Below are 115,343 nucleotides of genomic sequence, written 5' to 3'. Positions count from 1 at the left end.
GAGAAGTACTGGCAAAACTGAATAAAACAATATTAGAATAAATCGATAAGAACACATATATCACAGAAATCATTTCGTAGTATATGTGTTTTTTGTTATAACATAAAGTATATTTTAGATACTGTATACATGCGCCATTTAGTTGACTATTTACATATCAATTCATATAGTAAATATATACGTGATTATTAGTTTGTTAAGGAGGTATTTATGTCTGTAAAAGATTTTGTGCAACAACGACGTGATGCGTTAATCGCTATGCGTCGAGATTTTCATATGTACCCTGAACCTGCTTGGCTTGAGTATCGCTCTGCTGCGAAGGTAGCGGATAGGCTTATTTCTTTGGGCTATGATGTGGCGTTAGGCGCAGATGTACTCGATTTAGACTCTCGTATGGGCTTGCCTAGTGATGAGGTTATGAAAGCCGCTATGGATCGCGCCATCAAAGAAGGTGCTAATCCTGAGCTTGTAGAAAAGATGGGCTATGGTAAAACGGCCATTGTTGCAACTATGAAGTTCGGCGGCGAAGGTCCCGTAGTAGCATTTCGTGTAGACATGGACTCTAACGATGTTATCGAAGCTAAAGAGGATAGCCATGTGCCTACAAAGGAAGGATTCCGTTCTTGTCACGATAAGGCGATGCACGCTTGTGGTCATGATGCACATATGACGATGGGGCTGGGCCTAGCTGAATATTTGGCTGTGCACAAGGATGAATTCAAAGGCACTATTAAACTTATCTTCCAACCAGCAGAGGAAGGCGTGCGCGGTGCTAAAGCGATGGCGGAAGCGGGCGTTGTGGATGATGTAGATTTGATGTTCGGCATGCATATTGGGTTTAATGAAAATCTATCCAATTGTTTTGCGTGTAGCGATCATGGCTTCTTAGCCACTACAAAACTTGATGCGGTATTCCACGGTTATTCTGCTCATGCTGGTGGCTCCCCTGAAAAGGCACAAAATGCAATGCTCGCCGGCTGTACAGCAGTTCTTAACTTACAAGCCATCGCTCGTCATAGTCAAGGCGCTTCTCGCATGAATGTAGGTGTTTTTGAAAGCGGTACAGGCCGCAATGTGACGCCTGATGTGGCAGTTCTTAAACTAGAAACTCGTGGTGCTACGACAGAAATCAACGATTATATGATTGAACGAGCAAAGACTATTATTAAAAGTGCTGCAGAAATGCACGATTGTACCTTTGAAATCACAAAACAAGGAGAAACTCCTGCAGGCCGTATCAGCGATGATTTAGCTCGTGAGGTGCAAGCTATCGTGGAGCCACTTGGTATTTTTAAAGAGGTTCCATTTGATTACAGCGGTGGCGGTAGTGAAGATTGTGCGTACTTCTTGAACCGTGTCATTGATCGCGGCGGTAGAGCGACCTATATGGTTGTGGGATCTGCCATTAAAGCACCGCATCACAATCCGCTCTTTGATATCGATGAAGAAGATATGCTAAATGGTATCGTTGCATTAGGTACTATTGCTGCTCACTATTTAAAATAAGCTTTATGTACTAGCATCATATGGTTTGTCAGTAATTGATGTAATAGATTATGAGGTGTTACATGATTCAACGAGAGCGATTGGTTAAAGATTTTGAGGCTATGGCCCAATTGACGGCTCCTGGTGAGGGCATTAATCGCCTTGCTTTCACCGATGCAGATTGGGCAGGACGGCAATATATTATAGACCGCATGACCGATGCGGGACTAACCGTTGAGACTGATGATTTTGGTAATGTTATTGGTTATAAGAGCGGGAAGAATCCAGAGTTACCCGTTGTTATGATGGGGTCTCATACGGATAGCGTGCCCAATGGAGGCAATTACGATGGTGTGGTGGGCGTGTTATCTGCCATTGAAGTAATTCGTAGCATCACTGACGATGGTTATGAACATGACCATACCATCGCTGTGGTATCCTTCATGTGTGAAGAGTCCGGTCGTTTTGGGAATGCTACACTAGGTAGTAAGGCCATGCGTGGTGAATTAAGATTACAAGACTTACACCGATTGGTAGATAAACAAGGAATTTCCTTGTACGAAGCATTGAAAGGTCGCAACTTAAATCCCGATGGGATTGAAGAAATGGAATATAAACGACCTGTAAAGTCTTTCACAGAAATTCATATTGAACAAGGAAAGGTACTGGAGCACGAACAGAAAACGATTGGTATTGTGACTGGTATTGCAGCGCCAGAGCGATTCTATGTAACCATTCGGGGCAATGCCGATCATAGTGGCGCTACGCCGATGAACTTGCGTCATGATGCCCTATGTGGAGCCTCAAAAATCATCCTCGGCATCGAGGAGATTGCATCTATGCAAGAGGAACCACCCGTGGTGGGAACTGTCGGTGTTGTGGAGGTTACACCAGGGGCGATGAATGTCATTCCTGGAGCTGTGAAACTAGGCGTAGATATTCGCAGCATATCTAAGGTAGCTCGCAATTCCATAATCACTCTTGTTAAGGAATTTATCGATATTACTACAGAAAAACGGGGATTATCTTATACGATTGAGCCTATTGCACAAGACCATCCGGTGGCGATGCACCCTGCGATGATTCGAGAAATCGAAGAGGCTGTTAAGTCTGTAGGTGTAGAATATATGACTATGCCGAGCGGTGCCGGTCATGACGCGATGCATTGGGCGGAGGCAGTTCCTACGGGAATGATTTTTATTCCATGTCGTGATGGTATCAGTCATAATCCTGCAGAATTTGCCGAAATGGATGATATCGTAACGGGTGCAGAGGTGCTTGATAAGGTGATCAGAAAACTTAGCTTGGAAGAAACGAAGCTTGTTTAATATACTTTTTTCTATATAGATAAGTAGTTATATAGATATATGATTATACTGTATATATTTGAGTGATTATTTTTATTATAGTTAGGCCTCTTAGGTGTAAGACATAGATAGGACTATTGTATTTAGTGTTGTTAGTTGTGTATTGGATGTAAAGTGTTTATAGAGGGGATATAGCTATTTTGCATCATATGTACACGGATAGGAGAGTTATGGTTATTGCAGGTATTGTTATCGTAGTAGCGACCTTTATCGCTATTATTAAACAGTTTGAAACGCGGCTCGTTTTACTATTATCGGGCTTACTGATGTGCTTTATTGGTGGGCAGCTTGGTGCTGGTACGACGGCCTTTGTGAAAGAACTTACGAATCCAGGTCTTGTACCAACAATCTGTACGGTGTTAGGTTTTAGCTATGTTATGGAATATACAAAATGTACAGAGCACATGGTGTATTTCATTTCTGCAGGCCTCAAAAAGATGACGAAAATCATCATTCCTGGCGCTGTTATTATTACATTTTTAATTAATATTGCATTGCCTACAGCGGCAGGTTGTGCTGCGGCCGTAGGTGCATTATTGATTCCTGCCCTCATTCGTTCTGGAGTACATCCAGCGATGGCTGGTTCTGCTATCTTCTTAGGTACATGGGGTAGTTCCTTGAGTCCAGGCCTTATGTTCAACCCTCAAGTGGCACAACTAGCGGGGGTAGACGTAATGACAGTTATTGCCAGCTTCTCCATGCAAGCAATTATCGGTATCGTAGTAGCCGCTATTTTGCTTAACATCGTAGCTATCGTTAAGAAGGAGCATACCGGGTATGTAATGAAAAACGATACTGCAGCGGAAGGTAAAGAATTCAAAGTAAATTATTTCTATGCAATCATTCCCATTATTCCTCTTGTATTACTTGTATTAGGTAGTAAACAAGTGGCGGTTATCCCAGAAATCTCTGTTCCTGTATCTATGCTCATCGGTACTGCTATTGGTATCATTGCCGTGCGTCCTAATGTGGCAGAAGCTGTTAAAAAGTTCTTCCGCGGTACTGGCGATGGTATGTGTGATGTCGTTGGCCTTATGGCTGCAGCAGCTTGCTTCACAGCAGGGATGCAACTTATCGGTCTTACTAATGCTCTTATTGATGGCATGAAGAACTCTCAACAAATCGCTCAAATCGGTGCGGCCTTTGGTCCATTCTTGTTGGCTGTTATCTCTGGTTCCGGTAATGCGGCAGCCCTTGCCTTTAACGGTGCTGTAACACCACACGCAGCAGACTTTGGGTATGGCATTATGGAACTTGGCTCCATGGCGCAAATCGGTGCAGGTATCGGTCGTAGTATGAGTCCCGTAGCAGGCGCAGGTATTATCGTTGCTGGTATTGCAGGAATCAATCCTATGGAAATGGCAAAACGCAATGCTGTACCATGTATCATTGCTACAGTTGTGATTATGCTATTATTACTCTAATCCAAGATACGTGATTGTGTCATAGTAGAGAAATTATTTTTATAAAAGCTATTATATAAAAGAAAACCCGTCATGATTCTTGTCATGACGGGTTTTTTGCATATACTGAGATATAAGGTATAAGTAAAATTTATGGATACTAAAGAAAAGAGCAATTTGTTTTTATTGCATTTTCATAATATATTATATGTATTAAAGGAATATATACTATACCTTTGTGTCAGCCCAGGTTTTCATAAATGAGTAAAAAGCCTGTACTGGCTTGGACTCAAGGGCACTGTTACGGGTGTACATCCATGTATCACGAGTCATGATGTGACCATCAAGATCCTTTAAGGTTTCCTTAAATAGTTTAGGGTAATCGTTGCCACAGCTTTGGGTAAGGATGGTAAAACCAAGTCCTTGGTTGACTAGCTTCATGCAGGTATCGATGTCGTTCACCTCGATGGTGCGCATCGGTGGTTGTGAGTAGTGAGAATACCACCAATCATCTATAGTTTGCTGTAAATTCGGATCTGTTTGATAGTGAATATAGGGCAGACGAGGTAAGTCCTCAACGGCACAAGGTGTTTTGTTAAAGAAGCAGAATGGTTCGGACCAAATATGTTCTTTCGACTCTGTCCAGGTGTGAGCACCGCGGATGATGGCAGCATGTAGGCGACCTTCAAGGAAGTCATGGTATAGCTTATAGCTAAGTCCCGTATACATGATGATGTCAATGTGCGGATACGCCTCTTTAAAGGTCGATAAAATATGAGGAATATGATACTTTGCGAATACATTTGAGCATCCTAGGTTTAATGTACCACGTGGTTCACTACCCATAGCTAATAGCTCTTGGCGCACCGAAGTATAGGAATTGAGCAAATCTTCGGCGTATCGCACAAGGCGTTGACCTTGGTAGGTAAACTCTACGCCGCGAGCTTGTCGGTTGATGATGGGACAGTTAAATTCCTTTTCTAATTTTTTTATTCGTTCACTCAATGCAGGTTGTGTCATAAATAGACGACGCGCCGCATAAGTAATATTATTTTCCTCTGCTAAGGTTTTTAAAATTGTACAATCTTTCGTGTCCATAAACTCTCCTTTACATATGTATTATTGTACTCTATCCCATGGAGTTGGTACAGATGAGGAGCTGCTAGTTCTATACAGATTAGATATAACTAAAGGCTAGGTACAGATGAGGGATGCTAGATTTATACAAATTACTAAAGACTAGGTACTAGCAAGAGAAATGGAACTTTCACCAATACACATGGTGAAAGTATAGTGTTTGTAAAGGTTTACACATGCGTGAAAGTAATAAAGGAGCAAGTCATGGTTGAGTTAATTTCAAATGGTGTATTTTTATATCACGGTACGGATATCGTTCCTGCAGATTCTAGTGCAGCCCTTGATCAGCAAGAAGTTTTTAATAAAGAGCGCGCCTATAAGGAAACGATGGCGTACCGTATTTTAATGGACCACCAACAACATGAAGGCGATCAAGATTTACGCATCAAATTTGATGCTTTAACATCTCACGATATCACCTATGTTGGTATTATTCAAACGGCTATTGCTAGTGGTCTAGATAAATTCCCAATCCCTTACATTTTGACAAACTGCCACAACAGTTTAGCCGCTGTAGGGGGCACAATTAACGAAGACGACCATGTATTTGGCTTATCTGCAGTACAACGCTTCGGCGGCGTCTATGTACCTCCTCATCTTGCAGTTATTCACCAATATATGCGTGAAACAATGGCAGGCTGTGGCAAAATGATTCTCGGTTCCGACAGTCATACTCGTTACGGTGCTCTTGGTACTATGGCGATTGGTGAGGGCGGTCCAGAGCTTGTAAAACAATTGCTTGGCCGTACGTATGATGTACAACGTCCAGAAGTTATCGCTATTTACCTCGATGGAAAACCTAAACACGGCGTAGGTCCACAAGACGTGGCACTCGCTATTGAAAAAGCTGTATTCGCAAACGGCTTTGTGAAAAATAAAGTAATGGAATTCGTAGGCCCTGGTATTGAACATTTATCCATGGACTTCCGTAACGGCATCGATGTAATGACTACAGAGACTACATGCCTTACAACTATTTGGAGAACAGATAGTACAACGAAAGAATTCTTGACACTTCATGGTCGCGGTGATGCGTACAAAGAGCTTAACCCTGGTGATGTAGCTTATTATGATGGCCTAGTAAAAGTTAATCTTAGGGAAGTGGAAAGTATGATTGCTATGCCATTCCATCCAAGCAATGTATATACAATTAAAGAAATCAACGAAGGTGGTCGCGATTTATTAGCAGAAATCGAACGTCAAGCGGTAGAGCAATTAGATAATAAATCCTTGTCTTTACAATTGCCTGAAAAACATTTTGACGGCAAATTGCATTTAGATCAAGGTATCATCGTAGGGTGCTCTGGTGGTTTATATGAAAACATTATGCAAGCGGCTAACATCGTACGCGGTAAGAGCGTAGGTTCCGGTCGTTTCGCATTTAGCGTTTATCCTTCTAGCCAACCAATTTACTTAGAACTTATGAAAAATGGTGCTCTTGTAGATCTTATGAGTGCTGGTGCCATCGTGCGTACAGCTTTCTGCGGGCCATGCTTTGGTGCAGGTGATACACCTAACAATACTGGACTCAGTGGTCGTCATGCGACACGAAACTTCCCGAATCGCGAAGGTTCTAAACCTGGTAACGGACAAATTTCTTCCGTTGCACTTCTCGACTCCCGTTCCGTAGCGGCTACTGCTATTAACGGTGGTGCATTAACTGCGGCTACTGATATCGATTATGATGATGTAGTACCAGCTTACCACTATGATGATAAACCTTATGAAAGCAAAGTATATAGCGGCTTCAATGAGCCTAAAAAAAATACTGAACTCATTTATGGACCATCCATTAAACCTTGGCCAGCTATTAAAGAATTGACCCCAAATGTATTGCTCAAAGTAGTTGCCTATATCGATGACCCTGTAACGACTACGGATGAGTTGATTCCATCTGGTGAAACATCTTCCTTCCGTTCAGATCCATATGCATTGTCTGAATTTGCCTTGAGCCGTAAGGTTCCTGAATATGTAGGTCGTGCTAAAACCGTTCGCGATTGGGAAAAATCTCGTCAAGAAGGTGAAAGTACAGTAGAGTTAGTCGCTGCATACGAAGAGGTTAAGCAAGCTCTTGGCTTGTCAGAATCTGTAGAAGATATGGCTAAGTCTACAGCTGTTTCCAGCATGGTATATGCTAATCGTCCGGGTGATGGCTCTGCTCGTGAGCAAGCAGCATCCTGCCAACGCGTATTGGGTGGCGGTGCTAATATTGCGATTGAATATGCTACAAAACGTTATCGCAGCAATGTTATTAACTGGGGCATGCTACCGTTCCTAACTAGCGAAGAAGACTCCAAAACTATGGCAGTAGGCGATTATGTATATGTGCCAAATGTGCGTGACCAATTATTCTCTGACTCCGATGATTACAAAGCATATGTTATCAGCGGTGGCGTGAAGAAAGCAGAAATCACATTGCACTTAGGTCACCTCAGCGATGAAGAAAAAGATATTATCGCAGCAGGTTGTCTCATCAACTACTATGCAAATGGCAAAGCATAAGTGGTGAGCATAAAGGAGTACGTTATGAACGGGTATAAAGAAATTCCTGTTACCTATATGCGCGGAGGCACAAGTAAGGGGGCGTATCTATTAAAAGATACGCTTCCAGCTGAGCCTGCAGCACGAGACCGTATGATTTTAGACTTATATGGTTCGCCCGATGCGCGTCAAATTAATGGCATCGGCGGTGCCGATCCATTGACGAGCAAGGTGGCTATCGTAAATCCTTCTGTCCGCGATGATGCAGATATCGACTATACCTTTGGGTATGTAGGTATCGCTGATGCGGTGGTGGATTACGAAGGAAACTGTGGCAATATCTCTGCTGGTGCAGGGGTGTTTGCTATTATGGAAGGCTTTGTGAAAGCTGTAGAACCAGAAACAGTGGTTCGTATCTTTAACACAAATACAAATAAGGTTATCGAAGCGCACGTGCCAGTCCGAGATGGCAAACCTGTTATTGACGGTGATTTTGCTATTGATGGCGTGCCTGGTACCGGTGCTCGTATTACATTATATTTCTTGGAGCCTGGCGGTTCTAAGACAGGTAAGCTACTACCAACAGGCAATGTACAAGACACAATTACATTGGCTGATGGACGCACAATCCAAGTCAGTCTCGTAGATGCAGCTAATCCAGCTGTATTTGTAAAGGCTACAGACCTTGGTTATGAAGGCACGGAATTACCGGCTTTCACAGAAACGGATGGCGGTGTATTACTCAATACACTTGAAGATATTCGCACTACTGCAGCTGTAATGATGGGACTTGCTCCATCTAAAGAGGCTGCTAGTCCTGCAGTTCCAAAGGTATGCATGGTGTCCGCACCACAAACCTACGTGGCAAGCGATGATCGAACTATCAAGGGGAATAGTATAGACATCGTGGCGCGTACAAAGGCACTCGCTGTAATGCATAAAGCGTATGCTGTTACAGGTGGTATTTGTACAGCTACAGCAGCGCTGATTACGGGGACTGTGGCGAACGAAGTAGTGAGCGAACGTGCTAAAGAAACGAATCAAGTTACTTTAGCGCATCCATCAGGGAAATTTGATTTCGAAATATGTCTAACCAAAGATAAGGGTTGGCATGTGGAGAAGGCGGGCGTGGCTAGAACGGCGCGACCGATCATGAAAGGCATAGCTTATGTTAAAGGAGAGTAAGAATGAATAAGCTACTTAAAATTGCAATTATGTTTGCCATTCCTCTGGCAATGTGGTTCATTACACCGCCAGAAGGTTTGAGCGTTGGAGCTTGGCGACTGCTAGGCTTCTATTTAATGGCTATCGTTGGTCTTGTTGTTAAACCTTGGCCAGCACCAATTATCTTGTTATTATCTATTGCAGGTTCTGCAATTTTCTTGAATGCTACGAAAAACGTATTGTCTGGTTATGCATCTACCACAGTATGGTTAGTATTCTCTGCGTTCTCCCTCAGTGTGGCGTTCGTAAAAACAGGCCTTGGCCGTCGTATTGCGTACCTATTGATTAAATCCTTAGGTCACACTACATTGCGTCTTGGCTATGTAACTGCTTTATTAGACCTTATTATTTCTCCAGTAACACCTTCCAACACAGCACGTTGTGGCGGTATCGTGTTCCCAATCATGAACTCTGTAGCAAAAGCGTTAGGTTCTGAGCCTGGTGAAAGCGCTAAAAAAGCTGGTTCTTACCTCATGGTTAACACATACATGGTGACTAAGGTAACAAGCTTGATGTTCGCTACAGCAATGGCACCAAACTTATTGGCTGCTGACTACATGAACAAAATCCTCGGCGTAGATATCAACTGGGGCCTTTGGGCATTAGCACTCGTAGTACCAGGTCTTGTGATGCTTCTCATTACACCTGCTTTGGTATACTACTTAGACAAACCATCTATTCAACACATCGACTCTCATGCGATTGCTGATGAAGGTTTGAAAGAACTTGGACCTATGTCTGGTCGCGAGAAATCTCTTATTGCTATCTTTATCCTTGCCTTAGTTGGTTGGGCGTTGCCTTCCATCTTGACGCAAGGCTTTGGCATTAAATTCTCCCTTGATGCAACAGCAGTAGCTATCGTAGCCATGGTAGCAGCTCTTGTAACAGGCGTAATCAAATGGGAAGATATGCTTGAATCCAAAGGTGCTTGGAACACATTGATCTGGTTCGGTGGTATCATCGGTATGTCCAGTGCGTTGTCCAAGGTTAAATTCTTTGAATGGCTAGCTGACTTTATGGGCACACACTTCAACTTCGGCGACAACCCAATGCTGGCTCTTATTATCATCGGCGCTATCAGTATCGCTGTTCGTTACTTGTTCGCCTCTGGTAGTGCGTACGTTGTAGCCATGCTTCCAGTATTCCTTACTGTAGGTAAAGTAGCGGGTGTAAACCCAATGGCGTTGTCCTTGTTACTAGCTGCTACAAACTCCTACGGTGGTGCGTTGACTCACTACGGCGGTGCAGCGGCTCCAATCGTATTCGGTGCAGGTTACAACACAGTTAAGAGCTGGTGGATTATCGGCGGTATCTTCGCTATCATGTGCTTCATCGTAAACCTTACAGTGGGCTACGCATGGTGGGAAATCCTCGGTATCCTATAATACCTAACTAGAGACAATAGTTATTCTATACATATAGAATGATCATCCCCTAGCTAGTGAAATTTTCTAAACTTTTACAAAAAATATAATAAAAGAGCTGTTTCGGAATCAGTACACATCTGAGTTCTGAGAACAGCTCTTTTTATTTGTTTATATAGTTTCTTTAATGCATTTGCACTATTTTCGTTGTATTACGGCGTTACTTTAGTTTTAACGCAACCCATAGGGCAGCGCCGATAAAGGTAAGGCTACATGCCCAGAAAAGGGTTGTGAAGCCAAATTGAGCGGCTACGATGGAACCACCAAAGGAGCCTAGAAAGTAACCCATAGACAAACAAGACTGATTGTACGAGAATACTTGTCCCGTATATTCCTTAGGTGTTTTTGATGCTAAATAGGTATTGAGCGCAGGTAACATACCACCTAGCCCAAAACCTTGCAAGAAACGGATAAACCCAAGTACATACACAGAGTCCACATAGGCTTGCGGTATATTGAGTAGACCTACATAGATCATCGAGTAGATGAGCACCTTTCTAGGGCCTATACGGTCTACTAATTTCCCGAGTGGAGAGCTACTAAAGAATTGGGCGATACCCATGGCAGAGAACACAGCACCAGATATGAAGGCTATATTTTCCGTATTGCTTGGTAGCATTCCTTTAATGTAAACCGTCATAATGGGGGAGATGGCGGTAACCGAAATGGCATACAGGAAGGAGGTTGCAGATAAAGCGACTAAACTAGAAAACTCAGGTAAGTGAGTTTTTAGATTTCTAAAGGTTTGCTTCTCAACAAGTGGCTTTGGAACATAGTTTTCATGTACCAGCATTGCCGTCAAGCCAAAGGAGATAAGCATAAGGGCCCCGATGATAAAGAAGTCATTTCGAATACCTACTACATCACTGAGATACCCTCCTACAAGCGGACCGGCTAGTGAGCCTGCAAGGCTAAAGGATCCTATAATCCCTAGAGCCCAACCTGTATGGTTTTGCGGTGTTTCTGACGCGATAAGTGTTACCGATGCGGGGTAAAAACCGCTTACTAACCCTTGCAATGTACGAACGAGGAACACACCTTCTGGTGTAGTCTGAAAGCCCAATAATATACTACATATAGCCATACCAAGACTAGAGCGTATGAGGGTAATCTTACGTCCCTTACGGTCTGCTAATCGGCCCCAGAAGGGAGCTGCTAAGCAGACAATGAGGAAGGTGATGCCCATGGAGGCACCGGACCATTGTGCTATCGATCCTGTATCGCTTAAGCCCATTTCATGGAAGTATAGAGGGAGAATAGGGCTTACCTGACTAATCCCGAGGGACATGAAGAATATGCAGAATGCGCAAATGTACACCGTTCGTTTCCACGTTTCCAAAGTATCCCTCCTTTAGTCTTTCTTTTTAACTTCTTCCCAATCGCTTAAGTCCGGAAGTTTATTGCTTGCTATAGATTCTTGGATCCAGTAATTAATGGAGGTTAAGTTGCTAGATTCCCGTTTAAAGCCATATACGATGTCATCTTCTACGTCGTCTTCTATAGTGATATAGAGAGAAATATGTAAGTTTTTACCTTTTCCGCGCTCGATGAAGTAGCTAATACCCGGATCGTCGAGGTTAGATGGGCGAACCGCAATGATATCGTACTTGCCATTGGCTACGCCTTCTAAGGCATCCTTAATCATTTGATTGGAAAGTTCATATTGATTGAGGTAGAAGATATCGTTGTCACAAGTTAATACATATTCTCTAGGAGGCGTAGTATTTTTGTACTGTTTCTCCCAGCTTTCATCAATCACAGGCAATGTAGCATTATCATAGAAGTCTTTAATTAAAGCGAGACCTGCAGGAATGGACATTTCTTTAAAGTATCTTATTTCATATACCCTAGGATCCACGTTTTCATCTAGTTCGCTAGGCTCCTCAATGTAGCCGTATAGATAGATAGTACAAGAGTTTTTGTCTTCATTGTGGAACATAACGATACTGTACACATCGTAAATGATGTTTTCTATGGATTGACGATTATCATAGATGATAAAGCTGAGATATTTTTGTGTATCCCATTCCCGTTGAATGAAATTCCAGTCGTATTTATTCGTGCGCCAACCAGTAGTAGAATTCTCGAAGATTTCTAATACATCGACAGAGTTTTGCGGCCATGCAGGTGGCATAGGGTTACATGTTGTAGAAGATTGCGTTATCCCTTCTTTGTACTGATAATGTCCATCAACGAGTTCAAAGGCCTCTAATCGCTCAGAGGCTTCGTCAGGAATTGCCAACGGCTCACCAGTACCTAACCAATTATCGTTTCTTGTGTTGAGACGATTGATGCTTTCACGAGCATGCTCGTAGAACGTAACGGCTTGGTCTAAATCAGGTTCTTTTGTAATGGCACCAATTTCGTAGCAATAGCCGGCGGCCAGTTGCCATAGATGGTCCGCATAGTCATAACTACCGTATCTATCGAAACATTTGCTAGCCTGATTGACGCACTCTATGGCGGTTCTTATAGCAGGGGTATTACCTTTTTTGAAAGTAAATACATAAGCGAGATACGGCCAAATAGCATCGAGCGTGTAAATAGCTGGTTGTTGCAATAAGTGAGCGATGCGAGACCAGTCTTGAGACTGACCATCGATATTCAAGGTGCGAAGAATGATGGCTTGCATGGTAGCATAAGCGTGGTCGTTAAAGTCTAAATAATCTGGGCTTATAGCAGCACGCTCATAGTATTTGAGGGCCTTTTGAATATTCTGAGGAATTCTTTTGTTAGACTCACATGGTTTTGCATAGTACTCGGCAGCTTCACGCAAACACATGCCATTATTCATGGCCGCACCACGCTCAAAATATTCGAGAGCTCGTTCATGCTCCCCGCGAGACTTACAAATATCGCCTGCTAAATACATCATGAGTGGCAAACCTGCTTTGGCACCTTCAAAAATGACTTGTTCTTCCATTGCCCTATTATCTTGCTCTACATAGGTAATGCGCAAGTTTCGGTATGCAATAACAAGGCCTGCATCGGCAGATTTACGCAACCATTGTTGAGCAATAGCATTTATTTTATTGGTCGATCTACGTTGATCTGCTTGTACAAATAAGCTTTTTAAGAAACGGACAAAGGTAGATGGTTCACCTTCGTTAGCCACCTTTCGAGCCGATGGTAAGATGTGGTAATCCCCCCATTGGTATACATTGGCAATGGCGTAGGCACAGTAGGAACAACCCTTTTGGGCGCCCTCATAGACGCGCTGGAATGCTTGGTCCTTCGTCATAGGCAACTCTTTTTCAATAGTTGGTGTAAGGGCACCAGAGGTACGCATAGCTTGTAAAATAGCGATGGCACTGCCTTTGCGAATAGCCGTATGTAAATAACTATACGCCTTTGTGTCATCCTCAGGGAAGCCTGCTTCAATCCACGTGAACTGAGGTCCAGAATAGACGCGCGCCAAAATAGCGTACACATCGCCGATACCTGGAATCTTTTGACCTTCCTCGTCCAATTTCACAAGGGCATCAAGCTCAGCCTTGCCCGCCCAAGCAATATCTTTATTACATTGATGGAATATTTTATTGAAAGACTGCTGTATTTGATCAGTAAAATAAAAACTCATTCTCTCTCCTCCGCATAATAATCAGTAGAAGCTGACAACATATGTAATTTCAGTATACTATTAGTGTTTAGAGGAAAACAATATAAATTATCGATTGCTTGAGGAATAATATATTCAATTTTAATTATTTATATTAGAATAGATAGAAAACTGGGTGTGATATAACAATAAAAGGGATGAATATGAGAAATATAAATTTTGATATGATGATTGCAGCCTTAGTTATGTTGATTCTTAATTGTAGAGGGTATTATAAGTATGTTATGGGGAAACAACTTTCTGAGCAGGAAGCAGCTAGGAGAAAATATATGTTATTCCCTAATTTATATAAATGGGTCTGTATATGTAGTTCTTTATTGATTATTGTTGCATTTACTTATTATTGTATTGAAGGTTTAACGGAAATTTCGCTTAGATTTATGATAATTGCTGGCATTTCTTTTATTGTAAGTCGAATACTACAGATTGCTCAAAAAAAAGTATCTAAAGATTATAAGAATAGTCTTATTGTGATAGTATTTTTGAGCTTCATGTTACTATTATTTATCTATATGTTTTTGTATTGATTATGTTTACATAGCTTTAATTTGTAGATATCCTTCGGTATGAGAGAGAAGAGAGCTTTATTTTAATGTGGTTACATAATGAAATTTCACTATTTAAACAAAATATAGAAATGTTGAGAGTGAATCAAAGGATAGGCAGACTAGCATATTTGTGGGGTGTGCTTGGCTTAATGGTTAGTAAATTTTTATCCTATCTTATATTTGGTTTATTGGTAGTGCTTATTCAAGGTCGTTCACTGCAAGATAGTCAGTATTTGTCTTATATTTATTTTGGATGTCTACAGATTATACATGTAATTGCAACTATTTTTATCCTCAAACGTAGACTAAATGACTGTGGTTCATCCTTGTGGTATATGATCTTAGTACCCATAGCATACCTAAGTTTGTGGGTGTATTGGGGGATGAGTTTCAGTTGGGAATCTATATCTGAAACCTTTATCAATGCAGGCTTTTATTGGGAAGGATTTTTCTGGCAGTATTTTATCTTGGCTTGTTTTGCGTTGCCTCTTAGTGTGCCTGATTTTAATAAGTATGGCTTAGATGAAGGGCGGGATAGCTATAATAACTATATTATTGCCTACGATAGAAGCTCCACCGTTAGTGAAGATAAAGATATTGGTACATTCGACTATGTGTGTGGTTGTATATGGGATGTTTTATTTGCTAAGCCATTCGATATTAAAGGAAGAGCTTCCGTATCAGCTTTTTGGGTTGGTCTTGTAGGATCTCGTCTTTTCATGGATGTCATTATGTATATGGCTATATCCGTAGTATCGTTAATTGTTCAGGTTGGTATACCTCTTTATATACCACAGTGGGGCTTTATGTATATCCTGATATGGCCAGCTTTAGCAATGATTACATTAGGCATACGTAGACTTCATGATTCTCTATTAAGCGGGTTGTGGATTATTGGACTTTTTGTTCCGTATATTAATATTTTTGTTAGTTATTATCTTTTGTTTAAAAAATCTTGGCGTATTGAAAGTTAAGATTTTCCTTGACTTTCATTCTATAGAAACATTATAATCAGATTATAATTTTATACTCGCCTAAAGAAACCGATGAGGTGGAGATAAAAATAGGAAATGCACTCACAGAGAGCGGGATTAGCTGAGAACCCGTAGTACGCAGCTTATTAAATGGACCACCGAGGGCGCATGGAACAGAATGAACTTTCATTCCTAGTATGGTGCGACGTCACACGAGCGTTAGTCGTGAGGGATATGTTAGTATCCTGCGAAAGGGGAATGCACTGCATTCAAACAAGGTGGTACCGCGATTTATAGCACATACAATCATATTGTAATAATAGAACTATAAACTCGTCCTTGACGTTATATTGTCATGGGCGAGTTTTTTTATTGGCAAATGCCAGATGGAGGTTCTCATGATTTTCCCTAGTCTTGACCGTGTGAAAGCTATCGCACCGGGCTACGATATCGTGCCTGTATATATGGAAATTTTATCCGACGTACGCACACCGATTAGCGTGTTGAAAGCGTTAAAACAAGTGAGCAGTCATACGTACTTGCTTGAAAGTGCGGATAATAGTAATCATTGGGGCCGTTATTCCTTCTTGGGCTACGATCCTAAGATTGAGCTATTCTGTAAAAATCATAAAATGACCATCAAAGACGGTACTACACGTACCTTTGAGTGCTCTGATCCAGCCGCAGAGATTCGTAATATTTTGAGCCAATATAAAAGCCCTCGCTTAGAAGAGTTACCAACTTTTACAGGTGGCTTTGTAGGGTACTTCGCATGTGAATATATTCGTTACATCGAGCCAACATTGGATTTCCCAACGCCAGATGATGACTCTGCGATGGTAAACGATGTAGACCTTATGCTCTTTGATAAGGTTATCGCTTTTGATCACTATAAAAATAAAATTTACTTAATCGCTAACATCAGCACAAATGATTTAGAACGCAACTACAACAAGGCTGAGCTTGAATTGAAAACTCTTGCTGATCTCGTTGTAAACGGCAAAGAGGCGGATGTGCCAAAAGGCATCCTTAAAACAGAGTTTACCTCTGAATTTACAAAGGATGAGTTTGAAGCAGTTGTTAAAAAGACGCAGCACTATATCAAGGAAGGGGATATCTTCCAATGTGTTGTATCTAACCGACGCGAAGCTGAATTCGAAGGCAGCTTGTTAAATGCATACCGCGTATTGCGTACTTTGAATCCATCTCCATATATGTTCTACCTATCTGGTGGCGATGTAGAGCTCACAGGGGCATCTCCAGAGACATTGGTGAAACTGACAGACGGCAAAATGTACACCTTCCCAATTGCAGGCACTATGCGCCGTGGCAAAAATGAAGCAGAGGACCTTGCGATTGAAGAAAAACTTATCAATGACGAAAAAGAATTGGCTGAACATAATATGCTTGTTGACCTTGGTCGTAACGATTTAGGTAAAATTTCTAAATTTGGTTCCGTAAAAGTAGAGGCGTTACATATGTTGCAACGTTTCTCCCATGTAATTCACATTACATCTACTGTAAGCGGTGACATGCAAGACGGCAAAGATGCACTCGATGCAATCGGTGCTACACTGCCAGCAGGCACCTTGTCTGGGGCGCCTAAGATTCGTGCTATAGAAATTTTACACGAACTTGAAAAAAGTCCGCGCGGTGTATACGGAGGTGCCGTAGGTTACATCGACTTCTCTGGTAACATGGACGTATGTATCGGCATCCGCATGGCTATGAATAAAGGCGGTAAGGTTTATGTTCGCGCTGGCGCAGGCATCGTTCGAGATAGCGTTCCTGAAAGCGAGTTTAATGAAACCTTGATCAAAGGCCAATCCATGATTTCCGCAATTACAGATGCACAGGAGGTAGAATAATGGTACTCCTTATAGATAATTACGATAGCTTTTCCTTTAATCTATATCAATTAGTAGGCTCTATCGATCCAGATATTAAAGTCATCCGCAGCGATGAATTAACAGTTGAAGAAATCCGTGCTTTGAAACCAGACTATGTGATACTTTCACCAGGACCTGGCAGACCAGCTGATGCGGGTGTATACGAAGAGCTATTGCGTGAATGCAAAGGGGAATTCCCAATCCTCGGCGTATGCCTCGGACACCAAGCCATCGGCGAAGTATTCGGCGGCACCGTTTCTTACGCTAAACAAGTAATGCACGGCAAACAAAGCGTAGCCAAACAAGTACACCCATCCAAAATCCTCAAGGGCTTGCCTGAACAATTTGAAGTCGCTCGATACCACTCCTTGGCGATTATCGACGAAACCATGCCAAGCGAACTCATCGTCACATCCATTACAGACGACGGCGAAGTAATGAGCGTAGAACACAAAGACTACCCGATATATGGAGTGCAATTCCATCCGGAATCCATCATGACACCGAACGGGGAACAAATGATTCGCAATTTCTTAGAAAAATAACCACTGTTTTGTATTCGAGGAGCTATTATTAGTTACTAGTACGGTAAGGCAGAAATAAGGTCTCTCGGAACTCCGATGGCCACCCACCCCACTACGTGGGGCCGCCAAGTCGCTCCTTAAGACCTTATTTCCTGCCAACTCAACTTTGGTAGTACCTACTTAATAGCCCCTCTACAATACATATTGTGAACTGTAGTTATATTTTTTTTAAGAAATCTGCGAATCAGAACTCCTAATATAGGAAAAGGTGGTGCAAAGCACCACCATTCCCACCACCTTATAAAGAAATGACCTGTGCGTTACTTTATATAATGCGCAGGATCATTTGAGAGATATTGAATTGTTGTTCATTTTATTGCGATTGGGACGGTGAGTAGGGCATATAAAAGATTAAATGTCCTAGTGTTTATGTGAGTTCACGGGGTTCTAGGCCCGACTTTGGCCCTGCGAAGGCCACAGGCCGCAGTCAGACCCGGCCAGTGGAGGGCATAGGTCCACGTGAATCACATGTAGCATTAACGCTGGTATATGCCCTATTATCGTTGAACCGAAGTAAAATGAACAACAAGTAAGGAGATATAAATGATTAAAGACGCATTATATGCAGTAACGCATGGTCAGGATTTATCTTACGACCTTGCTAAAGATACAATGAATAAAATTATGAGCGGTGAGGTAGCCGAGGTTCCTATGGCTGGTTTCTTATGCGCATTGGCAGCAAAGGGCCCTACTGTAGATGAGGTTACGGCGTTCGCTGAGGTTATGCGCGAGAAGGCTGGCTCCGTGCCTCATAACGGCACTGTTGTGGAAATTGTAGGTACTGGTGGTGACGAGGCTAATACGTTCAACATTTCCACTACGTCTGGGTTCATTATTTCTGCAGCAGGCATTCCTGTAGCAAAGCATGGTAACCGCAGTGTATCTAGTAAATGTGGTGCTGCAGACTTGATCGAAGCGTTGGGCGCTAAATTAGAGCTTAATGGTGAACAAAACGAGGCAGTGCTTAACAAAGCCAATATGTGCTTCATGTTTGCGCCTGTATATCATCAAGCTATGAAATATGCAGGCCCTGTACGTAAGGCATTGGGCGTGCGTACTGTGTTTAACATCCTTGGACCTTTGGCAAATCCAGCCGGTGCTACGGTTGAGTTGATGGGTGTTTACGACAAATCCTTAGTAGAACCGTTGGCTCGCGTATTGGCTAATCTTGGCGTTAAACGCGGTGCTGTGGTACACGGCTTTGACGGCCTTGATGAGATTACGGCTACCAATAAAACGTACGTATGCGAAATTAATAATGGTACTTTCACAAGCTACGAATTCGATCCTAAGGAATATGGTTTCGAATACGCTGATAAAACTGAGCTTGAAGGTGGCGATGCTACGGTGAACGCTGAGATTACTCGCCGCGTTCTCGGTGGTGAGCAAGGCGGTAAACGCACTGCGGTTGTTCTTAACGCGGGCATGGCGATTTACCTAGCAAAAGACGGCATTACATTGGCAGAGGGCATCGAAGAGGCGAAACATATAATCGATTCTGGTAAGGCGCTTGCGACAATGGAACAGTTTGTGAAAGCAACCCAAGAGGTATGACCATTGATTTTAGATAAGATTATAGAGGCTACCAAAATTCGGGTAGCCCAAGAAAAACAGGTGGAGTCTCCTGAGGCTGTGAAAGCAGCGGCTTTAGCGTTACCATCTGATACAGGATTTCCTTTTGAAGCAGCCCTTCGTCAGCAAGACTTCAACTTTATTTGCGAAGTAAAGAAGGCATCTCCATCTAAGGGAATCATTGCTGAGGACTTCCCATATTTAGACATCGCTAAAGAATATGAGGTTGCTGGTGCAGCGGCTATCTCTGTATTGACGGAGCCAGACTTCTTTAAAGGCGATAAAAAATATTTGCAAGAGATTGCAAGCACCGTAAAAATTCCCGTGCTTCGCAAGGACTTTATCATCGATGAATACCAAATCTACCAAGCGAAGGTTTGGGGCGCTAGTGCCATCTTATTAATCTGTGCATGCCTCGATGTGCCAACATTAACAAAGTTCCGTGAGCTAGCTGATTCGCTTGGATTGTCCTCTTTGGTAGAGGCTCATGATGAGCACGAAGTACAAATGGCCATCGATTGCGGTGCGCGTATTATCGGCGTTAACAACCGCAATTTGAAAGACTTTACTGTAGATGTACAAAACAGTGTACGCTTGCGGAATCTCGTTCAAGACGATGTGATCTTCGTATCTGAAAGCGGCCTTGAAACACCAGAGGATATTCAAGTGTTGCGGGATAACAATATCGGCGTAGCCTTGATGGGTGAAACCTTTATGCGTTCTCCTAACAAGGTGGAGAAATTAGCATATCTCTATGGTCCAACCTACTACACACCAAAGGTTAAGATGTGCGGTATCTCCAAAGTGGAAACAATCCCTGCTGTAGTAGAAGCAAAACCAGACTACATGGGCCTTGTATTTGCATCAAGTAAACGACAAGTCACTGTAGACCAAGCTAAGATTTTAGTAAGTGAGCTACACAAACAATATGCAAATCGATATAACAGAGATGTCATACAATGGAGTAATGATGTAGTACAAGAATTTATTAAAACGGTAGGTGTTTTCGTCAATGAAACGCTAGAAAATCTCGTTACGATTGCCACAGAAGTAAATCTTGATGCGGTGCAATTGCATGGCGATGAAGATGAAGCTTTCATCCAATCCTTAAAAGAACGTACTAATGTAGAGGTCTGGAAGGCTGTTCAAATCCGTAGCGCTGCAGATGCAGAGGCGTGGATTGATAGTAGTGCGGATATGCTATTATTTGATGCGTACCACAAAGATGAGCGCGGCGGTACAGGCGAAGTATTCGACTGGTCTTGCTTAGATGAGTTTGAACGACCATTTATGCTGGCTGGTGGTATCGATAGCACCAATGTGGCGCGTGCCATTCGTACGGTTCGACCGTACGGCATCGATATCAGTAGTGGTATTGAAACAAATGGCGTGAAGGACGATGAGAAGATAAAAGCTTTCACCAACATTGTGAGAACAATAGCAATGCTATAATATGGCGTGCTAGCAGGAATGGTATATAGAAAGGTAAGTTATATGAGTGAACAAAGACATGGTTATTTTGGATCCTTTGGGGGTCAATTTATGCCAGAAACATTGATGAATGCAGTCATCGAATTGGAAGAGGCGTACAACAAGTACAAAGATGATCCTGATTTCGTGCACGAACTTGAGGATTTACATAAAAAATATACAGGTCGCCCATCTCTTTTATACTATGCGGACCGTATGACAAAGGACCTTGGGGGAGCCAAAATTTATTTAAAACGTGAGGACTTAAACCATACTGGTTCTCACAAGTTGAATAATGTAATCGGCCAAATGTTATTGGCAAAACGGATGGGTAAAACACGCGTTATTGCTGAAACTGGGGCAGGTCAACACGGTGTGGCAACGGCCACTATTGCTGCATTGATGGGCATGGAATGCGAAGTATACATGGGTGCAGAGGACTGTGAACGTCAAGCGCTTAACGTATATCGTATGGAATTGCTAGGTGCTAAGGTGCATCCTGTAACAACAGGGACTAGCACATTGAAAGATGCGGTTTCCGAAGCGTTGCGCGAATGGACAAACCGCATGTCCGATACGCACTATGTATTGGGCTCCGTTATGGGTGCCCATCCATTCCCTATGATCGTACGCGATTTCCAATCCATTATCAGCCGTGAAGCGCGTGAACAAATCCTCGAAGCAGAAGGTAAATTGCCAACAGCTGTTATGGCTTGTGTAGGTGGCGGCTCCAATGCGATGGGCATATTTTATCACTTTATTCCTGATGAAGGTGTTCGTCTCATCGGTTGTGAAGCAGCAGGTCGCGGCATCGATACAGAGGAACATGCAGCAACAATCGCAAAAGGTTCTGTTGGTATCTTCCATGGCATGAAATCCTACTTCTGCCAAGATGAAGACGGTCAAATTGCTCCAGTATATTCTATTTCTGCAGGTCTCGATTACCCTGGTATCGGTCCTGAACATGCGTACTTGCACGATAGCGGTCGTGCTGAATATGTGCCTGTAACGGATGACGAAGCAGTAGATGCTTTTGAATACTTGTCTCGCTTAGAGGGCATTATCCCTGCTATCGAAAGTGCTCACGCGGTGGCGCATGCTCGTAAAATTGCTCCTACTATGAGCAAGGACGACATCATTATTATTTGTTTATCTGGTCGCGGTGACAAAGACGTAGCGGCTATGGCGAAATATAGAGGGGTGGATCTTCATGAGTAAAATTAAAGACGCTTTCACAAAGGGCAAGGCATTCATCCCGTTCATTAGTGCTGGTGACCACGGTATTGAAAATACAGAACGTTATATTCGCATTATGGTGAAAGCCGGTGCAGACATGGTGGAAATCGGTATTCCTTTCTCCGATCCCACAGCGGAAGGCCCAGTTATCCAAGAAGCAAGTACACGCGCATTATCTACAGGCGTAAAAATCAATGATATCTTCGATATGGTGCGTAGTCTGCGTACAGGTGATGATGCGGTGACTATACCGCTCGTATTCATGACCTATTTGAATCCTATTTACGTATTTGGTCGTGAAAAATTCTTTACCCTCTGTGAAGAGGTGGGAATCTCTGGTGTTATCGTACCAGACATGCCGTTTGAAGAAAAAAGCGAGCTTGCTAGTGTGGCTCATAAGCATGGTGTTGAAGTTGTATCCTTAATTGCGCCAACATCTGAAAACCGCATCGAAATGATTGCCAAAGACGCAGAAGGCTTTGTATACTGTGTATCCTCACTTGGCGTTACAGGCATGCGCAGTGAAATTAAGACGGATATTAAATCCATTGTTGAAATGATTCGCAAATATACGGATATCCCTGTAGCTGTTGGTTTTGGTATCTCTAAGCCAGAACAAGCGGAAGCTATGGCGCGCGTATCCGACGGTGCTATCGTAGGCTCTGCCATCGTTAAAATCGTGGCAGAACACGGTGAACATGCGGACAAAGCGTTGTTTGATTACGTACAATCCATGAAACAAGCTGTTCTAAAGGCTGGCGCATAACATAATAACTCATATAGCCTTGGGAAAAATTATATAGGGGATAACACAAAAGGACGTTATACAATGTATAACGTCCTTTTCATTGGTTGGTTAATTTAGTTTTGTGTTTTTAGGGCTAGTAATATGTATTATGCGCAAGGCTTAGTCATTAGAAGATTCAGAACGTTGATGTCGTTCACTGCGTTTTGCTGTTGCATTTTTATCATGCTTTTCACGTTCAGATATTCTATGCTTTCTGTGCTTTTTCTTTTTATCATTTACTTTGTACCATGGATGATCGCTGCTATCTACTGTGCCATCATCATTTTTTACCATGCGATGATTTTCACCGATTTTGAAGTGATAATCTTTAGCTTGGGCTACATTGGTACCAATACCAACTGTTAAGAAGGCACCTAAGCTAGCTAAAGCTACTGCTTTCATTAATTTAGCTTTCATAATTATCTCCTGTATAATTAATTGTACGAATTTTAGTTGTAAGAAATATATCTGTAGTATAGGCATATTTCATGAACAAAAAATGAATCAACTAAGTTGATAAATCATAGTATAATAGGAATATCTATATATGTTTATTATTTAATATTATCTAAGATTTATAGTAGGAGCTTTATGAAACAGAGAGTATACGAAATCCTCTATCGTGAGTTAGTGGAAAACTATGCGAACAGTAAGGGACGTACAAATACAGCCGATTTTTGGCTCACCATAAGCGCTATATCCTTTGTATATGGCTTAATTATATGTATTACAGGTCTTGCAACCTATATACCGTACGGATTTCTTTATGTTGTCTCTATCGGTGGCGGCGTATTATTTGTACTGTCCATCCTGTTATGCTTGCCGAAGATTATGTTAATGGCAAGACGGTTACGAGACTCTAATAATGATCCAATGTTGATGATTTTGCTTTTGGTTCCTATTTTAGGCTGGCTTGCATTATTGTATCTATTCTGTAAGCGCACATCGCCTGTATCTAATGGATTAGAGGAAAAACGTTCCGTATCGGGCCTCTTTATTGTGGCTATATTAGTATTAGGCTGCCTAGCTATTAGTGCAGGTAGTACAATGATTAATCATAATTTTATAGTAGAGGAGACTGCTTATGGCAATTTGGAACCTAGTTCGTTAACGAAACAAGCTAATCGTCTTTTACAAAGTGAAACGGCTACAACAGAGGGGCGTACTGTGGTAAGTAATTATTATGAAGCCCTCAACAAAAAGGATTATCATGGTGCATATCGTTATTTGAGTGCTCGCGCTATGGAACGATATGGTACCTTTGAACTATGGGAACAAGCCATGGCTAAGGAAGAGGTTCCTAAGGTAAAAGCGATACAGCTTGACTATGTTTCTCAAGACCAAGATGATGATATTGTTGTAAATTATATGGGCTTTACCGTTACCTTTGAAGATAATCTAGAGCCTCTATTAGTTCGTTTGCATAATGAAGGCAAAGGCTGGGGCATTGTTGCTATTGAAGCTGCGGAGGAGGATTAGGTTATGTCAACCATAAATATATATGATTTGAATTATACCGATGCCTTCAAATTAGGTATTAAGAATTATGCTAATTTTAACGGTCGTGCTAGCCGTAGTGAATATTGGCGATTCGTGGCAGGCGTTACGCTGATTCAAGGGGTACTTGGGATTTTGGCTTTACTATGTAGTAACTTGGGCTTCCCTAATTATGAAACGCTTATCGATAATGTTGCTGTAGGGGTATCCCTTTTCTTTATAGTTCCCAATATAGCTATCACAGCGCGGCGTATGCATGATATTGGCCGGAGTGGTTGGACGCAGCTAATCTCATTTATTCCTGTTATAGGATTCTTTATATTTCTCATTTACGAATTGCGTCGTGGCGATCAAAGAGAGAATTCATATGGTGAAAGAACCGGATATACACCTATTACTCCTGAGGTTAGCAAAGCTACTGGTCTAGAAGAAACTCCATCCCGTCGCCAAGATTGGGCGATGGGGATTGCTATCTTTATTATCCAATCTATTATTATTGCCGATATCATTAGAGAGATATTATGGTATGGTATTAATGGGAATGGATATATGTAATAAAGATCTGCATTTATTAACAATCTCATTATTTTATTTTATAAAAGTTTAACATCTCCTTTATAGACAATATAACACTTTGTAGTAAAATGAATTTCAGATGAATTCAAAAATATAGATATTAATAAATAAAAAATATCTAAGTTGTTATATGTGTTAAGTACAGCAGGACTTCGTAATCTTTGCTGATTCCTGTTTGTAACTAGAAGGAGTTTATTATGAAATCTTGTCCCTACTGTGGACATGAAGTGTTAAAAACAGATTGTTACTGTCCAGAATGTGGGCATGTTAGTAGGCCACAAATCTCGTTAGATAAATACAATCTAGGCTTGATTGAAAACTTTAAACAATGTTTGGTTTATAAATATGCTGACTTTGATGGTCGTGCAAGTCGTAGTGAATATTGGCATTTCTTTTTAGTCTATCAATTGTTGTTTGTGGCCATTCTGTTTACCTGTGCTTTTTTGAGCTATATTAGCCCACTGTCTAGTGTAGTAGGCGTAGGTTTTGGCTTGGTCATTCTTGTTCTTTTGTCCATGATTATGGTTATTCCTGGCGTGGCCGTTTCAGTACGACGCTTACACGATCAAGGCCGATCAGGCGGACTCGTATTTATTGGATTCATTCCGGTGGTAGGGACCATTATCCTGTTGATCCTTATGGCTCTGCCTGGTGAAAGCCAATCAAATCGCTTTGGCTCCCCTACAGGTCAAGTAGTTGTAACAAAACAAATGGCCCGTGAATTAGGTCTTATTGATACTACACCATCTATGGGACTAACTGCAGGACTATTCTGCGCTATCTTTGTGCTCTGGTTCTTGGTAGATAAACTACTTATGACTAGTGTGATGTAGGCTATGATGTAGTCAATAATACTGATAATATTAACTCTCTTTATGGTTCTGCTATAAAGAGAGTTTTTGTTTTTGATATACGATAGATATGAAATGCCGTTCTTTTATGTCAAGTAATTTAAAGAAAACATGAATTTTTAATTTATGCTTGCAATATAAAAATAAAAAAAGTATAATTGATTTGACAAAAGGTAAAGTATATTTTACAAAAAGTAAAGTAGAGGTTACATAAAGTAAAGCTTACTAAAAGTAACTTTAATTTAACTGTAAGTACAATAGACTTTGCTAGACGTAGTTTTTTTATTTTATTGTAGTAAATGTAAGACGTGTTGTATCGAATGTAAGACGTGTTGTACCGATTGTAAGACGTGTTGTATTGAATGCAAGAGTGTTGAAGTCTGTTTTGGAATAATAGATAGAATTATTTTACAATGACAGACGAGTAAAAGGGAGTAGTGGGAGAAATGGCAAACAAAATTAAGCTTTATAGAACGATGTTGGGCTTATCTCAGCATGAATTAGCGGGAAAAGTAGGTGTTACTAGAGCGACAATTAATAGTATCGAAAATGGAAAAACGATTCCTAGTTTAAAATTAGCAAATGATATAGCCGTAGTTCTCGGTAGAAGTATAAACGATGTATTTTATACATTGAATTAAAAAATGATTAATTTAATAACTAGTAGATAATAAACCTGCATTATTCATGACCACTGAGCAAAGGCTATTTCATAATTTTTAAGTTCATATTTCTTTGTGATTTTTATGATTGCAAGGAATATGCATAGGCCTTGAATGGTGGAATATTGGATGAATGGAGGTTTTATTATGTTATTTGCAAAACTTTTTAATTCTGGCAATTGTGTTTCTATAGGCTTCTATATCTGTGGTAGTTATGGACGAGGTGGATGGTAATTAGTAATCCTCGTTATTGATAAACGTTATTTATTTTAATACAGTAATTTAATATAATGATTTTAATTTCTACTAATTGAATAAATCCACCATTTAAGGCTATATTATTTTGTATTTTAAACAAGTCATATAATAAGTTTTATGTTTTTCGAGGGTGTGGGAGATGCTCTGGAGGTAATGTTAAATTACATCTTTTCAGATTATCTTGCACACTCTTTTTTTATTATTGTTATTAGATATTAGGCTCTTTAATAATGTCAATAATTGGTTGTTGCAAAGGTTTTGAAAAATGGATCGAAGCAAATCATATAAAGAAAAAATCTATATCGATATTGTTGTTTTATCTATATTTCCAGTTTTCTTTACGATTATCTCAGGGATAATCGTAGACCTTCTTATTGGTGATTTACGATATGGGCATCTTTCTTCAGCACTTACAGTTTGGATAAGTATGATTATAGGAATGTTCATTTTTCCTATTATTTATTTGCGTAAGAATGATAATGCTGTGTGTAATCCTGTTGATTTAGGGTTGAAAATTGATTTTCCTCTCGATGTAATTCTTATCACACTTGTGATTATATTTCTTATAGTTGTAAAGACTATGATTTTTAAAGGAGATATTGTTTTTGCTCTTGTGCAGAACATACCAATCGCTTTTTGTGAGGAGTTTTGGTGTAAAGGTGTTATCTTTACACAATTGAAACATATATTCAAAAATAATTATATAGTTATACTTATATCGGCAATAATATTTGCTTTTATAACGCATTTAGGACAGAGTTTTTTAGCGAATCTTGTCGTTAGGTTTCCATTTGGACTTGTTTCTGGATTTATTTATTATAAAACTGGAAAATTAATTTATCCTGTTTTATTGCATTTATTATATAATGCAATGATTGTTTGACTCATCTTTTCAATCATTCATTGTTAATAATTGAAGGAGGCCAGCAATTTATGAAGAAATATACTTTTATATTATTACTCGTCTATATAGTTAGTATATTAGTTATAACGATGTGTGTTGAAAAAATTAATGCATTATCTATTTTAGGTATATTTGCATGTCAACTTATTGTTTCAGTTATTCTCTTAATTCTATCTAAAAATAAAGGTAGAAAAAGTTTAAAAGTGTTAGTGGGAATAAATATAGTTTTCTTTTCAGTATATAATATTTTACAAAACTTTTTTATTTTGACTGGCAGCAGACTTGAAAGCGTTTTACAGAATAGTAATTTTGTAAATAGTAATAATATTTCCGAATCGTTGAACAGTCCGATAGAAAATACTATTACTAGTATTATAATTGTCATAGTTATACACTGGTTTGTTTTTTATAAGCTTAATAGAGATCAGAACAATGAAACGATTTAGTTTACTATTTCAAAGACCTTTACTTGCCATAGGTTCTTTGATTTTGGCTGTTCTTTATTCCATAATGATGCCGATGTTAGCAATATTGATGCAATGGATTACTAATTCGTTAGTTGAAAATCAGGGAATTGATTTCTTCCAGATATTTATATGCTTAGGGTTTGCGATAGGTATTTTTATATTATCTACTTTATATGTATTGACAAAAGATAGATTGATTAATTTTATAATAAAAAATGAGAAACAACGCATATTCAATCAATTATTCAGCAAAAATATAAGTGACTTTCGAGAGGATAATACATCTACTTATACTACCATTCTGAATCAAGATATATATATTATAGAGCGAGACTATTTTGAGACACTATACAGTATTATAGGAGCTGTATCTACTGTTATTGTATCACTTGTGATTATGTGGTCCATATATTTCAAAATAGTCTTCATTATGTTAGGTCTTGTGATAATTGGGTTGGCTATTCCTAATTTATTGGGATCTAAGATGGGGAAATATAAGAAAGAATATCTTGGTAGCTTTGGACAGTTTAATGGAGTCATAAAGGATTATTTCAATGCCTTTGAAGTGATAAAGTCGTATCGTGTATTGAAAAATATTATAAGCTCTTTTAATTTTTATAATAATGACCTTGAAAATAAGAGGCTAAGGAGTAAATTATTTGAAGATTTCGTTCTGCTGCTTTCTACTTTTACTGCATTCATTCTAGGACTTACCATGTTTTTGATATGTGCGTATTATGTAAGTATAAATGAAATACGTGTAGGAGATATGATTGCGGTCGTACAGCTTTCAAATAGTATTATGAGTCCCATCATGATGATACTACTGTCGTTAGGTCAAGTTGTTTCAGCAAAAAAAATATGGAATCATATCGATCAGATTAAGTTGAGAAAAGATAACGCAACTGATATTGATACAATTGAGAAGCCTATTAATAATCAAATTAATTTTTCTAAAAGTATAGATTTTAAACATATAAGTTTTGCATATCCCGGAAAAGAACGAAATATACTCAATGATATTAATCTTAGTTTCAAAAAAGGTAAAAAATATGCAATTGTAGGCACATCTGGGAGTGGTAAGACGACATTGTTGAAACTGATTTTACGTTATTATGATAGTTATTTAGGAAGCATAACTTTTGATGAATATGACTATCATCAAATTAATGATGAAGTAGTGTATGACAATATCACTTATATGCAACAACATAGCGTAATGTTTAATGATACTTTGGAATACAACTTGACATTAGGCAATACTGTTTCAGAGGAACTCCTATCTCAATCCATTGATAAAGCAAATTTAAAGGGGATTATAGAACGTTTGGATAAAGGAATTAAAACAATTGTTCAAGAGAATGGAAATAACTTCTCCGGTGGAGAGAAAAAGCGGATTGAAATATGTAGGGCACTTTTAAAACAATCAAATATTATTATAGTTGATGAGTTTTCTTTTGGCCTGGATAATCTTACAGCGAAAACTTTGGAACAGGAACTTGTAAGTCTTGATGCAACTGTTATTAATGTAACGCATTTTTTAGAAAAAGATATTTTGAAACTGTATGATGAAATTATTGTAATAGAAGATGGAACTATTAAAGAGGTCGGCTATTTTGATGATTTGTATAAAAAGGGATTTCTATTCTATAGACTAATTGAAAAAGGAGGGCTAATAAATGAACAGCATGCTTCATGATAGAACATATTTATTTAATATTAAGGGAGTAAATATTATTGGCAATGGAGAAAATGGGGCAATAATAGGATTAGATGATGCCGGTATAGACTTCGTTAATAGAATGAAAGCAGGCTTAATTGAAGAAGATACGCTTAATAATGATGAAAAACAAATTATGGCTGCATTAAATGAGTTTGGTTATTTTAAAAAAGACACTAGTGTCTTGAAAAATGCCTATCTTCATGTGACGGATAGATGTAATTTAAGTTGTGTAGGTTGTTACTCGTATATAGAAGAAAGAAATACACAAAAAGATTTAACTACTGCACAGTTAAAGCATATTGTTGATCAATTAGCAGCTTGTGGGGTTGAGCGGTTAGTTATATCAGGTGGAGAACCTTTTATAAGAAATGATATGGCAGACATTTTGGCACATATTAAAAAACATAATATAAGTGTTGCGGTCATTACTAATGGTACAATGGATTGGAATCGAGTAGAGAAAGCAATCCCCTTCATTGATAGTTTAAGTGTATCTGTAGATGGATATAATAGAGAAACCAGATTTATCAGAAATGAAGGAATAATGGGCAAGGTCTTAGATTTTGTGGAACACTTTAAGAGTCTTGTACATGTTCATTTGATATTTACTTTACATAAAAAGAATATTAAATATATGAGAAATTATATTCGGCTGGCTGAAGGTTTAAAAGTATCCTTTAATTTCAGTATATTTACAGTCGATCCATATGATAAAACTTTCTCAGACTTTATTTTAGATGATAATGATATTTATGAAATTGTAAAAGTAATTAATGAAGGAGACAATGTTTATATAGAAGATAGTGTTATTAATGGAAATAGTGATGGAATAGAGGGTCTATGTTGTAAAGTGGGCTGTGGATTGGGTTGCAAAATGGTTAGTATTGCAGCAAATGGAGAGGTTTATCCATGCCATATGCTTCATAAGGATACTATGAAGATGGGGGATATTAAAACGGATTTTTTGAAGAATATTCTAAAAAATAAGGAATCTATATGGTCTCATATGACAGTAGATAATGTTAAAGGTTGTAGTAGTTGTGACTATAAATATATGTGTGGCGGAGGTTGTCGAGGAAGATCTTACTTATATGATAATGTTATAGACAATAAAGATCCATTCTGTATGTTAACAAAGTTATATTTAGAACAGCGAACTAAAGTTTTTGAAAATTTTACAAAGTAATGAGGTGATAATATGGCTTTTGGTGCAGAAACAATTACAAGATGGCAAAATAAACTTGTTCAATATTTTCATGATAATGGTGCTTGTTCAGAGGATTCAGCATTATCAGAATATGAGGTTTTACAGGCCAGTGCCATTAATAAACGGACCTTACGTATATTGATTCGTGAAGGGGTTATTGTGAAATGTTCCAAAGGGTTATATTTAGATGTAGATAAATGGGATACTTTTAAGCATTCTATAAAGCGATTTTTTCTTATATGTTAGTTGGAATATTTTAAATACTAGAGGTATACGAACAAATAAGTATAATGAGTCTATTAGTATAAATAGAATATATATTTGACAATTATGTTGTTTCCAGCCTATAATTATCTATTATATGAATATTGCGTTGAAAAAGACGGCATGTCTCAGACGGATTTTGTAGAGACCAAACTCATGGGCTGAAAGGTTTGGAAATCTAGAGATGTGCGGATCACTTTGGAGCAAGCGGCAACGCCGCCGGTGAACACCGTTATATGTTTAAGTGGCTTTCACAATATGAGAGATGAGTTGCGTCTTATGTGTTACAATCATGTGCTAACATGGTGTGACAATCGCAGAAATGCGGTGGCGCTAGCTTTCACAAGTAACGAGAGTCAGTAGGGTGGTACCACGGATATGACGTCCGTCCCTTCGGGGGCGGGCGATTTTTTTATGTAAAAGGAGCACATCATGGATTACGGTAAGACGTTACATTTGCCTGAAACAGAATTCCCAATGCGCGGCAATTTGCCTAAGCGTGAACCAGAAATCTTAAAATTCTGGGAGGACAACAAGATTTATCAAAAACGTTTGGAATTGCGTAAAGACGCAAAACCTTTCATTTTGCATGATGGCCCTCCATATGCGAACGGTAAATTGCACATCGGTCATGCCCTCAACAAAACGTTGAAGGATATCATTATGAAATACAAGACTATGACTGGTCACTATACGCGTTATATCCCAGGTTGGGATACGCATGGTTTGCCAATCGAGCATGCGGTTATCAAAAACACAGGTCTTAACCGTCATGAAATGGCTCCATTGGACTTGCGCAATAAATGTAAGGAATATGCATTGGAGTGTGTAGAAACACAAAAACAAGACTTCATTCGTTTTGGTGTATTAGGCGAATGGGATCGTCCGTATTTGACATTGCGCCCTGAGTTCGAAGTAAAACAACTTGGTATCTTCGGCGAAATGGCAAAACGCGGACACATCTATAAAGGTCTTAAAACTGTATACTGGTGCACTCACTGCGAAACTGCATTGGCAGAAGCAGAAATCGAATATGCTGAGAAAAAATCCTTCTCCATCTACGTAAAATTCCCTTACGTATCCGAGAAAAAGGTAACATTGCCAGCTGGTGTAGATCCAAAACAAGCATTTGCTGTTATCTGGACAACTACTCCTTGGACAATGCCTGCCAACGTAGCAATCTCCGTTAACCCTGATCTTGAATATGGCTGGGTAAAAGTAGGCGAAGAATATTACTTGATGGCTACTGAGCTAGTTGATGCGGCGATGAAAGATATCGGTATCGAAGACTACGAAATCGTAAATCGCTTCTCTGGTGCAGATTTAGAATTGGCTGAATTCAAACATCCATTTGTTGAACGTAATGCTACAGTATTGTGTGGTGACCATGTAACACTTGAAGCAGGTACTGGTTGCGTACATACAGCACCTGCACACGGTGAAGATGACTTTAACATCGTTATGCGTTATAACAAGGAAGGCAAAACTGAACTTCCTATCGTATCTCTTGTTAATGAAACTGGTAACTACACAAAACAAGTAGACGACAACCGTTATGGCGATACTGAATTTCCATTGGCTGGTGTAGAAATCCACGATGCAGAGGTGCCTGTAATCAAAATCTTAGCGCACAACAATGCATTGCTTCACAAATCTAGCTTGCGTCACCAATACGCTCACTGCTGGCGTTGTAAAAATCCTGTAATCTACCGTGCCACAGAACAATGGTTCTCCTCTGTAGATGGGTACCGTCAACAAGCTCTTGATGCAATCGACAATCAAGTGCAATGGATTCCTAAATGGGGTCATGACCGTATCTTCAACATGGTTCGCGATCGTGGTGACTGGGTAATTTCCCGTCAACGTATTTGGGGCGTGCCAATTCCTATTTACTATTGTGAAAGCTGCGGCGAGCACATCATCAACGATGATACTATCAAAGCATTACAAGAAAAAGTAGCCGTAGAAGGCTCCGATGCTTGGTGGGCTCATAGTGCAAAAGAATTGTTACCAGAAGGTTTCAAATGTCCTCATTGCGGTCATGATGAGTTCAAAAAAGAAACAGACATCATGGACGTATGGTTCGACTCTGGTTCCTCTTGGGCTGGCGTACTCGAAGTTAATGATCTTGATGTACCATGTGCTATGTACCTTGAAGGTTCCGACCAACATCGCGGCTGGTTCAACTCTTCCTTGTTAACTGCAGTGGCAACAACAGGTAAGGCACCTTACAATTCCGTATTGACTCACGGCTTCGTCGTGGACGGCGAAGGTCGCAAAATGTCTAAATCTGTAGGTAATACAGTAGCACCTAGTGATATCATCGATGTATACGGCGCTGATGTTATGCGTTTGTGGGTATCCTCTGCAGATTACCAAGCAGACGTACGTTTGTCTAAAGACATCGTAAAACAATTATCCGAAGTATATCGTAAGATCCGTAATACATTCCGCTTCTTGCTCGGCAACTTGGATGACTTCAATCCAAATACTGATAAAGTGGCTTACGCAGATATGTCCGAATTCGATAAATGGGCATTGTTGCGCTTAGAAGAAGTGCGTCAAAAGGTTACTGATGCGTACGAAAATTATGAATTTCACATGTTATACCATGCAATTCATAACTTCTGTACCGTGGACTTGAGCTCCATCTATCTTGATGTAATGAAAGATACTATGTATGCTGAAAGCAAAAACAACGTAGCTCGTCGTTCCGCTCAAACGGCTATGTATGAAATCTTGAAAACATTGGTAGCTATGGTATCTCCAGTGCTTTCCTTTACAGCAGAAGAAGTTTGGAAATACATGCCTAAAGAAGAGGGTATGCGCGAATCCGTTATGCTTCAAGATTGGCCACAAGGTCATCCTGAACACTTCAACCAAGAATTGGCTGACAAATGGAACCAATTGTTAGACTTGCGTACATCCGTACAAAAAGCTTTGGAACTTGCGCGTCAAGACAAAACAATTGGTCACCCATTGGATGCATCCGTTACGGTATACGCTGAAGGCGCTGCATTTGATGCATTGAATGCTCTTGGTGAAGAAGGCTTGGCTAAACTCGTTATCGTATCCGAAGCTCACATCGTGAACGGCGCTGCACCGGCAGAGGCTGTAAAAGACGAAGAAACAGGCGTAGCAACAGTTGTTGTTGCATCTAATCTCGAAAAATGTGAACGCTGCTGGATCCACCGTGATACAGTAGGTCAAGATAGCGAACATCCTACACTTTGTGCGCGCTGTGCCAGCGTTGTAAAAACACTATAATAAAAAAAGACCATCCTGTTGAACTTCACTTCCCAAAATTGTGTCCAATTTTGGGGGAGCAGCTCACTGGGGATGGTCTTTTATGTTTGTAAATCCTTTGGCACTGTTAATTGTTTCCAATTATCTAGTTCAGGAATTTCCAAGGTATTTATCGTTTTTTGAATCCAATAGTTTAAGGATACTTCGTTCCCCACATATTGTTCGAATAAGTAGGTCTTACCAGGCGTGTCTTGTGGGTTTCCATCGTCATCGATGGTATGACGGGCAGATTCTTTTAGATAGAGCTGCACTCTAAATGGAGTCGACTGATTGCCTTTAAAAATAAAATAGGATGGGCCCACAAAGTCATGGGTGCGAATATTAATTTGTTCGTATTTTTTCTCTTTCAATCCTTGCAAGGCAGTCTGAATCATAGCATTCGCATCGTCGTATTCCTCTAACAAGAATGGCTGTTGATCAACATCGAGCACGTAGTGCCAAGTCGGCTTTTCTTCATTCTTTTCGATAGACCAGTTCTCTTCGAGGCTAGGCAACTGACGATTATGGTAAAGCTCTTTTAATAGACTTAAGGTATTTTCTTTGTTGTATACGGCCTTATAAACGATTTCATGTCCTTCTGTTGGATCATAACCGTGCAGTCTTACTTGATAATTATTTCGTAGCATCCGCGTTACATCGAGCTTGAAGATATTGCGCAATGCATCTGGAACGGATAGGAAACGATTGTAAAAGCTGAGCTTCATTTCTTCTTGTGACTCTAAGGCTGTTTCAATGGTTTGCCAGTCATACAAAGTTGTATCCCACAGGAAGTCGTCCATAGTCACAGATAAACGGGCCGCATCTTGAGGCCAGGTGGCAGGTGCAGGGCGCACCGTAGTGGTGGATTCGGCAACGCCTTCTTTGTATTGCCAGTGACCATCAACCTCTTCAAAGGCAGTTAATCGTTCTTCTGCTTCGTCATCGATGGGAATATCCTTTAGCTCCGGATCTAAATTGGCTTTGTGAGACAAGATATATTGATGGGATTGCTCGTAATAGGATACGGCTTGATCTAAATCTGGTTTGCCTGTTACATAGCCTTTTTCGTAGGCATAGCCTAAGGCAACACGTGTTAAAGCGCGCGTAATATCGTAGAAAAGAACGCGATCTTCTTCTTCGAAGGCACGTTGCTCTTCATCTAAGACACGCAGTAACGATTGTACACCGAAGCGAATGTTTTTCATCACCCCTAAACCGTGGATTCGCATGTAACCGATATAGGGCAAGGCGAACATAAATCGATCTTTTGTAGCCGCCATATGTGTTAAGTCTGCTATGAGACCCCAGTCGAGAGGCAGGTGGCCTATGTGAAAGATATATCCAAAGGCCGCCTGTAAGGCGGTGTAGCCCGCATCACTAAACTCTTTCGTTGCAGCGCGGCGGTAGAGACCTATGGCTTTTACCGGATCGTAGGGGATAGTACAACGTAAATTTTTGGCATCATAGAAATGATAGTAATAATCCGCTAATTCTGCGATGCTTTCAGATTGACCTAAGGCGGCACCTTTAGTGAACCACGTGAAAGCATCCTCGAATTTACCGTTTTCATGGCAGTCGAGGCCTGTATATAGCATCATGGCCGGGTTGCCAAGCTTGGCCGCAGTCTTGGCGACGCGGCGCGCATTGGAAAAGTCGGCTTCGTCGATATAGATATTGCGCAAGTTTCCTTGGAACATGGCAAGACCGTTGTCGAGAGCCTTATTAAACCATTCTTTCGCCAGGTTAGATGCATTTTTTTGCAATTTTTCGTCTGGCACGGTGCCTTGTAAGGCGGCGATACGATCCTGTACAGAGTTTGCTGTAAGGCTTCTTTGAATGCGTTTAGTCCAGCTCATGGGCGGTGGTGTTAGCATAGCTTCAGCGGAGTCGATGCGATTATCATCGCGCCAGAAAAAGACATTGCCTATAACATATTGGCAATAGGCATCGCCTCGATTCGCATGGTCATAGACAATGCGGAAAGCATCATCGAAGGAGATTTGCATATCCTTCTCGACGGTAGGTGTGATGGATCCTTTGATACGCAAGGCTTGTAATGTACCGATAGGGCTACAACGGCGAATGCTATCGTGTAAGCATTGATAGGTGCGCATATTATCCTCTGGGAAGTTAAACTCTTCCCAGGTAAAGCGAGGGCCTGCATAGACGCGTGCCAAGAGGGCATAGGCGTCACCTAGCTCTCGCGCCTCTGGATCATTGGCTATCTTGAGAGCATCCTCTTTAGTGTCTATATCACTTTCAAGACGGCTTGTCTTGTCGTTTCGTAAGGCTCTATCTTTTAGCTGACTAGGATTTTGCTGATTATTGACGATGAGCTCCAATTGACGTAAGCCTTCTTGAGCCATTTTTTGATTATAGGATGTAAAAATCATGTGGAAGACCTTTTGCAGGCGTTCCGTAAAGTACTGTGCCATTAGGCCTCCTTTTATACATGTATACAGTAAATACATATTTATTATATATCGAACGCGAGGTACCGTAAAAGAGGCAATACTAGTATATCTGTATGTTCTCCATTGATATCATACTGCTATCAGTTACCTGCTTTCATAGTATACTAGCCTATTTTTACTCTATATCTATGCATAATACAGAATCTTAGGTATAAATTGGATTTAAGCACAAAAAAATCCCCTCTGAAGAAAATCTGCTGTCACAAATTTTATGTGATGTCTGCAATCTTTCAGAGGGGTTATTATGTATCCTAGTTCTTAGGAATACATATTATTTTTTGTTGTAATCGCCGAACCATTTGTCGTAGATTTTTTGGTAAGTGCCGTCTTCTTTAAGTTCTTTAAGAGCTTTGTTAACAGCTTCTTGTAAAGCTTTGTTGCCTTTTTTCACGCCAAGAACTGTACCTTCAGCTTTAGTAGGTTCGCCTACGAGTTTAAGGTCTTGATCAGCACCTTGTTTGAGGTAGTACATAGCAACTGCATTATCGATGATAGCACCGTCGATTGTACCAGCTTTCAATTCCATGAAGATATTAGCATTAGAATCGATTTGTTTTACAGTTGTACCAGGAATTTTTTGAGCCATTTCAACCGGGATTGTACCGATTTGAGCGCCTACAGTTTTACCTGCTAATTCATCCATGTTGTGGATTGTTGTGTTGTCTTTACGAACAACTGTGATGAAACCGCCTTGGTCGAAGTATACATCGGAGAAGTCCAATGCTTTTTCACGTTCAGGTGTAGCATTGATGCCTGCTGCGATCATGTCGATATCGCCAGATTGAACTGCTGGAATCAAAGCATCGAAGCCCATGGATTTGAATTCCATTTTTAAACCAAGTTTTTTAGCAATTGCTTCGGACAAATCAACGTCGAAACCAACGTATTTGTCGCCTTCAGTGAATTCGAACGGTGGGAATGTAGTTTCAGAACCTACACGCAATACACCTTCTTGTTGTGTCATTTTAGGTTTGTCGTTGCCACAACCAGCCAATAAACCCATTGCTGCTACCGCTACGAGGGCGATGGCTGTCAATTTTTTGAACTTAAACATAGTATCCTCCTCAAACATCCATATACATGGTTTATACATTTCTGTTTATATTGTACGGAATTTTACACCAATAGGCAATAACATTGTATAATTAAGAGTAAACGAGTTTTCTATTCTTTATTGTAGAGTATCATAATCCTTTACAATAATGTGGTTATATACATGGAGGCAATATGTCCCTTACAACTACTTTTGCTGATCTTTGTAAAAGCTTCGCACCTGATGCGTTTGCCATTAATTACACATTAGCCAAGAATCCTGAGATTTCCAGTCAGGAGTTTGAGTCCGTCAAAACCATAGGCGCTGTTCTCGAAAAATATGGTATGGACGTAACCTATGAATTCTGTAATTTGCCGACTGCCTTCAAGGCGTCGGCCGTGGAAGTAGATAATCCCAAAGGGCGTTTAGCCATACTTTGTGAATACGATGCACTACCTGAGGTAGGCCATGCATGCGGTCACTCCGCCAGCGGTGCGATGAGCGTGTTGGCTGCATTAACACTACATAAAATGCAAGAAGAGAGCGTAGCTTTCAACATGGACATCGATATTATTGGCACACCAGACGAAGAAGCGATGGGGTGCAAGGTGGATATGTGCAATGCAGGGGTGTTTAAAGAATACGATTTTGCCATCATGGTGCATCTCGACGGCGAGGAAACACGGCCTAATTCACAATTTTTGGCACTTGATTGTTTCCGTGCTAAGTATCACGGTAAGCCAGCCCATGCAGCCGGAGAGCCTTGGAATGGCATCAATGCGGTAAATGGTGTGCAACTCGCCATCCATGCTATGGATATGATGCGCCAACAAGTGCGCCCTGAAACGCGCATCGGCACGTGGATCATTGCTGGAGGTACCGCATCTAATGTGATTCCTGCCTTCGGTGAATTAGAGGTTACCGTGCGTCATACGGAGCGTGAGTACTTGAATTGTTTATCTGAGCAAATCAAAAACATCTTTGAAGGGGCTGCCCTTTGTACAGGTACAACTGTGGATGTAGAGTTTTATGGTAATCCGTATGATGATATGAACCAAAACCACCGTGGCACAAAGCTTATCGAAGAGGTAATGGCCGACATGGGCCTCGATTTTGAACCTGGTCCGGCAGCCCTCGGAGGTAGTTCAGATATTGGCAATGTAAGCTATCAATGTGCAGCACTCCATCCTAAATTGCGCCTCGCTGGCGAGCCGAAGGTGTGCCATTCTAAAGAATTTGCCGGTGCCATGTTAGAGCCTACCATTGAACAAACCATCATTGATGGTGCTAATATTATTGGTGGCGCTTTACTACGACTCGTAGAAAACCCAACAACCTTAGAAGAAATCGTAGCTGAATTTAAAGGATCTCTAGGGGAATAGTCATAGGATACTATGAGGATACTCATTTGAAATTCAAGATATTGATAAATCTATTTTAGATACCATGAGGGAGGCTGTATGTCCTCAAAGGAAACATTAACTATAAAAAATTATATTGGTCTTATAGGTGATAAACCAATTCGATTTATCGCGTCCGATGTAGATGGTACCTTGGTAAACGATGCAAAAGCGATTCCTGAGGATGCTATTGGGGCGATTCGTGCCGCACGTGAAAGCGGCATTCGCGTAGCCATTGCTTCTGGCCGTGCTTGGAATGAGATGAATGATGTCATCGAAAAATTACCGTGCTTACGGTATTTCATGTGCACCAATGGTGCCTATGTGATGGATAAGGATGAAAACCGCAGTCTATTCCACGTAAATTTTGATAAGGAACAAGCTCTACACTTGTTACGCAAACTGTTAACCTATGGCGTATATGTAGAGGCCTATGTGAAAGACCAAATCTTTGGCATGTATCCGCCATCTAGATGTATTACTCCTGAACGCTTAGGGGCATGCGCTAGCGAACGCAATGAGGGAGATAAAAAGGTTCATGGAATAATGGATAACCATTTACCTAATACCAAAAATCAGATCTCTGGTACAGGAGACACTCGTTTGCCAGGCGCAACTTACGATCATTATGCATTAGCGGAAGGCAACGAAGTAGCAAAGGTAAAGATGTCTGAATGTGAAATAGAGCAATCTAATTTCTTCTTTAGACCTAATATTCGTCCATTTATCTTAGCTACGCGGACAATGGTATGTGATTTGCTAGTTCATATGGAATCCTTAGACGAAGGGCCTGAGAAGATTCAAATCTTCTACGGTGATGAACCGATGCGTCAACGTATCTTGCAAGACTTGCGCGATGAATACCAAGGTCTATCCCACGACGGTACAGGCCGTGAACGCTTCTATGATGTGCTACTCTCTAGTGAAGGTAATTTAGAATTCGTCTTGCCCCACACTACAAAGGGCACAGCCGTAGAAGCCTTGGCAAAACATTGGGGCTTAAGCCCTGATGAGGTAATGACACTAGGGGATAGTGAAAACGACCTATCTATGCTACGCTTTGCGGGCGCTGGTGTAGCCATGGGCAATAGCAAGCTGAACATTAAAGAAGCGGCACGCTATGAAACGACAGACAATAACCACCAAGGCGTGGCAAAGGCAATCTATTCTGCTATTGCGTATAATAGTGAATTAAATAAGAAGAAGTAAAAGTAGATAATGTTAAGCTTGGCACAGATACACCGTAGATAGGAGGTGATGTATAATGGGAAATCTAAAGTTTAATATCGATGACACTTGCGTTAAATGTGGTGCTTGTGCTGAGGATTGTCCTGTTCAATGCATCACCGAAGGGAAAACTCGATTTATCATTGGAAAAGGTTGTATCAGTTGTGGCGACTGCTATTCTATCTGTCCCGTGGGCGCTGTAAAAATGTATAAGAGAGAGGCTCCTAAAAAGTGATAGCTAGATATCTTTCAGCGTTGTTAGCAAATTGACTTACATACGGAAAGCTCTTAAAGAGTGATAGTTAGAAATCCGAACATTAAAGATTTATTTATAATCTACATACGGAATATATGGAGTCGTTATACTTCCTATGGTATAATAAAATGTAATGAAAAATTAGCGTTTAGTTCGGAAAAACGCGCCCCAGTACAGGTATGTATGGGCATAACAAATAGTGAATATACTTTCACAAATAGATGCATATGGAGGAAGGCATGGAAAACAAGGAATTTGTAATTGTTGTTGACTTTGGTGGTCAATATAACCAATTGATCGCGCGCCGTGTTCGTGAAAATCACGTATACTGCGAAGTATATCCATACAACAAAGCGCTGGATAAAATTAAGGAATTGAAACCGCAAGGTATCATCTTCACAGGCGGTCCTAACAGCGTGTATGAAGAAAACTCTCCAAAAATTGAGAAAGAGATTTTTGAACTTGGTATTCCTATTCTTGGCATGTGCTATGGTATGCAATTTATGGCGCATACATTGGGTGGCGAAGTTAAATCTGCGGACAACCGTGAATTCGGTAAAACACCTACTAAAGTGGACACTACATCTCCATTGTTCAAAGGCTTGGAAGAAGACCAAGTCGTATGGATGTCTCATGTTGACTATGTAGCAAAGGTTCCTGAAGGCTTTGAAATCGTAGCACATACGAAGGATTGCCCTGTTGCATCCATGCAAAATACAGAACGTAAACTATATGCTATGCAATACCATGCAGAAGTATTGCACACTGAACATGGCAAAGAAATGCTTCACAACTTCTTGTACGAAGTTTGTGGCTTCACAGGCACATGGACAATGGCAAACTATGCGAAATCTGCTATTGAAGATATCCGCAAAACCGTTGGTGATGGCAAAGTATTATTGGCTTTGTCCGGCGGTGTAGACAGCTCCGTTGCGGCAGCTCTTATTTCTAAAGCTGTGGGCGACCAATTGACTTGTATCTTCGTTGACCATGGTTTGATGCGTAAAAACGAAGGTGACGAAGTAGAAGCAGCTTTCAAAGATTCTGGCATGCATTTCATCCGCGTCGATGCAGAAAAACGTTTCTTAGATAAATTGGCTGGACTTGAAGATCCAGAAGCTAAACGTAAAGCTATCGGTGAAGAGTTCATTCGCGTATTTGAAGATGAAGGCCGTAAAATCGGTTCCGTTGATTTCTTAGCACAAGGTACAATCTACCCTGACGTTATCGAGTCTGGTACTGGGGAAGCTGAAGTTATCAAATCTCACCATAACGTAGGCGGCTTGCCTGCAGTGGTAGATTTCAAAGGTCTTATCGAACCATTGCGCAACCTCTTCAAAGACGAAGTGCGTGAACTTGGTTCTGAATTAGGTTTGGCTGATTACCTCGTATGGCGACAACCATTCCCAGGTCCTGGTCTTGCAATCCGCGTAATGGGCGAAATCACTAAAGACAAGCTTGACATCTTGCGTGATGCGGACTACATCTTCCGTGACGAAATTGCAAAAGCTGGCCTTGATCGCAGCATCAACCAATACTTTGCCGTATTAACATCTACACGTACTGTAGGCGTTATGGGTGACTTCCGTACATACGACTACACCTTGGCATTGCGTGGCGTAACGACAACAGACTTCATGACTGCTGACTGGGCACGCATCCCTTACGACGTATTGGACACAATCTCCCGTCGTATCGTAAACGAAGTACAACACATTAACCGTATCGTGTACGATATTACATCTAAACCACCTGCTACAATTGAGTGGGAATAACAAAAACTAATATGATACTGTTGCGAAACGCTTAAAAATACAGGGGTTTAGCGATTTTGGAGTAGCAAAATTCTCTAAATGATACTGTTTTGATACTAAAAACAAGAAAAGGCAGGTCTAAAAGGGAGTTGTTGTATTTAGGTAAACAGTTTAGAAAGCCTTCCATCTTTTTTTGGTGGGAGGCTTTTGTAGAAAATAGCGAGTGACAAATTTGAATTTGTTGTTGAATTAATGAGGAAGACAAGAAATAAAAAAAGTTTGAAAATTGCAATAACAAGTTGAACATTATCAGCTAAATAGTCCATCAGGTCGCATAAGAGTAAATCCTGTTCAGTTCGGCCTCGAAGAGTTCATCCGGTGTTCGGTATCCGAGAAGTTTCCTTGGCAACTCGTTACACCAGAGTTCGACCTGAGCTATCTGCTCATCTGAATAGCTATCAATCCGTTTTCCTTTCGGAATAAACCTGCGAATTAATCCGTTATGACGCTCCACAGATCCTTTCTCACAGGATGTGTAGGGATGGGCAAAATAGACCAGTGTTTTACTCAGAGTCTCCAAGTTAGACAGTGTCGAAAACTCGGAACCGTTGTCTGTGGTGATTGCTTAAAGACATCATCCCAGTGTTCCTCAAACTGAGAACGAACTGTTGACAGAGTATTCATGACGCCGTTCAAATCACGACCGGGGACACGAATCATCCAGTACTCCCTGGTCTTTTGCTCAATCATGGTTAGTAGGGCATCATCGTTATTATTTTTTGAGCCGATAACGAGATCCGCTTGTTTTTATGGATCTGCGACTTTTTAGGTGATCTGTGAAGTTTTTCCGGAAAATCAATGTTCTTGATTCCAAGAAGTCCGAGATTAATGTAACCATAACGTGTTTTTGTACAGACAATCTGATCTCTGGTGAATAATTCATCCTCTAAGGCACGGCCAATACAAGTATCAAGTGACCATCTTTCTTCGAAGAACTTCTGCTCTACAAAAGAGATGAAGTTAGATTTCTCGAAAAAGTCATAGTGCCGGCAGCATGACTGGCGATTTCGCTCATAAGCATCTTGTCCGGCAGTGGCTTTGTAACGGAGGATATTTCCTTTGTATAGTGACACAGTTCCGCGTTTGATCTCATTTCTAACGGTGTTCGGTGCGCAGCCGATTTCTTTGGCAATACTGTTAGGGCTCCATCCGTCTTTGAGTCGAGTCTGAATCAAAACACGGCATTCAAATGTAAGATGTTGTCCTTTTCTGTGCTCATTTGCAGTATAATGTAAGTGGTCCATAGGGATTTTCTCCTTGTGAATGAAGTTTAGGCACTTACATTCTACCAAAGGGAGAGAGCCTTATGGACTTTTTGTGTTACTTGTTCAACTTGATTTTACAATCGGCGGAATCTTTCGATTTAAAACGTTTCAACAAAAATATTATCGATCCGATAAAACTTATTTTTGATAAGATGGTGTATCAATCATCATGGGAAGAAATTGTAAGTAATGAAATATTTTGTTAAAGAGATAAATCAAATAATAACGATATAGGGTATTTCCATCGAAGAATTTTTTCAGTATATAACAAAGTGTCATGTTCCGCCCAATGGAGAAGAGGGCGGTTGGGATGTCATATATGAAGATGCTAATGGAATTGAAATCCCTGATGCTGGTAGTGTTCATGCTGTGTATGTTGAGATGAAGAACAAACATAATACGATGAATTCAGCTTCAGCCGGTGAGATGTTTATTAAAATGCAAAATCAGCTTTTGAATGATGATTGTGCTTGTTTTTTGGTTGAAGCGATTGCACAGCGTTCTCAAAATATCAAGTGGGAAACTACTGTAGATAAGAAAAAAGTTGGGCATAAATTGATTCGTAGAGTAAGCCTTGATCAATTTTATGCACTTGTAACGGGGCAGGAAGATGCTTTTTATCAAATGTGTATGGCTCTTCCAACAGTAATAGAAAAAGCGGTAAAAGATTTTGAAGGAACAATTGTTTCTCATGACACAGTTATTGATGAATTAAGAGAAATGGCAGCTAAACAGGATATTGAGTCCGAAGATATGGCAATTGCAATGGCAGCATATATGCTTGGATTTGGCAGTTACAAAGGATTTTAGAGTGGATTGGTGTAGTTATAAATGACAAGAGTGAAGAATTTATCTTATATGAAAATAATACGTATTATATGTTTATCAAGCATATATTTATTTATAGATTTATGTATTTATGAAATATCCGTTTTTTATGGTAAGAGCAATTTCTTTTTCTTTATTCCTATTTTACTATGGATATTGGTTACGTTGGGGAATAAGATATTCAGATATAATATATCGGAACAGTGGAATATTACTGCTACAATAATTACATTTTTTGTTTTGTGTATAGTTGAAAATTTGAATATTGTAAATCAAGTTTATGCGAGAAATCGTTTTACAATACTAACTATACTCACAGGTATTTTCTTTATAAGTGTGTTGATATTGAAAAATGATGCTCATATAAAAGAAAATTCAGTATCTTCAAAGAATTCCACCCATGAAGATCTATTTAATCTTTTTTATATAAATACATCTAAAGTGCACGAAATTGCGATGCTTATTGATAATAAAATAATGAAAACAGTTGAGAGAGAACAGATTTCGGAGGAATTATTAAGAATAACCTCTACTTTTTCTGCTAAAACAAGTACTTTATCAGGAGAGACTTCTGCGGAAAAAGAAGATAATTACAAAAAGCGTGTTTATGAAAATTTTGATGTTAAAACAACAAAATCAATAATGTTAAGAAAATTGTATGAAGTCGCAAAAAATAATAACAAAACCATTCAAAATATATTACCAGGGCAATTAATTCTTTTTAAAGATGTTGAATTAAAAAGAAGAAATATTGATGATACGGTTATGATTTTAAATGTGCTACGGGATAGTAAATTGAAAAATCAAGAGAATGATAGCATAGAAATAAATATGAATAAAATGATGGAGAAGATGTTGGATGACTTTACTATTGACTATCAATTTGAACAAAGTATTTTGGGTGATTGTGACAAGATGAAATGTCTTATTCAACTGCCATATAAATCAAATGAAAATTTTGAGAATGGGTACCAACACAATGATTTGCAACTGGGAAAACTAAGTATAGTTGGAATATATAGGGGGAAAATAGATTTTTCAAAACGAGAAAGTGTTTCGTCGAGATTTTTAGATTTGATATTTGAGTCTTATAAAAGTGAAACAGATCAAAATGATGATGACATAATGAAAGAAAGTTCTGTTACAAAAGAACAGAAAGAATTCCCATTGGATTTCAGACCTAATAAACTAAGTGAAGAAATGCATTTGATTGATGTTATTGCAATTATTCAAGAATTAAATATTAATAAGGAGTGAGTTGATGAATAAAGTTTTATATGTATTTGACTTAAAAAAAATGGATGATTTTAAATTTCAATTTACTTCTCGGAATTTTGTTAGCATTGCGTTAATATTTAACTTAGCTCCGAATATAGACGATATAAATGATTTAGATGATGATTTTATTAATAATTGTATAATTGATATTACGGCACTGGGTTTTGAAAATGGATATTATAAATTGTTTATTGAGCGGTATTTGTATACTTTAATTGAAACTTTTGAAAGTGTTGAGTTTTCAATCAATAATAAAACAAGAGATGCATTTTGGGAAAAATTTCCTTATATGTTTGATGGAACAAATGAAGAATATTTACTAATAGATGAGGATAATAAAGGCAAAGAAGATATTATCCCTATGGATAAAATAAATATTGCACCTATTTCTATATTAATATATAGACAATCTTTGATAGAGGAACTTTTTGAAAAGTATCAAATTGTGTCTATCGGAAGCTTTTTTGCGTATACGGATAGTATCAATTATAAGTTTAATGGTGAAGTAATTGAGGACATTCTTTCGGAGAAAGATGTTCATTATATAGATATCACTCAAATGGTGCATACATTTGCATTGAGGAAAGACTTAATTTTAGCATTTGAAATTATTTTAAGACAAATCCAAAACAAAAAACAGGATATCCAATTTTTGATTAGCGAGGATATGGAGGGAGAACTAAAAAAATATTTACCATTTACATTTAAGAAAAATAATGAGGTTTTCAATTTAAATGGTGAAGAAGAAACTTATGGTTGTGAAACAGAGCTATCTTTGGACAGTATAGTATCAAAAATAATCAAAAATCTTACATTTCAATTAAAGGGACATGAGGATTTTAAAAAAGATTTTAGCTTTAATCTTAAAAAATTTGCGTTATTAAATAAAATGAAGCAACGTAAGATTTTTTCTATTTTTTTAACTGGAGAATCAGGCATTGGAAAAACAGAATTTGCAAAAATCTTGTCAGATATTATGTATCCAAATCAAGCACTTATAAAAATAAATTTTGGAAACTATTCTAATGAAGGTGTTTTAAACAGTTTGATTGGTTCACCGCTCGGTTATATTGGAAGTGAGGAAGGTGGAGAACTTATTAATAAAATGAAGCTGTCAAAGTCAAAAGTAATTTTGATTGATGAATTTGAAAAAGCCACACCAAGTGTATTTCATTTTTTTTATGAATTGCTTGAAGATGGAAAATTTACTGATCGACATGGCACAGAACATAATTTGAATGGATATATAATTGTATTTACATCAAATATTTCTAAGGAGAGATATTTAAAATTACTTCCAGATCCACTTAAATCAAGGTTTGATATGGTGTATCGTTTTGTAGAATTATCGAGCGAAGAGAAAATAAGATTTATCAATGAAAGTGCAAAGGCACTGAGTACAAAGATATATGAAAATACATCAATAAAGGTAAAAATCGATAATATTAGTTGCAAGTTGAATTTGCTAATCAAATATAATAATTTACGTAGTATTAAAAGAAAAGTAGAGGATATTGTAATAGAAGAATATTATAAAGAGATAGATAATAAGTAAGATTAGAAAAATATGAATAATGTGTGCCAATAGAAAAGCACTTTTACTGCAGTATCACTCTTGATACTGTTTTGATACTAAAAAACTTAAAAACTATAAAAAATAGGTATAAAACACTTAAAAATAGAAATAAATAGATACTGTTTTATAAAAATGAGAAATAAATATGTTACGGTAATTATTGAGTGGGAATAAAAATTAACTTTATATAATTAGTAAAATGATTAGATCTATTTCAACTTAAAGTATTGTTTAGTGGATATACTTAAATATATCCAAAAGGGCTTTTGAATAATTAATTTGTATATCTGCTATACATGTAAGATAAACAGAAGGTTATTAGAGACATATATTATATTTCAGAATATGACTTTGATCATTTGTTTGAAATATAATTTAGTAGAAATTGTATTACTGTCAAATAAGTATCGCAGTCTATATATAAAGAGCATTGCGATACTTATTTTTGATTGGGGAGATATAAAGTGGCTTTAGCAAAGTGGTATAAAATTGATTTTCATACACATACACCTGAAAGTAAGTGTTTTCCTGATAAATCTATTACTCCGGCGATGTGGTTGGAAGCAGCAAAAGATAGTGGTCTTAATGCTGTGGTGGTAAGTGATCATAACTCTGTTGGTTTTATTGAAAAAATAGAATCGATAAAACATGATTATGAAGAGAAAAATAAATTTAAAGTTTTTTATGGTATTGAGGCCTGTATTTCTGCAGATTTCACTCATATTCTTATAATTTTTGATGATGTAATGGGTGTAAAAGCTATAGAGGATGCAGTAATTGGCTGCTTAGGCTTGACACGTGATAAATGGGGAAATACAGAGCAATATGTTACTGAAGATGACTTAAAAAAATTATGTAATAACTATGGAAATAGTATTTTTGTAATTCCTGCACATTTTGCATCTAATAAAGGCCTTGGAAAATCTAATATCCATGCGATAAAAAAATATCAAGAGTTTATCAAGTTTTCTGCTATCGAAGTTAGAAATGATGAGGATGTCAGAGAATATAACAATAAGGTTAGTGCGGGCGTTATCAATCAAGCAACTCTTATCACTGGATCAGATAATCCCTCATCTCGTGATATGACAAAACACTCAGTGGAAGGTTTTGGCAAGGCTTTTACATGGGTAAAAGTATCAAATCTATCCTTTGAGGGGCTAAGACAAGTATTTATTGATCATGAATATAGATGTATTAATTGGTTACAATTACAAGATTTTGGTGAAGATTATAACCCTAATGAGATATCTTATAATTATATATCTGGTATGAAGTTTAAGGGGATATCTCATATGACTGATTTAGATATGAGATTTTCGCCTCATTTAAATTGTATAGTTGGTGGACGTGGAACTGGAAAGTCCACTATCGTTGATGCGATTAATTACGGTGTTGGAAATGAAATAGACTTAGGAAAGTATACTCTTTTAGATAAGACATTGGAACGTGATGGTTCTATTACGACATTTTTTAACTTTGGTAAATTAAAATCTTATCAAATTAATCTTTGTAGAAATGGAAAAAGTACAAACTTAAGAGTTGAAGATGATAGTGGACTTGTAAATGATTATCCACAATTTAAAATTGACTTTTATGGACAAAAGGAAATCTTTGGGTTAATTGATAATGATAGTGATATAGACCGTCAAGATATAAGTCCGCTTATAAAAATGATTGATAATAAAATTGGACCTGAATTATTTTCATATAATGATGAGGTTAATAAAGCGTTATCTAATTTAAATCTTTTATCAAATACATATGTAAGTAACATAAGAAGAATACAAGAGATACCTGAGGTTAAGGCTCAGATTGAAAAAGCTGGAGCTATTCTTAAAAATTTTAAAACAAGTGGATTTAATGAAGCTCGTTCTGCGTATGAGGTGACTAATAGATTAGTTTATTCAATTGAACAGAATGTAAATATTGAGAAGAATATGCTTATTACTTTTCTTACTAAAATTAATGATATAAATCATTATTTTGAAAAAGAAAACGCTCTTTCATCAGAGCTGTTTAATAATGGGGCATATAATGATAATACTATTTTACAATTAAAAAATTTAAATGATAAAACTATTGAGTTTTTAGCTGAAAAATTAAAAGAAATAGAAAGTATAGAGCAAAGATTTATCTCTTCAGATTTATATGCTGACTTAATAAATAAAAGAGATAAATATAATACAGCACTAAGTACGATTCAGAATACGGGAGGGGAGGATATTAATAAGATACAAAATCAGTTACAAAACTATCAGGAGCGTTATGTGGAATTAAGTAAACTACAAATAATGCAAGAAGGATTGGAATCTGGAATTGATGATGCTATCGAAACGTTTATAGCTAAAAGAATCGAGTTATCTTTGAAGCGATGTGAGGTCGTAAGAGGGCTGGATCTTGAGGGAATTAAAATAAATCTTGATATTTTTGGACATATTTCACGTTGGAAAGCGAATCTACAAAAAGAGTTTGGGAAAGAAGGGATTTTTGATAGTGATTTTAGTAAGTTAAGTAAGTGGGTTTTGTTGCCTGATAATGATTTTGCAAATTATAAGAAGTTTATTAAGTTTGTACTCATTGATAAAAGTGGAGATTTAAATAATTATTGTAATATAACCTTTGATCACCGTTTTATAAAGTTGTGGATTGATAAACAAAAAAATGATACTTTAAGTTCACTTGTTAGAATTGTTCCAGAAGATAAAGTAAATATTAAAATTGTTGAGCCTTCTGGGGAAATAGATATTAATGAAAGCTCTCCTGGACAAAAAAGTGCTGCTATTCTCGCATTTATTCTTAATAGTGGAGATAATCCATTAATAATTGATCAACCAGAAGATGATTTAGATAATAGTTTGATTTATAGTTTAATTGTTAGATCAATTAGGAGAATGAAAAGCAAGCGGCAGATTATAATCGTTACTCATAATCCTAATATTCCTGTATTGGGTGATGCAGAAGGGATTTTTATTTTAGATAGAAATTCAGATGGTAAAGTAATATTTAGAAAAAATAAAAAGGCTGGATGCATAGAGGAAAAAGTCATTAAGGAAGGGATTTGTGAAATTATGGAAGGTGGGAAATCTGCATTTAAGAAGAGAGAGGAAAAGTATTTAAGTGCTATATAGATAATAACGTTTAGATTCACTATATACTTAGCCCTCTTATCTTATAAGATGCAATAAAAGAAATGTATTATTAATTAATGAAATAAGCTTGTACTTATTGAGTCTTATTTTCTGGTGTTATTAATTGTGTAATAAGGTCATATGAAAACAACAAAATCTTTTGGCGAGTATTCCAAGTATTCTCTCCATGATGCAAGGGTACAGAAAATAGAATACGCTAATGATAATTTGATCCTTACCTTTGAATATATTTTTTCTTATGAGAACGGTGTTGAACAGACTCATAAAGCCAAGGTTGTATTTGAGACGTGCGATATAGATTTTTTTGAAATTCTCGTGTTTAATAACACAATACTAGATACTTTCACAGGTAAAAGAATTGAGTTGCCTCAGTATCAACAGGATTATAGTGAAAGCGAATTTGAGGTCATTACGGAGACCTATAATTGGGGACACGCTGTATTCTAGGGTTGGTTATGGACCGAAGGAAATCCCGTACACTGTATAATGAACATATACTTTAAAGGTGATATGGTATATGTAGTTGAATGAGGCCCGAAATGAGTAATTTAGATCTTACTATTGGCTGTACAGTTACTTTCTTCAGCAAGAAGAGGAGAACTCTACCGAATTTAAATAATGGAATGTACTATCCTCATTTTGTTATAAAAGGTACCGAGGAATATCTTGATATTAAGTTTATTGATGGTGAAGATGTCATCTTTGATAAACAAATATGAGGTAATATGTTGTTAGTTTTTGAAATTGTAAATTATTTTGTTCTAAAAGCAGGTACGGAGTTCTTTATTATGGAAGGTGTTAATTCTGTAAGGACGTAAGAATATGAAAACTTTAAAAGAATTTTTAGATAGCCCTATATATTTAGATATTATAGAGGAATTAGGGCCTGATAACTTTAATAAAGAACTACAAAGTATAGAAATTCAAGAACTAAGAAATCGATTGAATCAAAGGCAATTCTTATTAGAAGGGTTTAATTGCAAGTTATATTCTGAGAAAGAGTTAGTGCAGTTTTTCGAGCAATTAATAGAATACAATCGTAAAGAACTGATTCTTTGGAGTAAGGCCTTTTGGCAATACAGTGATGAAACTTGGGAAGAATATTCTGATGGTGAATTTCCAAAAGGCGAGGAATTAGATATAGAAGATAAATCAACTATACTTGAGATAGGAAAATATTCTATAACGAGTATTGCTATGTATATGATTGAATTTGATATTTTGAAAAATCATACAGAAATATTGGGAGATTACTATAAACGAATGCATCTTCCTAGTGCAGTGAAATACGCACGAGAAATTAAAGGGCTTTATAAAAGTCTTTTGGGTTAAAATATATAATATAGTTTTAGAAGATAAGGAAATTTTTAAAAAGGTTATAGATTGATTAGATAATCTTAACATAGAGCAATTTAGTTTTTCCTCGGATATACTTTAAAGGTGATATGGTATATGTAGTTGAATGAGGCCCGAAATGAGTAATTTAGATTTTACTATTTGCTGTACAGTTACTTTCTTCAGCAAGAAGAGGAGAATTCCACCGAATTTAAATAAAGGAATGTATTATCCTCATTTTGTTATAAAAGGTACTGAGGAATATCTTGGTATCAACTTTATTGATGGTGAAGATGTCATCTTTGATAAACCAATTCAAGCTAACGCTTTACCAGTATATGAAACCGTAGATTATTCTGCTATACAAGCAGGTACTGAGTTCTTTATCATGGAAGGCGGCAATATTGTTGGTGAAGGGATTGTAAAAGAAATCTTTCAACATAAACCGTATGGGAGTAAATAACTATGGGTTATAAAAATGTATGTGTAAACTGTAGGATCTCCTTGTCGGAGGGCACAAACTACGAGTTGTTTAACAGAAATAAAACCTGCCCTACGTGCAAAGGTAAAATGTATCTTGTGAACGAGAAGTTTAAGGCTCCTAAAAAATCTAATGATAAAGAATGGAAGATTATCGAGTATTTGTTGTTGAGTGGCTATGATTTCCGTAATCCTTATTGTGGATATGAAGAATGTATTTATTTTGAGTTCCCTAAGAATCTACAAGAGGCAGAGGCGTTTATCCGTGAGATGCGAAAGTTAAAGTAATCATTTGAAGGAGCTTTTATGGCGATTACGTATACCGAAGAAAAGAATTTTACGCCCCAGCAAGTAGCAGAGTTGTTTCTGTCTGTTCGTTGGGTGGTAGGTAAATATCCAGATCGATTACATAAGGCTTTAATGAATTCATCTCGTGTGATTACAGCTTGGAATGGAGATCGTTTAATAGGTCTTATTCGCCTTATGGACGATAGTGAACTTGTGTGTTTCATCAATTATGTGCTGGTTCATCCTGATTATCGGGGCCAAGGTATTGCTGGTCATTTGCTTGAAATGGTGAAAGAGGCTTACAAGTCTTATTTGTATATCAATGTTATGATTGGTGATAGCAAGAATGCACCATTTTACGAGAAGCATGGGTTTAAGATAAAAGATAACTCCTTACCAATGCAATATCGTAATGTGCCTAAGTATACGAAAAAGTAAATATAGTAAATATAAGGTTCAGCAGAAAAAGGCTACATGTAATATCTCTACGTGTAGCCTTTATGGCGTAAAGCGTTTATACTAAAAATGATTTATTTTAGCCGACTCATTTTAAAATGTGTTCTATACAAATATATAAATACATAAGTATATAAGCAAATAAGTACATAAGTATATAAAGAAGGATATTAATATGTTAATACGAAAAGCGACAACCGCAGATTTAGATGTAGTTACACATATCGAAGCAACATGCTTTCCTCCTGCCGAGGCTGCACCTCGTGAGGCTTTTAAGGAACGGTTAAAGTATTACGCAGGTCATTTTTTGATTGCCTTTGATGGAGACACACCTATTGGTTTTATAGATGGTTTTGTGTCTGATGATGAAATCTTAACGGATGAGATGTTCGCAGATGCTTCCTTACATAATCCCAATGGTGCTTGGCAGATGATATTTGGTCTGAATACAATGCCTGAGTATCGGAACCATGGCGTAGGGGGCAGACTGATTGAGGCTTTCATAGAGCTGGCGAGAGAAGAAAAGCGAAAGGGCGTAATTTTAACTTGTAAAAAAGAAAAGATTCCCTATTATGCCAAGTTTGGCATTGTAAATGAAGGTGAATCGGAATCTGATCATGGCGGTGCTAAATGGTATCAAATGCGAAAGGTACTTTAGTTTTAAGCGGTTAAATTGACGGTTTTATTTTTTATAAAAAGGAGATAATAAGATGAATTGTATCAAATATCAGGTTTTTATAAGTTCGACGTACAAAGATTTAATCGAAGAAAGAAAACAAGTATTACAAGTATTGTTAAAGGCAGATTGTATTCCAGCTGGTATGGAAAACTTTGTTGCTACAGATGATGAACAATTTAATGTTATTAAAAATGTTATAGATCTTTGTGATTACTACATTTTGATTCTAGGACGTCGTTATGGTTCAATAAATGCAAGAACGGGAATTAGTTATACTGAAATGGAGTATAACTATGCAATAGAGAGAGGTATTCCTGTTTTGGTATTTTCTATAGATGATTCGGCAGAAATTGATCCTGAAAAGATAGAGAAAGATCCTATAAAAAATGGTAAATTAGCAGAATTCAAAAAGAGAGCTATGAATAATCGCTTAGCAAGTGTGTGGCAGGATATGTCTGATTTAATTGCAAAGGTTGCAATTTCAATTATGCGTGCAAAAACTGAGATAAAGAGACCAGGGTGGCATAGAGGCTCAAATGATAGCCTAAAAACTTTAAGTGAGAAAAATTGTTGTTTAGAGGCTGAAAATACTGAATTAGAAAGTAATTTTTATAATAAGTTGATAGAATTACATTTTGTAGAAAAGGTATATATTTTTACTGATAGTACTAGAGTTGACACGGATAACATTAAAGTTAATTTATCTGAACTGTTTAAATTTGTTTCATTAAGGTTAACAGGTGTTAAAACAGTATTAGCGTTTGAAAATGCAATAAGTGCTTTTAAACCTGGGTATGAAGTTGAAGAACAAGATGCACTAATTGTTAAAAATAAATTTGAGCACTTGAAACTTATAGAATGTTATGTAGGAGATGATAATATTGAATATATAAGATTAACTAATTTAGGCAAATCGATTATGAACAAATTAAATGCATAAATTAATAATCATAATAGGGAAAATATTTTCTACTAGTAACGATTATTTTAATATAAAAAATAATACCAAAGTATTTATTGAAAATAGAAGATTAAATAGATGTTGAGCTGGAAACGCATTCGAGTTGATAGGCTGTAATTACGATATGATATAAAGTGCTTGTAAATATCTAAATTAAAGCATTTCAATGTATATATTAGTTTTACGATTAGATGAGTTCTTAGTGAGAAAAGTATTCTCAATGGTAATGGAATTTATGTTATTTTTTCTAGTATGTATTAGAGTATATCTCATATCTAGAAAAAGGATTATGATAATTCTGTGTTTAATTAATCCATAAAAAGAAATTATAGAATATGTGATAGTCTTAAATGATTGTTATGATAAGAAGCTAAAAGTTAGCAGTGCAGCACTTTTTTTTATATTATGTAGAGCTTTATGCGTATATAGCAGTACCCCTATGTGTTTATTGACATGGTATGCCCCTCATGCTACGATGAGGAAAATCACATATGATTGGGTTAGGTGTCTATTGACTTAATAGAGAATTTGGTACAAGCCAAAGCGGTCACGCCACTGTAACAGCGAGGTACTTTGCATAGAGGGTGAAATGCTCTCGGTCACTGAAGTTTTTGGGAAGGCGCAAAGTAACGTTGAACTGGAGCCAGGAGAACTGCCTAATTAACAATTGCCAATTGACCTGCGAGAGACAGGGATGGGGATTGATATAGATGAATTTATACTAGCTATGCATAGTTGAAAGCTCATACTATATGCTAGCTTATTAGGCGTGGTAGTTAGTCTAACTGAGATGACAGCCCGTTTCCTCTTCGTGGGGAAACGGGCTTTTTATGTGAACTTATAGTGATAGTTTTAGGTGAGAGAAGAGAGGTACTTATGTTCAAACAAAAGAAGTTTATGGCGTATTTAGCCACGGTTTTCCTCTTAATTGTTAGTATGCTCATCGCTGCATGTGGAGGTCCTAGCGAAACGAAAAAAGATACGGCGCAAAATAACAAGCCTATTGAAATCACAGACGTAACAGGTCGTACGGTAACGCTTAAAAAGCCAGCAGAGAGAGTTGTCTTACAATGGAGTGGTGCTGGTGGTCCATTCTTTACGATTTCTGCCCTTATGGGTAAAGATACTCCAAAGGTTATTGCCGGTATGGATACATCTTTGCAGGATTACAGGGCGGATATGTGGAAGCACTTTACTGCTGAAATGCCCGAGTTAGCTACTATTCCAGTAGTAGGTACCATCGGTGATAAAACATTTAACGTGGAGCAAGTTATTTCCTTGAACCCAGATGTTATTTTCATTCCTGTTGACTTGAAAGAACAATATGAGTCCGATGCTAAACCAAAACTAGATGCAGCAGGTGTACAAACGATTTATATCGACTACCATGCTGAAAAACTTGAAAGTCATCAAAAATCCATCGAAGCCATCGGTAAGGCTCTAGGTAAAGAAGAACGTGCCGCAGAGATTAAGAAGTTCTATACGGATCGTGTTACAAGAGTTCTTGATCGAGTTAGTAAGATTAATAAACCTAAACCAACTGTTTATATCGAAGTAGGTATCAATGGTCCAGAAGAATATGGTCACTCCTTTAGCAATAATTACTCTTGGGGCGCCTTAGCCACTATGGCTGGTGCCGATGTGATTACAAAAGATGCAGTAAAAAAATCAGGACCTATTAATCCGGAATTTGTATTAGAAAAAAAATCCAGATATCATCATGATAATGGGTTCTTACTGGCCTAAAAAACCGACTTCTATGCGTTTAGGTTTTGAAGCAACCGAAGCATCTTCTCAAGAGTTATTGAAAGCTTTCACCACAGAACGTCAAGGTTGGAGCGAATTAAAAGCTGTTGAGAATAAACAAGTTTACTCTGCGCACCACGGTCTTCCACGTGAAGTCTTTGATGCAGCCGTATTCGAATATTTAGCAAAAACCTTCTATCCTGAAGAGTTTGCGGATATAGATCCTGAAGCTACACTTAAAGAGTTCTATGACAAATTCTTGCCATTCTCTTATAGTGGCATCTGGTTTATGCATATGAATTAAGAGTGTGTTGTGTATGAAGGAGCTGATGATGTAAAACCCAAATAAATGCTGTTATATATTGTGTTTATTAGAACTTATTAAGTTTGGAATCGAGGTATTCTATGTTTAAGAAAAAGAAATTTATGGCCTATCTTGCCACCGTGCTCCTGCTAGTTGTGAGCATGATTATGACAGCTTGTGGTGGTCCGGCAGATACGAAAAAGGATGCGGCACAATCTGGCAAACAAATTGAGATTACAGACGTAACTGGTCAAAAGGTTACGTTGAAAAAACCAGCAGAACGCGTAGTAGTTCAATTGAGTGCTTCTGGTGGTGCGTTCTTGACTATGGCTGCGTTGCAAGGCAAAGATGTGGCTAAGACTATTGTTGGTATTGACCCTTATTTAAGCAAATTGCGTACAGATATGTGGGATCGCTACAAATCTGAAGTGCCAGAGTTGGAAAAAATTCCTCTCATTGGTAACGTAAATGATAAAACATTTGATGTGGAAAAAGTAATTTCCTTAAACCCAGATGTTATCTTCATGCCTTTATATTTCAAAGATCAATATGAAGCTGATTACAAACCTAAAATCGATGCAGCTGGCATTCCTACTATCTATATCGATTACCATGCGGAAAAGCTTGAAAATCATCAAAAATCTATTGAAGCTATCGGTAAAGCATTGGGTAAAGAAGAGCGTGCAGCAGAAATCAACAAGTTCTATACTGATCGTTTAACAAGAGTTATGGACCGCATTAGCAAAATCAATAAACCAAAACCAACAGTTTACATTGAAACAGGTAACGAAGGTCCAGAAGGTTTAGGTTTTGCGTATAGTGCAAACGTAGCATGGGGCGCATTAGCAACGCAAGTAGGTGGCGACCTTATTACAAAAGATGTAGTTCAAAAAGCAGGCCCTGTTAATCCGGAATTTATTTTGGAAAGAAACCCAGATATCATAATGATTATTGGTTCTTACTGGCCTAAGAAACCTACATCCATGCGTTTAGGTTTTGATACAAATGAAGCAAAATCTCAAGAATTGTTGAAAGCTTTCACTACAGAACGTCAAGGCTGGCCGGAATTGAAAGCCGTTCAATCTAAAAACGTATTCTCTACTCACCATGGTTTACCCCGTGAAGTATATGACGTTGCGGTATTCGAATACTTAGCTAAAACATTCTATCCTGAGGAATTCAAGGATGTAGATCCGGAAGGCACACTTAAGGAATTCTATGATAAATTCCTTCCATTCTCTTACGGTGGCGTTTGGTTTATGCATTTGAACTAAAAAGGAGTTTTTCGTAGTGACAGAAACTAACAATCAGTACGATTATAAAAAACAGAGCTATAAAAAGCTCATGTTTATTATCATCGGTCTGATCATTTGTACGGTAAGTTTTGTTACCGATATTATTGTAGGCCCTGCATCACTTACGTTAAGTGATGTATGGCTCGCATTAACAGACCCAGCAGAGGTTTCCAAAAACGCATATGTTATCATTTGGTCGATTCGTCTTCCGACGGCCATTATGGCATTGCTCGTAGGTGCTTCTTTGGGCATTGCTGGTGCTGGCATGCAGACTATCCTTGATAACCCGTTATCTAGCCCGTATACACTTGGTATATCCGCAGGGGCTGGCTTCGGTGCATCTCTCATGGTTGTTGTAGGCGCTAGTGCATTAGAGTTTTTAGGTGTCTTTATGGTTCCATTCGGCGCCTTTGTATTTGCTAGTTTGACGAGTTTCTTTATCTATTCCATCAATAAGATTAAGAATTTCTCCTCTGAAACGATGATTCTCGCCGGTATCGGTATGATGTTCTTGTTTCAAGCGCTTCAATCCTTGATGCAATATATGGCATCTCCTGAGGCCCTTCAAAACATCGTATTCTGGACGATGGGGAGTTTAGCTAAGGCAAATTGGGTGAACATCTCTATTGTTCTTATCGTGCTAGCAATCATGCTTCCGCTTATGATGCGTGAATCTTGGCGTTTAACAGCATTAAAATTAGGCGATGAAAAGGCTTCTGGTCTTGGTGTTAATGTTGAAAGCTTACGAGTAAAAGTGTTTGCTTTCATCTCCATCATTACAGCCGTTGCCGTTTCTTTCGTTGGAACCATTGGTTTTATCGGTATTGTAGGACCACATATTGCACGTATGCTTGTGGGTGAGGATCAACGGTATTTCTTACCGTTATCTGCAGTGTGTGGCATGGCGATTTTGTCTCTCGCATCTATTGCGAGTAAGATGCTCGTTCCTGGGGCGATGTTCCCAATCGGTATTGTGACAGCAATCATCGGTGTACCTTTCTTCTTCTCGTTGGTATTAACTAGGAAAAGGAGCTATTTCAAATGATTGAAGTTCATAATCTAACCTTTGGTTATTCCTCTACGGAAGACGGACAAATCTTAAAGGGCGTTGATTTTACTGCTAAAACAGGTAAATTGACTGCGCTCATTGGTACTAACGGTGCTGGTAAATCTACACTTTTAAAAACAATCATGGGTATCTTGAAAGGCAAAGGCGAGATTTCCGTTAACGGTAAACTTGTATCTCAATATTCTACTAAGGATTTTAGTAGTACAGTAAGTTATTTGTCTCAAGATAATGACTGTAAAGTCAATCTATCTGTTTTTGAAGTCGTTATGCTAGGGCGCATGGGCTCCATGTCCTTCCGCGTAAGTGATGAGGATATTGCAGCCACACAAGAGGTATTGGAACGGTTGAATTTACAGTGCTTTGCATCGCGCAGCATCATGGAGCTCAGCGGTGGTCAACGCCAACTTGTGTTCATGGCGCAAGCCCTTGTAAAAGAACCTAAAATCTTAATTCTTGATGAACCGACAAGTGCTTTAGATTTGTACAAGCAATTTGACTTATTAACATTGCTAAAAAATCTGACTCAAGAAAATGATTTTACAACACTCGTAACATTGCATCATCTTGATCTGGCGGCTATGTTCGCAGATGAAATCATCGTGCTTAAAGAGGGTACAGTATATGCTCAAGGCGCGCCGAAAGACATCTTTACAGAAGCCATGATGGAAGATGTATACCGTGTTAAAACGAAAATTTATATGGATGACAATGGGCTACCTCATGTAATTCCATTAGAAGCTATTATTAATTAATAGGATTCTTTGTGATTGCGTTGAGCTTATTATAGTGTTGGAACTATTTATTATAGATAATCATTGACGTGAATCCAGTTATATTAATAGGCTGTAAAATAATTAGTTAATAATAAAAGAAGCTGAAATCTTTGCAGAGCAGCATTGATTTCAGCTTCTTTTTGTTGGGAAAAGTAGTGGTATTGTATTTAAATAATCTCTTTAACTTGTGCTATACCCTTATCAGTAAGCACGTAGTGTCCATTTGTCACATATAATAGACCTTGTTTCTTTAGCTGTGAAGCAGCTTGATGCGTATAGTCAGGTCTCCAGTTCAAATGCTCGTGAATGGTACCGATGCCGTTTTCAACGTGCGCAATAGGTGTATCCATATGCGTATAAATGTGGCACAGCATCATCGTTTCTCGATAGTGACGACGCAAATGACGTTGACGGCGGTATGTGGCGATATAGCCTGTCTTTGGTGTTGCGATAACAGCGATAATCAGTGCGATACCGATGGTGGTTGCAATGGAACCCGCGATGGATACGTCCATGGTGAAAGCTACTTCCGTACCGACGACGGCACAGATAATACCGATGATGATACTGCTAGTAAGCATGGCTTTCACAGAGTCAGTCCATAAATAAGCGATGACCGCAGGCCCAATCATGAGGCCGATGACGAGAATGGCGCCTACCGCTTGGAACGAGGCCACAACGGTGAGGGATACCATGGTCATGAGTACATAGTGGATGAGGACTGGCATAAAGCCGAAGAGCCCCGCTAGTAGCGGATCAAAGGTGGAGAGTTGCAATTCCTTGTAGAACAGCATGACTAAAATTAAATTGATGAGCGCCACGCCTAGGGAAATCCATAGCGATATAGGCCCCAAGTCGGTGCCGTTCACAATCCATCGATCAAAGGGGGCAAAGGCTATTTCGCCGAGTAATGCGGTATCTACATCGAGATGAGCGTTACCACTGTATAGGCTGACTAGAATGATGGCGATAGAGAATAGAAGCGGGAAGATGATGCCGATAGACGCATCTTCGTTGACAAGCCCCGTATTGTGTATCATTTCCGTAAGCCATACGGTGCCTACACCAACCAAGGTAGCCCCGACGAGTAGAAATGGAGAGTTTAAATCTTCCGTCATAAAGAAAGCGAGCACGATGCCGAGGAATACGGTGTGCGTAATGGCATCGGCCATCATGGACATGCGACGCAATACGAGGAAGACACCAGGGATGGCACATGCGATGGACACCGCAATGGCAATGAGCAATATCTCTGTATGAACTGTCATGAGGCACCTCCTATGCGAGGTTGTGCGTCCTCTGCTACGTAAATACTTTGCTGTGCCTTGGATTTGGGATCCCTTGTGGTTTCTAACAATAATGCGTGCTTTGACCGTCTATTTTTGCGGAACTGCCAGAGCATACCTCTGTTAGGAGCAAAGATGAGACTCAATAATACGAGAATCGATAAAATGACAATGATAGCTGGACCTGTCGGTAATTTGGGGACCGCTGTACTCCAGATAGTACCGCCGATGGCAGATATCATGCCGAAACATCCTGCTAATATACACATGGTGCCCAGTTTGTTCGTCCACTGTCTTACCCCAACGGCGGGTGCAATGAGGAGAGAGCTAATCAAGATAGCCCCTACCGATTGAATGCCGATAATGATGGTCATGATCAATAATGAACGATATAAAATAAGGGTGAAAGTGACGGGAATTTGTAGTGTTTTGGCGTATTCCACATCGAAGGAGATAAGCTTTAACTCCTTCCAGAATAATGCGGTTAACACTATGATGATGAGCGCCGCAGCAGATGTGATGTACACGTCGCGCGCTAATATGGTGGCTGCCTGTCCAAATATAAATTTTGAAAGTCCCGCTTGACCAGCATCGTTTAAGCTTTGTACATAGGTGAGCAATACCATACCGAGCCCAAAGAAGGCGGAGAGTATAGTGGCTAAAGCACCATCAAATTTGATTTTGCTGTTTTCTACGGTGATGGTAATGAGCCAAGCCGCAGTGATAGAGGATAGGGCAGCACCTGTGATGAGAACTTCGATGTCCTTGATGCCCGTCAGCAAGAAGGCAATGACCACACCGGGTAGTGCCGCATGAGATAGGCCGTCACCGATGAGGCTTTCCTTGCGAAGTACCGCAAAGGTACCAGCGATACCGCTAGCGAGGCCTAATAAAGCTGTGCCGAGCAGTACCATTTGCGTCGTATAGGATTGGAGTATGGTCATACAATCCTCCCCTTGCCGTAGGTACGCTCAATAGCTTCGTCCGTAAATGTATCTGCTACGGGGCCATAGGCGACAGTTTGTTTGTTTACCATCGTTACCCAATCGAAATATTGGGGCACCGTATTCAAGTCGTGGTGGACGACGATAACCGTTTTGCCTCGAGCTTTCATTTCTTGTAAAAGCGAAATAATAGCATGCTCTGTGGTTTTATCGACGCCCTTGAAGGGTTCGTCCATGAGGTAAATATCTGCCTCTTGGACGAGAGCTCTTGCGAGGAAGACGCGTTGTTGTTGTCCCCCTGAAAGCTGGCGAATTTGTCTGTCCACATAGTCGCTCATGCCCATTTTTTCAATCATGGAGAGGGCGAGTTCCTTATCCTTTTTGCTAGGTCGCTTGAACCAACCTAGATGACCATAACGACCCATGAGTACTACATCTAGTACGGTAGTGGGAAAGTCCCAGTCTACGCTACCACTTTGAGGGACGTAGGCGATTTTCTTGTAATCGTTTTTGTCCATCGCTAAGTGGTGATCGATATAAAATTTTACACTTCCTGAGATAACTGTTAGTAGACCGAGCATGGCCTTTAATAATGTGGACTTACCGGCACCATTAGGGCCGACAATGGCCGCTAAGGAACCGATGGGTACCTTCATATCTACGTCCCATAATACGGGTTTTGTCGTATATGCTACGGTCATATCTTCAACTTCAACGGCCCATTCCATGGAAACCTCCTTGTATTAATGAGTGCTGCTAGCTGTGAATTGCTAGTAGCATATGTACTTACATAGGGAACATAAATTTTATGTCACCCTCGTTTTAAAAATGGTATATATTATTTTAATGCCTTAGCGATGGTATCTATATTTGCTTTCACCATACCGATATATGTACCGCCTTCAGTGCCTTCGGAGCCGAGAGAGTCGGAATATAATTCGCCACCGATGGCAACATTCCAGCCTTTAGCCTTAGCTGCTTCTTGAACGGCTTCAATTGTTTTATGTGGTACAGAAGACTCTACGAAAATCGCTTTAATTTTGTGGTCTACGATATATTGAACCAGTTCATTCACATCTTGTGTGCCTGCTTCTGTAGCAGTGCTTACACCTTGCAAACCTTTTACTTCAAAGCCGTATGCGCGAGCGAAGTATTGGAATGCATCATGAGCTGTTACAAGCACGCGAGATTCTTTCGGAATAGATTCTGCTTGAGCTTTAACGTACGCATCAGTTTCATCTAACTTAGTAAGATATGCGTCATAGCGTTTTTTGTAATCTTCTTTATGAGCCGGATCGGCTTTCGCAAGACCTTCGTATACTGCTTTTGCTGCTAGTTTCCAGTTAGCAACGTCAAACCAAATATGAGGGTCTTTTGTTTTTACACCATCTTCTTCGTCAAAGTCGAGCAATGTAGCTGGATCAATGGCATCAGATACGCGGATGGTCGCTTTATTTTGCTTTGTTAGATTATCGAAAATGGAACCCATTTTACCTTCCAAGTGAATGCCGTTGTATACTACAACATCTGCCTTAGACATAGCGGTTACATCGCCTGCGCTAGCTTGATATAGATGAGGGTCTACACCAGGTCCCATGAGACCTTGTACGGTTACATGATCACCGCCGATTTCTTTTACTAAATCCGTTAACATCGTTGTAGTAGCTACGACATTAAGTTTTTTCTGACTATCTTGGGCTGTGTCTTTTCCGCAGCCTGCAAGGGCAAATACTATAAGTGCTAATGATACGACGACTAATAAAATTCGATTAAATTTCATAATAAGCCTCCTTTTTAATAGATACTAAATTTAAAAACATTAATGACTTTGTTTGAGGGAAATATTTTGTTCTAATAATGAAATAATTTGAAGAAGGAAAATATCTCTCTGAATCTAAACGGAAAAATAGCCGCTACTAACGTAGCGGCTAGTGGCAGTTATACGGTCTTCTGCTAAGGTCAAAATAATCTAGGGAATAAGTGCTTGTAGATGGCTAGGCCCAATGAGGGCAACGATACCAAGTACCATCATGACCTTCATTTGAATACGCTTTCTACGTCTCATGATGAACCTCCTTTGTGTAGTTTTTTGTCATATCAACTAGATATGTGAGTCCGGACAGTTATCTTGAATTCAATATATCATAAATGAAAAATTTTATCAATAAGAATTTATTCTTTTAATATTCATCTTTATTTAGTATGATATTATGCATAGGTAAAAGGTTAATAAGGAGGCTTCTTATGAATAAATTATTCCGATACGCTGCTGCAGCAGTACTCGTTGCATCTTTTGGCATGTTAAGTGATTATACAGCTGATGCAGCGAAGTTTTTAGAATCTCCAAGAGAGGTTACTATTGTAAAACCTGAGTTGCCTGAAATCCCTCAAACCGCTACGGTAGCGCCTGATATGCGCGTACGCTTCTTGATTGATAAAAAAGGTAATGTTAAAAATGTTTTCGTAGAGCGCTCTTCTGGATATGCTCCCGTTGATGAAGCAGTAAAAAAAGCAATTTTGCAGTGGAAGTTTACCCCTGCTATTGGCACAGATCAAAAGGCACACGAATCCATTATTGGGATGACAATTACTCTGCCTAAGCAAGCTGTGAAAGCTAAATAAGGAGAAAATGATGAATAAAGTGTTGCGTTGTATTATCTTAAGCTCATTGTTTGTAATGAGTATGGTAGCTTCTGTGTTGGCAGCTCCATATGATCCACCAGTAGCTATAGCTACACCACCTATTGACCGAGCATTGCTCGCTGCTTATGGTGAAGCTGCTCATGGTGCAGATATACGTTTTACCATCAAGGAAGATGGTTCTGTAGGAGACGTTGAAGTTGTCTCATCTAGTGGCTCTAGTGCTCTTGATGCAGCCATTGTTGATACTATTTCTAAATGGAGATTTAGTCCTGCCACAGATTCTAATGGTAAACCTGTAGCATCTTCTAAAACTGAATATATTGATTTTAAAAACTAATCAAAGGCACTCATACAGAACTGCACTCCAAAAATTGGACACAATTTTTGAAGTGCAGTTTTTGTATGCCAAAATATTCTAAAAAATAAAGTAAGGTTATTCACTTTCATAACATTGGATTCGTAAATTTTAAAAATAAATCAAAATTGTATCTGTAGCAACTGAAAATTACTTTCAAAATGGTATAATAAAAATATAATTATAGATTAGCCCGTGGAGGTATAAGCATATGAATCCATTAAAACAAAAGCTAGATATTAACAATGAACGTTACAGAATTATTGTGTCCATTAAAGAAGATTATTTAGATGGTAAATTGTCCTTAGAAGAGGGCAATCGCATTTTAAAAGAGAAACTAGGTACTTGTACACCTGATGAGTTTGCCTATGCAGAGCAAAGCTTGAAAGGTGTTTACAATGACGAAGAAATCCTAGAGAAAATGGATGATCTCTTAGATCTATTTGATGGCGTTTTGGTGCGTGCTGAAAATGAGTATCCTGAGAACCATCCGTTGTGGGCGTACTTGGAAGAAATCAACGCTGTTGAAAAGGTAGCCCTTGAAGCAGACGAATTGTTGAAACAAGAGAAGTTTATCAAAAATCCGTGGCTCGGTGTTTTTGATTCCTTAGCAGAGTGGAGAACTCATCTATCTCGTAAGCAAAATCAACTGTATCCAATGCTTGAGGACCACGGTTTTGACCGCCCAACGCGCATTATGTGGACCTTTGATGATGCTGTGCGCGATGCTATCTCTGCATCCTATGCATTGCTTCGGGAAGATAAGTATGAAGAATTCCTAGCGTCTGTGCCAGAAACTTTGGCGAAATTACGGGATTTGAATTCTAAAGAACTAGAAGTCTTATTGCCAACATCTTATAAATTGTTGAGTGACGAAGAGTTTGTTCGGATGAGTAAAAATGACCATGAAATTGGTTATGCTATCATCAATGCGCCAGGTTTATATGTAGTGCCAGGTATTAATGATTCTGCGGCGCAATTGAATGGCAATAATTCAGCTCAAGGTGGTGCTGTATCTAACGAATTTTTAAATGATTTAGCTGGCTTGCTATCTAAATATGTAGGCCCTGTTGGTGGGGCGCCCGCTGGTAAGGATGCAGTCCTCGATGTAGCAACGGGTAAATTGACATTAGAGCAAATTAATTTGTTGTTCCGTCATTTACCGGTAGATTTATCCTATGTAGATGAAAATGAACTAGTTAAGTTCTACAGCGATACGGCACATCGTATTTTCCCTCGCAGTGCGAACGTTATCGGCCGTGAGGTGAAGAATTGTCACCCTGCAAAATCTGTTCATATAGTAGAGGAAATTGTAGAGAAGTTCCGTTCTGGCGAACAAAGCCAAGCGGAATTCTGGATTAATAAACCAGGCTTGTTCATCTATGTTATCTACACAGCAGTACGCGATGAAAATGGTAAATTCCGCGGCGTATTGGAAATGATGCAAGACTGTACTCATATCCGTGAACTTGAGGGTTCCCGCACATTGTTGACTTGGGATAAAACTGATTTTGTAGGCGATGGTGGTAAAGAAAAATCCTTGGCTCAAGAGGCAGCAGAAGAGGTAGAAGAAGAACCATTAACAACTGATGCAAATGGTCGATTCCATATCGATGCAAAAACAACATTATCTAATCTAATTAAACAATGCCCGGATATTGTAGATCATTTGATTTCTTTAAATCCTAAATTCGAGAAATTAAAAACACCTATGGTAAAAGTAATGGCTAAGGTAGCAACAATCAAGATGATGGCAGAGCGCGGTGATTTTGAGGTAGATGATCTAATTAGTAAAATCGATGCATTTATCAATAAAGATAAGAAATAATTGCATTTTTTAAACGTGAAAGAGGCAAGTGCTTAGGACCTTGCCTCTTTTTCGTTTAGCTATTTGACTAGTTGATTTGTAAATATAACTAGTTACTTTGTAACTATGTCTAGTTTTTAAGGTGTTCCATTGCATACTAATAGTTTTATGCCGCTAGGTATTAATTTATTACATTACAAATGTGTTGCACTAATTCAAAATAAACATACATTAATTTCCTATAAATCATTTGTTTTATGTATACAAATTTGATTGAAAAGGGTAAAATAGAAAATAATGAAAGTATTTGCCTTAGCAGTGTTTTCATGTACAACATTACTTTTACAAGAGAAATTACTAATATATTTAAAGGTGAGGATCTAGATACTATGTCGACAAGACGCGTTTGGAAGCAAAGTGAAATCAAAACAAACCCATTATTTTCTATGATGCGCAGTACAATTGAAACTGCATTCTATGGGAACAATGTAACTCCTGTAACATCTGTGGCACAAGCGTATCAATTAGCCTCTGAAGAGCCAGGTGTTATCGTCCTCGATATGCCAGTATTTAAACCGTTAGAGCAAGGTTTGCCAGCTGATGCAAAGGTTCTTGTTACAAACGATGGTAAAACTACTGGCCGTTATGCTAAAGCTCGCCGCATTATTGGCGATGAAGGCATAGATGAAGTTGAACTCGCTAACATTGCACGTGACGCAGTATATGATAGCCGCAATAAAGAGTGGATTTCTGCGGAATCTATCGTTGGTCTTGATAAAAAATTCACAGCTCGTGCTCATTTGATGATTCCAAAAGATCACGCGTCTATTTTATATTCTTGGCTTATGAACTTTAAGTTCTTTGATGCGGCTGTAAAAGAATTCTACAACGATAGTGTGGACATTCCGGAAGGCGATATCTATATTTACTCTGATCCTGACTATGTTGTGCCAGGTCATCCAGGTGGTCTTGCTATTTTTGATCCTGCTCATAACTGTGCCATGATTCTTGGTATGCGCTACTTCGGGGAGCATAAAAAAGGTACGCTTACACTTGCGTGGTCCTTGGCAAACCGCTTTGATTATGTTGCATGCCACGGCGGTATGAAACGTTACAACCTTGAAGGTGGTAAAACATATACTATCGGTGTATTCGGTTTGTCCGGTTCCGGTAAATCCACATTGACTCATGAAAAACATGGTGGTCGATATGATATTTCTATCTTGCATGACGATGCGTATGTTATCAATACAAACGATTTGAGTTCTATTGCTCTCGAACCTACATACTTCGATAAAATGCAAGATTATCCTGTGGAACATCCTGCTAATGAATTCTTGTTAACACTACAAAACGTAGGCGTAACAATGGATGAAGATGGTCGCAAGGTTGTATTGGCCGAAGATGTGCGTAATAGCAATGGTCGTGCTATCAAATCTCAATTCTGGACAGATAATCGCGTAAACTACGTTGGTGAACCTGTTAATGCCATAGTATGGCTTATGAAAGATAAAACATTGCCACCTATTCTTAAAATTGATGATCCAGTATTGGCATCTACTATGGGTGCAACGCTGGCAACTCGTCGTTCTACAGCGGAAAAACTGGATGCTCATGTCGATCCAAATGCACTCGTTATCGAACCATATGCAAATCCATTCCGTACATATCCATTGGTTCGTGATTATGAAAGCTACAAAAAATTATTTTCTAAATGTGGCGTAGAGTGCTACATCATGAACACAGGCTTCTTCTTGGAAAATAAAATTCCTAAAGAAGTTACTCTTGATTTGTTAGAGCGTTTGGTGGAAGGTACATTGGAATTCAAACCATTCTGTGAATACGAAAATCTTTCCTATGTAGAGGTACCAGGTTTTGAACCTCCATTCGAAGTACGTGAATACCATCACCAATTACACCAAGCTTTCGAATTCCGTTATGACTATGTGGAAAAACTTAAAGGTCATAAAAACGAATTACCTCAAGAAGTATTGGATGTACTTAAATCTTTAATGTAATCTAAAAATTAAAAAGGACTGTAATAGAATGCGGCTCTATCGCATCCTATATGTAGTTCGTTTAACTTATAAGACATACCAAGAAATTTAGCTTTGTAAGACACTAAATTTCTTGGTATTTTTATTTTTCCCCATGTATATGTAACATATATTTTAGTAATGTATAGCTATAATAGAAATAATGTTTTATTATAAGACTTGTATACGGACATAGTTATAAGGACTTCTATATGGACATAAAAGACATTAAATATATTAGTACCATCGTTGAGATGGCATCATTTTCAAAGGCATCTAAAAAATTATATATTTCTCAGCCGGCGTTGAGTCAGGGGATTCGTCGTATTGAAGCAGAGCTAGGCGTTACGTTGTTTGTTCGTGATCGCACAAAAGTCGTGCCAACTGCTGCGGCGTTACAAGTTGCAAAAGAGGGCATGCCGTTAGTTTTAAAGGCGGAGGCTTTAACGCAATCTATCATTAATCAAGGCACAGATGTAGCCTATCATGTGCGTATCGGCTTGTCTCAATTCTATGGACATCATATGCTTGGGAAAACATTGAAAAGCTTTCAACAGATTGAACCGTCTTGGGAGTTCCATGTTGTAGAGGGTGAATCTCACTTTTTGGAACAGCAAATTTGTGATGGCTTAGTAGATGTAGGGTTATTCCCAACGCCGATTTATTCTCAGGATCTTGAAAGTTATCCCGTTTTAGATGAGCAGATTTTATTGGCCATTAGTGTGGAAAATAAGAAGGCTATAGCCATTGCAGATTCTCTCATGACTGGTGATGGAATTCGAGAAATTGCACCCTTTGGAGCATTTCCGTTTATTTTGCTAAGAGAAGGACTCAAATTACGGACGTTGGTAAACCGTTTATGCCAAGCGGAATGCTTTGTGCCCAAAGCCGTCATTGGCTCTGAAACTCTAGATTCATGCCGGTCCTTGGTAGAAGATGATTATGGTATTACATTCTTGCCGAGCACGCTCAATAGAAAGGGGGATGACGATAAGGTTAAATTCTATCCTCTTGCATCGAAACTTTGTTTCCGCCAATTAGTTCTTGTGGCGAGGTCTGATCGGGCAAAACGTTTCCATTTATCTGAAGTAGCACATATCATGCTGCAATTTTTGTAGTGTATAGGTATAAAGATGGTTAGGTGGCATATCCTGAGGGGTGGATCATATTAATAAATTAATAATTAATATATAAATTAATACGTAAATCAATCAATTAATCAATAAAATAAAGAGACTAATTCCTGTAAAATTTAGGAATTAGTCTCTTTTTATTTATGAAAAGAAACTGAAAGAATCGAATTAAATAAATATAGTAATTATCATATTCTTAGATATAGATGCGTCAAAAATTTCTCAAATTCTAATTGACAAATGTCTTTTCAGAAAATATACTTATAGTAGATTAAAACATATTTAGGAGATAGGATTTAAAACCCATCATTGTAGTGGATTTAAAGTGAATTAAAAGTAGAATATGTTTTTGTTTTTATTGGTTGGCCTATGTAGGCCCCTAGGAGGTTTCAAATGAGTAAAGATGTGGAAAATAAAAATACCCATGAACACAATCATGGTGAACAACATGGTCACGACCATAATCATGAACATCATTGCCACTGTGGCGGTCATGATCATCATGGTCACGACCACGATCATCAACATGACCACGATCATAGTCATGCAAAGGCTCTTCCGACGGATAAATGGGTGCCACACACTCATGAACCAGGGGTACCTCATGAACATGGTGTAAATGACTACATGAAAGCTGTTGCTGAGTATCGTAAAACATGGCCTACAAAACAAGATGTAATTGAACAAACACCAGATCCTGCTGTGCGTGAAATGATTCTTCGTATGGAGCAAATCGGTTGTGATACGGTATTTGACCGCTTTGATAAACAACAACCACAATGTACATTTGGTATTGCTGGTATATGTTGTCGTATCTGTTTCATGGGCCCTTGTAAAATTACACCTAAGAGTCCTCGTGGTGTCTGCGGTGCGGATGCTGACCTCATCGTAGCTCGTAATATGACACGTGCTGCTGCAGGTGGTTTGACTCAACATGGTGCACATGCTCGTGAAATCTTGATTTCTTTGAAAGCTGCTGCTAATGACCAATTGGACATTCCAATTTTAGGGGAAGAAAAAATCCGTACTGTATGTAAGGCTTTCAACATCCCTGAAGAAGGTCGTTCCTTGAAAGAAGTGGCTAATGATTTAGCAGATGTATTGCTCGAAGATTTGAGCCGTGCATTGCCAGGTGAATATAAAACAATTACAGCTATGGCTCCTGCAGAGCGTCGCGAAGTTTGGAAAAACTTGGATATCTTGCCTGTTTCCGCATACAATGAAGCCTTTGATGCATATCATCGTACAACCGTAGGTACAGATGGCGATTGGGAAAGCAACATGAAACAATTCTTACGTTGTGGTCTTGCGTTCACATTCACAGGCGTAGTGGCCGCAGATATCGCTACTGATGCATTATTCGGTCAAGGCGGTCGCCGTACATCCAAAGTTAACATTGGAGCCTTGAAAAAAGGGTATGTTAACATCGCTGTTCATGGTCACTTGCCAACATTGGTTTCTCAAATTTGTAAGATTGGTGCGTCCGAAGAGTATTTAGAAAAAGCAAAAGCTATCGGAGCTAAAGGTATTCAATTCTATGGTATTTGTTGCTCTGGCTTATCCAGTATGTACCGCTATGAAAATGTTATTCCATTGTGTAATGCTATCGGCGCTGAGCTCGTACTTGGTACAGGCGCACTCGATTGCTGGGTAGCTGACGTACAAGACGTATATCCTGCTATCATGGACGTAGCACGTTGCTTCAACACAAAGGTTATCACTACGTCTGATGCAGCTCGTTTACCAGGTGCTGAACACATCGGCTACGATCATCATCACACTAACTTGGCTGAAACAAAAGATTTGGCTCGCAAAATTTTGGATCGTGCTCTTGAAGCTCATGAATTGCGCAAGGGTATGCCTGTATTCATTCCGCCATATGAAATTACTGCAGAAGTTGGTTTCTCTCCAGAATCTACTGTTAAACATTATGGTTCCTTCAAACCATTGGCAGAGGCATTAAAATCTGGTAAAGTTCGCGGTATCGTTAACGTAGTAGGTTGTTCCAACCCTCGCGTTATCTACGAAAAAGCAACTGTAGATATCGTTGATACACTTATTAAAAATGGCTGTATCATCCTTACAAACGGTTGTGCATCCTTCCCATTGATGAAACTTGGCTATTGCAATACAGATGCTAACAAAAAATGTAGCCCTGCATTGCAAGAGTTCTTAGGCGATGATCAACCACCAGTATGGCATGTGGGCGAATGTGTAGATAATGCACGTTCCTCCGGCATCTTCGGTGGTATTGCTGCAGAGCTCGGCCTTAATTTACCACAATTGCCATTTGCTATGTCTAGCCCTGAATGGTCTAACGAAAAGGGTATTGATGCATCCCTTGGCTTCCGCTTGATGGGGATTAACTCTTACCACTGTGTTGAGCCGCCTACACAAGGCTCTGATGCCGTTACAAAATGGCTTAAAGAAGATACTAAGGATATCTTAGGCTCTGTTATGTATGTAAATACGGATCCTGCTAAAGTAGCTGAGAAAATCTTGGCAGATATCGATGAAAAGCGTGCTGCTTTAGGTTGGGCTGAAGTAAAATAGTTTATCTTTTGATAGATTATAATTTGTAGTTAAGTATAAAAACACCCTCTATAGATCTTATAGTTATTATGACTATTAGAATTAAGAGGGTGTTTTTTATTGTTTGTGGATCGATTTTTTACTAGTCTTGTATTGGCCGTAGTATAATGTACTAATTGTTTTAGACCTATTAAAGTGTGATGGTTTCACCATCTTCAGGCACTGCTACATGGCTTTCAATGTTGGTGCCTTTGATAAATTTGCGCACATCCTTACGACTTGTTGCAGTATGATTAACTGTATCCATGTGAACCGCAATAATTTTAGCCTCTGGTTTACGTACCACCATGCGGGCAATATCTTTTGTACCCATAATAATACTATCTTCAAAGCCTAAAATTTGAGCATATCCAGTGTTCATAATAATAACGTTAGGGTCGAAGCGAAGGAGGGCCTTCTCTACATCACTTGTCCAAACTGTATCGCCTACAAGGTACACAGTTGGTTCGTCTGCTGCTTCAAAAATAACGCCCATCGCATCGCCTGCTAATGGTGCGAGAACTGGATTTGCATACATTTCTACAGTGCCGTGGGAGCCACCTGTTTTTCTTAATGTGATACCATTAAACTCCAGACTTTCAAAAATAATGCGTACATCGTTAAAACCTTGAGTAGTAATAAGTTCTTTGTCCGCTGTATTTTGTACAAAAATAGGAAGTGATTTTGGAATAGAATTGATTGCCGTATCATCCCAATGATCAAGATGTGTATGTGTAACTACTACTGCTGTTACATCGTTTAATAGCTCATCCATTGATACAGGCAAATCAACCATAGGCATTCTTTGTTGATAGTTAAATGTTCCTTCAAAGCCAGGATAAGTATCTTTTGGTGCTAAGAATGGATCAATAAGAAATGTTGTGTTTTTTATTGTTAATTTTCCCGTTGCATTTCGAATGTGAGTATATTGTGTCATAGTTATCTCCTTAATTGAATTATTATTGATTTAATTGAATAGATTATTATTTGTAATCTCTAGAATTAGTGTACCTTGTTTTGTTATACTAGTCTCAACAATAATTAACACTCTGTTTATTAATAGACATATTGTATAAAAGTGTCTATATTGGAGGTTTTATGATAACTCGAAAAGAAATGACACGTATATTGTTAAAAGAAGGGTTGCTTAGTTGTTTAAAGAACCATTCTTTTGAGTCTATAACAGTAACATTGTTGTGTAAAACGTCAGGTATAACTCGTTCTACTTTTTATTTACACTATAGTAATATCATGGAAATTGTTGATGATTTAGTGGATGATGCAATCGCTTATTCAAAGCCAGGAATGGTAGATAACAATAATTTACAAACTATAGCTAACACCTTATCAGCTGCTTCTAATTCTGTTTCGTTGAGAGAAGCATACGATTCTATTTTTGATAGATTGCCTTTATGTCAGCGTATTATACGACATAAAAAGTATTTACCTTTATTTTTGGATGAACAAATTTCAGAATATGTATTACAACGCATTATACGGCGTGAAAAAGATCGGCAAGGGCTTGTTATGGCAGAAGCACTTGGGGTTTCATTTGATGTGGGCGTATCTATTTTTTTATTTTTAGTACACGGACTATATGCTGTTAATAAAGAATATAAGTGGTCTCAAAGTGATGAGTGGTTAGAAGCTCAGAAAATTATTTTTGAACTCGTTTATCGTGGTTTACAAAGTAAATAGTATTCAAACTCGCTTATGTTTTAGTATTCTATGAATTTTTTAGACAACGAAAAAAGGACTCCATTGGGAGTCCTTTTTTCATGTAAGGGGAGTGTTAGTATTAATATCAAATGAAACATGTATTTAAACAAGTAGTAGGTTTGGGGTTAGTATTACTTGTCGGGAGATAAATACACGTACGGCAACCAGGGAATTGTTACCTCTATCTATCATTTGACATTATCATTATAGGAATGGTAAATGAGTTAAAAATGAAGAAATTTAATAAATTTCTTTAAGTTTCTTATATTTGTAAAAAACATAGTAATTAATTTTAATTATTGTTGATAAATATGGGACAATTTTGGTATTATATAAAGGAGAAGTTGTATATTTTATAAAGGTTTATCCACATTAAGCTTTTATAAAATATACAGCTCGATAGCATGAGAGGGGCAGTCATATGAGTAAAATATTCACCATATTAACACTTTTGTGGCTACTCAGTATAGGGGGGACTACTAACGCAACGGACTGGTACTATGTTGGACCAGATGCATCAGGAAACCAATTATTTATTGACAATGACAGTGTACAGAAGAGTGATTACGATGCGCTTTTGTGGCTGCGAGTTAATGAACTGGGTGGCGACGAATTGCGATATAAAGTTTATATCAGTAGATATAATCGAACTATGGAAACATTGAAGGTAGATGCGTACATGTCAGACGGGACGCCGTATGAGAATGTAGAATTTAATGAGAATCCTGAGCCCATTGCAGGGAACACAAATGGTCAAGCCATTTATATTTTATTATGGAAATAAAAGAACCATCTAGTACAGCAAACTAGATGGTTCTTTTTATGTGTAAAATATTTATAAAGAATTAGGGAATATTTTATATACTACATTCTCTACTGATGTAGAGAATGGTATATATAAGGTTTTTAGACTTGAGCTGTATTGCGAGTCAACTCCAAGTCTTGAATCATTTGGAGATCGTCTTGAGGTGAACGACCGCCAGTAGTTAAGTAGCCACCAACCATGATACCGTTTAGGCCACCTTTTAGAGCATAAGCTTGTAAGTCTCGTAGATTTACTTCGCGGCCACCTGCAGTCCGTATCAATGCGTTTGGCAAGATGAAACGGAATACAGCGAAGGTACGTAAGATATCCAATGGACGTAAAGCTTCGTTGCTTTCAAATGGAGTCCCTTTAACAGGATTCAAAATGTTTAATGGCACGGAGTCAATATGTAAACGTTTAAGTTCGAACGCCATTTCAACGCGTTGTTCTAATGTTTCGTTAAGACCAAGAATGCCGCCAGAGCAAACACGGATGCCTGCTTTTTGTGCATTATCTATGGTAAACATTTTGTCTTCGTAGGAATGTGTAGTACAAATATCTGGGAAGTGACTAGGTGCGGTTTCGATATTGGAGTGGTATCGAGTAACGCCAACTTCTTTTAATTTGAGTGCTTGTTCGTAAGTTAACAACCCAAGGGAACAGCAGATTTCAAGACCAATTTCATTTTTGATACGGCCTAATACATGGATGATTTGATTAAATTCATCAGGGTTATTAGTATTACGACCACTTGTTACGATGGAAAAACGAATTGCACCAGCCTCTTTAGCTTTACGTGCTGCTTGGAGAATGCTTTCTTCATCCATGAAAGGATACTCCTGAACGCCTGTGTTGTGGTGTGCGGATTGAGCACAGAATTTACAGTTTTCAGGACATTTGCCGGACCGAGCATTAACAATGGCACATACATCCACAGAATTATCATTGAAATGTTGGCGAATTTTATCAGCCATAGCGAGTAGAATCATGGTATCATCATCTGAAGTATGAATCAGCTCGATTGCTTCTTCTTTTGTAATTTCGCCGCCGTTCATGATGCGGTTTGCAATGGTAAGAATTTTTTCGTATGTGCCCACTTGGGATGGTTGTTGATCTATAGGCAAAGCCATAATAGCCTCCGGTAAATTGTTAACTTAATAAAAACATAATATATTGACAATTTGATTGTAAACGTTCACGTATAAATTGTCAACTTAATACATGAATTGGTTAACAAAAATAATAACATGTTATGGTTCATATCTTATGATGAAAGAATCTGAGCTTATCTTATAATTTATATTTATTAATAGTTAAGAGAAGTTTAGTTTAACTATATCTTTTTGATGCTAAATGATAGTTATTTTTAACTTATCTTTAAGGTTTTGTAGTATAATAAACTATTGTAATTACTATATATAACTATAATAAAAATATTAATGGAGGAGTGGATATAGATGCAGCCGTTTCGATTTATACACTGTGGTGATCTGCATTTAGGGGCACCCTTTCAATATGCTACAGGTATTAGCAATGCTGTTGATCGCGCCGTAAGTGAAGCAACCTATGTAGCCTTAGATAAAATTATTGATACTGCTATTACAGAACATGTGCATGCTGTCGTAATAGCTGGGGATATTTATAATAGCGAAGACCATAATTTAGAGGCTCAAGTCCGTTTTGTGCGCGCCATGTATCGTTTGGCTGAGCATCGTATTGATGTTTATATGGTACAAGGTAATCATGATCCTGCTGAAAGCTGGAAAGCGCAACTGCAGATGCCAGATAATGTCCATATATTTTCTAGCGAACAGGTACAGCGTTTCCCGCTCATCGTTAATAATATAGAAATTGGTGGCGTATATGGCATTAGTTGTGGTCATGGTAATGAAAGCGACAACTATGCTCGTCAATACAGAGCTTTTGAACGGGATGAGTTTTCCCTTGCTGTCATGCATGGTACCGTAGGTTCTAGTGTAGGCTCTGAAAATCATAATGTAACAGGACCTTGTAACTTAACTGATTTAACAGAGGCTGCCATGGATTATTGGGCATTGGGCCATATTCATAAATCTCAAGTTCTTAGCGAGGAACCTCTCGTAGTTTATGCGGGTAATTCGCAAGGATTGCATCGTAAAGAACATGGACCTAAGGGATGTTATCTTGTATCCGTATCTCATAATGGTCATTGTGATTTGCGATTTATCGACACTTGTGCAGTCCGATTTGAGGAAATCAAAATCGATATTGCTGGCATGCAAAATGAAACAGATTTCTTAGAGATTTTGCGGCGTAAAAAAGAAAACTTGCGAAAGCAACATAAGAAAAACATCTTGTTGTCCCTCGTTTTGTCCGGAACGGGACCTCTACATCGCCTATGTACGCAAGAGGGGATTCGAAAACTATGGTTGCAAGAGTCTCAAAATGAAGAGAAAGGCAAATCTATATTCGTTATGCCTTACCGTATTATTTCTAATACACGACCTAGTATTAATCTAGTTGAACGACGTTTATTAACAGATGTAGTAGGTGATTACTTGCGTGCTTATGACGATATGGTAGATGGAGATGCGATACAGATTGCGCGTCAAATCATGGCTGATCGTCCTGAATTTAAGCGCTTAGGCGCATATGCCGATTTATTGAGTGATGAATTATTGGCACGAGCTTTGAAACGTTGTGAAATTGAAGGTGTTACTGTATTGATGGGGGCTAATGATGAACATTAAACGCATACGATTTGATGAATTTGGCCCGTATCGCGACTGGTCTTTCACCACGGGTGACAATGGGGTTCAACTCATGTATGGCCCTAATGAAAGTGGTAAAACATCCTTGCTCGAAGGGATGCGCACCTTGTTATTTGGCGGTACTCATAAGGCTTATGGCCCTATGACGGGGGCCCTTGATGTGGACCGTAATGGTGAAAGTTACTATATCGGTCGTAAGGGTAAGCAGTTAGACTTTTACAGCCCTGGTCATCCTGCCATCCATGAAGAGCCGGCTCAACATTGGTGGCATGGCATCGATAAAAAAACATATAACCGCATATTTGCGTTAACATTAGACGATCTACAAGGCCTTGATGTATTACAAGAGGTAGAGGTTCGTTCTCGATTCTTTGGCGCCGAAGGGGGAGAACACTTAGGTGGAGCTGTTAAGGATGTTGAAAAAGGGGCTACAGACCTACTTGTAGCATCCTCGAATGGTAAACGTCGCATCAATGTATTGATGGATGAGCTTAAAGAAAACCGTCAAAAGTTGAGTCAGTTGGCGGAGCATGAAGCGCAATATGTGGAATTACAAACCGTCTTTCACAGTACGGAGCAAACCGAAATGGAATTGCAAAATCAGTTGAAAGAATGGAAGGAATATCGGGATGGTATCGATGTAGTATTGCGTGCGTGGGATACATATCGTCGCAGTGAAGAGGCGCGTATGCACATGCAGCAGTATAATAGTGAGCTCGCCTTGAGTCGTGATGAGTTCCTACGTCTTGATGAAGAAATAAAACGGGCTCGTGACAATATGCAATTATGGCAGGAAAAGGAAGCGGCATTGATGCCCGCTAACTTTAGTCCTGATAGCCCATTTGGAACTTACGGCCAAGATATTGAAGACCTTATTCAACAAGGTGCTAAATGGGAGCAATTACGCCGTGAGTGCGAAGAAGGCGATGCGTACATCCGTAAGGTTAGAGAACAATTAGAGTTTTCACGCACCTTACATTCTTCGTGGCGTCACGATGAGCCAATGGCAGAAGACATTAATTGGTTTGATGGAGAACGTTTGGCAAGTCGTTTGCGCACCGCAAAAGAACAACTTTTACATTGGCAAGACCGCAAGCCTGCAGAGGCTACCGATGAGGTGCCGACGGCGAACCTTGATGGTGCAACTTTACCTAACTTTAGTGAAGAAGAATTAGCTAAAAAAGAATATTTAGAACGTGAATTAGATCGTATCTTAATGGATATAGATCAAGTAGAGGCTAGACGGAATAGTTATGGTTCAGACGCACAGCCCACAATTCTGCCAAAATGGCTACAACGCATTAGTGGTATAGGTGCTGTTATAGCTGTATTGGTAGTATTAGCAGGCCTGTTGGTTCTTGAATCTGCATTATATACTATAGGTGGTTTTATTTTCTTGATTCTATCTATGGGGCTATTCTGGTATGCTACCTGGAGGCTTCATAATGGTAACTCTGATGTGTCTAAATTAAACTATGAGTTACAAATTTTATCTTCCCGTAAATCTGATGTAGAACATCAGCTAGAGGCTTTGATCAAGGCTGCTACACCTACAGTGAGCCCTGTACCATCCTTAGAAGGAGAGGCACATCTTGAGCGTTGGATTCAGGAAGGGCATACCTTACAAGGTATTTATGATGAAGCCCTCGCAGCATGGCAAAACTGGTTACCCCGAGGGGCGGCTAAGAGTCTCAATGAAGATGATTTCTTTGGTCTCAAACATGAATATGATCAATATCATGAGCAACTACGCACTATAGAAGGCTATGAAAAGCGTTTAGCGGAGCATAAAGAAGGTCTACGCATTATTGAAGACCAAGCGATGGCTTTGTGGTATAACCTTGGAATAGAGTCACCAGTATCGCCTACGGAATTAAAACGTATTTATAATCAATATAAGAACTTTCAACAAAATAAAATTGTATGGGAACAAAAGGAAGCACAACGTAAAAGCTTCCGCAATGAATACGATAATTGGCACCGCAAGGAAAAAGAACTACTCCTTCGTCAAAAAGAACTGCTCCATAAAGCTGGTATGGAAAGTTCCAACGAGTATCGTCAACATCTTATCGATGAGGATCAATATAAACAGTGGCAAACTATCTACAAGCAAAGTCAGGTACAGCTGGATTTACTTGCTCCTGATGCGGAGAATAAAGACCTGTTCTATCGTCGTTTGCGAGAAGGCAACAAAGATAACTGGTTAGATGAATTGGCTCACTCTGAGCGTGAAATAGCCTCTATTGAAGATAAATTGGCTACCTTGTACGAGCGCCGTGGTCAAATCGTTGAAGCAATGCGTACACTTGGATCTGACCAGGAGCAACACCAAATGTTGCAAGAACGAGAGGCTTTACAAAGTGAATTAGAGTCTGCACTAGAAGATTGGGCTACACAAGTATTGATAAGCCATTGTATGGATAAGGCTCAACAATCGTATGAACAAGAAAAACAACCTCATATGTTAGAGCTTGCCTCCTCTTATGTTGAAAAACTAACTGGTGAGAGGTATACGCTTGATATTCTAGGCATTAATAAAGGGGTAGCACTTATCAACAATAATGGGGAACGACTAGAACTTAAATTTTGGTCTAGTGGCTTAGCTGATCAAGTGTACTTGTCATTACGACTCGCCCTAGCTAAGGTATTCTCTTATCAAGTGGAGTCCTTACCGATTATCTTGGACGATATTCTTGTGCGCTTTGACGAAAATCGTCAGCGTAGTGCTTTAGAATTATTGGCTGAGCTTGGGAAAAATCAACAGATTTGGCTCTTTACTTGTCAACGCTCCGTATATGATATGGCTCAATCTATTATGGGCATCGATTGCCATAGATTGAGTCGTAGCTAAATGAATTTCAGACTTGAATTAAAGACTCAGTCAAATTAAAGTGGTAATGAAATAATAATCCCTGTGGAGGCATATGCTTTCACAGGGATTATTAGGGATTATTAAAGAATAAATAATGTAAGTGATTGTAACTAAAGTAACTGTTTTGGTTACCATAGTGTGTTAGTATACATTTAGAACGAAAGGGGTTGAGTACTTGAACACAGCTTATTTGGACATGATCCAGGGGAAGAACCCTGGTGTGACGCCTGTGTGGTATATGCGACAAGCTGGTCGTAGTCAAGCGGAATACCGCAAAATCAAAGAAAAATATACTTTATTTGAAATTACAAAAGAGCCTGAGCTATGTGCTCGTGTTACGGAATTACCTGTTAAGGAATATGGCGTCGATGCGGCGATTCTCTACAAAGATATTATGAGCCCCATGGTGGCTATGAATGTAAATGTAGAGCTCAAGGCCGGTGTAGGACCTGTGTTTAGCACACCTATCCGCTCTATGGCTGATGTGGATAAATTAGAAACCTTTGATCCTACAAAGGTAGATTATATTGCGAAAACGATTACATTATTAACTTCTGGTATGCTCGACGTGCCGCTCATTGGTTTCTGCGGGGCACCGTTTACTATTGCGTCCTACCTTATCGAAGGGGGACCAACGAAAAACTACAATAAGACTCGTGGCATGCTCATAGGTGCTCCTCATGTGTGGAATGCACTGATGACAAAACTAGCGGACATGTCCATTGCGTACTTGTCCATGCAAGCCGAAGCGGGTGCTAATGCACTTCAAATCTTTGACTCTTGGGTAGGTGCTGTTAATGCAGACCAGTATAAACAAGGAATTTACCCTCATATGGAGCGGATTATAAAGACTGTGAAAGCTAAATATCCTCATTTGCCAATGGCCATGAATGGTGTTGGTACGGATCATTTGGTGTCTATTTGGTCTCACTTGCCTTTAGATGTCATTGCCCTTGATTGGCGTAGTTCCATCGTTATGGCAAACGAGCGCGGCGTAACACAAACGGTACAAGGTAACTTAGATCCGGCGTATTTGTTCGGAGACGAAAAAACATTGGCCCGCGAAGTGGATCGCATCTTGCTCGACGGCGTTCGCTATGGGCGCCATATCTTTAATTTAGGTCATGGCGTATTCCCAGAGGCAGATCCTCAAAAACTCCATTGGCTAACGGACTATGTGCATGAACGTAGTCGTGAGATTTGGACTCAAGAGAGGTAAATTAGTGAACGTAGAAAAAAAAGGATTATTATTCCTGTCTTATGGTAGCCCTTTAAGTAAGGATGATTTAGTACCCTATATGACGAGCATTCGTCGTGGCCGTGTACCAACGGAAGCAGAGATTACAAATCTCACTAAGCGTTATGATACAATCGGTCAATGGGAAAATATTGAGCTTCAAACTATGGCAGAGTGCCAATATAAAGCATTGCTTACTCTGTTGCCGACTATGCCTTCCGCTATTGGTTTTTTACACATGAAACCATCCATTGCAGATGCGGTTGACTCCTTAGTCCAGCAAGGAGTGGAGCATATTATCGCTATTGTAACGGCTCCATTCTTCACCGCTCTCGGTACTGGAGCTTATGAAAAACAAGTGCAAGCAGCCATTTCAAACTATGATAATGTGACATTTGACTTTATCCGTTCCTGGTGGGACCAACCAACTTTTAAGGAATACTGGGTAAAAGCACTTTCAAAGTGTGTGCATAATGCTAAAGATGTATTCGTTATTTTTAGTGCGCACAGTATACCTCTTATCAATAATCATGGTGGCGATTCATATGCGTTAGCTTTAGAGGAAAGTGCTAAAGAGATTGCTGAACATTGTAAATTATCGAAATGGACTGTAGCGTGGCAAAGTGCAGCTCCTCATGGGCAATGGTTGAGCCCTACTGTAGAGGATGCAATCAATGAAGCCTTACAAACTGATGCTACTCGCATTGCTTTTGTACCATTTGGGTTTGTAAGTAATCACGTTGAGGTACTGTACGATAATGATGTGGAGTGTAAAGAACTCGTTGAAGCAAAGGGCGCAACATATATGCGTGTACCCATGCCAAATTGTAATGAAACATTTTTACAAGCAATGGCGAGTGCAATAATAGAAAGGATTCATTCGTGAACGTAACAATTGTGGGCGGTGGCTTAACAGGGCTAACAGCGGCTTATTATCTAGGTCATGCAAAGCCAGAATGGACCATTACTCTTTTCGAACAAGCACCACGATTTGGTGGGAAAATACAAACGCAACGTGTGGATGACTTCGTAGTGGAACTCGGTCCTGACTCCTATTTGGGTCGTAAAACCGAAATGACAGATCTCGTGCATGATCTTGGACTAGGTGATACCCTTGTGTCTAATGAAACAGGTCAAGCCTTTGTATATGATACGGGCTCTATCCACCCAATTCCGGGCGGCTCCATCATGGGCATTCCTACGGAAATGATGCCCTTTGTGAAAGCAACGCTCATTTCCTGGCCTGGTAAATTGCGTGCTGGCCTAGATTATTTTAAGAAACCATACCAACTCGATGAAAATGGGGATGTATCCATTGGTCATTTTTTCAAATACCACTTAGGACAAGAAATGATGGATAAACTTATCGAGCCCCTATTAGGGGGTATCTATGGTGGCGATATTTATAAAATTAGTCTATTGTCGACATTCCCTCATTTTATTCAAGTAGAACAAAAATATGGGAATATGGTAAAAGGTATGATGGCTGCTAAGATGAGTCACTCCAAAGCAGGTGTCTCTAAGGCCGCCAAAGGGGCTGTTACTGAAGGGGATGTTCCTCGAGCTGGTAAAGGCACTATGACGGACCGTCAATTTGAAAGTCACGAAGCTAAGACTAGTCAAGATACTTCTGCTGGTGATAGTGTAAGCGGTTCTAGCCATGTGACAAAGACTAGTTCTAATCATCAGTCTGCTAAGACACAAGCGGATATGGAAAGTCGAAAGGGTACTGCTGCTCAATCCGGCATGTTCCGTCAATTGACAGGCGGCCTTGAAAGCGTTATTACCGCTATCGTCAAGGCTATGCCTAGTAATGTACATTTGCATACAGGTGCACTAGTTTCTGATATTCGATATATTGATGGTGTATATGCAATTGATGTAGTGAAGTCGTGTAACGATTCTTGTGGCTGTCAATCTACGGCAGACCATGTGATTATCACTACACCGCCGGCAACATATACTCAATGGTTCAAGGATGATGCGGGTTTTGATTTCTTGCGATCCATGGAGCAATCTAGTTGCGCCATTGCTATTATGGCCTTTGATAAAAGTACTTTTGATGGTGATTTAAAAGGATCGGGTCTGCTTATTACCCGTAATACGGATACACCTCTTACAGCGTGTACCATTCTTAATCAAAAATGGCCTCAAACTACCCCTGATGATAAGGTGGTTTTGCGTGTCTTTATTGGTAAGCCAGGTAATGATGTAGTAGAACGACTCAGTGAAGAGGAACTTTCAGAATTGGCAGTCAAAGAAATTCAACATATCATGGGTTTCTCGGTCAAACCAGAGTGGGTGCGCATCAATCGTCTCATTCACTGCATGCCTCAATATAATGTAGGCCATCGTGCAGGTATTAAAGCTGTCCGTGAACATGTAGCCGAGCATTATCCAAATCTACACCTCATCGGTACGCCATTTGATGGTATCGGGATTCCTGACGGTGTAAAACAAGCAAAAGAACTCGTAGAAAAACTTGTGAATGACAAGTAAAATAGTGACTTGCTTAAAAGCGTTAGTACAGTATTAAGCGACATAGGATTATCTCAGCCTAAAAGCAGTAATTTAGTCTTAACTAAAGAATATACTAATAAAAAATCTCAATAGAAACTAAATTGAAAAGACTCTATATGCTATAATAGTAAGTGGAGTCTTTTGATTTCCGTAATTATAGATATACATTATTATTTTGATATAATCACCATAGATAGGAGTGATCATAATGGGAAAAGCAATCCCTACAGTAGAAGGTTGGCATAGCCAACACATGGTATTTGCCATGGATTTCAGCGCATGGAACTGCTTCACAGAGGATGAAAAAGCAGCAGCGCGCAATGAATTAAAAGCATTCTTAGCTGACCTTGAAGCTAAACATCAAGCTAAAGAAGGTAGCTATGCATTCTATGATTGTAATGGAGCAAAAGGGGATTTAATTCTATGGATTCTCGGCCCATCCCTTGAATACTTGGCTCAAGTAGAACGTAAATTCCGCCGTCTTGCCATTGCAAGCGTATTAGTACAAACATACTCTTATACATCTGTAACAGAAGTAAGCACCTATGTTAAGGCCAAGTTAGATACAGAGGAGGTTAATCAAAAATTATATCCTCATGTACCTCGCGATAAATATATCTGTTTTTATAATATGAGTAAAAAACGTGAAGGTGATGACAATTGGTTCATGTTACCACCGCAAGAGCGCGGTGCTTTGATGAAAGCTCACGGTGAACTTGGTAAAACATACTTGGATGTATTATCTGAATTCACTACTGGTGGCTGTGGCCTAGACGACTGGGAATGGGGCATTACCATCTTTAGTAATGACGACATCCAATTCAAAAAAATCGTATACGATATGCGCTTCGAAGTAGCCAGTGCAAAATACGGCATCTTCAGCGACTTCTACGTTGGTACCATCATCGATGATGCACTACTAGAAGAAATCTTTGGATAATAAAAAGGGACTGCTTGGCAGTCCCTTTTTATTATTATTTAATTCATATATATCGATAAATAACTGCTTATTGTATCGTATATTCGTTCGATTTATAATGTTCTTAAGGTAGTCGGCGAGGTTGGGTCTCTCTTCGTTATAGAAGGGGGTGAGCTTATGAGTGACTTTGAACTTATTACAGTTATCATTGGAATATTGACATTAGTCGTTTCCTTTGGTGCACTTATAGCGCTTATTTGCCTTACAAAAAGCAAATAGCCCTCCGTTACCCAGTGTAATTAGATAAACAGAAAGGCCATTTCCTATATGTTTTGTTTTTGAGATGCGCCTGACGTTCCTACTCGTCTGACTATCTATTTATATTATAGAGATAAAGATATATATCGTCAAATTAGAATGAATGGACTGCTTAGCAGTCCATTTTTCTTCCCTCAAAATGAAGGCTATAATTTTGAATAGAAAAGTTAATATACGCACTATACTTCGCAAAATATAATTCACAATATATGAGTATCGCATTCGCAACTATATTCTCATAAAAGAGAACCCCGCATCGATCCGACTTACGAGGTCAAGGCCCTAGGCCGCAGACCTGATAAGTATGGAGGAGAGATGCGGGGTTTCTTTTATCACTTAGTATAGAAAAGTGAATTATATTTTGTTGTACTGTTCAGTGAACGTAAATTTTCTGTTCCAGAAAATTATACGTTCATGTTTGCACCTTTACGCACATAGAACCAGTAGCACACAGATACAGTTACAAGGTTGAACGCAAGTAATACAGCAAAGGCTGGGTGAATATTGCCGAACATGGAATATACAAAGCCAAAAATCTTAGGTGTAATGAAGGCACCATATGCAGCTACAGCGGCTACGAAACCTGTAATTAAAGAGGAGAGCAATGGATTGCCAAATACGTGTGGAATCATACGGAATGTTGCGCCGGTAGCAAAACCACAGCATACAAAAGTTAATACGGACATTGCAAAGAAGAATGGGAAGTTGTGCATATCTACACCAACTGCAATTAATGCGGTTGATGCACATAAGCCGATAAGACTAATAAAGGTAACTTTTGTACCACTATTGATTTTATCTGCTAACCAACCACCCACAGGACGAAGGGCACCTGCTACGAGTGGACCTACAAATGCGATAGAAGCAAATGGAATTTCAGGGAATTCTTTGCCTACTAATAGACCAAGTGCTGCTGCGTAACCAGAGAATGCACCGAAAGAACATGTATAGAGCAATGTTAGCGCCCATGTGTGCTTGTTACCAAAGATTTGTACGAGGTTTTTAGGATTTGGTTTTTCTAGAGGTAGGTTATCCATGAAGCGAGTCATCAATGCAAGGATAACAACAAGAGGTACAACCCACATGAAAGCTGCATTAGCTAGATATACTGCGTTGCCCTTAATAATTGTTGGCGTTACACCAAATACACTACCTAAAGCCGCAGATCCCATAGCAAATGGAGCTAGGAAGTAGATTACAGAAATGCCAAGATTACCAACGCCACCGTTGATACCAAGAGCTGTGCCTTTCTCAGATTTAGGGAAGAAGTTACCAATGTATGCCATAGAGGATGAGAAGTTGGCACCTGCTAAACCGATAAGGGCTGTTAAAATCATAAATGTCGCATAAGAAGTTGTTGTATCTTGTACAGCAAAGCCGAGCCACACAACAGGAACTAATAAGATAATTGTGGAAATAAATGTCCAGTTTTTACCGCCTAACAGTGCTGGCATGTATGTGTATACAAATCGCAATGTGGCACCTACTAGGCCTGGTAAGGCAGCCAATGTAAATAATTGATCAGTAGTAAAGTTAAATCCAGCGCTATTTAGCTGAGCCGCAATGGTTGCCCATAAGTACCAAACACAGAATGAAAGTGTTAAGGCAATAGTGGATATAACGAGGTTTTGTTTAGCAATTTTTTTGCCAAACTTTTCCCAAAATTCCGGATTCTCCGGTTGCCAATTAGCCACGATTTCGCTGCGGCTTGCACCTACTTGAGGCATTTTTAGTTCGTTCATTTTGAACTTCTCCTTACTGTAACAACTATACACGTAGACAAGAAAAATATATAAGATTATATATAGTATATATATATATATATATATATATATAGTAAAATCTAAAGAATTTCCATAGAAAGCATTCGATTTACTTACAAAACTGCGTTATAATTATTGTAGCATTAATATTTTTCAATGTCTTACATCACAGATATATTATATAGTGTAATTTTTTTTGTGAATGTGATGTAAAACACACATATTCTGAAATTAATAAGTTATAATAATCATATATATACGAAAAAGTATATAGTATACGTACTTTTACTATAAATAGATTAGTATAACTAATGGATTTTGTTATAAAAGTACTGTGGAGTGATAATGGTATGGATCAAAAATTAATTAACCAATTGCTTGCTTTGCCGGGTGAGGAAGTACATCTTAAAAAAGGTGATTTTCTCTTCCGTGAGGGGGACAAGGCAGAATACTTTTACGTAGTAGTAAAAGGTAGAATGAGCATTAAGAAGTTCGAAGCTAGCGGACACATTTTTGCGTTGCGTTTAGTAGGGCCGAATAATGTAATTGGTGAGGTTCCGTTGTATGAGGAGAACACTAGAACATATGTGTTCAACGCCATTGCTCGGGAGGATTGCTCTGTTTATTGTATACGCTATGATGTGTTGGAAGGGGCTATTGCAAAAGACCATTCATTGGCTATTGCAATGATGAAAATCTACACTTTACATATGCGTCGTCAACAGGCAAAATACCGGGACTTGCTACTTTACGGCAAGAAGGGAGCATTCTATTCTACCTTGTTGCGCTTAGCCAATAGTTATGGTGTAAAGCGCGAGGATGGTATCTTTATTGATATTGCCTTAACAAATCAAGAATTGGCTGAGTTTGCTGCCACATCAAGAGAAAGTTTAAATCGCATGTTAAGTGAGTTACGTAAGTTAGGCTATGTAGCCTATGACAAACACCATCTAGTAATCTGTGATTTTGACGCTTTAATCGGATTACTTGATTTAGAGGTTGATGGTATTGACCCTAATATTAGTAATATCGAATAACAGGATTTTCTCCCTTGTGTTAGCACATCTAGCACAAGGGATTTTTTTGTAGTTTTGAAGGAGGACACGAGATGAGCTTGTTGTCTCAAAAGTTTAAGTTTCTTCGAAAGAAGGAAGTATCTCCAAACGGCCATCAAATCACAGAAGATGGAGGTCGTGAATGGGAAAATTATTATCGTGACCGTTGGTCTTACGATAAAGTTGTCCGCACAACGCATGGCGTAAACTGTACTGGTTCTTGTAGCTGGAATATTTATGTCAAAAACGGTGTTGTAGCCTGGGAAAATCAAGCAATTGACTACCCTGAAACACCAGATGATATGCCAGATTATGAACCACGTGGGTGCCCTCGTGGTGCAACATTCTCTTGGTATCTTTATAGCCCTTTGCGCGTAAAATATCCTTATGTACGTGGCGAATTGGTCGAGCTTTGGAGAGAAGCGAAGAAGCATGCTAAGAATCCAATCGAAGCTTGGAAATCTATCGTAGAAGATCCTGAAAAAGCGAAAAAATATAAGTCAGCCCGTGGTATGGGTGGCTTTGTGCGCTCCACATGGGATGAAGCAACAGAAATTACTGCAGCATCCTTACTATATACAGCAAAAACATATGGCCCTGACCGCAACGCAGGCTTCTCTGTAATTCCTGCGATGTCCATGTTGTCCTATGCAGCAGGGGCTCGTTTCCTTAACTTGATGGGTGGCACACCATTGTCCTTCTATGACTGGTATGCCGATTTGCCACCTTCCAGCCCTCAAGTTTGGGGTGAACAAACTGATACACCTGAATCTGGTGACTGGTATAATGCTGGTTACATCATGACGTGGGGTTCTAACGTGCCGTTGACCCGTACGCCAGATGCTCACTTCTTGACAGAGGTTCGTTATAAAGGTACTAAAGTAGTATCCGTGTCTCCTGACTATGCGGAATCTACAACTTCTTCCGATGCATGGCTCAATGTAAAAGCTGGTACCGATGCGGCTCTTGCAATGGCAATGGGTCACGTTATCCTAAAAGAATATTACATCGACAAAGAAACTCCATACTTCAAAGAGTATGCAAAAGAGTTTACAGATATGCCATTCCTTGTACGCGTTGAAGAAATTAACGGCACGGTTCAACCAGGTCGTTTCTTGAATGCTAAGGACTTAGGTCGCCAAGAGGAAGGCGCTGACTTCCAAATGGTATTGATTGATGAATTAACAAATGAAATCGTTGTACCTAATGGTACAATGGGTGAACGTCACACGAACCCACAAAAATGGAATTTACGACTTGAAAATCGCGACACAGGAGCTAAAATTGATCCTCGCTTATCCGTGTTTGATCAACGGGAAGATGTGACGATTGTTAAATTGCCGTACTTTGGTGATGAAGAACACGAAGGTATTATTGAACGCGCTATTCCAACTATTACAGTACAAGCTGTTGATGGTCCTGTAAAAGTGACTACTGTATACGATCTCATTCTTGCTAACTACGGTATTGACCGCGGTATCGGTGGTGAGGTAGCGACAGCTTACACTGACGACACACCTTATACACCTACATGGCAAGAAAAAATCACTGGCGTAAAAGCGGATATTGCTATTGCTACAGCACGTGAATTTGCAGATAATGCTGAAAAAACGAAAGGTCGTTCCATGATTATCATGGGCGGTGGTATCAACCACTGGTACCATGCCGATGTTATTTACCGTACTATTTTGAACCTTATCATGTTCTGTGGTACAGAAGGCGTTAATGGCGGTGGTTGGGCCCACTACGTAGGTCAAGAAAAGCTTCGTCCTGTTGAAGGTTGGGGTGGTATCATGACTGCCAATGACTGGAGTAAGGCTCCTCGTTTGCAAAATGGTACATCTTGGTTCTACTTTGCTACAGAACAATATCGTTCTGACTGCATCGATTTGGCAGACCGCGTATCTAAATTGGCTAAACCTCGCTATCGTCATCCTGGGGATTACAATGTATTAGCGGCTCGTTTAGGTTGGTTGCCATCCTATCCTACTTTCAATAAAGGTAGCCAAGAATTGATTAATGATGCTCGTGCAGCCGGTGCTAGTACAGAAGCGGAAATCAACCAATATGTGGCACAAGCCTTGAAAAATAAAGATTTACAATTCTGTGTAGAGGATCCAGCAGCTAAAGAAAACCATCCACGTAACTTGTTTGTATGGCGTGCGAACCTTATCGGTTCTTCTTCTAAAGGCCACGAATACTTCTTGAAACATTTATTAGGCACAAAAAATGCCGTATTGGAAGATGATGATGCTCCTACACGCCCAGAAGAAATTAAATGGCGTGAAGCAGATGGTGCGGGTAAGCTTGATCTCTTAATTGATATCGACTTCCGTATGGCATCTACAGGTTTATATTCTGATATCGTGTTCCCCGCAGCTACATGGTATGAAAAAGAAGACTTGTCTTCTACGGACATGCATCCATATGTACATGTATTCCAAGCAGCTGTTGATTGCGCATGGGAAACTAAATCCGACTGGGATACATTCCGCACTCTTGCAGAAACAGTATCTCGCGTAGCAAAAGAATCTGGCTTTACAGAATATGAAGATATTGTAGCTACTCCACTTGGCCATGATAGCCCAGGCGAAGTAGCGCAACCAGAAGGTAAAGTTCTTGATTGGAGTAAAGGCGAATGTGAACCAATCCCTGGTAAAACAATGCCGAACCTCGTTCATGTAAAACGCGATTACAGTCAGATTTTTGAAAAATACATTGCTTTAGGACCTAATATCGAAAATAAAATGGGTGCTCACGGTTTGGCGTGGGATGTATCTGACGAATATCAAACATTGTATGGTCAAAATGGTACGATTGATAATCCAGACTTCATTTCTCATGGCCGTCCAAGCATTTACGAATGTAAGGAAGCTTGTAATGTTGTATTAACATTATCTTCTTGTACAAATGGTAAATTAGCGGTTCGTTCTTGGAAAGCGATGGAAGAAAAAACAGGTCTTTCTGGGCTTGAAAAGAATGCAAAAGGTCGCGAACAAGAAAAGATTACTTTCGATGACATGGTTCGTCAACCACGCTTTATCATTAGCTCTGTAACAAGTACAGGTAAGAACGATAAAAACCGTCGTTATTCCCCATTTACAACATCTACAGAAGATAAGGTACCATTCCGTACTGTAACAGGTCGTCAATCGTTCTATTGTGATCATGAAATGATGCGCGACTATGGCGAAGCTATGGCATTGTACAAACCTGTATTGTCATATAAACCAGTACAAGGTGATTATAAACAAGAAGGTATTCCAGAAATTACGTTGAAATACTTAACACCACATAATAAGTGGTCTACACATAGTATGTACTTTGATAGCCAACAAATGTTAACATTATTCCGCGGAGGCCAAACAATTTGGCTTAACGAAGATGATGCAGCAGAAATTGGTGTTAAAGATAACGACTGGGTAGAAGCTTTCAATAAAAATGGTGTAGTTGCAGCTCGTGCAGTTGTATCTCCACGTATTCCTCGTGGCATTTCTTATATGCATCACTCCCAAGACCGTCACATCAACGTTCCTGGTACGCAAGTTAAGAAAGATCGTCGCGGTGGTACACACAATGCGCCAACACATATTCACATGAAGCCGACACACATGATCGGCGGTTATGGTCAATTGAGCTATGGTTTTAACTACTATGGCCCAACTGGTAACCAACGTGATATGACAATTGTGGCTCGTAAATTGAAGGAGGTGGATTGGCTTGAAGATTAAAGCTCAAGTATCCATGGTCCTAAATTTGGACAAGTGTTTAGGCTGTCATACATGCTCTATTACTTGTAAAAATACATGGACGAACCGCGAAGGCGCGGAATATATGTACTTTAATAACGTGGAAACCCGCCCTGGCGTAGGTTACCCACGTAATTGGGAAAACCAAGAGAAATGGAAGGGTGGCTGGACTCTCGATAAAAGCGGTAATTTGGCGCTTTCCACAGGCTCTAAAGGCTCTCGATTGATGAAGTTGTTCTATCATCCAGAACAACCAGAAATTACGGATTACTTTGAACCTTGGACATACGATTATGAAACATTGATTCATACCGGTCGTAAAAATAATCAACCTGTAGCACGTCCTCGTTCTTTGTTAACAAAGCAAAAAATGGAAGTAACATGGGGCCCTAACTGGGATGATGATTTGGCTGGTGGTCATCATGCACGGGAAGATGTGAACTTGGCTAAGATGGGTGATGATATCGTATTTGACTACGAAGAAGTATTCATGCGTTATTTACCACGTCTTTGTAACCACTGTTTGAATCCTGCATGTGTAGCAGCATGCCCATCCGGTGCTATCTACAAGCGTGATGAAGATGGTGTTGTACTTGTTTCTCAAGATGTATGCCGCGGTTGGAGACATTGCGTTCCATCTTGCCCATACAAAAAAATCTTCTATAACTGGGAAACGAATAAAGCTGAAAAATGCGTATTCTGTTATCCTCGTTTGGAAAATGGCTTGCCTCAAATCTGCGCTGAAACATGCGTAGGTCGTATGCGCTATGTTGGTGTAGTTTTATACGATATGGACAAAGTTCAAGAAATGGCAGCTACGAGGGATGAACAAGACATCTACCAAAATACAGTAGATTTAATCTTGGACCCTAATGATCCAGAGGTTATTAAAGCCGCTCGCGAAGCAGGTATCTCTGAAGCATTCTTGAAAGCAGCTAAAAAATCTCCTGTTTACAAGCTTGTAAAAGAATGGGGCGTTGCGTTGCCGTTGCATCCAGAGTATCGCACATTGCCAATGGTTTGGTATGTGCCACCGCTCAGCCCAATTTTACAACGTGTTACATCTGATGTATACTTGCCAGATGCACATGAAATGCGCGTGCCTGTACAATACTTAGCTAATATGTTTACTGCTGGTAATACAGATATTTTAGCTCGTGTATTACAACGCATTCTCGATATGCGTGAATACATGCGTCGCCGTGAAACAGGTGATGAAGCAATCGCTCATGAAGTAGATCTTACAGAAGAGCAAATGTATGCTATGTACAAATTGTTAGCCTTGTCTAAATATAATGATCGTTTTGTTATCCCATCCGATGTTAATGTATCTCGCGAAGGTCGCTTAGAAATGCAACACAATCGTGGTTTTGCATGCCCGACAGGGGGTTGCCATAATGGATGATGCACAAAAAATAGCTCTCATTGCTTCTTTTTTGCTTCGGTATCCAGATGAATCTTGGTACAATGAACTTGGTGAATGGAAAGAGGATACTCGCTCTGTTGAGCATCCTCAACTTCGCCAAGGATTGTTAGAGTTCTTTGATTACATTGAAGAAACGGATCGTAAGGCCTTTGAAGACCAATACGTACGTATCTTTGACTTCAGTCGTAATACGACGATGTACTTATCAACTTATGAATTGCAAGGTACAGGGGAACAAGCAGAGGAACTCGTTAAATATAAAGCCTTCTTCCTAGAAAATGGCTATGATTTACCAAAGGAGATGCCTGACTATATTCCAGCTATTCTAGAGTTATGCGCTGTTATCGAACCTGAAAAGGCTCGTGAAGTGTATGATTATTGTAAACCAAAGCTAGAATATATTAGGGATCGATTGATCGAAGCAAAACTGACCTATGCATTCTTATTTGATATCATATTGTCGGTTGCAAATGGATTGGAGGACGGTGCACGATGAATCTATTTTTATGGGGCGCTTTGCCATATATTGCGTTTACCTTCTTAATCGTAGGCACACTTGTTCGTTTCTTCTACTTTGAAAGAAACTGGACTACAAAATCAAGTGAATTTTTAGAGAAAAAACAATTACGTATTGCCAATCCATTGTTCCACTTTGGTTTGCTATGCGTTATCGGCGGTCACGTAGTAGGTGTATTAGTACCTAAAGCTTGGACTGCAGCTTTGGGTATCAATGACCATATGTACCATGAAGGTGCATTATATATGGGTGCTGTAGCGGGTATCATCTTCATCGTTGGTTTCTTGCTCTTGATGAAACGTCGCTTTACTGTACCTGCTATGAAAGTAAATACATCTGGCCTTGATAAATGGTTATATTTATTCTTAACATTAGCTATCTTTAGTGGTATGGCTGGTACATTGCTTAATGCATCTGGCTTCTTTGACTACCGTGTATCCATCGGCCCATGGTTCCGTAGCTTACTATCCTTTATGCCTGATCCATCCTTGATGGAAGGCGTGCCATTCATGTTTAAATTCCACATGTTGGCATGGATGGTGGTTGCTATTATCTTCCCATTCAGCCGTTTGGTACACTGCTTGAGTGTTCCACTCAACTACTTAACACGTCCGTTCATCGTATATCGTAAACGGGATCAAAAATAATTAGGATAATGATTAACTTGTATGCCTATATATAATAGGATTCATTAATCTATGGCCCCTTGTAGTGGTGAAAGCATATGCTCACAACTATGAGGGGCTTTTTATTTACCGATTCTGTATTAGTAGATTACAATGTATTCCCAGTAGAGAAGAAATTTATTCATTGTAATAAGCTTAGAATGACTATAATAAGTATTTTAATTTAGAATTATTCTTATAATATATACTATGTATCTAATATAAGTAATCTACAAAATTCGATTTAAATGATAAACTATATCGTATATATTGGATTTTTTAGGTATTATTTTCGAGAGGTATATGATGAATCAAGTTGAAACAAAACAGAAAAAAAGTATCTACCATATCTTTGTATGGATTGCTATTTTCTCCTTAGTTATGATCGGTTTATTAGAGTGGGGCTACATGGCCGGTGGTCGTGCCTTTGGTAACTATAAAGTGTATACGGGTCTTGTGCCATGGTGTGTATGGATCGTCATGACCTATTTAACGACTCGCCCTAAATGGTTTACAAGCCGCTATAATTTAGGTGACATGTATAAGGTACACCGTGCATTAGGTATTGCCACTGTAGCTGTTATTGCATTCCATTTATATCTCTATTTTGGTAAAGCGGCTAAATCCATCCTTGGTTGGTGGGGCGGATATGTGGCTCTTACCTCCTTTGGTATTGCTACAATCTCTGGCCTTGCGTTTTTAACTCCAAAACTTAGAAAGGTTACACCATCTGGTCGTAATGTAGGTATTTGGTTACATCGATTAAATCTTGTAGCACTTGTTGCTGCAGATATCCATATTCATGGTTTTAATCGTATTTCTAAAATGGTGCCATTTTTACAAGTGTTTGATATCATTACATACGGTCTTGTTCTTTACTGCATTTACTTGATATTTAAAAAGAAATAATATGAATTACTAGAATCCCTTCTGTATCATGCAGAAGGGATTTTTCGTTACATTTATAGTTTCTAGTAAATTAACATAGGATATTAACATAGGATCTTAACATAGGATATTATCAGTTTGAGTCATAAATGATTGTGAGATTGATATACATTTTCCCTTTACTCATATAATGAAAATTGTTATTATCTGTATGTTAAACATGATAATGATAATTAGGTTCACAGATTCATTATCTATTCATTTATATTCTTGTTATTTTTATTGTGTGAGGTTTAGTATGATTAAACGTAAAATGACCAGTGCTTTTGCAGTGGCTGCCATGATGGGTGTGGCTACAGCTTTTGCTGTTAACCCATTTTCTGATGTTCCTTCTGATAGCTGGGCTTATCAAGCAGTAGATCAATTGGCTACAGCTGGTATTATCAATGGATATCCTGATGGTACTTTCAAAGGCCAAAATAACATTACTCGTTACGAAATGGCCCAAATGATTGCGAAAGGTATGGCTAATCAAGATCGGGCAAATACGGAACAACAAGCTATGTTAAATCGCTTGGCGGATGAATTTTCCAATGAATTGAATACACTCGGTGTGCGTGTAGCTAAATTGGAAGACCGCGTAGGCAATGTAAAAGTTACTGGTGATGCTCGTATCAATTACATCGGTAAAGAGGGTGGCGATGGTTATGATTACGAAGATAAAATCACAGCTCGTGTACGTCTAGGTCTCGACGCAAAGGTTAATAAAAATACCTCTGTCAAAGCACGTATTACAACAGGCTCTATTGAACTAGGTGATAGCTCTAAAGAGGCACAAGCTAATTGGGATTTAGCATATGTAGAGCACAAATTCGGTAAAAATGTTGTGGTCGATGCGGGTCGCTATACTCAAAAATTTGGTGGTGGCTTGATTTATAGCTCTAACTTTGATGGGGTAGGCGCTACAGCTAAGCTTGGTGATAAAGTTACATTAAATGGCGCTTATGGTTACATGACAGCAGGTCGTTTTGCTAAGACTAGTAAAGCTGATAATGGTGATGTAGGCCTTATCAATGCTAATGTAGCTGTTAATGATCGCTTTGGTTTTGGTGGTATGTTTGCTCATGTAGGTACAACGAATGTACGTATGGGTAATGGCAAGAAAAATAACGAATTCGATAATGTATATGGATTTAATGCTAAGTATAATATTGGTAAATTCGGTATTGATGGCGAGTGGGTAAAAGCATCTGGCTTGAGTGATTCCGATATTTGGAACGTTGGCGTTAAATGGGGCGACTATAAAATTAATAAGAAGAACTCTTGGGCTATCCGATTAGATTACTTTGATCAAGCTAAGAATGCACCTGTATTTAAAACACAAAAATATGAATCTAATGATTTATTAAAGAAAACACGGTATGAAGGCTATAAAGCATGGCAATTAGGTGCATCCTACGCACCAGAGAAAAATATCGGCATTAATGCATACTACGGCTTTAATGCTAAAACACAAGAAGGCAATCGCGTAAATGATTACTATCGTGCGGATCTTAACTTCAAATTCTAATTTAATGATTGGATTTTAAGTTAATCAGTAATTAGTTCTAAGTAGAATGCTATAGGGTGAGAGTGTTTTATTAGCATGCTACATTAGGCCAAACTAGATGTATACTTGTAGATTGTATAAGACATAGAGAGGTTTATTATGGCAGAAGTTGTAAAAAAACAGTTTAAGAGTAAATATCATATTTTAATTTGGATTGCAGTTTTATCCTTAATATTTATGGGCATGGTGGAATATGGTTATGTAACAGGTGGTAGATCATTCGGCAATTGGAAGGTTCACTTAGGCCTTATTCCTTATGTTGCATGGCTTGTATTAACATACATTGCAACAAAACCAAAATGGTTTATCAAACGATACAATCCAAAAGAAATGTTTGAAATTCATCGCATCGTAGGTATTGTTAGTGTGGTTCTCGTATGTGCACACTGGTATGTGTACTTTTTGAAAGCTTTGAAATCCTTCTTAGGATTCTGGGGTGGTTATATCTCCCTTGTGGCTATGTTTATTGCTCTTATCTTTGCGGTATTATACTTAACACCTTGGGTAGGGAATATGGCAAAATCTGTATCTCGTAGAAAAGCAATCTGGATTCATCGCTTGAATCTTGTTGCTATTATTGCGGCAAATATCCATGTTCATGGATTTGGACGTTTATCTAAAATGGTGCCATTCTTACCTGTGTTTGACGTAGTGACTTATGCGCTTGTTATTTACTATATTTATTGGATGTTCAAACAAAAATAATATATCGTAGGCATCTCTTTCTTTGGTAAAAGTAGGAGAATCACACGATAAAAAAGACCATCGCTGACCCTTATGGGTATAAGCGATGGTCTTTTTAGGTTGTTTGCGATACAATAGAATTATAAGTATATATTCTATGGATTTATGTAAATATATGCTGTTGCATTCTTTTGAGGTAAGATTAAAAATCTGTTCTATAAACATTTCTTTTGTATTATAGTATTCTTTAGCTCATATCGATATGTATATTACTACCTTTATAGGTAATTTCAAATAAGAAAGAAGGATATTATGGATTCTTCTTGGAAACGAATTATATACCTAATCTGTACTATACAGGTTGGTGGGGGTATAACAATTATTGGTGTATTATCCTTTCTTCCGTTATTTTTAGCTGAGCTAGGTCTTCATGATCCAGGAGAAGCCGCCATGTGGGCAGGCCTTGTATCAGGTGTAACGCCTTGTATGGTGGCACTGAGTGCACCCTATTGGTCGCGTAAGGCTAATCAGCTTGGTCCGCGTAAGGTGATGATGTTCATCTTGTTTACCCTGATGGTGACTGTTGGCGCCTGTGCTTTTACACAAACACCATGGCAGTTATTGATGTTACGTATCTTGCAAGGTGTGGTAGGGGGCTATGTTCCAATAGGATTGGCTATTATTATTCTCGTAACCCCTGAGGATAAGGTACCTTGGGCAATGGGCTTATACCAAGCTTCCATGGTTATGGGCCTCGTATTTGGACCACTCATGGGTGGTTTGGCAGCGGACTTATTAGGTTATCGCGCACCATTTGTCATGTTCTCAGCCTTAACAGGGCTTTGTATGTTGGGGATTTATCTATTCATGCCTAATCTACAGTTTGAGCATAAGGTAGATGCTAGAGAGTCGCAGCTGTCTCTAATTAAATCCTTTTTGGTCATACCTCGAGTTCGCCTCTTGGTAGGGCTATTGTTCTTATGTAATTTTGGTATTACCGGTATTGGCCCTATTTTACCACTATACATTAAGCATTATATGCATATGAATGATGAGTTTGTAGCCACCATTGTTGGTATAATTATTTTTGGCGCTGGTTTGTTTAGTGCTTTAGCTTCAATCTCCATTGGCAAGATAACAGAACGTTTAACCATGCCTCGTATTGTTTTTACTGCTACATGGGCTGTAGGGACTTTGTTTATACTTCAATATATAATGCCTAGCATATGGGGACTTGGCATATTCCGTGCCATTGCAGGCTTCTTCATGGGCTTTATTACACCGATTGCCAATACGCTCATATCCAAGGCTGTTCCTATTGAGCGGCGAGGTATCGTGTTTGGTGCGGTGTCCAGTGTAGCCATGATGGGAAATGTATTGGGGCCTGTCCTTAGTGGCATGATTGCTCGCGCCTTTGGGTATGGGGCGGTCTTTTGGTCTACAGCAGCTATATTCTTTGTAGCGGCGCTATTTATTTATCGTAGTTTAATTATTCCTAGTGAAAGTAAATCATTTTAGCTGAGTAGCTTTCACAGTTAGATATAGTTACATATAATTAGTAATATGTATAGATAATATATAAAAAATATATAGATAATATATAGATAATATGTAGATAATATGTAAAAGTTACGTATGGCAAACTCCAATATGGGGCCGTATGTTGCGAAATGTTTCAAAGATATTGAGCTGTCTAATCTGCAAGAGAGATGAGAGTGCATCGTTATGTTATTAAAACAATTAGAGTATTTTGTGTGTGTAGTAGATAACAACAGTTTTACACAAGCTGCAACAGAGCAATATGTATCTCAATCTGCTATATCTCAGCAAATCAAAGCTCTTGAAACTAGTCTTGGTGTTGAACTAATGGTTCGAGAAAAACGAAGCTTTCATCTAACACCAGCAGGACAATATTTATATCGATCTGGGAAAAAACTATTAGAACGGTTTCATGATATTAAGGTAGAAACGACGCGCATTGGTACAGATGCACGGGTGAGTTTGCGCATTGGCTATTTGAACCGTTATAGTGGGATTGCTATGCAGCAAACTGTGATTCGCATGGCAAAGCGTTATAAAAATTTAGATATTCGTATGTACAGCGGCAGTCATGAAGAGCTATATGGCATGCTCAGCGATCGTCGTGTAGATGTAGTATTTAATGATCAATGGCAAATTTTATCTGATGATTTTGAAAGTCATTTAATTGATAAAGCCACTACATTTATTGAGGTACCACAAGGATATACTAATGAAGACTGTGTAGAACTAAAGCATATCGATGATTTACCACTTATTTTATTGTGTCGTGGGAAATATACCTTGTCTGAAGAAGAACACTATCGCAAAGCCATAGGTTATAATGGCGCCTTCGCTTATGCTCGTACGTTAGAAGAAGCACGATACTTGGTTGCAGGGCAGCAAGGGCTATTACTATTAGATTGTTTTAAATATTTAACAGATCCTATGCCAGGTATCGAACGTAAGGTATTGATGAATCATGGTAAACCTATGGAACGCCAGTACTATTTTATATCTCAACGAAATCAAAATAATTCATATATTGTAGCACTCAGAGATATGTTCCAGCAGGTACTTGAAAAATTATAAATGAGATTATAAATGAAAAAGCCGTTAGCAATTTGCTAACGACTTTTTTCTTTTTCTGTACATCGTCTATTTGTATTTTCCTTATATAGTTATGATAGTATTAGAAATTTAAATTTTTCTTGTATCTATGAGTATAGCCTTACAAAAAGTCTTTTAACATCATGAGGCCATCAATACATAGCTTGATACCGTAAATGACGAGAACCGAACCACAGAAACGGTTAATCCATGCCATATGAGTAATCTTAATTTTTTTAGCTAGAAGATGCATTGTGGTAGCTAGAGATCCAAACCAAATAGGTGTCATTACCAAGAAACCAGAGAAGAAGTGGTAGATGCTTTCTTTGGGAATATTAGCCTGAAAAGCACCGAGCATCATTGTCGCATCTAGAATGGCTTGTGGATTGCCCCATGATACAGCGATGGCTGAGACGATAATTTTCCTAATTGGAATATGCGTGTCTACGTTGCGCATGTCTGGTTGAGTTTTAAATATATTAAAACCCATATATACAATGAGGAGTCCCCCAAAGATGAGAACTATGAGTTTTGTGAGAGGCCACATTTCAAGAACGGTACCAATACCATAGAAGGCGGCAGCACTTAAACTCATGTCAAAAAACGCTAGTATGATCAGCGTCAATATAATACGGCGAACAGGTTGCACCAAGGCCGTATTAATAATGAAGAGGTTTTGCATGCCAACAGGGGCAAACGTAGCGAGGCCGACAAGAAGTCCTTGTAAGAAGTACATATTAACCCTCCTGACTATGGTATGATAAAGTACTAATAAGGTGAATAGTAGCACGAAACCCCTCCATTACTGGAGGGGTCCTTACTATTCTATTCATATATAATTATAACATAATATACCATATATGTATATTTTCTACCATAAACCTATCATATGTTGTGCCATAAGGCTTACAGCGGAGATAGCAACCCAGCAACATGCACCTAAGGCAAGGGCAGAGCCGCCGGATTTTAATAATTTTACAATATTTGTATTAAGGCCAATTGCTACCATGGCCATTGTAATAAAGTATTTGGAAATTGTTTTGAAGATACTCAAGAATTGAATATCTACATTAGCATAGGATAATGCTGTTGTGATAAGGGAGCAAAGTACAAAGTATAAGACAAATCTTGGAAAAATCTTAGCAATACTAACATTTGCGCCATCTGTTTGAGACGCATTTTTCTTAGCCTTGTAAACTTGATAACTAGCAAGACCTAAGCATATAGGAATGATAGCTAGGGTACGTGTTAGCTTTACGATAGTAGCATATTCCAGAACTTGTGTGCCAGTACCTTTCATACTATCCCATACAGCAGCTGTTGCTGTTACAGAAGAAGTATCGTTAACTGCAGTACCAGCGAACAATCCAAAGCCCATGTTAGAGAGTCCAATGGCGTCACCTAATTGAGGAAATACGAAGGCGGCTACTACATTGAAGAAGAATACAACAGAGATTGCTTGTGCAATATCATGATCCTCAGCTTTAATAACTGGTGCCGCCGCAGCAATAGCGGAACCACCACAAATTGATGAACCGACACCGATGAGGACTGCTGCGTTAGAGTCAATATGGGTTAATCGATAAATAACATAGGATACGATTAATGATGTAGCGATGGTAGAAATGATGACAGGTAAAGAAATCCAACCTACATGTAGAATCTGTGTAATGTTAAGACCAAAGCCCAACAAAATAACGGCCCATTGTAAAATCTTTTTTGATGTAAACCCAATGCCAGCACCTGTTTTTTCCCGTTTCCATGATGTGAAGATAGAACCGATAATTATACCTAAAATAATGGCAAAGATTGGACTACCTACTAGATGAAATTGCTGTCCTAGCAACCAACAAGGAATAGCGAGAATGGCACAGAGTAAAATGCCTGGCAACGTTTTTTGATTGATACCCATTATAAAACCTCCTTACTGTACATACAGTTCACGTCATATGTGGTATCATGTGGCGTTTGCTTTCTATAGTGTTAATAGTACCATAGGAAGGGTTTTTAAATCTACCACATATATAAGAATTATACAGAATATTCATTTCTTATGAATGTAAAAATATTGAGGACTATGAAGATAAATATTGATTATGAGTATAGAATTATTACTTGAGTAATGAACTTTGTGTGGTTTGGATAGGCTGTAAAAATTATTTATAAGTGATAAATTTAACTTGTTTTATGATGAATAAGGTGTATATAATGAATAGAATCTATTTCAGGTGGAAATAGAGTATATAAAGTGAGGATCCTTATGATTGACATTGCAAAAATAATTGAAACCAATAAAGACTATGTAAAACATCATCCTGAGTTACCAAAGGCTGGATTAACAAGTCATCCTACAAAAAAGTTAGGTATTGTAACCTGTATGGATACCCGTTTAGTAGGTATGCTAGAAGAAGCACTAGGCTTTCATCGAGGAGAGATAATTGTCATTAAAACTGCAGGCAATAGTGTAACACAACCTATCGATAACATCGTGCAAAGTCTGCTCGTTGCTACCTATGGTATGGAAATTGAAGATGTGCTAATCATCGGTCATGAAAACTGCGGTATGATCGACTTTTCTGCTACTACATTTATGGAATCTATGAAAGCGAAAGGTATTAGTGAAGATGCTATTCGCATGATCGAACCAGGCCTTATCGACTGGATGGATAGATTTCATATTTCTGAAGACAATGTAATTTATACAGTTAACTTCCTACGCCACCATCCACTATTTCCAAAAGGAATGGGCTTCTATGGAGGTATGATGGATCCTGATACAGGCGAATTCCGTTATATTGAGATTTAGTGGTGGCCTTGATGGAGCCCCGTTAGATAACTACATTTAGGTAAAAAAGAGTGATGACTAACCTCTACGCTCCAAAGCGAGCTAAGTCGCTAATCGGTTAGTCATCACTCTTTTTATAACTGTATTTGTGAACTCGTCCCATCGAGTCTATTCATAAATCGATAAAACAAAATTCACTGTATCAAATGAGTAAGGGACGAAAAAGTTATCGTTCTTTTCCCATATAGCCAACCTATTATTATCGTATTCAAAGTAGCGGTCTGTGACTCTATGGGACTAATACTGCGATAATGTTATAAAAAGCTGTGTTCCTAAGCGAAGTGCGACTTAGTTTACTATGGAGCGCGGAGGTTAGGGACACAGCTTTTTAGCTAAAATGTAGTGATGTATTAGGGCCCCATAGAGTCACAGCATCGTAAACTTGAACAGTAATAATAGGTTGACTATATATTCCTTTTCGCTGTATATTGTAATTAGATTGTAAACTTAATCACATAAATTAGTTAACCTATGCGACAGTAAGTATTCGCTTGAGAGGAGCTTTGTATGAAGCAGTTAGGTATTTCTATAATTGGTACAGATACAGATGTAGGTAAGACGTTTGTGACCGGGTTATTGGGGGCGATGGCTGTAGACGATGGCTTTGCTGTTGGGATGGTGAAACCTGTGTCTTCTAGTGCAGTGCCTTTCCCTGAATGTGTGACGATGGATGAGGATAATTATAATATCGGTCTTGAGAGTAAAGATGCGACACATTTGATGCGCTCGGCAGGTATTCCTGAAGCTCGTCGTCATGAAGTGAATCCTTATGCTATTGCCGGTGATTTTTCTCCCCGCCTTGCAGCGGAATTGGCTGGTATCGAGATTGACTATGATGGCCTTGTAGAACATACATTAGATGTAGTGAGTCGCTATGACATAACCTTTGTAGAAGGTGCTGGCGGTATTACGACCCCTCTCTATGGAGATAAAACTTTCACGGATTTTATGAAAGATATCAAATTACCAGCTATTGTTGTAGCAGATGGTCGTCTTGGATCAATTAATCGTGCTGTTTTGACTTGCGAATATGCTAAATTGCATGGTATCGAGGTGAAAGCTATTATCGTAAATGATACGACAGCTGTAGATTTGTTCTTGTTGAAAACAAATGTGGCAGATATGGAGCGTTACACAGGTGTTCCTGTAGTAGCTGTAGTACCGCCATACCAAGGCCCGGATATTCACAAGGTTCAACTTGGATGGGCTCGCTCTTTTATTGATTCTAAGGAATTATGGAACATCGTCTTAGGGCTATAAAGCTTAGATTGAATAATTCGTTATTTATTAGTGGTAGAAACTTAGCATAAATTATATACATCAATTTAGCGTAGTTAGATATGTATAGTTATATAACTTACATTATATATAGCAATTTAACTTACATTAATTATAGTCATAGAGAGTTATAGTTTGTAAAACTTAGTAAGTATGAGGTGACGAAATGGCAGAGAAACAGCTTTCACAAGCAGCACAATGGGACCACGAGTTTGTATGGCATCCATTTACACAAATGCAAGATTGGCTAGCACAAGAGCCAGTAGTAATTGAACGCGGTGAGGGGGTATATCTCATCGATGAGAACGGTAAAAAGTATTACGATGGCGTATCTTCGTTGTGGGTTAATATTCATGGTCACAACCATCCTGTATTGAACCAAGCATTGAAGGATCAAACCGATAAAATTGCGCATAGCACATTATTAGGTCTCGTAAGTCCTCCGTCTGCACAATTGTGTAAAGAACTTGTAGAGCTTGCTCCAAAAGGCCTCGATAAAGTATTTTTGTCCGATGATGGCAGTACAGCTATCGAAGTGGCTATTAAAATGGCATATCAATATCGTCAGCAAGTGGGCCAAACTAAGAAAACTAAGTTTATCGCCCTCAATGCAGGCTATCATGGGGATACATTAGGCACGGTATCCGTAGGTGGTATTCAATTATTTCACCAAGTATTTCATAATCTATTATTTAAACCATTAACATTGCCAAGCCCTGGTGTGTATAGAGATTTGGCAGATCGAGATAAAGCTTTTGAAGAGTCGTTGACTGAATTGGAACGTATCCTTAACGAAGAAGGTGATGAAATTACAGCTCTTGTTATGGAACCATTGGTGCAAGCAGCAGCGGGTATGCTCGTAATGCCTCACGGCTATTTGAAACGTGTTCGTGAGTTAACAGAACAACACGATGTATTCCTCATCGTCGACGAAGTGGCTACAGGCTTTGGTCGGACTGGTAAATTCTTTGCCTGCGAGCATGAAGGCGTATCTCCAGATTTTATGACCTTATCCAAAGGCATCACTGGTGGGTACCTTCCATTAGCAGCAACATTGACTACAAAACGCGTATTCGATGCATTCCTCGGCACTTTTGAAGAAAAGAAAACCTTCTATCATGGTCACTCTTATACCGGTAATGCCTTGGCCTGTGCCGTTGCGTTGGCTTCTTTGAAAGTATTCCGTGATGAAAAGGTAATTGAACAATTGCCTGCTAAAGTAGAAGCTTTCACAAAGGCTTTAGAACCTATTAAGTCATTGAAGCATGTTAAAGAGGTTCGTCAGCGAGGCCTCATCGTAGGTATTGAACTTGAAAAAAATGTGGCAACTCACGAAGCGTATCGCCCAAATGATGCGGTCGGTGCTAAGGTGGCAATCCTCGCCCGTGAGCAAGGGCTTATCTGTCGTCCTATCGGTGACGTGGTTATTCTCATGCCTCCATTGGCATCCACTGTGGAACAATTAGAGGATATGGTTCATATTGTGGGTGAAAGTATCCAACGTGCAACTGAGGAAGAGGGGATACTTGAAGATATGCGCCCAATTATTTTATAATGCTAAATTAATTATTGGAAAGCTACACCTATTGTCTTTTGTTAGTAGTTTAAGGCAATGGGGTGTAGTTTTTTTGGTATAGCATATCGAAATTTCGTCATATTTTAAACTATAGACTATACATTGCCAAAATTCGATGATTATTTAGCATATCTATGATACTATATATGTATAAAGGAGGTCATCGTATGGACATTTATGTAATTATGCAAGTTATTATTTTATTTGGTGCCATCTTCCTCGGTGTTCGCCTAGGTGGCATGGGCATCGGTTACGCTGGCGGCCTTGGGGTTGTGTTGTTAAGCCTTGGTATGGGGATGTTTCCGGGACAGATTCCATGGGATGTAATTCTGATTATCATGTCTGCTATCGCAGCCATCTGTGCTTTACAGTTAGCCGGCGGTCTTGATTATTTAGTGCGCATTGCTGAAAGTATTTTGCGTAAAAATCCTAAGCATATCAACTACTTAGCACCAACTGTTACGTATTTCTTAACTATTTTAGCGGGTACTGGTCATACAGCATTCTCTATGATTCCAGTAATCGTAGAGGTGGCGAAAAGTGAAAACATTAAGCCATCTGTGCCATTATCCATCGCCGTTGTAGCAAGCCAAATTGGTATCACAGCGAGTCCTGTATCGGCAGCAGTAGTTGCTATGAGTGGATTCATTGAACCATATGGTGTTAACTATCCTACATTGCTTGCCATCTGTATTTCCACAACATTCGTAGGGGTTATGATTACGGCATTTATCATGTCTACCTTTGCGAATAATGATTTATCTTCTGATCCAGTATATCAAGAACGTTTGGCGGCAGGTCACGTGACGCCACCTCGTGAAAAAAGCACTGATTTCCATTTAAAACCAGGCGCAAAAACTTCTGTATTAATCTTCTTGATTGGTATCATTTGTATCGTATTCTACGCAACAGCAATTTCCAAAAATATTGGTATTATTAAACCAGTTATTTTTGGTCGAAACGATGCTATCATCGGATTTATGATGATTATTGCGGCTGCTATAACATTCTTCTGTAAGCTTGATACAGCAGAACTTGTTAATACAAGTACATTCAAATCTGGCTTATCTGCTTGTGTTTGCGTACTAGGTGTAGCATGGTTGGGCGATACCTTTGTAAAAGGTCATATTCCTGAAATTAAAGCACTCGCTTCTAGCATGGTAACAGCATATCCGTTCCTATTGGCGGTAGCCTTCTTCTTTGCAAGTACATTGTTGTATAGCCAAGCGGCAACTACACAAGCTTTGGTACCAGCTGTAATTCTAGCTCTCGGTATTACACCAGAGAACACAGGATCTGTTTATATTATTATCGCATCCTTCGCAGCTGTATCTGCACTCTTCGTATTGCCTACATATCCAACACTTTTGGGGGCTGTACAAATGGACGATACGGGCTCTACGCGAATCGGTAAGCTTGTATTTAACCATCCGTTCTTCATTCCAGGCGTACTTGCCATCGCCATTTCTGTAGCCCTCGGTTTCGTAGTGGCTCCGTTGATGCTGTAATTGGTGAAAGCTAAATAAGGTTAATACAAAATATATTTTAAAACTAAAAAGGACGTAACTATCAGTTGCGTCCTTTTTGTTGTTTAAACATTAGTTGTCTATTTTCTACTTCTTGTTTTTGCACTTCTTACAAATCCCTGCGATCTCAAGGTGATGTTCCGTTACAGTAAATCCTGCATCGTTAAGTTCTTGTGGCATTTCTACGACGGGACAGGTATGGAGCGGTATCATGGCACCACAGCTCGTACATACAGCATAGTGTCGATGTGTATGAGGGGTAATTTCATAATATGCCATCTCACTACCCATGAGCGTGGTACGTGTAACGATACCCTTAGTTTCTAATAGTTCAAGTGTACGGTAGATAGTAGACATCCAAGTAGTGCTACCGTCACCTAAGCGTTCTGCGATTTCAAGGGCTGTAATAGGTTTATCTGTAGTTGTTAATACAGACCAAATGGCTTCGCGCTGTTTGGTCTTTTTTATGCCTTCCGGCCAAGCTGTTGTATTCATAACTCTTTTTCGATTCTGTTTTAATACTAAAACTGTTATACACTTGTATAGTTAGATGATTTATATGGCTAATAATATATCAAATATACTATCGGATTTAGTTAGCTGTATTTTTTTATTTAACTAATTATATTATTCAACTCTAACTAGCTATATTATTCTAACTAGCTATGTTGTTTATATCTAAACATATTAATGATTGTTTTAGTTTATTTGCTAAACTGCATGCGTCGTATGATAGCTCGAATATTCTTAATGACTAATACTACTAGTAAAATACCTACCGATGTTAGAGACACGAAGCCACCAGGAGCTACGTTAAGGATGTAGGATCCAAAGAGTCCAATGATCATAGCGAGCAAGCTAAATCCAATGGAGCATAATAAAGTTATTTTAAATCCTTTTTCTAATTGTAATGCAGATGCTACAGGTAACGCAATCATGGCACTCAATACGAGGACACCAACAATTTTAATAGAAATTGATACGGCCGCAGCCATTAAGATGGCAAAGATATAGTTAATAAAATCTACCTTAACACCTGCTACACGAGCGGCCTCTTCATCATAGGCGATGTAAAGAAGTGAGTTGTATAGGAAATATAAGGTGAGTACAGATAAGATTGTAAGCATAGCAATACTAATCATATCAGTTGCGTTTACCGTTAGGATGCTACCAAAGAAGAATACATTTGCATTAGCCTTTAGTTTGCCTGAGCTAATAAGCGTAATAGCTGTACCAATGCTGAGGGATAAGATTATAGTAAGAATCAAATCGAGATGGTGTGAAAAATATTTTCGCAAGAACTCGATGAGTGCACCGCAGATAGCAGTAAAGATAAAAGCCCCTAAAATTGGATTAGTATTTGTCAATAAACCTAGCGTAATACCTGCTAGAGATGCATGACTCATGGTATCCCCAATCATACTGGAACGGCGTAGCACCATGAAGATACCAATACATGGACATAAAAGAGAAATACAAATCGCTACGAAGAAGGCATTTTGCATGAAATCATAATTAAACATGGTGCACCTCCTCAATTGTGGTATCATCGGCCTGAGCCTGAGACTCTGTTGTTACATCTGTGAAACAGGAGCAGTTTTCGTGATCTATTGGATTGCGACCTGTACTGTGCATGATTTCACTAGCATATTGCTCAGGGGAGCAAAGGTGACCTTGACCATTTGCAATATGGTAGATATTAGTTGAGTTAGCTAAGGCCATTTCGATATTGTGCTCAACAGAGATAATCGTAATATGGTGCTCTTGGTTCAAATTGCGAAGTAGAGCATAGATGCCCTCTTGGCTTTTTCTGTCGATACCCGTTGAAGGCTCATCGAGAATGATAAGATCTGGCTTACCGATGAGGGCACGGGCGATAGATACACGCTGAGCTTGTCCACCTGAAAGTTTACTAATGAGACGGTCTTTAAATTCCGTCATATGGGTAAGCTCTAATACGCGATTGACTTCCTGCTTATCCTTAATCTTTAAAAGTTTTCGGTAGGAATCGAGGATTTCTTTTACCGTAATAGGAAAGCCTGCGTGAGAGAAGTCATTTTTTTGAGACACATACCGAATATTATTGGTGCTTCGCTTGATAGAACCTTTTACCGGTGTAAGGAATCCTAAAATGAGGCGGAGCAAGGTACTTTTACCACACCCATTATCCCCAACGATGGATATATAATCACCACTGTGAATATGTAAATTAAGGTCGTTTAGCACATAAGGCGGTTGACCTTGATAGGAAAAATAAAGATGTTCTATTGATAACATATGAAAACCACATTTCTGATTGACAAAATTCTAAGTAAGTTTATACTATAACTATATTACAAATGCAACTGAGTCGCAACTGCAACTAAAGAATGGAGTGTATTCTGTATAGGCATAGCGATCAGGATTTTACAAAGGAGGACTACGATGATCAAGAAACTGATTTTGTTAGTTGTAGGTATTATGATGGCTGCTTTATTTGCAGGTTGTGGCAATGATGCACCGAATGCACAGAAGGAACAAGCAGGTAAAAAAATCCAAGTGGTAACAAGTTTTAATGCAATGGCTGAGTTTACAAAGGCTATTGGTGGTGACAAGGTAGAGGTATCTACTATTATACCAGATGGCGTAGAACCACATGATTTCGAGTTGAAGCCTGAAAATATGAAACAATTGGCAACAGCTCAAGTGTTTGTGTATAACGGTTTTGGTATGGAGCCTTGGGCAAAACAAGCTATCGAAGCAGCTAAGAATGATAAACTCGTATCTGTTGTAGCTACTGAAGGCGTTGAAGCTATTAAAAATACTGATCCAGAAGAAATTAAAGAACATGGTGCAGAAGATCCTCATGCATGGTTATCTTTGAAAAATGCTAAAATTGAAGTGAAAAATATCAAGGATGCCCTTGTAAAAGTTGATCCAGCAAACAAGGATTATTATGAAAAGAATTATACTGAATACATTGCTAAATTAGATGCAATGATTAAAAAATATGAAGAGCAATTCGCCAAAGCTCCTCATAAAAACTTTGTTACAGGCCATGCAGCGTTTGCGTACCTATGCCGTGACTTTGGTTTAGAACAAAATAGTGTGGAAGATGTATTTGCTGAAGGCGAACCTAATGCAGCACAATTGGCTAAACTCATCGAATACGCTAAAGAAAACCATATTACTACTATCTTTGCAGAAGAAATGGCTAGCCCAGAAGTATCCAAAACTTTGGCACAAGAAGTAGGGGCCAAGGTAGAAACTATTTACACTATCGAAAGTAACGAAGACAATAAAACATACTTAGAACGTATGGATGAAAACCTTACAAAAATTGCAGCATCTTTGCAATAAGATAAACGAAAAGGCGGCCCCTAGTGGGGCTGCTTTTTTGCGTTATAATAGGTTAGAATAATGTCTTAAAATTTGAATTATATAGTATAATATATTAATAGATGAAATAAAAAGGAAACCTAATATGGTTATCATTAATAAATCAGGGGTTGCTGATGAAAGGGCTTGACCATAGTTATTATTTTGAAGGGGCAAGTTACCTATAAGCAATTTGGTCTAAATCTTTGGATAACGGGAATTTCTTTTTACATAATATCCTTCATCTTTGGTGTGGGAGGTATAATGTTGTCCATGACGGTTTAAATATAGTTTGTGTTACAATTAAAGAAATATAGGTGTTTTGGAGGTTTTATGGAAACAAAATGGTATTCAGATATTTGGCAACTTGTGGTAGCTCCCTTTAAACGCGGTATTCCACAGATTGTAGAGCATGGATCTTGTCGAAAAGGGTTCTATGCTACAGTAGCTTTGGCATTGGTGGCATTCGTATTTTCAAATATTCTACCTACTTTTTTGAGTATGATATTTGTGGATAAACTTAGTGTTGCACTTACTGGTGCGGCGGCTCTTTCTGGGGCCGGTATATTAGGCCTAGCGGTTGGCTTGCTATTTGCTTTTATTGGTATTGCTATTTATTCTGCGATTTTCTCTTGGGTCGCCAATAAATTTGATGCCCATACTACATATGAGTCTGTGTTAAAAATCATGTGGTACGAACAAGCTTATAATCAGATTATGGGCTTAGTATATTTCATTGGCTTCCTATTACTATCATTGCCATTTTTGCTGCTACTAGGCTCTCATCCTGATTCTACAGTAGGTAGTATTGTATGGATAACTATTATTATATTCGCAACGATAGCTTTTGCAGTCTATACATTCTGGGTATGCTTAACATTATTGAGTCGCCAAATTAATAAATCCCATTTAGCAACTTTTGGCATTTCTATTATTACGAGTTTAATTCCTGTAATCATTTTAGGTATCTTGATTGGTATGGTAGTACTTGCTAGTTCCAGATAATTACATAACATGAAAAATATGAAAGGGGCTGTAATAAAACAGCCCTTTTCTACTAAAAAGCTATTAGCTGATTATATATAATCTTCTAATAGCTTTTCTCTGTATTTTATAAGGAAAAAGGCTTGAAAGACCCATTACATTGGGATAATTAAAGTATGAAAAGATATGTGTTTTGTGCTATAATGATGAACGGAAAATGAAAAGGGACTATTTTTTATAGTTCCTTATTGTGTGTTGTATGTTATAGTATTCAAACTTAAATGTTGTGTATGTATATTGTGTAAAAGGTGGTGATACCTATGATGGTGGGTTTAATGCAGTTTATCTATCGTTTATTAAACCCTATTGAAGAGAATAATCCTCGTATGTATCACTTTGATATTGCCTATGGGCAACTCATAGGAATGCTGCTATTAACACTCATATGTTATCAATTTACTATTGTAGGTGAAGGCGTATATTTAGATGCTATACGTGCGTTTATACGCAATTCTTCGTTATTAGTAAGGTGGGAATCGCTATCTCTTCCAGTAGGTCAACATGAAATACAACTTTTTTTGGAACAGATGGGTAGTCCTAGAGAATTTTGGAATATGGGTCGCTTTGCATGGGTAATCGGAAAAGTTATTTTCATGGCATGTATCATTATAGTTTATGCGGTTGCTCAACAGCGTAAATTTTATGTTCGAACTGTTACAACCGGTATTTTGCATATCATGTCATTTGCTCAACTTGTTGTGGCATTGATTACTTTTACAGCAGGGATTATGCTGATTTTAACTTCGGTACCATTAATACTGCAAGCAATCATTGGCTTCTGTATGATTGTGCTATGTGTTTTAAGTACCGTATTATTGTTACAAACTATGGGACGTATTGTGGGAGCATGTATTAATGGGACCCCTTATGAAGGTTTGATTCTAATGTTGATTGCTCTTTTGGTAGCACACGTGTTTGAATGGATTTATATGTTGACTCGATAAAATACATATGATATATCTAGGACGAGACATGGCTCGTCCTTTTTTACTAGTTTTAAACTAAAAGGAGCATTTATGACATGGAATAAGGATATATTGCATTTATTTACCAGGCTTAGCGAACAATCTTTTCAGAATATTATCAATTATGGATCTCATACAAGAGCCATTCTGAATCTAGTCGTATCTACTATTGTATTATATATAATGACCTATAGCTTACCGTTTATGGTGAAAGTTATATCTCCAATGCTCGGAATTAAACGGATTACTGGGTTAACTCATTTTGATGTAATTAGTATTTTAGCAAGTTCTGTATTTTTAATTTTTCAAATTATCATCGGTTCATTTGTTATATGGCGCTTACTTGTTTTATTAGGTGGTCGTGGTACTTATGGTGGGGTATTGCGCAATTATATATATGGATTAGCTTATACAAATGCACTTCGCACGGTTGTCTTAGTATTAATTCATATACTAGGGATTATTTTTTTCTCTTTGTCTCTTCAAAAATATGTAGGGGATATGGCTTATCTTATTACGATGTTCAGCCAGTATTATGCCGTGTTCATTGTAGCCCAATTAATGAGACGTTATGTTGAATTAGGTATCATTAAAACCTATATTGTTATCTTTATTGTGGCATTATTATCTGTCTCTGTATTACCTCAATGGATTCGCTTTGTTCATACTCTCTTCAAATGATGTATTATAATAAGACTTAAAAAAACCGCAAGATAAAATTCTTGCGGTTTTTGTTCACTCTATAATAAGTTGGGCTTCGTAGTGTTGTAATAATAGCGCCACATTATCTTCGTCGTATTCGATTTGTTGTGACCATCTAGCAATTTGTTTTAATGGTTGTCCCTCTAAGGCGCTGGCTATAAGTATATAGTCAGTACCATCCTTTGCATAGGCTAAGATAGATTCCAAGGAATAATCTGATAGCATATCGATTTGGCGATACAATATATATTGGTACACTTTGTTAAATAGGCTCATATCCTCTTGCTGTATATAGGTCTGTACGGATGCGATGAGTTGGTCTAGTTTACTAGATAATGTATTAACTTGTGCTGTCCAATTCTCATCGATGGGTTCCGTTTGTTTATATAGGTCTAATAGTTCTTTGAAAGACTGCTTTGAGGGCTTTGGCGTATATTGGAATAGATTAGGATCTAAATCAAAGGCTAATAATTCAAAAATATTGTGGAGTGTTAATCGCTCCTCAGAGTTGAATTCATTATGGTCATCTTCAATTGTAAAGAGGAGAAAGTCCATCGGTTCTTGTTGG

Annotated in this window: 94 protein-coding genes, 4 pseudogenes and 1 riboswitch (2 of these 99 only partly in view); of the genes and pseudogenes, 78 read left to right on the top strand and 20 right to left on the bottom strand. The window is 38.8% G+C overall.

Annotation, left to right across the window (positions count from 1 at the left end):
• From E7K77_RS05500 to dcuC, 4 genes are all read left to right on the top strand, one after another.
• Positions 1 to 41 carry the end of a DMT family transporter gene (locus E7K77_RS05500; RefSeq protein WP_287510535.1) on the top strand. It extends 904 nt beyond the left edge of the window, so the window shows 41 of its 945 coding nt (coding positions 905–945); its start codon lies beyond the left edge, outside the window; it ends in the stop codon at positions 39 to 41.
• Positions 42 to 210: 169 nt separating this feature from the next.
• A complete protein-coding gene (locus tag E7K77_RS05495) occupies positions 211 to 1,506 on the top strand; it encodes an amidohydrolase (protein WP_287510534.1) in 1,296 nt (431 codons plus the stop codon).
• 62 nt (positions 1,507 to 1,568) lie between these two features.
• Positions 1,569 to 2,813, top strand: a complete 1,245-nt coding sequence (locus E7K77_RS05490; protein ID WP_287510533.1) for a M20 family metallo-hydrolase — start codon at positions 1,569 to 1,571, stop codon at positions 2,811 to 2,813.
• Positions 2,814 to 3,022: 209 nt separating this feature from the next.
• A complete protein-coding gene (gene dcuC / locus E7K77_RS05485) occupies positions 3,023 to 4,276 on the top strand; it encodes a C4-dicarboxylate transporter DcuC (protein ID WP_325306408.1) in 1,254 nt (417 codons plus the stop codon).
• A 207-nt stretch (positions 4,277 to 4,483) separates the two neighbouring features.
• Here dcuC and E7K77_RS05480 read toward each other — a convergent pair whose 3' ends face one another.
• Entirely contained in the window at positions 4,484 to 5,353 is an 870-nt protein-coding gene (locus E7K77_RS05480) for a LysR family transcriptional regulator (RefSeq protein ID WP_024062856.1), read from the bottom strand.
• A 243-nt stretch (positions 5,354 to 5,596) separates the two neighbouring features.
• On the opposite strand from E7K77_RS05480, the gene E7K77_RS05475 reads away from it, so the two are divergent.
• From E7K77_RS05475 to E7K77_RS05465, 3 genes are read left to right on the top strand one after another with little or no spacing between them, the layout of a single operon-like run.
• Entirely contained in the window at positions 5,597 to 7,894 is a 2,298-nt protein-coding gene (locus tag E7K77_RS05475; RefSeq protein ID WP_325306407.1) for a hydratase, read from the top strand.
• Between the two features lie 24 nt (positions 7,895 to 7,918).
• Complete coding sequence (locus tag E7K77_RS05470; protein ID WP_278605171.1) at positions 7,919 to 9,058, top strand: 2-methylaconitate cis-trans isomerase PrpF family protein; 1,140 nt, start codon at positions 7,919 to 7,921, stop codon at positions 9,056 to 9,058.
• A 2-nt stretch (positions 9,059 to 9,060) separates the two neighbouring features.
• Positions 9,061 to 10,482 carry an anion permease gene (locus E7K77_RS05465; RefSeq protein WP_008603176.1) on the top strand — a complete coding sequence of 474 codons (1,422 nt, stop codon included), beginning with the start codon at positions 9,061 to 9,063 and terminating at the stop codon, positions 10,480 to 10,482.
• Positions 10,483 to 10,681: 199 nt separating this feature from the next.
• Here the strand turns inward: E7K77_RS05465 and E7K77_RS05460 are convergent, their stop codons facing one another.
• Together E7K77_RS05460 and E7K77_RS05455 are read right to left on the bottom strand one after the other, a co-directional pair.
• Positions 10,682 to 11,860 carry an MFS transporter gene (locus tag E7K77_RS05460; protein WP_008603175.1) on the bottom strand — a complete coding sequence of 393 codons (1,179 nt, stop codon included), beginning with the start codon at positions 11,858 to 11,860 and terminating at the stop codon, positions 10,682 to 10,684.
• 12 nt (positions 11,861 to 11,872) lie between these two features.
• The gene (locus tag E7K77_RS05455) at positions 11,873 to 14,101 is read right to left on the bottom strand and encodes a sel1 repeat family protein (protein WP_287510529.1); all 2,229 of its coding nucleotides are present in this window, start codon (positions 14,099 to 14,101) and stop codon (positions 11,873 to 11,875) included.
• Between the two features lie 182 nt (positions 14,102 to 14,283).
• On the opposite strand from E7K77_RS05455, the gene E7K77_RS05450 reads away from it, so the two are divergent.
• From E7K77_RS05450 to trpA, 8 genes are all read left to right on the top strand, one after another.
• The gene (locus tag E7K77_RS05450; RefSeq protein ID WP_024062140.1) at positions 14,284 to 14,667 is read left to right on the top strand and encodes a hypothetical protein; all 384 of its coding nucleotides are present in this window, start codon (positions 14,284 to 14,286) and stop codon (positions 14,665 to 14,667) included.
• Between the two features lie 65 nt (positions 14,668 to 14,732).
• Complete coding sequence (locus E7K77_RS05445) at positions 14,733 to 15,662, top strand: DUF805 domain-containing protein (RefSeq protein ID WP_287510528.1); 930 nt, start codon at positions 14,733 to 14,735, stop codon at positions 15,660 to 15,662.
• A gap of 398 nt (positions 15,663 to 16,060) precedes the next feature.
• Positions 16,061 to 17,530: an anthranilate synthase component I family protein gene (locus tag E7K77_RS05440; RefSeq protein ID WP_287507125.1), complete on the top strand. Its 1,470-nt coding sequence runs from the start codon at positions 16,061 to 16,063 to the stop codon at positions 17,528 to 17,530.
• Positions 17,530 to 18,096, top strand: coding sequence for an anthranilate synthase component II (locus E7K77_RS05435; protein WP_287507122.1), 567 nt, complete (start codon positions 17,530 to 17,532; stop codon positions 18,094 to 18,096). Before E7K77_RS05440 ends, E7K77_RS05435 begins: the two co-directional genes overlap by 1 nt.
• Positions 18,097 to 18,678: 582 nt before the next feature.
• Entirely contained in the window at positions 18,679 to 19,689 is a 1,011-nt protein-coding gene (gene trpD, locus E7K77_RS05430) for an anthranilate phosphoribosyltransferase (protein WP_287510527.1), read from the top strand.
• Positions 19,690 to 19,692: 3 nt separating this feature from the next.
• On the top strand, positions 19,693 to 21,159 hold the full coding sequence (gene trpCF, locus E7K77_RS05425) for a bifunctional indole-3-glycerol-phosphate synthase TrpC/phosphoribosylanthranilate isomerase TrpF (RefSeq protein WP_325306405.1): 1,467 nt from the start codon (positions 19,693 to 19,695) through the stop codon (positions 21,157 to 21,159).
• A 42-nt stretch (positions 21,160 to 21,201) separates the two neighbouring features.
• On the top strand, positions 21,202 to 22,395 hold the full coding sequence (gene trpB / locus E7K77_RS05420) for a tryptophan synthase subunit beta (RefSeq protein WP_278605042.1): 1,194 nt from the start codon (positions 21,202 to 21,204) through the stop codon (positions 22,393 to 22,395).
• A complete protein-coding gene (gene trpA / locus E7K77_RS05415; RefSeq protein WP_278605043.1) occupies positions 22,388 to 23,179 on the top strand; it encodes a tryptophan synthase subunit alpha in 792 nt (263 codons plus the stop codon). Before trpB ends, trpA begins: the two co-directional genes overlap by 8 nt.
• 141 nt (positions 23,180 to 23,320) lie before the next feature.
• On the opposite strand, the gene E7K77_RS05410 is transcribed toward trpA, so the two are convergent.
• Positions 23,321 to 23,617, bottom strand: coding sequence for a hypothetical protein (locus E7K77_RS05410; RefSeq protein ID WP_278605044.1), 297 nt, complete (start codon positions 23,615 to 23,617; stop codon positions 23,321 to 23,323).
• A gap of 174 nt (positions 23,618 to 23,791) precedes the next feature.
• Between E7K77_RS05410 and E7K77_RS05405 the strand changes: the two genes are divergently transcribed.
• The 10 genes from E7K77_RS05405 to ileS all read left to right on the top strand — a co-directional run bounded on the left by E7K77_RS05405 (position 23,792) and on the right by ileS (position 34,876).
• Complete coding sequence (locus tag E7K77_RS05405; RefSeq protein WP_325306404.1) at positions 23,792 to 24,679, top strand: DUF805 domain-containing protein; 888 nt, start codon at positions 23,792 to 23,794, stop codon at positions 24,677 to 24,679.
• A gap of 3 nt (positions 24,680 to 24,682) precedes the next feature.
• The gene (locus E7K77_RS05400; RefSeq protein ID WP_278472840.1) at positions 24,683 to 25,252 is read left to right on the top strand and encodes a DUF805 domain-containing protein; all 570 of its coding nucleotides are present in this window, start codon (positions 24,683 to 24,685) and stop codon (positions 25,250 to 25,252) included.
• A gap of 218 nt (positions 25,253 to 25,470) precedes the next feature.
• A complete protein-coding gene (locus E7K77_RS05395; protein ID WP_325306402.1) occupies positions 25,471 to 26,106 on the top strand; it encodes a DUF805 domain-containing protein in 636 nt (211 codons plus the stop codon).
• 464 nt (positions 26,107 to 26,570) lie between these two features.
• Positions 26,571 to 26,765, top strand: a complete 195-nt coding sequence (locus E7K77_RS05390; RefSeq protein WP_012863766.1) for a helix-turn-helix transcriptional regulator — start codon at positions 26,571 to 26,573, stop codon at positions 26,763 to 26,765.
• A gap of 544 nt (positions 26,766 to 27,309) precedes the next feature.
• Positions 27,310 to 27,927, top strand: coding sequence for a CPBP family intramembrane glutamic endopeptidase (locus E7K77_RS05385; RefSeq protein WP_287526316.1), 618 nt, complete (start codon positions 27,310 to 27,312; stop codon positions 27,925 to 27,927).
• A gap of 50 nt (positions 27,928 to 27,977) precedes the next feature.
• The gene (locus E7K77_RS05380) at positions 27,978 to 28,394 is read left to right on the top strand and encodes a hypothetical protein (RefSeq protein ID WP_325306401.1); all 417 of its coding nucleotides are present in this window, start codon (positions 27,978 to 27,980) and stop codon (positions 28,392 to 28,394) included.
• A complete protein-coding gene (locus tag E7K77_RS05375) occupies positions 28,381 to 30,114 on the top strand; it encodes an ABC transporter ATP-binding protein (RefSeq protein ID WP_287526319.1) in 1,734 nt (577 codons plus the stop codon). Before E7K77_RS05380 ends, E7K77_RS05375 begins: the two co-directional genes overlap by 14 nt.
• A complete protein-coding gene (locus E7K77_RS05370) occupies positions 30,095 to 31,324 on the top strand; it encodes a radical SAM/SPASM domain-containing protein (protein ID WP_287526322.1) in 1,230 nt (409 codons plus the stop codon). Before E7K77_RS05375 ends, E7K77_RS05370 begins: the two co-directional genes overlap by 20 nt.
• A gap of 12 nt (positions 31,325 to 31,336) precedes the next feature.
• Positions 31,337 to 31,591: a hypothetical protein gene (locus E7K77_RS05365; RefSeq protein ID WP_012863771.1), complete on the top strand. Its 255-nt coding sequence runs from the start codon at positions 31,337 to 31,339 to the stop codon at positions 31,589 to 31,591.
• A 450-nt stretch (positions 31,592 to 32,041) separates the two neighbouring features.
• Complete coding sequence (gene ileS / locus E7K77_RS05360) at positions 32,042 to 34,876, top strand: isoleucine--tRNA ligase (RefSeq protein WP_287526325.1); 2,835 nt, start codon at positions 32,042 to 32,044, stop codon at positions 34,874 to 34,876.
• A gap of 80 nt (positions 34,877 to 34,956) precedes the next feature.
• Here the strand turns inward: ileS and E7K77_RS05355 are convergent, their stop codons facing one another.
• Both E7K77_RS05355 and E7K77_RS05350 read right to left on the bottom strand, forming a co-directional pair.
• Entirely contained in the window at positions 34,957 to 37,329 is a 2,373-nt protein-coding gene (locus E7K77_RS05355; RefSeq protein ID WP_287526327.1) for a tetratricopeptide repeat protein, read from the bottom strand.
• 310 nt (positions 37,330 to 37,639) lie between these two features.
• On the bottom strand, positions 37,640 to 38,422 hold the full coding sequence (locus E7K77_RS05350) for a basic amino acid ABC transporter substrate-binding protein (RefSeq protein WP_101928688.1): 783 nt from the start codon (positions 38,420 to 38,422) through the stop codon (positions 37,640 to 37,642).
• Positions 38,423 to 38,595: 173 nt separating this feature from the next.
• On the opposite strand from E7K77_RS05350, the gene E7K77_RS05345 reads away from it, so the two are divergent.
• The 4 genes from E7K77_RS05345 to guaA all read left to right on the top strand — a co-directional run bounded on the left by E7K77_RS05345 (position 38,596) and on the right by guaA (position 43,059).
• On the top strand, positions 38,596 to 39,783 hold the full coding sequence (locus E7K77_RS05345) for an amidohydrolase (RefSeq protein WP_325306398.1): 1,188 nt from the start codon (positions 38,596 to 38,598) through the stop codon (positions 39,781 to 39,783).
• 78 nt (positions 39,784 to 39,861) lie between these two features.
• The gene (locus E7K77_RS05340; RefSeq protein WP_325306397.1) at positions 39,862 to 41,010 is read left to right on the top strand and encodes an HAD hydrolase family protein; all 1,149 of its coding nucleotides are present in this window, start codon (positions 39,862 to 39,864) and stop codon (positions 41,008 to 41,010) included.
• Positions 41,011 to 41,065: 55 nt separating this feature from the next.
• Positions 41,066 to 41,263 (top strand): 4Fe-4S binding protein, encoded by a 198-nt coding sequence (locus E7K77_RS05335; protein ID WP_008715202.1) that lies wholly within the window; start codon positions 41,066 to 41,068, stop codon positions 41,261 to 41,263.
• A 260-nt stretch (positions 41,264 to 41,523) separates the two neighbouring features.
• Positions 41,524 to 43,059, top strand: coding sequence for a glutamine-hydrolyzing GMP synthase (gene guaA / locus E7K77_RS05330; protein ID WP_021147641.1), 1,536 nt, complete (start codon positions 41,524 to 41,526; stop codon positions 43,057 to 43,059).
• Between the two features lie 304 nt (positions 43,060 to 43,363).
• Here guaA and E7K77_RS05325 read toward each other — a convergent pair.
• Positions 43,364 to 44,342, bottom strand: a pseudogene (locus E7K77_RS05325) (IS30 family transposase).
• 62 nt (positions 44,343 to 44,404) lie between these two features.
• Between E7K77_RS05325 and E7K77_RS09975 the strand changes: the two are divergent.
• The 17 genes and pseudogenes from E7K77_RS09975 to E7K77_RS05240 all read left to right on the top strand — a co-directional run bounded on the left by E7K77_RS09975 (position 44,405) and on the right by E7K77_RS05240 (position 60,562).
• Positions 44,405 to 44,686, top strand: a pseudogene (locus tag E7K77_RS09975) (Eco47II family restriction endonuclease).
• Entirely contained in the window at positions 44,601 to 45,173 is a 573-nt protein-coding gene (locus E7K77_RS05315) for an Eco47II family restriction endonuclease (RefSeq protein WP_325306449.1), read from the top strand. The pseudogene E7K77_RS09975 and the gene E7K77_RS05315 overlap by 86 nt, the downstream one beginning before the upstream one ends.
• 21 nt (positions 45,174 to 45,194) lie before the next feature.
• Positions 45,195 to 46,448: a hypothetical protein gene (locus E7K77_RS05310; RefSeq protein ID WP_325306395.1), complete on the top strand. Its 1,254-nt coding sequence runs from the start codon at positions 45,195 to 45,197 to the stop codon at positions 46,446 to 46,448.
• A gap of 4 nt (positions 46,449 to 46,452) precedes the next feature.
• Entirely contained in the window at positions 46,453 to 48,024 is a 1,572-nt protein-coding gene (locus E7K77_RS05305) for an AAA family ATPase (RefSeq protein WP_325306394.1), read from the top strand.
• Positions 48,025 to 48,509: 485 nt separating this feature from the next.
• On the top strand, positions 48,510 to 51,176 hold the full coding sequence (locus tag E7K77_RS05300) for a TrlF family AAA-like ATPase (protein ID WP_325306392.1): 2,667 nt from the start codon (positions 48,510 to 48,512) through the stop codon (positions 51,174 to 51,176).
• A gap of 141 nt (positions 51,177 to 51,317) precedes the next feature.
• Positions 51,318 to 51,728, top strand: a pseudogene (locus tag E7K77_RS05295) (hypothetical protein).
• Between the two features lie 8 nt (positions 51,729 to 51,736).
• The gene (locus E7K77_RS05290; RefSeq protein ID WP_325306391.1) at positions 51,737 to 51,916 is read left to right on the top strand and encodes a hypothetical protein; all 180 of its coding nucleotides are present in this window, start codon (positions 51,737 to 51,739) and stop codon (positions 51,914 to 51,916) included.
• A 103-nt stretch (positions 51,917 to 52,019) separates the two neighbouring features.
• Positions 52,020 to 52,529: a hypothetical protein gene (locus E7K77_RS05285; protein ID WP_325306389.1), complete on the top strand. Its 510-nt coding sequence runs from the start codon at positions 52,020 to 52,022 to the stop codon at positions 52,527 to 52,529.
• A gap of 142 nt (positions 52,530 to 52,671) precedes the next feature.
• The gene (locus E7K77_RS05280) at positions 52,672 to 52,995 is read left to right on the top strand and encodes a hypothetical protein (protein WP_038125754.1); all 324 of its coding nucleotides are present in this window, start codon (positions 52,672 to 52,674) and stop codon (positions 52,993 to 52,995) included.
• A 2-nt stretch (positions 52,996 to 52,997) separates the two neighbouring features.
• Positions 52,998 to 53,300: a hypothetical protein gene (locus tag E7K77_RS05275; protein ID WP_008715224.1), complete on the top strand. Its 303-nt coding sequence runs from the start codon at positions 52,998 to 53,000 to the stop codon at positions 53,298 to 53,300.
• A gap of 18 nt (positions 53,301 to 53,318) precedes the next feature.
• Positions 53,319 to 53,738, top strand: a complete 420-nt coding sequence (locus tag E7K77_RS05270; RefSeq protein ID WP_008715226.1) for a GNAT family N-acetyltransferase — start codon at positions 53,319 to 53,321, stop codon at positions 53,736 to 53,738.
• Positions 53,739 to 53,931: 193 nt separating this feature from the next.
• Entirely contained in the window at positions 53,932 to 54,414 is a 483-nt protein-coding gene (locus E7K77_RS05265) for a GNAT family N-acetyltransferase (RefSeq protein ID WP_008715228.1), read from the top strand.
• A gap of 52 nt (positions 54,415 to 54,466) precedes the next feature.
• Positions 54,467 to 55,375, top strand: a complete 909-nt coding sequence (locus E7K77_RS05260; protein ID WP_008715231.1) for a DUF4062 domain-containing protein — start codon at positions 54,467 to 54,469, stop codon at positions 55,373 to 55,375.
• A 506-nt stretch (positions 55,376 to 55,881) separates the two neighbouring features.
• Positions 55,882 to 56,070, top strand: a riboswitch (cobalamin riboswitch).
• Positions 56,071 to 56,272: 202 nt separating this feature from the next.
• Positions 56,273 to 57,446, top strand: a pseudogene (locus E7K77_RS05255) (ABC transporter substrate-binding protein).
• Between the two features lie 101 nt (positions 57,447 to 57,547).
• Positions 57,548 to 58,720 carry an ABC transporter substrate-binding protein gene (locus E7K77_RS05250; protein WP_325306388.1) on the top strand — a complete coding sequence of 391 codons (1,173 nt, stop codon included), beginning with the start codon at positions 57,548 to 57,550 and terminating at the stop codon, positions 58,718 to 58,720.
• Positions 58,721 to 58,736: 16 nt separating this feature from the next.
• Positions 58,737 to 59,786, top strand: a complete 1,050-nt coding sequence (locus tag E7K77_RS05245; RefSeq protein WP_315308233.1) for a FecCD family ABC transporter permease — start codon at positions 58,737 to 58,739, stop codon at positions 59,784 to 59,786.
• Positions 59,783 to 60,562, top strand: coding sequence for an ABC transporter ATP-binding protein (locus E7K77_RS05240; protein WP_315308235.1), 780 nt, complete (start codon positions 59,783 to 59,785; stop codon positions 60,560 to 60,562). Before E7K77_RS05245 ends, E7K77_RS05240 begins: the two co-directional genes overlap by 4 nt.
• Positions 60,563 to 60,750: 188 nt before the next feature.
• Here the strand turns inward: E7K77_RS05240 and E7K77_RS05235 are convergent, their stop codons facing one another.
• The 4 genes from E7K77_RS05235 to E7K77_RS05220 all read right to left on the bottom strand — a co-directional run bounded on the left by E7K77_RS05235 (position 60,751) and on the right by E7K77_RS05220 (position 64,593).
• Positions 60,751 to 61,851 carry a metal ABC transporter permease gene (locus E7K77_RS05235; RefSeq protein WP_128114341.1) on the bottom strand — a complete coding sequence of 367 codons (1,101 nt, stop codon included), beginning with the start codon at positions 61,849 to 61,851 and terminating at the stop codon, positions 60,751 to 60,753.
• Entirely contained in the window at positions 61,848 to 62,813 is a 966-nt protein-coding gene (locus tag E7K77_RS05230; RefSeq protein ID WP_325306386.1) for a metal ABC transporter permease, read from the bottom strand. The genes E7K77_RS05235 and E7K77_RS05230 overlap by 4 nt, the downstream gene beginning before the upstream one ends.
• The gene (locus tag E7K77_RS05225; protein WP_004697906.1) at positions 62,810 to 63,541 is read right to left on the bottom strand and encodes a metal ABC transporter ATP-binding protein; all 732 of its coding nucleotides are present in this window, start codon (positions 63,539 to 63,541) and stop codon (positions 62,810 to 62,812) included. The genes E7K77_RS05230 and E7K77_RS05225 overlap by 4 nt, the downstream gene beginning before the upstream one ends.
• Positions 63,542 to 63,651: 110 nt before the next feature.
• Positions 63,652 to 64,593: a metal ABC transporter solute-binding protein, Zn/Mn family gene (locus E7K77_RS05220; RefSeq protein ID WP_195213508.1), complete on the bottom strand. Its 942-nt coding sequence runs from the start codon at positions 64,591 to 64,593 to the stop codon at positions 63,652 to 63,654.
• 464 nt (positions 64,594 to 65,057) lie between these two features.
• Between E7K77_RS05220 and E7K77_RS05215 the strand changes: the two genes are divergently transcribed.
• The 6 genes from E7K77_RS05215 to cooS all read left to right on the top strand — a co-directional run bounded on the left by E7K77_RS05215 (position 65,058) and on the right by cooS (position 73,340).
• On the top strand, positions 65,058 to 65,435 hold the full coding sequence (locus E7K77_RS05215; protein ID WP_012863799.1) for an energy transducer TonB: 378 nt from the start codon (positions 65,058 to 65,060) through the stop codon (positions 65,433 to 65,435).
• Positions 65,436 to 65,445: 10 nt separating this feature from the next.
• The gene (locus tag E7K77_RS05210) at positions 65,446 to 65,793 is read left to right on the top strand and encodes an energy transducer TonB (protein ID WP_004697914.1); all 348 of its coding nucleotides are present in this window, start codon (positions 65,446 to 65,448) and stop codon (positions 65,791 to 65,793) included.
• 229 nt (positions 65,794 to 66,022) lie between these two features.
• On the top strand, positions 66,023 to 67,639 hold the full coding sequence (locus E7K77_RS05205; RefSeq protein WP_278456715.1) for a PAS domain-containing protein: 1,617 nt from the start codon (positions 66,023 to 66,025) through the stop codon (positions 67,637 to 67,639).
• A gap of 368 nt (positions 67,640 to 68,007) precedes the next feature.
• Complete coding sequence (locus tag E7K77_RS05200) at positions 68,008 to 69,636, top strand: phosphoenolpyruvate carboxykinase (ATP) (RefSeq protein ID WP_195213506.1); 1,629 nt, start codon at positions 68,008 to 68,010, stop codon at positions 69,634 to 69,636.
• A gap of 230 nt (positions 69,637 to 69,866) precedes the next feature.
• Positions 69,867 to 70,772 (top strand): LysR family transcriptional regulator, encoded by a 906-nt coding sequence (locus tag E7K77_RS05195; RefSeq protein WP_195213505.1) that lies wholly within the window; start codon positions 69,867 to 69,869, stop codon positions 70,770 to 70,772.
• Between the two features lie 408 nt (positions 70,773 to 71,180).
• The gene (gene cooS / locus E7K77_RS05190; RefSeq protein ID WP_077708012.1) at positions 71,181 to 73,340 is read left to right on the top strand and encodes an anaerobic carbon-monoxide dehydrogenase catalytic subunit; all 2,160 of its coding nucleotides are present in this window, start codon (positions 71,181 to 71,183) and stop codon (positions 73,338 to 73,340) included.
• A 169-nt stretch (positions 73,341 to 73,509) separates the two neighbouring features.
• Here cooS and E7K77_RS05185 read toward each other — a convergent pair whose 3' ends face one another.
• Positions 73,510 to 74,295, bottom strand: a complete 786-nt coding sequence (locus tag E7K77_RS05185; RefSeq protein ID WP_195213504.1) for an MBL fold metallo-hydrolase — start codon at positions 74,293 to 74,295, stop codon at positions 73,510 to 73,512.
• A 161-nt stretch (positions 74,296 to 74,456) separates the two neighbouring features.
• Between E7K77_RS05185 and E7K77_RS05180 the strand changes: the two genes are divergently transcribed.
• Both E7K77_RS05180 and E7K77_RS05175 read left to right on the top strand, forming a co-directional pair.
• Complete coding sequence (locus E7K77_RS05180; protein WP_195213503.1) at positions 74,457 to 75,056, top strand: TetR/AcrR family transcriptional regulator; 600 nt, start codon at positions 74,457 to 74,459, stop codon at positions 75,054 to 75,056.
• A 442-nt stretch (positions 75,057 to 75,498) separates the two neighbouring features.
• Positions 75,499 to 75,861 carry a hypothetical protein gene (locus E7K77_RS05175; RefSeq protein WP_008603073.1) on the top strand — a complete coding sequence of 121 codons (363 nt, stop codon included), beginning with the start codon at positions 75,499 to 75,501 and terminating at the stop codon, positions 75,859 to 75,861.
• Between the two features lie 122 nt (positions 75,862 to 75,983).
• Here the strand turns inward: E7K77_RS05175 and bioB are convergent, their stop codons facing one another.
• A complete protein-coding gene (gene bioB / locus E7K77_RS05170; protein ID WP_060919357.1) occupies positions 75,984 to 77,012 on the bottom strand; it encodes a biotin synthase BioB in 1,029 nt (342 codons plus the stop codon).
• 327 nt (positions 77,013 to 77,339) lie between these two features.
• Between bioB and E7K77_RS05165 the strand changes: the two genes are divergently transcribed.
• The 6 genes from E7K77_RS05165 to hemQ all read left to right on the top strand — a co-directional run bounded on the left by E7K77_RS05165 (position 77,340) and on the right by hemQ (position 86,201).
• Positions 77,340 to 78,611, top strand: coding sequence for a metallophosphoesterase family protein (locus tag E7K77_RS05165; RefSeq protein WP_123138385.1), 1,272 nt, complete (start codon positions 77,340 to 77,342; stop codon positions 78,609 to 78,611).
• Positions 78,601 to 81,483 (top strand): ATP-binding protein, encoded by a 2,883-nt coding sequence (locus E7K77_RS05160; protein ID WP_325306448.1) that lies wholly within the window; start codon positions 78,601 to 78,603, stop codon positions 81,481 to 81,483. The genes E7K77_RS05165 and E7K77_RS05160 overlap by 11 nt, the downstream gene beginning before the upstream one ends.
• A 196-nt stretch (positions 81,484 to 81,679) precedes the next feature.
• Positions 81,680 to 82,723 carry a uroporphyrinogen decarboxylase gene (gene hemE, locus E7K77_RS05155; RefSeq protein ID WP_042986332.1) on the top strand — a complete coding sequence of 348 codons (1,044 nt, stop codon included), beginning with the start codon at positions 81,680 to 81,682 and terminating at the stop codon, positions 82,721 to 82,723.
• A 4-nt stretch (positions 82,724 to 82,727) separates the two neighbouring features.
• On the top strand, positions 82,728 to 83,627 hold the full coding sequence (gene hemH / locus E7K77_RS05150) for a ferrochelatase (protein ID WP_325306381.1): 900 nt from the start codon (positions 82,728 to 82,730) through the stop codon (positions 83,625 to 83,627).
• Complete coding sequence (gene hemG, locus E7K77_RS05145) at positions 83,624 to 85,240, top strand: protoporphyrinogen oxidase (RefSeq protein ID WP_325306380.1); 1,617 nt, start codon at positions 83,624 to 83,626, stop codon at positions 85,238 to 85,240. The genes hemH and hemG overlap by 4 nt, the downstream gene beginning before the upstream one ends.
• 229 nt (positions 85,241 to 85,469) lie before the next feature.
• The gene (gene hemQ / locus E7K77_RS05140) at positions 85,470 to 86,201 is read left to right on the top strand and encodes a hydrogen peroxide-dependent heme synthase (RefSeq protein WP_077708019.1); all 732 of its coding nucleotides are present in this window, start codon (positions 85,470 to 85,472) and stop codon (positions 86,199 to 86,201) included.
• Between the two features lie 701 nt (positions 86,202 to 86,902).
• Here hemQ and E7K77_RS05135 read toward each other — a convergent pair.
• Positions 86,903 to 88,240 (bottom strand): MFS transporter, encoded by a 1,338-nt coding sequence (locus E7K77_RS05135; RefSeq protein WP_004697837.1) that lies wholly within the window; start codon positions 88,238 to 88,240, stop codon positions 86,903 to 86,905.
• A gap of 371 nt (positions 88,241 to 88,611) precedes the next feature.
• Between E7K77_RS05135 and E7K77_RS05130 the strand changes: the two genes are divergently transcribed.
• The 10 genes from E7K77_RS05130 to E7K77_RS05085 all read left to right on the top strand — a co-directional run bounded on the left by E7K77_RS05130 (position 88,612) and on the right by E7K77_RS05085 (position 101,464).
• Positions 88,612 to 89,298 (top strand): Crp/Fnr family transcriptional regulator, encoded by a 687-nt coding sequence (locus tag E7K77_RS05130; protein WP_004697810.1) that lies wholly within the window; start codon positions 88,612 to 88,614, stop codon positions 89,296 to 89,298.
• A 71-nt stretch (positions 89,299 to 89,369) separates the two neighbouring features.
• Complete coding sequence (locus E7K77_RS05125; protein WP_004697733.1) at positions 89,370 to 93,047, top strand: nitrate reductase subunit alpha; 3,678 nt, start codon at positions 89,370 to 89,372, stop codon at positions 93,045 to 93,047.
• A complete protein-coding gene (gene narH / locus E7K77_RS05120) occupies positions 93,037 to 94,470 on the top strand; it encodes a nitrate reductase subunit beta (protein ID WP_004697947.1) in 1,434 nt (477 codons plus the stop codon). The genes E7K77_RS05125 and narH overlap by 11 nt, the downstream gene beginning before the upstream one ends.
• A complete protein-coding gene (gene narJ, locus E7K77_RS05115) occupies positions 94,463 to 94,987 on the top strand; it encodes a nitrate reductase molybdenum cofactor assembly chaperone (RefSeq protein ID WP_004697895.1) in 525 nt (174 codons plus the stop codon). Before narH ends, narJ begins: the two co-directional genes overlap by 8 nt.
• A complete protein-coding gene (gene narI / locus E7K77_RS05110; RefSeq protein ID WP_004697658.1) occupies positions 94,984 to 95,655 on the top strand; it encodes a respiratory nitrate reductase subunit gamma in 672 nt (223 codons plus the stop codon). Before narJ ends, narI begins: the two co-directional genes overlap by 4 nt.
• Positions 95,656 to 95,979: 324 nt before the next feature.
• A complete protein-coding gene (locus E7K77_RS05105) occupies positions 95,980 to 96,582 on the top strand; it encodes a hypothetical protein (RefSeq protein WP_287510501.1) in 603 nt (200 codons plus the stop codon).
• 277 nt (positions 96,583 to 96,859) lie between these two features.
• The gene (locus E7K77_RS05100; RefSeq protein ID WP_325306379.1) at positions 96,860 to 98,131 is read left to right on the top strand and encodes a putative porin; all 1,272 of its coding nucleotides are present in this window, start codon (positions 96,860 to 96,862) and stop codon (positions 98,129 to 98,131) included.
• 138 nt (positions 98,132 to 98,269) lie between these two features.
• On the top strand, positions 98,270 to 98,875 hold the full coding sequence (locus E7K77_RS05095; RefSeq protein ID WP_221741395.1) for a hypothetical protein: 606 nt from the start codon (positions 98,270 to 98,272) through the stop codon (positions 98,873 to 98,875).
• 291 nt (positions 98,876 to 99,166) lie between these two features.
• A complete protein-coding gene (locus E7K77_RS05090; RefSeq protein WP_325306377.1) occupies positions 99,167 to 100,372 on the top strand; it encodes an MFS transporter in 1,206 nt (401 codons plus the stop codon).
• A 207-nt stretch (positions 100,373 to 100,579) separates the two neighbouring features.
• Positions 100,580 to 101,464 (top strand): LysR family transcriptional regulator, encoded by an 885-nt coding sequence (locus E7K77_RS05085; protein WP_325306376.1) that lies wholly within the window; start codon positions 100,580 to 100,582, stop codon positions 101,462 to 101,464.
• Between the two features lie 139 nt (positions 101,465 to 101,603).
• Here E7K77_RS05085 and E7K77_RS05080 read toward each other — a convergent pair whose 3' ends face one another.
• Positions 101,604 to 102,218 carry a LysE/ArgO family amino acid transporter gene (locus tag E7K77_RS05080; RefSeq protein WP_155086322.1) on the bottom strand — a complete coding sequence of 205 codons (615 nt, stop codon included), beginning with the start codon at positions 102,216 to 102,218 and terminating at the stop codon, positions 101,604 to 101,606.
• A 135-nt stretch (positions 102,219 to 102,353) separates the two neighbouring features.
• Positions 102,354 to 103,394 (bottom strand): YeiH family protein, encoded by a 1,041-nt coding sequence (locus tag E7K77_RS05075; RefSeq protein ID WP_101928711.1) that lies wholly within the window; start codon positions 103,392 to 103,394, stop codon positions 102,354 to 102,356.
• 348 nt (positions 103,395 to 103,742) lie between these two features.
• Between E7K77_RS05075 and E7K77_RS05070 the strand changes: the two genes are divergently transcribed.
• The 4 genes from E7K77_RS05070 to E7K77_RS05055 all read left to right on the top strand — a co-directional run bounded on the left by E7K77_RS05070 (position 103,743) and on the right by E7K77_RS05055 (position 108,689).
• Positions 103,743 to 104,288 carry a beta-class carbonic anhydrase gene (locus tag E7K77_RS05070; RefSeq protein ID WP_316597908.1) on the top strand — a complete coding sequence of 182 codons (546 nt, stop codon included), beginning with the start codon at positions 103,743 to 103,745 and terminating at the stop codon, positions 104,286 to 104,288.
• A gap of 546 nt (positions 104,289 to 104,834) precedes the next feature.
• Positions 104,835 to 105,587, top strand: a complete 753-nt coding sequence (gene bioD / locus E7K77_RS05065; RefSeq protein ID WP_325306375.1) for a dethiobiotin synthase — start codon at positions 104,835 to 104,837, stop codon at positions 105,585 to 105,587.
• Between the two features lie 184 nt (positions 105,588 to 105,771).
• A complete protein-coding gene (gene bioA, locus E7K77_RS05060; protein WP_325306374.1) occupies positions 105,772 to 107,160 on the top strand; it encodes an adenosylmethionine--8-amino-7-oxononanoate transaminase in 1,389 nt (462 codons plus the stop codon).
• Between the two features lie 188 nt (positions 107,161 to 107,348).
• On the top strand, positions 107,349 to 108,689 hold the full coding sequence (locus E7K77_RS05055; protein ID WP_325306373.1) for an anaerobic C4-dicarboxylate transporter: 1,341 nt from the start codon (positions 107,349 to 107,351) through the stop codon (positions 108,687 to 108,689).
• Positions 108,690 to 108,794: 105 nt separating this feature from the next.
• On the opposite strand, the gene E7K77_RS05050 is transcribed toward E7K77_RS05055, so the two are convergent.
• The 3 genes from E7K77_RS05050 to E7K77_RS05040 form a co-directional block, all read right to left on the bottom strand.
• Positions 108,795 to 109,202: a Fur family transcriptional regulator gene (locus E7K77_RS05050; protein WP_004697835.1), complete on the bottom strand. Its 408-nt coding sequence runs from the start codon at positions 109,200 to 109,202 to the stop codon at positions 108,795 to 108,797.
• Positions 109,203 to 109,411: 209 nt separating this feature from the next.
• Positions 109,412 to 110,230 carry a metal ABC transporter permease gene (locus E7K77_RS05045; RefSeq protein ID WP_325306372.1) on the bottom strand — a complete coding sequence of 273 codons (819 nt, stop codon included), beginning with the start codon at positions 110,228 to 110,230 and terminating at the stop codon, positions 109,412 to 109,414.
• The gene (locus tag E7K77_RS05040; RefSeq protein WP_287533341.1) at positions 110,223 to 110,984 is read right to left on the bottom strand and encodes a metal ABC transporter ATP-binding protein; all 762 of its coding nucleotides are present in this window, start codon (positions 110,982 to 110,984) and stop codon (positions 110,223 to 110,225) included. The genes E7K77_RS05045 and E7K77_RS05040 overlap by 8 nt, the downstream gene beginning before the upstream one ends.
• Before the next feature lie 147 nt (positions 110,985 to 111,131).
• On the opposite strand from E7K77_RS05040, the gene E7K77_RS05035 reads away from it, so the two are divergent.
• From E7K77_RS05035 to E7K77_RS05020, 4 genes are all read left to right on the top strand, one after another.
• Positions 111,132 to 112,046: a metal ABC transporter substrate-binding protein gene (locus E7K77_RS05035; protein WP_012863825.1), complete on the top strand. Its 915-nt coding sequence runs from the start codon at positions 111,132 to 111,134 to the stop codon at positions 112,044 to 112,046.
• Positions 112,047 to 112,397: 351 nt separating this feature from the next.
• Positions 112,398 to 113,069, top strand: coding sequence for a hypothetical protein (locus tag E7K77_RS05030; protein WP_021147682.1), 672 nt, complete (start codon positions 112,398 to 112,400; stop codon positions 113,067 to 113,069).
• Positions 113,070 to 113,368: 299 nt separating this feature from the next.
• Positions 113,369 to 114,052: a hypothetical protein gene (locus E7K77_RS05025; protein WP_021147683.1), complete on the top strand. Its 684-nt coding sequence runs from the start codon at positions 113,369 to 113,371 to the stop codon at positions 114,050 to 114,052.
• Positions 114,053 to 114,124: 72 nt separating this feature from the next.
• Positions 114,125 to 114,754, top strand: coding sequence for a hypothetical protein (locus tag E7K77_RS05020; RefSeq protein ID WP_024061725.1), 630 nt, complete (start codon positions 114,125 to 114,127; stop codon positions 114,752 to 114,754).
• 54 nt (positions 114,755 to 114,808) lie between these two features.
• Here the strand turns inward: E7K77_RS05020 and fliB are convergent, their stop codons facing one another.
• Positions 114,809 to 115,343 carry the 3' portion of a flagellin lysine-N-methylase gene (gene fliB, locus E7K77_RS05015; RefSeq protein WP_077708034.1) on the bottom strand. 377 nt of this gene lie beyond the right edge of the window, so 535 of the gene's 912 nt are visible here — the last part of the coding sequence; its start codon lies beyond the right edge, outside the window — the gene reads right to left on this strand; the stop codon is at positions 114,809 to 114,811.

Source organism: Veillonella parvula (assembly GCF_032577575.1).
Classification (GTDB): domain Bacteria; phylum Bacillota; class Negativicutes; order Veillonellales; family Veillonellaceae; genus Veillonella.
This window is presented reverse-complemented; position numbering and strand designations above follow the sequence as displayed.

Excerpts from the sequence above, each read along its gene's own strand:
- E7K77_RS05370 (WP_287526322.1), top strand. The coding sequence starts at position 30,095 with ATGAACAGCATGCTTCATGATAGAACATATTTATTTAATATTAAGGGA.
- E7K77_RS05055 (WP_325306373.1), top strand. The coding sequence starts at position 107,349 with ATGGACATTTATGTAATTATGCAAGTTATTATTTTATTTGGTGCCATC.
- E7K77_RS05040 (WP_287533341.1), bottom strand. The coding sequence starts at position 110,984 with ATGTTATCAATAGAACATCTTTATTTTTCCTATCAAGGTCAACCGCCT.
- E7K77_RS05050 (WP_004697835.1), bottom strand. The coding sequence starts at position 109,202 with ATGAATACAACAGCTTGGCCGGAAGGCATAAAAAAGACCAAACAGCGC.
- E7K77_RS05405 (WP_325306404.1), top strand. The coding sequence starts at position 23,792 with ATGAAACAGAGAGTATACGAAATCCTCTATCGTGAGTTAGTGGAAAAC.
- E7K77_RS05085 (WP_325306376.1), top strand. The coding sequence starts at position 100,580 with ATGTTATTAAAACAATTAGAGTATTTTGTGTGTGTAGTAGATAACAAC.
- E7K77_RS05305 (WP_325306394.1), top strand. The coding sequence starts at position 46,453 with ATGAATAAAGTTTTATATGTATTTGACTTAAAAAAAATGGATGATTTT.
- E7K77_RS05215 (WP_012863799.1), top strand. The coding sequence starts at position 65,058 with ATGAATAAATTATTCCGATACGCTGCTGCAGCAGTACTCGTTGCATCT.
- E7K77_RS05440 (WP_287507125.1), top strand. The coding sequence starts at position 16,061 with ATGATTTTCCCTAGTCTTGACCGTGTGAAAGCTATCGCACCGGGCTAC.
- E7K77_RS05195 (WP_195213505.1), top strand. The coding sequence starts at position 69,867 with ATGGACATAAAAGACATTAAATATATTAGTACCATCGTTGAGATGGCA.
- E7K77_RS05260 (WP_008715231.1), top strand. The coding sequence starts at position 54,467 with ATGAATTGTATCAAATATCAGGTTTTTATAAGTTCGACGTACAAAGAT.
- E7K77_RS05220 (WP_195213508.1), bottom strand. The coding sequence starts at position 64,593 with ATGAAATTTAATCGAATTTTATTAGTCGTCGTATCATTAGCACTTATA.
- E7K77_RS05280 (WP_038125754.1), top strand. The coding sequence starts at position 52,672 with ATGAGTAATTTAGATTTTACTATTTGCTGTACAGTTACTTTCTTCAGC.
- E7K77_RS05335 (WP_008715202.1), top strand. The coding sequence starts at position 41,066 with ATGGGAAATCTAAAGTTTAATATCGATGACACTTGCGTTAAATGTGGT.
- E7K77_RS05095 (WP_221741395.1), top strand. The coding sequence starts at position 98,270 with ATGGCAGAAGTTGTAAAAAAACAGTTTAAGAGTAAATATCATATTTTA.
- E7K77_RS05080 (WP_155086322.1), bottom strand. The coding sequence starts at position 102,218 with ATGTACTTCTTACAAGGACTTCTTGTCGGCCTCGCTACGTTTGCCCCT.
- E7K77_RS05480 (WP_024062856.1), bottom strand. The coding sequence starts at position 5,353 with ATGGACACGAAAGATTGTACAATTTTAAAAACCTTAGCAGAGGAAAAT.
- E7K77_RS05450 (WP_024062140.1), top strand. The coding sequence starts at position 14,284 with ATGAGAAATATAAATTTTGATATGATGATTGCAGCCTTAGTTATGTTG.
- E7K77_RS05230 (WP_325306386.1), bottom strand. The coding sequence starts at position 62,813 with ATGACCATACTCCAATCCTATACGACGCAAATGGTACTGCTCGGCACA.
- E7K77_RS05475 (WP_325306407.1), top strand. The coding sequence starts at position 5,597 with ATGGTTGAGTTAATTTCAAATGGTGTATTTTTATATCACGGTACGGAT.
- E7K77_RS05380 (WP_325306401.1), top strand. The coding sequence starts at position 27,978 with ATGAAGAAATATACTTTTATATTATTACTCGTCTATATAGTTAGTATA.
- E7K77_RS05240 (WP_315308235.1), top strand. The coding sequence starts at position 59,783 with ATGATTGAAGTTCATAATCTAACCTTTGGTTATTCCTCTACGGAAGAC.
- E7K77_RS05225 (WP_004697906.1), bottom strand. The coding sequence starts at position 63,541 with ATGGAATGGGCCGTTGAAGTTGAAGATATGACCGTAGCATATACGACA.
- E7K77_RS05490 (WP_287510533.1), top strand. The coding sequence starts at position 1,569 with ATGATTCAACGAGAGCGATTGGTTAAAGATTTTGAGGCTATGGCCCAA.
- dcuC (WP_325306408.1), top strand. The coding sequence starts at position 3,023 with ATGGTTATTGCAGGTATTGTTATCGTAGTAGCGACCTTTATCGCTATT.
- E7K77_RS05090 (WP_325306377.1), top strand. The coding sequence starts at position 99,167 with ATGGATTCTTCTTGGAAACGAATTATATACCTAATCTGTACTATACAG.
- trpD (WP_287510527.1), top strand. The coding sequence starts at position 18,679 with ATGATTAAAGACGCATTATATGCAGTAACGCATGGTCAGGATTTATCT.
- E7K77_RS05455 (WP_287510529.1), bottom strand. The coding sequence starts at position 14,101 with ATGAGTTTTTATTTTACTGATCAAATACAGCAGTCTTTCAATAAAATA.
- E7K77_RS05290 (WP_325306391.1), top strand. The coding sequence starts at position 51,737 with ATGAGTAATTTAGATCTTACTATTGGCTGTACAGTTACTTTCTTCAGC.
- E7K77_RS05340 (WP_325306397.1), top strand. The coding sequence starts at position 39,862 with ATGTCCTCAAAGGAAACATTAACTATAAAAAATTATATTGGTCTTATA.
- E7K77_RS05270 (WP_008715226.1), top strand. The coding sequence starts at position 53,319 with ATGGCGATTACGTATACCGAAGAAAAGAATTTTACGCCCCAGCAAGTA.
- narI (WP_004697658.1), top strand. The coding sequence starts at position 94,984 with ATGAATCTATTTTTATGGGGCGCTTTGCCATATATTGCGTTTACCTTC.
- E7K77_RS05130 (WP_004697810.1), top strand. The coding sequence starts at position 88,612 with ATGGATCAAAAATTAATTAACCAATTGCTTGCTTTGCCGGGTGAGGAA.
- E7K77_RS05350 (WP_101928688.1), bottom strand. The coding sequence starts at position 38,422 with ATGTTTAAGTTCAAAAAATTGACAGCCATCGCCCTCGTAGCGGTAGCA.
- E7K77_RS05025 (WP_021147683.1), top strand. The coding sequence starts at position 113,369 with ATGATGGTGGGTTTAATGCAGTTTATCTATCGTTTATTAAACCCTATT.
- E7K77_RS05180 (WP_195213503.1), top strand. The coding sequence starts at position 74,457 with ATGATAACTCGAAAAGAAATGACACGTATATTGTTAAAAGAAGGGTTG.
- E7K77_RS05185 (WP_195213504.1), bottom strand. The coding sequence starts at position 74,295 with ATGACACAATATACTCACATTCGAAATGCAACGGGAAAATTAACAATA.
- E7K77_RS05105 (WP_287510501.1), top strand. The coding sequence starts at position 95,980 with ATGAATCAAGTTGAAACAAAACAGAAAAAAAGTATCTACCATATCTTT.
- E7K77_RS05075 (WP_101928711.1), bottom strand. The coding sequence starts at position 103,394 with ATGGGTATCAATCAAAAAACGTTGCCAGGCATTTTACTCTGTGCCATT.
- E7K77_RS05275 (WP_008715224.1), top strand. The coding sequence starts at position 52,998 with ATGGGTTATAAAAATGTATGTGTAAACTGTAGGATCTCCTTGTCGGAG.
- E7K77_RS05200 (WP_195213506.1), top strand. The coding sequence starts at position 68,008 with ATGTCGACAAGACGCGTTTGGAAGCAAAGTGAAATCAAAACAAACCCA.
- hemQ (WP_077708019.1), top strand. The coding sequence starts at position 85,470 with ATGGGAAAAGCAATCCCTACAGTAGAAGGTTGGCATAGCCAACACATG.
- E7K77_RS05165 (WP_123138385.1), top strand. The coding sequence starts at position 77,340 with ATGCAGCCGTTTCGATTTATACACTGTGGTGATCTGCATTTAGGGGCA.
- E7K77_RS05125 (WP_004697733.1), top strand. The coding sequence starts at position 89,370 with ATGAGCTTGTTGTCTCAAAAGTTTAAGTTTCTTCGAAAGAAGGAAGTA.
- E7K77_RS05250 (WP_325306388.1), top strand. The coding sequence starts at position 57,548 with ATGTTTAAGAAAAAGAAATTTATGGCCTATCTTGCCACCGTGCTCCTG.
- E7K77_RS05135 (WP_004697837.1), bottom strand. The coding sequence starts at position 88,240 with ATGAACGAACTAAAAATGCCTCAAGTAGGTGCAAGCCGCAGCGAAATC.
- narJ (WP_004697895.1), top strand. The coding sequence starts at position 94,463 with ATGGATGATGCACAAAAAATAGCTCTCATTGCTTCTTTTTTGCTTCGG.
- E7K77_RS05265 (WP_008715228.1), top strand. The coding sequence starts at position 53,932 with ATGTTAATACGAAAAGCGACAACCGCAGATTTAGATGTAGTTACACAT.
- E7K77_RS05470 (WP_278605171.1), top strand. The coding sequence starts at position 7,919 with ATGAACGGGTATAAAGAAATTCCTGTTACCTATATGCGCGGAGGCACA.
- E7K77_RS05410 (WP_278605044.1), bottom strand. The coding sequence starts at position 23,617 with ATGAAAGCTAAATTAATGAAAGCAGTAGCTTTAGCTAGCTTAGGTGCC.
- E7K77_RS05495 (WP_287510534.1), top strand. The coding sequence starts at position 211 with ATGTCTGTAAAAGATTTTGTGCAACAACGACGTGATGCGTTAATCGCT.
- E7K77_RS05445 (WP_287510528.1), top strand. The coding sequence starts at position 14,733 with ATGTGGTTACATAATGAAATTTCACTATTTAAACAAAATATAGAAATG.
- trpA (WP_278605043.1), top strand. The coding sequence starts at position 22,388 with ATGAGTAAAATTAAAGACGCTTTCACAAAGGGCAAGGCATTCATCCCG.
- trpB (WP_278605042.1), top strand. The coding sequence starts at position 21,202 with ATGAGTGAACAAAGACATGGTTATTTTGGATCCTTTGGGGGTCAATTT.
- E7K77_RS05465 (WP_008603176.1), top strand. The coding sequence starts at position 9,061 with ATGAATAAGCTACTTAAAATTGCAATTATGTTTGCCATTCCTCTGGCA.
- E7K77_RS05400 (WP_278472840.1), top strand. The coding sequence starts at position 24,683 with ATGTCAACCATAAATATATATGATTTGAATTATACCGATGCCTTCAAA.
- E7K77_RS05285 (WP_325306389.1), top strand. The coding sequence starts at position 52,020 with ATGAAAACTTTAAAAGAATTTTTAGATAGCCCTATATATTTAGATATT.
- E7K77_RS05100 (WP_325306379.1), top strand. The coding sequence starts at position 96,860 with ATGATTAAACGTAAAATGACCAGTGCTTTTGCAGTGGCTGCCATGATG.
- E7K77_RS05205 (WP_278456715.1), top strand. The coding sequence starts at position 66,023 with ATGAATCCATTAAAACAAAAGCTAGATATTAACAATGAACGTTACAGA.
- E7K77_RS05035 (WP_012863825.1), top strand. The coding sequence starts at position 111,132 with ATGATCAAGAAACTGATTTTGTTAGTTGTAGGTATTATGATGGCTGCT.
- bioD (WP_325306375.1), top strand. The coding sequence starts at position 104,835 with ATGAAGCAGTTAGGTATTTCTATAATTGGTACAGATACAGATGTAGGT.
- E7K77_RS05235 (WP_128114341.1), bottom strand. The coding sequence starts at position 61,851 with ATGACAGTTCATACAGAGATATTGCTCATTGCCATTGCGGTGTCCATC.
- bioA (WP_325306374.1), top strand. The coding sequence starts at position 105,772 with ATGGCAGAGAAACAGCTTTCACAAGCAGCACAATGGGACCACGAGTTT.
- E7K77_RS05435 (WP_287507122.1), top strand. The coding sequence starts at position 17,530 with ATGGTACTCCTTATAGATAATTACGATAGCTTTTCCTTTAATCTATAT.
- E7K77_RS05020 (WP_024061725.1), top strand. The coding sequence starts at position 114,125 with ATGACATGGAATAAGGATATATTGCATTTATTTACCAGGCTTAGCGAA.
- E7K77_RS05175 (WP_008603073.1), top strand. The coding sequence starts at position 75,499 with ATGAGTAAAATATTCACCATATTAACACTTTTGTGGCTACTCAGTATA.
- E7K77_RS05210 (WP_004697914.1), top strand. The coding sequence starts at position 65,446 with ATGAATAAAGTGTTGCGTTGTATTATCTTAAGCTCATTGTTTGTAATG.
- E7K77_RS05395 (WP_325306402.1), top strand. The coding sequence starts at position 25,471 with ATGAAATCTTGTCCCTACTGTGGACATGAAGTGTTAAAAACAGATTGT.
- cooS (WP_077708012.1), top strand. The coding sequence starts at position 71,181 with ATGAGTAAAGATGTGGAAAATAAAAATACCCATGAACACAATCATGGT.
- E7K77_RS05385 (WP_287526316.1), top strand. The coding sequence starts at position 27,310 with ATGGATCGAAGCAAATCATATAAAGAAAAAATCTATATCGATATTGTT.
- E7K77_RS05365 (WP_012863771.1), top strand. The coding sequence starts at position 31,337 with ATGGCTTTTGGTGCAGAAACAATTACAAGATGGCAAAATAAACTTGTT.
- E7K77_RS05355 (WP_287526327.1), bottom strand. The coding sequence starts at position 37,329 with ATGGCACAGTACTTTACGGAACGCCTGCAAAAGGTCTTCCACATGATT.
- E7K77_RS05310 (WP_325306395.1), top strand. The coding sequence starts at position 45,195 with ATGACAAGAGTGAAGAATTTATCTTATATGAAAATAATACGTATTATA.
- E7K77_RS05375 (WP_287526319.1), top strand. The coding sequence starts at position 28,381 with ATGAAACGATTTAGTTTACTATTTCAAAGACCTTTACTTGCCATAGGT.
- E7K77_RS05030 (WP_021147682.1), top strand. The coding sequence starts at position 112,398 with ATGGAAACAAAATGGTATTCAGATATTTGGCAACTTGTGGTAGCTCCC.
- E7K77_RS05045 (WP_325306372.1), bottom strand. The coding sequence starts at position 110,230 with ATGTTTAATTATGATTTCATGCAAAATGCCTTCTTCGTAGCGATTTGT.
- E7K77_RS05070 (WP_316597908.1), top strand. The coding sequence starts at position 103,743 with ATGATTGACATTGCAAAAATAATTGAAACCAATAAAGACTATGTAAAA.
- bioB (WP_060919357.1), bottom strand. The coding sequence starts at position 77,012 with ATGGCTTTGCCTATAGATCAACAACCATCCCAAGTGGGCACATACGAA.
- guaA (WP_021147641.1), top strand. The coding sequence starts at position 41,524 with ATGGAAAACAAGGAATTTGTAATTGTTGTTGACTTTGGTGGTCAATAT.
- E7K77_RS05160 (WP_325306448.1), top strand. The coding sequence starts at position 78,601 with ATGAACATTAAACGCATACGATTTGATGAATTTGGCCCGTATCGCGAC.
- ileS (WP_287526325.1), top strand. The coding sequence starts at position 32,042 with ATGGATTACGGTAAGACGTTACATTTGCCTGAAACAGAATTCCCAATG.
- E7K77_RS05345 (WP_325306398.1), top strand. The coding sequence starts at position 38,596 with ATGTCCCTTACAACTACTTTTGCTGATCTTTGTAAAAGCTTCGCACCT.
- E7K77_RS05390 (WP_012863766.1), top strand. The coding sequence starts at position 26,571 with ATGGCAAACAAAATTAAGCTTTATAGAACGATGTTGGGCTTATCTCAG.